At 67.9% G+C, this 113,259-nt stretch carries 109 protein-coding genes, 1 pseudogene and 1 riboswitch (1 of these 111 running past the window's edge); of the genes and pseudogenes, 52 read left to right on the forward strand and 58 right to left on the reverse strand.

The window, feature by feature from the left end:
• Nucleotides 1-174: the 5' end (the start) of a Dps family protein gene (locus MTAB308_RS15160; RefSeq protein ID WP_077104379.1), read on the reverse strand. 375 nt of this gene lie to the left of the window's left edge; 174 of the gene's 549 nt are visible here — the first part of the coding sequence; its start codon is at nt 172-174; its stop codon lies beyond the left edge, outside the window.
• A 73-nt stretch (nt 175-247) separates the two neighbouring features.
• Nucleotides 248-1,159 carry a DNA-3-methyladenine glycosylase family protein gene (locus tag MTAB308_RS15165; RefSeq protein WP_077100298.1) on the reverse strand — a complete coding sequence of 304 codons (912 nt, stop codon included), beginning with the start codon at nt 1,157-1,159 and terminating at the stop codon, nt 248-250.
• An 85-nt stretch (nt 1,160-1,244) separates the two neighbouring features.
• Here MTAB308_RS15165 and MTAB308_RS15170 point away from each other — a divergent pair, with 85 nt between their 5' ends.
• Nucleotides 1,245-1,652, forward strand: a complete 408-nt coding sequence (locus tag MTAB308_RS15170) for a nuclear transport factor 2 family protein (RefSeq protein WP_077100299.1) — start codon at nt 1,245-1,247, stop codon at nt 1,650-1,652.
• 3 nt (nt 1,653-1,655) lie between these two features.
• Here the strand turns inward: MTAB308_RS15170 and MTAB308_RS15175 are convergent, their stop codons facing one another.
• From MTAB308_RS15175 to MTAB308_RS15185, 3 genes are all read right to left on the reverse strand, one after another.
• The gene (locus MTAB308_RS15175) at nt 1,656-2,036 is read right to left on the reverse strand and encodes a DUF427 domain-containing protein (RefSeq protein ID WP_077100300.1); all 381 of its coding nucleotides are present in this window, start codon (nt 2,034-2,036) and stop codon (nt 1,656-1,658) included.
• Nucleotides 2,037-2,108: 72 nt separating this feature from the next.
• A complete protein-coding gene (locus tag MTAB308_RS15180) occupies nt 2,109-3,152 on the reverse strand; it encodes an NAD-dependent epimerase/dehydratase family protein (RefSeq protein ID WP_077100301.1) in 1,044 nt (347 codons plus the stop codon).
• Nucleotides 3,153-3,656 carry a nuclear transport factor 2 family protein gene (locus tag MTAB308_RS15185; protein ID WP_077104381.1) on the reverse strand — a complete coding sequence of 168 codons (504 nt, stop codon included), beginning with the start codon at nt 3,654-3,656 and terminating at the stop codon, nt 3,153-3,155.
• Between the two features lie 83 nt (nt 3,657-3,739).
• On the opposite strand from MTAB308_RS15185, the gene msrA reads away from it, so the two are divergent.
• The 4 genes from msrA to MTAB308_RS15210 all read left to right on the forward strand — a co-directional run bounded on the left by msrA (nt 3,740) and on the right by MTAB308_RS15210 (nt 8,515).
• A complete protein-coding gene (gene msrA, locus MTAB308_RS15190) occupies nt 3,740-4,255 on the forward strand; it encodes a peptide-methionine (S)-S-oxide reductase MsrA (protein WP_077100302.1) in 516 nt (171 codons plus the stop codon).
• A gap of 424 nt (nt 4,256-4,679) precedes the next feature.
• Nucleotides 4,680-6,293 (forward strand): benzoylformate decarboxylase, encoded by a 1,614-nt coding sequence (gene mdlC / locus MTAB308_RS15200; protein ID WP_077100304.1) that lies wholly within the window; start codon nt 4,680-4,682, stop codon nt 6,291-6,293.
• Nucleotides 6,294-6,300: 7 nt separating this feature from the next.
• Complete coding sequence (locus MTAB308_RS15205) at nt 6,301-7,275, forward strand: quinone oxidoreductase family protein (protein WP_077100305.1); 975 nt, start codon at nt 6,301-6,303, stop codon at nt 7,273-7,275.
• Nucleotides 7,276-7,294: 19 nt separating this feature from the next.
• A complete protein-coding gene (locus tag MTAB308_RS15210) occupies nt 7,295-8,515 on the forward strand; it encodes a PucR family transcriptional regulator (RefSeq protein WP_077100306.1) in 1,221 nt (406 codons plus the stop codon).
• Between the two features lie 12 nt (nt 8,516-8,527).
• Here MTAB308_RS15210 and MTAB308_RS15215 read toward each other — a convergent pair whose 3' ends face one another.
• Nucleotides 8,528-9,844, reverse strand: a complete 1,317-nt coding sequence (locus tag MTAB308_RS15215) for a cytochrome P450 (protein ID WP_077104383.1) — start codon at nt 9,842-9,844, stop codon at nt 8,528-8,530.
• Nucleotides 9,845-10,010: 166 nt separating this feature from the next.
• On the opposite strand from MTAB308_RS15215, the gene MTAB308_RS15220 reads away from it, so the two are divergent.
• Nucleotides 10,011-10,589 (forward strand): TetR/AcrR family transcriptional regulator, encoded by a 579-nt coding sequence (locus MTAB308_RS15220; RefSeq protein ID WP_173842243.1) that lies wholly within the window; start codon nt 10,011-10,013, stop codon nt 10,587-10,589.
• 36 nt (nt 10,590-10,625) lie between these two features.
• Nucleotides 10,626-10,838, forward strand: coding sequence for a TOBE domain-containing protein (locus MTAB308_RS15225; protein WP_066917306.1), 213 nt, complete (start codon nt 10,626-10,628; stop codon nt 10,836-10,838).
• 21 nt (nt 10,839-10,859) lie between these two features.
• Here the strand turns inward: MTAB308_RS15225 and MTAB308_RS15230 are convergent, their stop codons facing one another.
• Both MTAB308_RS15230 and MTAB308_RS15235 read right to left on the reverse strand, forming a co-directional pair.
• Nucleotides 10,860-11,750, reverse strand: coding sequence for an alpha/beta fold hydrolase (locus MTAB308_RS15230; RefSeq protein WP_077100308.1), 891 nt, complete (start codon nt 11,748-11,750; stop codon nt 10,860-10,862).
• A 46-nt stretch (nt 11,751-11,796) separates the two neighbouring features.
• Nucleotides 11,797-13,032: a sulfotransferase family protein gene (locus MTAB308_RS15235; RefSeq protein ID WP_077100309.1), complete on the reverse strand. Its 1,236-nt coding sequence runs from the start codon at nt 13,030-13,032 to the stop codon at nt 11,797-11,799.
• Between the two features lie 28 nt (nt 13,033-13,060).
• Here MTAB308_RS15235 and MTAB308_RS15240 point away from each other — a divergent pair, with 28 nt between their 5' ends.
• Nucleotides 13,061-13,636, forward strand: a complete 576-nt coding sequence (locus tag MTAB308_RS15240) for a TetR/AcrR family transcriptional regulator (protein WP_077100310.1) — start codon at nt 13,061-13,063, stop codon at nt 13,634-13,636.
• On the forward strand, nt 13,633-14,736 hold the full coding sequence (locus MTAB308_RS15245; RefSeq protein ID WP_077100311.1) for a DUF1214 domain-containing protein: 1,104 nt from the start codon (nt 13,633-13,635) through the stop codon (nt 14,734-14,736). Before MTAB308_RS15240 ends, MTAB308_RS15245 begins: the two co-directional genes overlap by 4 nt.
• Before the next feature lie 69 nt (nt 14,737-14,805).
• Here the strand turns inward: MTAB308_RS15245 and MTAB308_RS15250 are convergent, their stop codons facing one another.
• The 4 genes from MTAB308_RS15250 to MTAB308_RS15265 all read right to left on the reverse strand — a co-directional run bounded on the left by MTAB308_RS15250 (nt 14,806) and on the right by MTAB308_RS15265 (nt 18,673).
• The gene (locus MTAB308_RS15250) at nt 14,806-15,846 is read right to left on the reverse strand and encodes an LLM class flavin-dependent oxidoreductase (protein WP_077100312.1); all 1,041 of its coding nucleotides are present in this window, start codon (nt 15,844-15,846) and stop codon (nt 14,806-14,808) included.
• The gene (locus tag MTAB308_RS15255) at nt 15,846-16,370 is read right to left on the reverse strand and encodes an SRPBCC family protein (RefSeq protein WP_173842189.1); all 525 of its coding nucleotides are present in this window, start codon (nt 16,368-16,370) and stop codon (nt 15,846-15,848) included. Before MTAB308_RS15255 ends, MTAB308_RS15250 begins: the two co-directional genes overlap by 1 nt.
• A 75-nt stretch (nt 16,371-16,445) precedes the next feature.
• A complete protein-coding gene (locus MTAB308_RS15260; RefSeq protein WP_077100314.1) occupies nt 16,446-17,552 on the reverse strand; it encodes a fatty acid desaturase family protein in 1,107 nt (368 codons plus the stop codon).
• A 26-nt stretch (nt 17,553-17,578) separates the two neighbouring features.
• A complete protein-coding gene (locus MTAB308_RS15265; RefSeq protein ID WP_077100315.1) occupies nt 17,579-18,673 on the reverse strand; it encodes a ferredoxin reductase in 1,095 nt (364 codons plus the stop codon).
• Between the two features lie 70 nt (nt 18,674-18,743).
• Between MTAB308_RS15265 and MTAB308_RS15270 the strand changes: the two genes are divergently transcribed.
• Entirely contained in the window at nt 18,744-19,418 is a 675-nt protein-coding gene (locus tag MTAB308_RS15270) for a TetR family transcriptional regulator (protein WP_077100316.1), read from the forward strand.
• Nucleotides 19,419-19,467: 49 nt separating this feature from the next.
• Here MTAB308_RS15270 and MTAB308_RS15275 read toward each other — a convergent pair whose 3' ends face one another.
• Nucleotides 19,468-19,830 carry a hypothetical protein gene (locus MTAB308_RS15275; RefSeq protein WP_077100317.1) on the reverse strand — a complete coding sequence of 121 codons (363 nt, stop codon included), beginning with the start codon at nt 19,828-19,830 and terminating at the stop codon, nt 19,468-19,470.
• A 46-nt stretch (nt 19,831-19,876) separates the two neighbouring features.
• Nucleotides 19,877-20,470: a GNAT family N-acetyltransferase gene (locus MTAB308_RS15280; protein WP_077100318.1), complete on the reverse strand. Its 594-nt coding sequence runs from the start codon at nt 20,468-20,470 to the stop codon at nt 19,877-19,879.
• 62 nt (nt 20,471-20,532) lie between these two features.
• On the opposite strand from MTAB308_RS15280, the gene MTAB308_RS15285 reads away from it, so the two are divergent.
• Nucleotides 20,533-21,627: a F420-dependent hydroxymycolic acid dehydrogenase gene (locus MTAB308_RS15285; RefSeq protein WP_077100319.1), complete on the forward strand. Its 1,095-nt coding sequence runs from the start codon at nt 20,533-20,535 to the stop codon at nt 21,625-21,627.
• Between the two features lie 88 nt (nt 21,628-21,715).
• Nucleotides 21,716-22,300 (forward strand): hemerythrin domain-containing protein, encoded by a 585-nt coding sequence (locus MTAB308_RS15290; RefSeq protein WP_077100320.1) that lies wholly within the window; start codon nt 21,716-21,718, stop codon nt 22,298-22,300.
• Between the two features lie 57 nt (nt 22,301-22,357).
• Here the strand turns inward: MTAB308_RS15290 and MTAB308_RS15295 are convergent, their stop codons facing one another.
• Nucleotides 22,358-23,254 (reverse strand): manganese catalase family protein, encoded by an 897-nt coding sequence (locus tag MTAB308_RS15295; RefSeq protein WP_077100321.1) that lies wholly within the window; start codon nt 23,252-23,254, stop codon nt 22,358-22,360.
• A gap of 180 nt (nt 23,255-23,434) precedes the next feature.
• Here MTAB308_RS15295 and MTAB308_RS15300 point away from each other — a divergent pair, with 180 nt between their 5' ends.
• Both MTAB308_RS15300 and MTAB308_RS15305 read left to right on the forward strand, forming a co-directional pair.
• On the forward strand, nt 23,435-24,133 hold the full coding sequence (locus MTAB308_RS15300) for a GAF and ANTAR domain-containing protein (protein ID WP_077100322.1): 699 nt from the start codon (nt 23,435-23,437) through the stop codon (nt 24,131-24,133).
• 81 nt (nt 24,134-24,214) lie between these two features.
• Nucleotides 24,215-25,510 carry an acyl-CoA dehydrogenase family protein gene (locus tag MTAB308_RS15305; protein WP_216823701.1) on the forward strand — a complete coding sequence of 432 codons (1,296 nt, stop codon included), beginning with the start codon at nt 24,215-24,217 and terminating at the stop codon, nt 25,508-25,510.
• 101 nt (nt 25,511-25,611) lie between these two features.
• Here the strand turns inward: MTAB308_RS15305 and MTAB308_RS15310 are convergent, their stop codons facing one another.
• On the reverse strand, nt 25,612-26,067 hold the full coding sequence (locus MTAB308_RS15310; RefSeq protein WP_077100324.1) for a MaoC family dehydratase: 456 nt from the start codon (nt 26,065-26,067) through the stop codon (nt 25,612-25,614).
• A 96-nt stretch (nt 26,068-26,163) separates the two neighbouring features.
• Here MTAB308_RS15310 and MTAB308_RS29320 point away from each other — a divergent pair, with 96 nt between their 5' ends.
• From MTAB308_RS29320 to ag85C, 6 genes are all read left to right on the forward strand, one after another.
• Nucleotides 26,164-26,340 (forward strand): hypothetical protein, encoded by a 177-nt coding sequence (locus MTAB308_RS29320; RefSeq protein ID WP_173842190.1) that lies wholly within the window; start codon nt 26,164-26,166, stop codon nt 26,338-26,340.
• Nucleotides 26,341-26,354: 14 nt separating this feature from the next.
• Nucleotides 26,355-26,852: a metallophosphoesterase family protein gene (locus MTAB308_RS15315; RefSeq protein WP_077100325.1), complete on the forward strand. Its 498-nt coding sequence runs from the start codon at nt 26,355-26,357 to the stop codon at nt 26,850-26,852.
• Nucleotides 26,853-26,908: 56 nt separating this feature from the next.
• A complete protein-coding gene (locus MTAB308_RS15320; RefSeq protein ID WP_077100326.1) occupies nt 26,909-27,370 on the forward strand; it encodes a MarR family winged helix-turn-helix transcriptional regulator in 462 nt (153 codons plus the stop codon).
• Nucleotides 27,367-28,188, forward strand: coding sequence for an ATP-binding cassette domain-containing protein (locus tag MTAB308_RS15325; protein WP_077100327.1), 822 nt, complete (start codon nt 27,367-27,369; stop codon nt 28,186-28,188). Before MTAB308_RS15320 ends, MTAB308_RS15325 begins: the two co-directional genes overlap by 4 nt.
• Nucleotides 28,178-29,005: an ABC transporter permease gene (locus MTAB308_RS15330; protein WP_077100328.1), complete on the forward strand. Its 828-nt coding sequence runs from the start codon at nt 28,178-28,180 to the stop codon at nt 29,003-29,005. The genes MTAB308_RS15325 and MTAB308_RS15330 overlap by 11 nt, the downstream gene beginning before the upstream one ends.
• 183 nt (nt 29,006-29,188) lie before the next feature.
• Nucleotides 29,189-30,229: a diacylglycerol acyltransferase/mycolyltransferase Ag85C gene (ag85C, locus tag MTAB308_RS15335; RefSeq protein ID WP_077100329.1), complete on the forward strand. Its 1,041-nt coding sequence runs from the start codon at nt 29,189-29,191 to the stop codon at nt 30,227-30,229.
• 41 nt (nt 30,230-30,270) lie between these two features.
• Here ag85C and MTAB308_RS15340 read toward each other — a convergent pair whose 3' ends face one another.
• The 4 genes from MTAB308_RS15340 to MTAB308_RS15355 form a co-directional block, all read right to left on the reverse strand.
• Nucleotides 30,271-30,978, reverse strand: coding sequence for a YoaK family protein (locus MTAB308_RS15340; RefSeq protein ID WP_077104386.1), 708 nt, complete (start codon nt 30,976-30,978; stop codon nt 30,271-30,273).
• Between the two features lie 34 nt (nt 30,979-31,012).
• Nucleotides 31,013-32,377, reverse strand: coding sequence for a maltokinase N-terminal cap-like domain-containing protein (locus tag MTAB308_RS15345; RefSeq protein ID WP_077100330.1), 1,365 nt, complete (start codon nt 32,375-32,377; stop codon nt 31,013-31,015).
• Nucleotides 32,374-34,149 (reverse strand): maltose alpha-D-glucosyltransferase, encoded by a 1,776-nt coding sequence (treS, locus tag MTAB308_RS15350; RefSeq protein ID WP_077100331.1) that lies wholly within the window; start codon nt 34,147-34,149, stop codon nt 32,374-32,376. Before treS ends, MTAB308_RS15345 begins: the two co-directional genes overlap by 4 nt.
• A gap of 121 nt (nt 34,150-34,270) precedes the next feature.
• The gene (locus MTAB308_RS15355) at nt 34,271-35,329 is read right to left on the reverse strand and encodes a S1C family serine protease (RefSeq protein ID WP_077100332.1); all 1,059 of its coding nucleotides are present in this window, start codon (nt 35,327-35,329) and stop codon (nt 34,271-34,273) included.
• 249 nt (nt 35,330-35,578) lie between these two features.
• Between MTAB308_RS15355 and MTAB308_RS15360 the strand changes: the two genes are divergently transcribed.
• Together MTAB308_RS15360 and MTAB308_RS15365 are read left to right on the forward strand one after the other, a co-directional pair.
• Complete coding sequence (locus tag MTAB308_RS15360; protein ID WP_077100333.1) at nt 35,579-36,001, forward strand: TIGR03668 family PPOX class F420-dependent oxidoreductase; 423 nt, start codon at nt 35,579-35,581, stop codon at nt 35,999-36,001.
• A gap of 146 nt (nt 36,002-36,147) precedes the next feature.
• A complete protein-coding gene (locus tag MTAB308_RS15365; protein ID WP_077100334.1) occupies nt 36,148-38,295 on the forward strand; it encodes an elongation factor G-like protein EF-G2 in 2,148 nt (715 codons plus the stop codon).
• Between the two features lie 33 nt (nt 38,296-38,328).
• Here MTAB308_RS15365 and MTAB308_RS15370 read toward each other — a convergent pair whose 3' ends face one another.
• Nucleotides 38,329-39,879, reverse strand: coding sequence for a FadD7 family fatty acid--CoA ligase (locus MTAB308_RS15370; protein WP_077100335.1), 1,551 nt, complete (start codon nt 39,877-39,879; stop codon nt 38,329-38,331).
• A gap of 230 nt (nt 39,880-40,109) precedes the next feature.
• Between MTAB308_RS15370 and oxc the strand changes: the two genes are divergently transcribed.
• Nucleotides 40,110-41,840, forward strand: a complete 1,731-nt coding sequence (oxc, locus tag MTAB308_RS15375) for an oxalyl-CoA decarboxylase (RefSeq protein ID WP_077100336.1) — start codon at nt 40,110-40,112, stop codon at nt 41,838-41,840.
• Here oxc and MTAB308_RS15380 read toward each other — a convergent pair.
• Together MTAB308_RS15380 and MTAB308_RS15385 are read right to left on the reverse strand one after the other, a co-directional pair.
• Nucleotides 41,824-42,756, reverse strand: coding sequence for a LysR family transcriptional regulator (locus tag MTAB308_RS15380; RefSeq protein ID WP_077100337.1), 933 nt, complete (start codon nt 42,754-42,756; stop codon nt 41,824-41,826). The genes oxc and MTAB308_RS15380 overlap by 17 nt on opposite strands.
• A gap of 50 nt (nt 42,757-42,806) precedes the next feature.
• Nucleotides 42,807-43,484: a cysteine hydrolase family protein gene (locus MTAB308_RS15385; protein ID WP_077100338.1), complete on the reverse strand. Its 678-nt coding sequence runs from the start codon at nt 43,482-43,484 to the stop codon at nt 42,807-42,809.
• Between the two features lie 168 nt (nt 43,485-43,652).
• Here MTAB308_RS15385 and MTAB308_RS15390 point away from each other — a divergent pair, with 168 nt between their 5' ends.
• A complete protein-coding gene (locus tag MTAB308_RS15390) occupies nt 43,653-44,408 on the forward strand; it encodes a L,D-transpeptidase (RefSeq protein ID WP_077100339.1) in 756 nt (251 codons plus the stop codon).
• A gap of 34 nt (nt 44,409-44,442) precedes the next feature.
• On the opposite strand, the gene MTAB308_RS15395 is transcribed toward MTAB308_RS15390, so the two are convergent.
• The gene (locus MTAB308_RS15395; protein ID WP_077100340.1) at nt 44,443-45,066 is read right to left on the reverse strand and encodes a hypothetical protein; all 624 of its coding nucleotides are present in this window, start codon (nt 45,064-45,066) and stop codon (nt 44,443-44,445) included.
• 166 nt (nt 45,067-45,232) lie between these two features.
• Between MTAB308_RS15395 and MTAB308_RS15400 the strand changes: the two genes are divergently transcribed.
• A complete protein-coding gene (locus MTAB308_RS15400) occupies nt 45,233-46,177 on the forward strand; it encodes an NADP-dependent oxidoreductase (RefSeq protein ID WP_077100341.1) in 945 nt (314 codons plus the stop codon).
• Between the two features lie 10 nt (nt 46,178-46,187).
• Here MTAB308_RS15400 and MTAB308_RS15405 read toward each other — a convergent pair whose 3' ends face one another.
• Together MTAB308_RS15405 and MTAB308_RS28890 are read right to left on the reverse strand one after the other, a co-directional pair.
• On the reverse strand, nt 46,188-47,921 hold the full coding sequence (locus MTAB308_RS15405; protein ID WP_077100342.1) for an NRAMP family divalent metal transporter: 1,734 nt from the start codon (nt 47,919-47,921) through the stop codon (nt 46,188-46,190).
• Complete coding sequence (locus tag MTAB308_RS28890) at nt 47,918-48,133, reverse strand: hypothetical protein (RefSeq protein ID WP_157900950.1); 216 nt, start codon at nt 48,131-48,133, stop codon at nt 47,918-47,920. Before MTAB308_RS28890 ends, MTAB308_RS15405 begins: the two co-directional genes overlap by 4 nt.
• A gap of 251 nt (nt 48,134-48,384) precedes the next feature.
• A riboswitch (M-box (ykoK) riboswitch) is annotated at nt 48,385-48,614 on the reverse strand.
• Between the two features lie 129 nt (nt 48,615-48,743).
• On the opposite strand from MTAB308_RS28890, the gene MTAB308_RS15410 reads away from it, so the two are divergent.
• Nucleotides 48,744-49,403: an O-methyltransferase gene (locus MTAB308_RS15410; RefSeq protein WP_077100343.1), complete on the forward strand. Its 660-nt coding sequence runs from the start codon at nt 48,744-48,746 to the stop codon at nt 49,401-49,403.
• Between the two features lie 3 nt (nt 49,404-49,406).
• On the opposite strand, the gene MTAB308_RS15415 is transcribed toward MTAB308_RS15410, so the two are convergent.
• From MTAB308_RS15415 to MTAB308_RS15450, 8 genes are all read right to left on the reverse strand, one after another.
• Entirely contained in the window at nt 49,407-51,404 is a 1,998-nt protein-coding gene (locus MTAB308_RS15415; RefSeq protein ID WP_077100344.1) for an acyltransferase family protein, read from the reverse strand.
• A 222-nt stretch (nt 51,405-51,626) separates the two neighbouring features.
• On the reverse strand, nt 51,627-53,048 hold the full coding sequence (locus tag MTAB308_RS15420) for an aldehyde dehydrogenase family protein (protein WP_077104388.1): 1,422 nt from the start codon (nt 53,046-53,048) through the stop codon (nt 51,627-51,629).
• A gap of 16 nt (nt 53,049-53,064) precedes the next feature.
• The gene (locus MTAB308_RS15425) at nt 53,065-54,783 is read right to left on the reverse strand and encodes a thiamine pyrophosphate-binding protein (RefSeq protein ID WP_077100345.1); all 1,719 of its coding nucleotides are present in this window, start codon (nt 54,781-54,783) and stop codon (nt 53,065-53,067) included.
• A 2-nt stretch (nt 54,784-54,785) separates the two neighbouring features.
• Nucleotides 54,786-55,970: a CaiB/BaiF CoA transferase family protein gene (locus tag MTAB308_RS15430; RefSeq protein ID WP_077100346.1), complete on the reverse strand. Its 1,185-nt coding sequence runs from the start codon at nt 55,968-55,970 to the stop codon at nt 54,786-54,788.
• Nucleotides 55,963-56,898: an SDR family NAD(P)-dependent oxidoreductase gene (locus MTAB308_RS15435; protein WP_077100347.1), complete on the reverse strand. Its 936-nt coding sequence runs from the start codon at nt 56,896-56,898 to the stop codon at nt 55,963-55,965. Before MTAB308_RS15435 ends, MTAB308_RS15430 begins: the two co-directional genes overlap by 8 nt.
• Nucleotides 56,891-58,750 (reverse strand): flavin-containing monooxygenase, encoded by a 1,860-nt coding sequence (locus tag MTAB308_RS15440; RefSeq protein WP_173842191.1) that lies wholly within the window; start codon nt 58,748-58,750, stop codon nt 56,891-56,893. Before MTAB308_RS15440 ends, MTAB308_RS15435 begins: the two co-directional genes overlap by 8 nt.
• Nucleotides 58,751-58,816: 66 nt before the next feature.
• A complete protein-coding gene (locus MTAB308_RS15445) occupies nt 58,817-60,193 on the reverse strand; it encodes an aromatic ring-hydroxylating oxygenase subunit alpha (RefSeq protein ID WP_077100349.1) in 1,377 nt (458 codons plus the stop codon).
• Entirely contained in the window at nt 60,193-61,047 is an 855-nt protein-coding gene (locus tag MTAB308_RS15450) for an SDR family NAD(P)-dependent oxidoreductase (protein WP_077100350.1), read from the reverse strand. The genes MTAB308_RS15445 and MTAB308_RS15450 overlap by 1 nt, the downstream gene beginning before the upstream one ends.
• Before the next feature lie 210 nt (nt 61,048-61,257).
• Here MTAB308_RS15450 and MTAB308_RS15455 point away from each other — a divergent pair, with 210 nt between their 5' ends.
• Genes MTAB308_RS15455 through MTAB308_RS15475 form a run of 5 tightly spaced genes read left to right on the forward strand, consistent with a single transcriptional unit; the run spans nt 61,258 to nt 67,255 of the window.
• Nucleotides 61,258-62,880 carry an SMP-30/gluconolactonase/LRE family protein gene (locus tag MTAB308_RS15455; RefSeq protein WP_077100351.1) on the forward strand — a complete coding sequence of 541 codons (1,623 nt, stop codon included), beginning with the start codon at nt 61,258-61,260 and terminating at the stop codon, nt 62,878-62,880.
• Nucleotides 62,880-63,629, forward strand: coding sequence for a GntR family transcriptional regulator (locus MTAB308_RS15460; protein ID WP_077100352.1), 750 nt, complete (start codon nt 62,880-62,882; stop codon nt 63,627-63,629). The genes MTAB308_RS15455 and MTAB308_RS15460 overlap by 1 nt, the downstream gene beginning before the upstream one ends.
• Before the next feature lie 12 nt (nt 63,630-63,641).
• The gene (locus tag MTAB308_RS15465; protein ID WP_077100353.1) at nt 63,642-65,300 is read left to right on the forward strand and encodes an AMP-binding protein; all 1,659 of its coding nucleotides are present in this window, start codon (nt 63,642-63,644) and stop codon (nt 65,298-65,300) included.
• Nucleotide 65,301: 1 nt separating this feature from the next.
• The gene (locus tag MTAB308_RS15470; protein WP_077100354.1) at nt 65,302-66,075 is read left to right on the forward strand and encodes an SDR family NAD(P)-dependent oxidoreductase; all 774 of its coding nucleotides are present in this window, start codon (nt 65,302-65,304) and stop codon (nt 66,073-66,075) included.
• Between the two features lie 19 nt (nt 66,076-66,094).
• Complete coding sequence (locus tag MTAB308_RS15475) at nt 66,095-67,255, forward strand: NDMA-dependent alcohol dehydrogenase (RefSeq protein WP_281253114.1); 1,161 nt, start codon at nt 66,095-66,097, stop codon at nt 67,253-67,255.
• A 97-nt stretch (nt 67,256-67,352) separates the two neighbouring features.
• On the opposite strand, the gene MTAB308_RS15480 is transcribed toward MTAB308_RS15475, so the two are convergent.
• A complete protein-coding gene (locus MTAB308_RS15480) occupies nt 67,353-67,814 on the reverse strand; it encodes an SRPBCC family protein (protein ID WP_077100355.1) in 462 nt (153 codons plus the stop codon).
• Entirely contained in the window at nt 67,811-68,659 is an 849-nt protein-coding gene (locus tag MTAB308_RS15485) for a rhomboid family intramembrane serine protease (RefSeq protein WP_077100356.1), read from the reverse strand. The genes MTAB308_RS15480 and MTAB308_RS15485 overlap by 4 nt, the downstream gene beginning before the upstream one ends.
• A gap of 77 nt (nt 68,660-68,736) precedes the next feature.
• Here MTAB308_RS15485 and MTAB308_RS15490 point away from each other — a divergent pair, with 77 nt between their 5' ends.
• Entirely contained in the window at nt 68,737-69,111 is a 375-nt protein-coding gene (locus MTAB308_RS15490; RefSeq protein WP_077100357.1) for a nuclear transport factor 2 family protein, read from the forward strand.
• A gap of 44 nt (nt 69,112-69,155) precedes the next feature.
• A complete protein-coding gene (locus tag MTAB308_RS15495) occupies nt 69,156-69,380 on the forward strand; it encodes a hypothetical protein (RefSeq protein ID WP_077100358.1) in 225 nt (74 codons plus the stop codon).
• 95 nt (nt 69,381-69,475) lie between these two features.
• On the opposite strand, the gene MTAB308_RS15500 is transcribed toward MTAB308_RS15495, so the two are convergent.
• Both MTAB308_RS15500 and MTAB308_RS15505 read right to left on the reverse strand, forming a co-directional pair.
• Nucleotides 69,476-71,269, reverse strand: a complete 1,794-nt coding sequence (locus tag MTAB308_RS15500) for a SulP family inorganic anion transporter (protein ID WP_077100359.1) — start codon at nt 71,267-71,269, stop codon at nt 69,476-69,478.
• Entirely contained in the window at nt 71,266-72,381 is a 1,116-nt protein-coding gene (locus MTAB308_RS15505; RefSeq protein WP_077104392.1) for a sulfate ABC transporter substrate-binding protein, read from the reverse strand. The genes MTAB308_RS15500 and MTAB308_RS15505 overlap by 4 nt, the downstream gene beginning before the upstream one ends.
• Nucleotides 72,382-72,978: 597 nt before the next feature.
• On the opposite strand from MTAB308_RS15505, the gene MTAB308_RS15510 reads away from it, so the two are divergent.
• A complete protein-coding gene (locus MTAB308_RS15510) occupies nt 72,979-77,823 on the forward strand; it encodes a cation-translocating P-type ATPase (protein ID WP_077100360.1) in 4,845 nt (1,614 codons plus the stop codon).
• Here the strand turns inward: MTAB308_RS15510 and MTAB308_RS15515 are convergent.
• A complete protein-coding gene (locus MTAB308_RS15515) occupies nt 77,812-79,413 on the reverse strand; it encodes an AMP-binding protein (protein ID WP_077100361.1) in 1,602 nt (533 codons plus the stop codon). The genes MTAB308_RS15510 and MTAB308_RS15515 overlap by 12 nt on opposite strands.
• Nucleotides 79,410-80,312 (reverse strand): SDR family NAD(P)-dependent oxidoreductase, encoded by a 903-nt coding sequence (locus MTAB308_RS15520; RefSeq protein WP_077100362.1) that lies wholly within the window; start codon nt 80,310-80,312, stop codon nt 79,410-79,412. The genes MTAB308_RS15515 and MTAB308_RS15520 overlap by 4 nt, the downstream gene beginning before the upstream one ends.
• A gap of 239 nt (nt 80,313-80,551) precedes the next feature.
• Between MTAB308_RS15520 and MTAB308_RS15525 the strand changes: the two genes are divergently transcribed.
• On the forward strand, nt 80,552-81,283 hold the full coding sequence (locus MTAB308_RS15525; RefSeq protein WP_077100363.1) for a cutinase family protein: 732 nt from the start codon (nt 80,552-80,554) through the stop codon (nt 81,281-81,283).
• Here the strand turns inward: MTAB308_RS15525 and MTAB308_RS15530 are convergent.
• From MTAB308_RS15530 to MTAB308_RS15545, 4 genes are all read right to left on the reverse strand, one after another.
• On the reverse strand, nt 81,280-82,662 hold the full coding sequence (locus MTAB308_RS15530; protein ID WP_077104394.1) for an aldehyde dehydrogenase family protein: 1,383 nt from the start codon (nt 82,660-82,662) through the stop codon (nt 81,280-81,282). The two genes, MTAB308_RS15525 and MTAB308_RS15530, sit on opposite strands and share 4 nt — an antisense overlap.
• 36 nt (nt 82,663-82,698) lie before the next feature.
• Nucleotides 82,699-83,787 (reverse strand): AMP-binding protein, encoded by a 1,089-nt coding sequence (locus MTAB308_RS15535; RefSeq protein ID WP_077100364.1) that lies wholly within the window; start codon nt 83,785-83,787, stop codon nt 82,699-82,701.
• 111 nt (nt 83,788-83,898) lie between these two features.
• Complete coding sequence (locus MTAB308_RS15540) at nt 83,899-84,684, reverse strand: SDR family oxidoreductase (protein ID WP_077100365.1); 786 nt, start codon at nt 84,682-84,684, stop codon at nt 83,899-83,901.
• Nucleotides 84,685-84,715: 31 nt separating this feature from the next.
• Nucleotides 84,716-85,639 carry a LysR family transcriptional regulator gene (locus tag MTAB308_RS15545; RefSeq protein WP_077100366.1) on the reverse strand — a complete coding sequence of 308 codons (924 nt, stop codon included), beginning with the start codon at nt 85,637-85,639 and terminating at the stop codon, nt 84,716-84,718.
• An 88-nt stretch (nt 85,640-85,727) separates the two neighbouring features.
• On the opposite strand from MTAB308_RS15545, the gene MTAB308_RS15550 reads away from it, so the two are divergent.
• The gene (locus MTAB308_RS15550; RefSeq protein WP_077100367.1) at nt 85,728-86,705 is read left to right on the forward strand and encodes an amidohydrolase family protein; all 978 of its coding nucleotides are present in this window, start codon (nt 85,728-85,730) and stop codon (nt 86,703-86,705) included.
• Here the strand turns inward: MTAB308_RS15550 and MTAB308_RS15555 are convergent.
• Entirely contained in the window at nt 86,702-87,628 is a 927-nt protein-coding gene (locus MTAB308_RS15555; protein WP_077100368.1) for an oxygenase MpaB family protein, read from the reverse strand. The two genes, MTAB308_RS15550 and MTAB308_RS15555, sit on opposite strands and share 4 nt — an antisense overlap.
• Before the next feature lie 105 nt (nt 87,629-87,733).
• Here MTAB308_RS15555 and MTAB308_RS15560 point away from each other — a divergent pair, with 105 nt between their 5' ends.
• The 3 genes from MTAB308_RS15560 (at nt 87,734) to MTAB308_RS15570 (ending at nt 90,623) form a co-directional block, all read left to right on the forward strand.
• Nucleotides 87,734-88,327, forward strand: a complete 594-nt coding sequence (locus MTAB308_RS15560) for a TetR/AcrR family transcriptional regulator (RefSeq protein ID WP_077100369.1) — start codon at nt 87,734-87,736, stop codon at nt 88,325-88,327.
• A 49-nt stretch (nt 88,328-88,376) separates the two neighbouring features.
• Nucleotides 88,377-89,762, forward strand: coding sequence for an adenylate/guanylate cyclase domain-containing protein (locus MTAB308_RS15565; RefSeq protein WP_077100370.1), 1,386 nt, complete (start codon nt 88,377-88,379; stop codon nt 89,760-89,762).
• A gap of 114 nt (nt 89,763-89,876) precedes the next feature.
• Nucleotides 89,877-90,623 carry a class I SAM-dependent methyltransferase gene (locus MTAB308_RS15570; protein WP_077100371.1) on the forward strand — a complete coding sequence of 249 codons (747 nt, stop codon included), beginning with the start codon at nt 89,877-89,879 and terminating at the stop codon, nt 90,621-90,623.
• A gap of 3 nt (nt 90,624-90,626) precedes the next feature.
• On the opposite strand, the gene MTAB308_RS15575 is transcribed toward MTAB308_RS15570, so the two are convergent.
• The 3 genes from MTAB308_RS15575 to MTAB308_RS15585 form a co-directional block, all read right to left on the reverse strand.
• On the reverse strand, nt 90,627-91,433 hold the full coding sequence (locus MTAB308_RS15575; RefSeq protein WP_077100372.1) for an SDR family NAD(P)-dependent oxidoreductase: 807 nt from the start codon (nt 91,431-91,433) through the stop codon (nt 90,627-90,629).
• A 1-nt stretch (nt 91,434) separates the two neighbouring features.
• On the reverse strand, nt 91,435-91,887 hold the full coding sequence (locus tag MTAB308_RS15580) for an SRPBCC family protein (protein WP_077100373.1): 453 nt from the start codon (nt 91,885-91,887) through the stop codon (nt 91,435-91,437).
• 241 nt (nt 91,888-92,128) lie between these two features.
• On the reverse strand, nt 92,129-92,821 hold the full coding sequence (locus MTAB308_RS15585) for an SDR family oxidoreductase (protein WP_077100374.1): 693 nt from the start codon (nt 92,819-92,821) through the stop codon (nt 92,129-92,131).
• An 84-nt stretch (nt 92,822-92,905) separates the two neighbouring features.
• Between MTAB308_RS15585 and MTAB308_RS15590 the strand changes: the two genes are divergently transcribed.
• The gene (locus tag MTAB308_RS15590; protein WP_245831424.1) at nt 92,906-93,511 is read left to right on the forward strand and encodes a CGNR zinc finger domain-containing protein; all 606 of its coding nucleotides are present in this window, start codon (nt 92,906-92,908) and stop codon (nt 93,509-93,511) included.
• Nucleotides 93,512-93,535: 24 nt separating this feature from the next.
• On the opposite strand, the gene MTAB308_RS28895 is transcribed toward MTAB308_RS15590, so the two are convergent.
• The 5 genes from MTAB308_RS28895 to MTAB308_RS30300 form a co-directional block, all read right to left on the reverse strand.
• A complete protein-coding gene (locus MTAB308_RS28895) occupies nt 93,536-93,700 on the reverse strand; it encodes a hypothetical protein (protein ID WP_157900951.1) in 165 nt (54 codons plus the stop codon).
• Nucleotides 93,701-93,844: 144 nt separating this feature from the next.
• Complete coding sequence (locus tag MTAB308_RS15600) at nt 93,845-94,690, reverse strand: SDR family oxidoreductase (protein WP_077100375.1); 846 nt, start codon at nt 94,688-94,690, stop codon at nt 93,845-93,847.
• A gap of 35 nt (nt 94,691-94,725) precedes the next feature.
• Entirely contained in the window at nt 94,726-95,490 is a 765-nt protein-coding gene (locus MTAB308_RS15605; RefSeq protein ID WP_077100376.1) for a DUF2127 domain-containing protein, read from the reverse strand.
• Nucleotides 95,491-95,545: 55 nt separating this feature from the next.
• Nucleotides 95,546-96,934 (reverse strand): MmgE/PrpD family protein, encoded by a 1,389-nt coding sequence (locus MTAB308_RS15610; RefSeq protein WP_077104398.1) that lies wholly within the window; start codon nt 96,932-96,934, stop codon nt 95,546-95,548.
• A gap of 111 nt (nt 96,935-97,045) precedes the next feature.
• Nucleotides 97,046-98,002, reverse strand: a complete 957-nt coding sequence (locus MTAB308_RS30300) for a LysR family transcriptional regulator (protein WP_077100377.1) — start codon at nt 98,000-98,002, stop codon at nt 97,046-97,048.
• Between the two features lie 132 nt (nt 98,003-98,134).
• Between MTAB308_RS30300 and MTAB308_RS15620 the strand changes: the two genes are divergently transcribed.
• The gene (locus tag MTAB308_RS15620; protein WP_077100378.1) at nt 98,135-98,707 is read left to right on the forward strand and encodes a carboxymuconolactone decarboxylase family protein; all 573 of its coding nucleotides are present in this window, start codon (nt 98,135-98,137) and stop codon (nt 98,705-98,707) included.
• Nucleotides 98,708-98,919: 212 nt separating this feature from the next.
• Here the strand turns inward: MTAB308_RS15620 and MTAB308_RS15630 are convergent, their stop codons facing one another.
• The gene (locus MTAB308_RS15630) at nt 98,920-99,780 is read right to left on the reverse strand and encodes a helix-turn-helix domain-containing protein (RefSeq protein WP_077100379.1); all 861 of its coding nucleotides are present in this window, start codon (nt 99,778-99,780) and stop codon (nt 98,920-98,922) included.
• Nucleotides 99,781-99,910: 130 nt separating this feature from the next.
• Between MTAB308_RS15630 and MTAB308_RS15635 the strand changes: the two genes are divergently transcribed.
• From MTAB308_RS15635 to MTAB308_RS15660, 6 genes are all read left to right on the forward strand, one after another.
• Complete coding sequence (locus MTAB308_RS15635; protein WP_077100380.1) at nt 99,911-100,951, forward strand: zinc-binding dehydrogenase; 1,041 nt, start codon at nt 99,911-99,913, stop codon at nt 100,949-100,951.
• A complete protein-coding gene (locus MTAB308_RS15640) occupies nt 100,948-101,361 on the forward strand; it encodes a nuclear transport factor 2 family protein (protein ID WP_077100381.1) in 414 nt (137 codons plus the stop codon). The genes MTAB308_RS15635 and MTAB308_RS15640 overlap by 4 nt, the downstream gene beginning before the upstream one ends.
• Complete coding sequence (locus MTAB308_RS15645) at nt 101,362-102,180, forward strand: SDR family NAD(P)-dependent oxidoreductase (protein WP_077100382.1); 819 nt, start codon at nt 101,362-101,364, stop codon at nt 102,178-102,180. It abuts the gene before it with no gap.
• A 135-nt stretch (nt 102,181-102,315) separates the two neighbouring features.
• Entirely contained in the window at nt 102,316-103,194 is an 879-nt protein-coding gene (locus MTAB308_RS15650) for an alpha/beta fold hydrolase (RefSeq protein WP_083746558.1), read from the forward strand.
• Nucleotides 103,181-103,396 (forward strand): hypothetical protein, encoded by a 216-nt coding sequence (locus MTAB308_RS15655; RefSeq protein WP_077100383.1) that lies wholly within the window; start codon nt 103,181-103,183, stop codon nt 103,394-103,396. The genes MTAB308_RS15650 and MTAB308_RS15655 overlap by 14 nt, the downstream gene beginning before the upstream one ends.
• Nucleotides 103,380-103,838, forward strand: coding sequence for a hypothetical protein (locus MTAB308_RS15660; RefSeq protein ID WP_077100384.1), 459 nt, complete (start codon nt 103,380-103,382; stop codon nt 103,836-103,838). Before MTAB308_RS15655 ends, MTAB308_RS15660 begins: the two co-directional genes overlap by 17 nt.
• Before the next feature lie 27 nt (nt 103,839-103,865).
• Here MTAB308_RS15660 and MTAB308_RS15665 read toward each other — a convergent pair whose 3' ends face one another.
• Entirely contained in the window at nt 103,866-104,381 is a 516-nt protein-coding gene (locus tag MTAB308_RS15665) for a hypothetical protein (protein WP_077100385.1), read from the reverse strand.
• Entirely contained in the window at nt 104,381-104,773 is a 393-nt protein-coding gene (locus MTAB308_RS15670; protein WP_157900952.1) for a cupin domain-containing protein, read from the reverse strand. The genes MTAB308_RS15665 and MTAB308_RS15670 overlap by 1 nt, the downstream gene beginning before the upstream one ends.
• Nucleotides 104,774-104,867: 94 nt before the next feature.
• Between MTAB308_RS15670 and MTAB308_RS15675 the strand changes: the two genes are divergently transcribed.
• From MTAB308_RS15675 to MTAB308_RS15690, 4 genes are all read left to right on the forward strand, one after another.
• Nucleotides 104,868-105,686 carry a helix-turn-helix transcriptional regulator gene (locus tag MTAB308_RS15675; protein WP_157900953.1) on the forward strand — a complete coding sequence of 273 codons (819 nt, stop codon included), beginning with the start codon at nt 104,868-104,870 and terminating at the stop codon, nt 105,684-105,686.
• 379 nt (nt 105,687-106,065) lie between these two features.
• Nucleotides 106,066-107,373, forward strand: a complete 1,308-nt coding sequence (locus tag MTAB308_RS15680; protein ID WP_083746561.1) for a sodium:proton exchanger — start codon at nt 106,066-106,068, stop codon at nt 107,371-107,373.
• Nucleotides 107,374-107,408: 35 nt separating this feature from the next.
• Nucleotides 107,409-108,230: an SDR family oxidoreductase gene (locus MTAB308_RS15685; protein ID WP_077100387.1), complete on the forward strand. Its 822-nt coding sequence runs from the start codon at nt 107,409-107,411 to the stop codon at nt 108,228-108,230.
• Between the two features lie 43 nt (nt 108,231-108,273).
• The gene (locus MTAB308_RS15690; protein WP_077100388.1) at nt 108,274-109,674 is read left to right on the forward strand and encodes a DUF2252 domain-containing protein; all 1,401 of its coding nucleotides are present in this window, start codon (nt 108,274-108,276) and stop codon (nt 109,672-109,674) included.
• A 47-nt stretch (nt 109,675-109,721) separates the two neighbouring features.
• Here the strand turns inward: MTAB308_RS15690 and MTAB308_RS15695 are convergent, their stop codons facing one another.
• Nucleotides 109,722-110,810, reverse strand: a complete 1,089-nt coding sequence (locus MTAB308_RS15695) for a cytochrome P450 (protein WP_245831426.1) — start codon at nt 110,808-110,810, stop codon at nt 109,722-109,724.
• A gap of 271 nt (nt 110,811-111,081) precedes the next feature.
• Here MTAB308_RS15695 and MTAB308_RS30305 point away from each other — a divergent pair.
• Nucleotides 111,082-111,273 (forward strand): annotated as a pseudogene (locus MTAB308_RS30305) (helix-turn-helix domain-containing protein); the annotation flags it as partial.
• Nucleotides 111,274-111,678: 405 nt separating this feature from the next.
• Here the strand turns inward: MTAB308_RS30305 and MTAB308_RS15705 are convergent.
• Nucleotides 111,679-113,250, reverse strand: a complete 1,572-nt coding sequence (locus MTAB308_RS15705; protein WP_245831520.1) for a flavin-containing monooxygenase — start codon at nt 113,248-113,250, stop codon at nt 111,679-111,681.
• Nucleotides 113,251-113,259: the final 9 nt, after the last annotated feature.

The following is a 113,259-nucleotide window of genomic DNA, read 5'->3' on the forward strand; positions in this document are numbered from 1 at the left end:
GACCTGCGGGTCGATCATCTCGTGCACGCCAATGAAATTGGGGCCCACCACGTTCCAGTGGACGTGCTTCAACGTCAGGTGAAGGTCGTTGTATGTGCTCAGTTGCTTTTGCAGCAATTCGGTCAGCCGCGCTGCCTGTTTGTCGGTCAGTCCCGGAATGGTGAACTGCGTCATCGATCCCTCCCTGCTTTGCACATGGTCACGTCTCCCAGGTGGGTTACCCGATGGCAGTGGCCGGAAACCCGGTCTAGAGCTCGCTGATGTGCTGCACCGGCAGGCGAGCGCCCCGCCGGGGTTCGTATGCCAGCCCACTGGCTTCGAGTAGCCGAACCACGCGGTGGCGGTGCGGCCGCATGGGTTCCAGCAGTTCGAGCATCGCCGCGTCATCGACGGGGCGGCCCAGCAGGGTCCAGCCGATCATCTTCGGGACGTGATAATCACCCACCGAGACGGCATCGGGGTCACCGAACGCGCGTTGCGCGGTCTCGGCGGCGGTCCACTCGCCGACTCCCGGCAGGGACATCAGCGCCTGGCGGGCCTGCTCCGCCGGCCGCGACGCCAGGCGTTCCAGGGAGGACGCCCGGCGCGCGCAGCCCACCACGGCGTGCGCTCGCCTGGGATCCACGTTGGCGCGATGAAACTCCCACGACGGGATGTGCCGCCACGCCTCGGCCGACGGCGGCACCCGCATCCCGTCCGGGGCCGGCCCGGGCGCCGGCGTGCCGTACTTGGACACCAGCAGACGCCACGACCGGAACGCGTCTGCGCCGGGCACCCGCTGCTCGATGATCGCCGGGATCAGGGCTTCCAGCACGAGTCCGGTTCGGCCCAGCCGCAGGTGGGGGACGCGCTGGTGCGCGGCGGCGACCGTCGGATCGCGCGGCACGAAGTTCGAGGCGTCGTCGTCGGCGCCCAGCAGCGCCGGCAGCATCTCGACGAATTGCTCAGCACCGCCGCCCCACGCCACGCAATGGGCGGCGTTGGCGGCCGCGCGGGTGATCCGTGCGGTGACCGGGCCGGTGGGCAGCAGGCTGGTTCGCCAGATGGCGCCGTCACCGGGCATTCGAAAGCACGGATCTCGGGGCCCCCGGCGCAGGGGTGCCAGGGTGTGCCCGAAGCTGGCAGCTCCGGGGAACGTGACCGTGCGCGCGCTCTGCACCCGATAACCCTGCAATCTGTCGTCCCAGCGGCTTTACGGGCCGGGCTGTTTGACCGTTGACGATTCCCCAAGACAATATTGCGATGTGATGACGCCCTTCGACGCCCCGCACACCGAACTGGCGTGGATGTTCCTGCAGAGCACGAGCGAGGGCGGCGACCTGGACGAGGGCTTCACCTTGTTGAGCGACGACTTCACCTACTGGAGCATCTACACCCGGGTGTCCTTCGACAAGGACACGCTGCGGCAAGCGATCGACTGGCGCAAGCGGACCCTGGAGATCACCATCGATCTGCTTCGCTGCGTCTGCGAGGGGGACACGGTGGTGGTCGAGGCGCACGCATTCGGGAGAACGACCGCGGGCGTCGAGTACGACAGCCCCTTCGTGGGCATCTTCGAGATGCGCGACGGGATGATCGTGTCGATGCGCGAATACGGCGACACCCGCGCGGCGGCTCAGGCGCTGCCCGGGTCGTCCCCTCGCGGCGTCTGAGCGCTACTGAGCCGAGACGCTGATCTCCGCCTTGTTGGGGTAGAAGGCGACGTGGCCGGCGATGGCCGCCACGGCGGGGTAGGGCTGCTCGTACGTCCAGATCACGTCGGCGACGGTGTCGCCGGCCGAGGTGGTCACGCTGTAGTAGCTGGCGTCCCCCTTGAAGGGGCAATGGGTGCTGGTGTCGGTGCGGGTCAGCCGGTCGCCCTTCACGTCGGACATCGGAATGTATTGCACCGCAGGTAAAGTCGCCTCACGCAACTCCAACGCCGCGGTGGTGTCGGCCACGAGTTCGCCGTTGACGCGCACCTGGACGCGGCCCTTCGTCGGCTCGATGGTGATCGGATGCCCGGCGCTGGGCTCTTTGATTTCGGGGTGGGCCATGGTTCCTCCTCAGACGCGGATAGAGGGTGCAACAACGGGCTGCGCCCAACGCTTCCCGACCGGACGCGCGGGCTATTCGGCCCGCGCGGCCTTGTCTTTTCGAGGGCTCTGCGCGCCCTTGAGCGCGGCCCAGAACCGGGCCGCCTCGCGGATGGATTCCTCCACGGGGCGCGGCTGCCAGCCCAACTCGCGGACCGCCTTGCTGTGGTCGACGGGGGCCTCCGCGCGCATCATGCGCACCGATTCGAGGCTGAGCTCGGCATCCTTGCCGGTGATCCGCGCCCGAAGGCTGCCGAACGCGCCCAGGGCATACAGCACCGGCACCGAAATGGAGCGCCGGGGCGGCGGCACGCCGGCCTCGTCTGCCGCGATCCGCACGACCTCGCTCAGCGGGATCATCCGCTCGGAGATCAGGTAGCGCTCCCCGATGCGCCCGCGCTCGGCGGCGATGATCATGGCCCTGGCGGCGTCGTCGACGCCGACGACCTCCAGGGCGATGCCGTCCATCAGGAAGGGCAGCTTGCCAAAGACCGCGCCGGCGATGAACGCGCCGTGCGGGGTGCGGCCCCAGTCGCCGCTACCGTAGGTCGTTGAGACGCACATCGCGACGGCCGGCAGTCCGGCCTCGGCCACGTATCGCATCACCAAGTCTTCGGCCTGAACCCGGGATTGGACGTAGGCGGACAGCCCGCGCGAGCCGACCCTGTCCTCTTCGGTGGCCACGTGCCCGTGCCGCCGGCCCACCGTCGCGTAGGTGCTGGTGAAGATGAACCTGCGCAGGCCGGGTTGCTTGACGGCGACGTCGAGCACGTTGCGCAGGCCCTCGACGTTGGTGCGGAACAGCGGTGCCGGGTCGCGCAGCCAGGCGCGGGTGTCGACGACGCAGTAGTACACGTCGTCGACGCCGTCCATCGCGTCGCGCAACGTGTCGGTGTCGAACACGTCGCCATGAAAGCGGGTGAGCTCGAGGTCGTCGATGGCGCGGGTGTTGGCGGTCGGGCGCACCATCACCCGCACCTCGAAGTTGTCGGCTGCGCCTTTGGCGACGAGCTGGCGGGTCACATGCGAACCCAGAAAGCCGTTGGCGCCGATGACCAGCTTGGGTTTGGTGCTCACTTAAGCTCCTCCGTATTGCTGCATCCAGCGCGCGGCGTCCTCGTCGAGCGTGCCCAGCGCCTGGGCCTTGCGGCACCATTTCATTCCCGCGCGCAGGAACCGCAGCGGGTTGTAGATGTCCTCTTCACGGCTCCACTGGCCGTCGCCGGCATACGTGATGATCGTGATGTTGGTCGCGCTGATGACGCTGCCGTCGCCGGGGTCGCGCATGGGGTTGTCCAGTTCGAGGATGACCCGCCCCGTGGACTCGTCGATGACCGACCACAACGTCGGGAACGCGACCATATGGCTGCCCGGGAAAGTCGTCATCGTTTGCTTGATCCACTCGCGCACCTCGTCGCGGCCGCGCATGGTGCCCGCCGCGTGCTCGATGTACTCGACGTCGGGGGTGTACTGCTCGACCCAGGCGTCCCAGTCCCGGGTTTCGGCGGCCTGGGCCACCGTCGCCTCGAACTTCTCGAACGCGGAAGCCAGTTCGCCACGGGAGAACGCTGGCTCTGTCATTTTGCGGCACCGTTGCAGCTCATCGGCGGAGTGTAGCCTGGGCTCCATCTGGGCGCGGCTATGGCCGATCAGGAAGGCAGACAATGAGAGATCCTCAAAAGGCGCTTCTCGCCGGCGGCTGTTTCTGGGGCATGCAGGATTTGATCCGCAAGCAGCCCGGCGTGATATCGACGCGGGTCGGATACAGCGGCGGTGACGTCCCGAACGCGACCTACCGCAATCACGGCACCCATGCCGAGGCCGTCGAAATCGTCTACGACCCGTCCGTCACCGACTACCGCACGCTGCTGGAGTTCTTCTTCCAAATCCACGATCCGACAACGAAAGACCGCCAGGGCAACGACAGGGGCGCCAGCTACCGCTCCGCCATCTTCTATCTGAACGACGAGCAAAAGCGGATCGCCCTGGACACCATCGCCGACGTCGAGGCGTCGGGTCTATGGCCCGGCAAGGTCGTGACCGAGGTCAGCCCGGCCGGCGATTTCTGGGAGGCCGAGCCCGAGCACCAGGACTACCTGCAGCGCTACCCCGACGGATACACCTGCCACTTCGTGCGTCCCGGTTGGAAGTTGCCGCGCCGCGCCACCGCCGGCCACTAGTGGCGATCGCGAGCGCGGCGGAGCCGGGCGAAGCGGATCGCCACCGCCGGCCAATCGTGGCGATCGCGAGCGCGGCGGAGCCGGGCGAAGCGGGTCGCCACCGCCGGCCAATCGCGGCGATCGCGAGCGCGGCGGAGCCGGGCGAAGCGGGTCGCCACCGCCGGCCAATCGCGGCGATCGCGAGCGCGGCGGAGCCGGGCGAAGCGGGTCGCCACGGCCGGATAGTCAACGGGTAACGCCGTTTCCGCGGGCGGTCCGCCCCAAGAGTGTCGACAACCACTGTCGTCGGTGCCAGATGCTGTCGGTCGCAACATCGACAACGCGTGTCCATGACGCCGACAATTTAAGGCACAGGGATCGAGCGCCCGCACAGGCGGGCGCTCGCTCTATTCGGGAAAGTGCACCGCGAAGGGATTTTGGGCTCATGCCGTCTCGCAGGACCGTCTGGGATGTTACGTACGATCTGCTGCGCACCTTGGATTTGACGACGGTGTTCGGCAATCCGGGCTCGACCGAGCAGACGTTCTTGAAGAACTTCCCCGACGACTTTACGTACGTGCTCGGCCTGCAGGAGGCGTCGGTGCTGGCCATGGCGGACGGCTTCGCGCAGGCGACCGGCAAACCGTCGCTGGTGAACCTGCATACCGCGGCGGGCACCGGAAACGCGATGGGCAGCCTGATCGCGGCGTACAAGAGCAACACACCGATGATCGTCACCGCCGGACAGCAGACCCGCGAAATGGTGTTGTGCGAGCCATATTTGACCAACACCAGCGAAACGCTGCTTCCCCTTCCATGGGTGAAGTGGGCGTACCAGCCCGCCCGCGCCGAGGACGTACCCGCGGCGTTCATGCGGGCCTACACCATCGCCGTGCAGCCGCCCGCCGGCCCGGTGTACCTGTCCATCCCCCTCGACGATTGGGACAAGCCGGCGCTCGGGCCGGCGGTGGTCCGAACGGCCAGCCGCCGCGGCGCGCCCGACGCCGCGCGACTTGGCGATTTCGCCGAGCGCATCAACCAGGCCCGGCGGCCGCTGCTGGTCGTGGGTCCCGAAGTCGATCGGGCCGGCGGGTGGGACGCCGCCGTCGCGTTCGCCGAGCGGGTGCACGCACCGGTGTTTGCCAGTCCACTGCCCGACCGCCTGTCTTTCCCCGAAGACCATCCGCTGTATCAAGGCATGCTGCCGATGACGATCGCCGAAGTGAACGCGGTGCTGCGCGGCCATGATCTGGTCGTGGTCATCGGCGCTCAGGTCTTCCGCTACTACCCGTACGTGGCCGGCGACTTCTTGCCCGAGGGCACCGATCTGCTGCACATCACCGCGGACCCGTGGCTGGCCGGTGCGGCACCGGTGGGCGACAGCCTGCTCAGCGACACGTTGCTGGCGCTGCAGCAACTCACCCCGCTGGTCGCGGCCAAGGCGGACCGGCCGACGCCCACGCCGCTGGAACGCACCCCGGGCACGGTGGAACCCGCCGGCGCCCCCCTGACCCCGGCGCAAGTGTACTCCGCGCTGAACACGGTGAAGCCGCCGGAGGCGGCGTTGGTCAACGAGTCGACGTCGACGATGGCCGAGCAGGCCCGCTGGCTCCCCACCCTGCGTTCGCATTCCTTCTTCGCCACCGGCAGCGGCGGCATCGGCTGGGGAGTCCCCGGCGCGGTCGGCGTCGCGCTCGGTGACCGCGCGGCCGGTCGCAAGCGCGCTGTCGTGGCGACCATTGGTGACGGCTCGTTCCAGTATTCGATCCAGGCGATCTGGACCGCCGCGCAGCACAAACTGCCGATCGTGTTCGTCGTGATGCGCAACGGCGAGTATGCGGTCCTGAAATCGTTTGCGCTGCTCGAGAAGACGCCGGGCGTGCCGGGTCTGGATCTGCCCGGGCTCGATATCCACGCGCTGGCAACGGGATTCGGGTGCCGCGCCGTCACGGTTGCGGACACCGAGCAGCTCGTCAAGGAATTCGAGGCCGCGCTCGGGGCTGAGGGGCCCACGGTGATCGTGGTCCCGACCAAACCCCAGCTCGCGCACCTGGGCTGATGCGGCGATGCGGGCCATAGAGATCACCACGACCGGTGGTCCCGAGGTACTTGACTGCGTCGAGCGGCCGGTGCCCACCCCCGGGCCGGGACAGGTGCTGATCAAGTCCGAGGCGATCGGTGTCAACTTCATCGACACCTACTTCCGGACCGGACTCTATCCGCGCCCGTTGCCGTTCATTCCGGGGAGCGAGGTCTGCGGCACCGTGACCGCGGTCGGCGAACGGGTGGCCAGGATCGGCGTCGGCGATCGGGTGGCGACCTCCGACGGCCTCGGCGCGTATGCCGAATACTGCTTGGCGCCCGCGGATCTGGTAACCCCTGTACCGGACGGGATTGCCCCGGACGTGGCGGCCTCAGCCCTGCTCAAGGGGCACACCGCCCACCTGCTGATCAAATCGGTCTACCCGGTGCGGGCCGGTGACACCGTGCTGCTGCACGCCGGGGCCGGCGGGGTCGGGCTGATCCTGACCCAGTGGGCAACGAGTCTGGGCACACGGGTGATCACGACCGTGTCCACGCCTCAGAAGGCCGCGCTGTCGCGCGCGGTCGGAGCGGTCGAAGTGCTCGAATATCCCGACGAGCCTTCGTCGTTCGGGGTGAAGATACGTTCGCTCACCGGCGGCGAGGGCGTCGCCGCGGTCTACGACGGAGTCGGTAGATCCACCTTCGACGCCAGCCTGGCCAGTTTGGCGATCCGCGGCACGCTGGCGCTGTACGGAGCGGCGAGCGGTCCCGTTCCACCCGTCGACCCGCAACGGCTCAACGCCGCGGGCTCGGTGTATCTGACCCGGCCGATGCGCACCCATTTCAACCGCACCTACGACGAATTCTCCTGGCGCTCGGCCGAATTGTTCGATGCCATCGAGTCCGGGACGATCACCGTGACCACCGGCGAGCGATACCGGCTCCGAGACGCCGCCCGGGCCCACCGCGACTTGGAGAGCCGCAAGACCCACGGCTCAACGGTGCTGATCCCCTGATTCCGATTAGGCTGCGGCTATGGCAGCCGATTCCGCGGACGCGCAACTGGCCGAGCTCGGTGCCGCCCTGCTGTCACGCGCCGACGAACTGGCCGACACCATGCTGGGACTCATGCGCCGCGACGTCGGCTTTCACCGGACGGTCGCGTTGGTGACCGACGACCAACTGCGCAGCACGGTACTGAACCATCTCGACTTCATCCTGGGAGCGCTCGGTGGGCCCGAACGCGCCTATGACACGGCCGCGGCCGCGGCCACGGGGCGTAACCGGGCGGCCGCCGGCGTGCCGCTGCCCGCGGTCATGGACTCCTACCGAAAGTGCGCACGCTTCCTATGGGACGAACTGTGCGCCGAAGCGGGACGGTCCGCAACGGTGAGCGACAGCGGATTGGTGCGTGCCGCCTCTGCGATGTGGATGGTGCTCGACGAGTTCACCACGGCCATGGTGAGCGGGTACCAGGAAGAAATCGCCCGCCAGGTGGTCGGCCGGCAACGGGAGCGATCGGCGATGGTGCAGGCGCTCATCGACGGCCGACTGCCCGAAAACCTCGATATCTGGAATGCCGCTGATACACTGAGGATTTCGCTGCGCGGGCCCTATGTCGTCGTGTGCGCGGAACTGTCAAGCATCGGACGCTCCGTGTTACCGGACATCGAGAGTCGATTGTCCGCAAAGGGAATCGCTTCTGCCTGGCGGTTGCAGCCGGACATCGAGATCGGCATCCTGCAGCTTGGTCCGCGGCCGATGCTGGACCTCGCGGTCAAGGAATTAAGCGCGTATCCGGCGACTCGAATCGGCATCAGTCCCCTGATCGGTGACCTCGCGGAAACCGCGGGCGCGTTGCGATACGCGCGAATCGCCATGACGGGATGCCGTCGCGACCGCGCTCGCGTCACCGTGTTCGACCGCGATGTGATGGCGGTGACGGCCGTGGCCGAACCCGACGTGATGGGCCGCATTTCGGAGACGGTGCTCGGCCCCCTGGGCGATTTGGCCGACCATGAGCGGGAAGCGCTGCTCGACACGCTCGAGGCGTGGCTCGACAACGGGGGTTCCGCCGAACGTGCGGCGCGCGCGCTTTTCGTGCACCCCAACACCGTGCGCCAAAGGCTGCGCAAACTCGAACAGCGGACAGGCCGTGTGCTTTCCGATCCCCGGGCCGCGGCGGAGCTGTGCATCGCGTTGGAAACCGCCCGTCGCGCCCCAACGCCGGCGCCGGAACGGCGCGGCGAAGCCTGAATCAGGGCGCGCTCAGCGCCGGTGGACGACGATGCGTCCGCCGTCCTTCGGGGTGAACGCGACGCCGCGGCTGTGCCACCGTTCTCCGGGTTCTGTGGTGGTCTCGATGGTGAAGTTGCGCAACACTGTTCGCAGCACCACGTCCATCTCCATGTTTGCGAACGCCGCACCCACGCAGCGACGGGTCCCGCCGCCGAACGGAATCCACGCGAACGAGGACGGCTTGCCGTCGATGTAGCGCCGCGGGTCGAAGCGCTCGGGCTCGGCAAAAACGCTGGCGTCGTTGTGGATCTGCGCGATGCTGATGATGATCGAATCCCCGCGGGGGATGACCCACTCACCGAGTTGAAAGACCGGCGGGTATACGCGGCGGGCGGCGAAATCGATGACCGTCCGCGCCCGCTGGACCTCCAGGATCGTCGCCTGGCGCAGCTCGGAGCCGTCGTTGTCGGCCTCTTCGACCAAGGCGTCCAGGATATCGGGGTGGCGGCTCAACCGTTCGAAAGCCCAGCCCAGGGTGGAGGCGGTGGTTTCGTGCCCGGCGGCCAGCAACGTGAGCAGCTCGTCGCCAATGTCCTTGCGGGACATCGCCGAACCGTCCTCATAGGTGCTGCGCAGCATCAGCGCCAGCACGTCGGTTCGCTCGTCGAAATGGGGATCGGCCCGCTCGGCGTCGATCAGCTTGTCGACGACGACATCGTACTGGCGGCGCCACTCATCCAACCGGCCCCACGGGCTGAACCGGCCGTAGTTCCGTTCGGGTTTCGGTAGCGCCGCCATGCGCGAACCGAGGGTGACCCACGGCGGGATCAGCCGGCGCAGTTCGTCGAGCTCCGCGCCCTCGGCCCCGAACACCGCGCGCAGGATGGCGTTGAGCGTGATGTGCATCATCGACGGCAGCGTGGCGAAGGGCGTGCCTTCCGGCCAGCCGGTCGCCTCTCGCAGGGTCTCCTCTTCGATGATCCGCTCGTAGTTCTTCATGCTCTTGCCGTGAAACGGCGGCGCCAACAGGCGGCGACGCCGGCGGTGATCGTCGCCGTCGAGCGCGAATACCGAGCCGGAGCCGAACAGCCGGCTCAGGTTGGGCTGAATGTTCCCGAGTTCTTCCGGGCTCGTGGTGAACACCTGCTTCGCCAGCCGCCAGTCGCCGACCACCACCACGCGGCCATAGATCGGGATGTTGACCGTGAATACGTTGCCGAGTCGGCGCGCCAGCCGCTGGATCATCCACCGGCGCGAGACCGCAAAGAAAATGCCCTGCAGCAGTTTCGGCATCTGGGTGGCCGGCGGCAATCGGACGGCCGGCGGGGCGGTGACGACGTCGCTCATGGCGGTGATGCTCCCCATTTCTCCCCGAACCGGGGCTGGTACTGCGATGTACCAAAACCTTTCCCGATACGGTACTCTGTGGTACCAAACCTGACAAGGTGCCGTGTGCACGAAGGGGGCGCCGCCTGTGACGTCAACGGTCGACACCGCGGTCCCCGACAATCCCCTGGACGAGTCCGATCCCTTTCGACTCCGGCTACTCGACGGCCTCGCCGCCGCGATCGGCGAGCGCGGCTACCGCGCCAGCACCGTCGCCGACGTGGTCCGCCATGCCCGCACGTCGAAGCGCACCTTTTACGACCAGTTCGCCAGCAAGGAGGAGTGCTTCCTCGAGTTGCTGCGCGCCGACATCGAGAAGCTCGGCGAGAGCATCGCCTCCGCCGTCGATCCCGAGGCGGACTGGCACCGGCAGATTCGTCAGGCCGTCGAGGCCTATGTCGGACACATGGAGGCCCGCCCGGCCATCACCTTGAGCTTGATTCGCGAGCTCCCGTCGCTGGGCCACGTCGCCCGCCCGGTTCAGCGCCGCGGCGTGCAGTTGTTGTCCAACCTGCTGATCGACCTCAGCGCGAGCCCGGGGTTTCGCCACGCGGAGCTGCCGCCGTTGACCGCGCCACTGGCCGTGATCCTGCTGGGCGGTCTGCGGGAGCTGACCGCGCTGTCGGTGGAAGACGGTCGACCCGTCCGCGACATCGTTGAACCGGCCGTCGACGCCTCCATAGCCCTACTGGGCCCGCGAAGTTAGGCTCGTCGCGGACCCCAACCGACTTGGAGGATTGCGATGCGGCTGTCGACGCGGAACCAGCTCAAGGGAACCATCACCGAAGTCGATCTCGGCAGCGTGATGGCGATCGTCAAGGTGAAGCTTGACGGTGGCGACCAGATCGTCACGTCCTCGGTCACCAAGGACGCGGCGACCGACCTCGGCCTGGCGGTCGGTCAGCCGGCCACGGTGTTCATCAAGTCCACCGAGGTCACCATCGGCGTCGAGTGACACCGAAAACGGCCCAGCACTTCAACTTTCGGCGCGCAGGAAGGCCCTCAGGCGGTCGAGGACCAGCTCGGGGCGCTCCTCGACGATCCAGTGGCCGGCGCCCTCGACGATCTCGACCTCGAAATCGCTGATGCGGTCGGCGTATCCGTCCAGCAGGTCCACCGTGAGCACGGGATCCTTCGTCCCACTCAGCCAGCGGACCGGCACCTCGACGCGGGCGTCGTTGTATTCGCCGCGCAGCCAGCGCAGCAGCTCCGTGCTCAGGAAGGTGCGATACCACCGCGAGCCCGCCAACGCATGCCCGGGCTGGCGCATGCACTCGATGTAGAAGCGGACGTCGGCCTCGGGCACCAGGTAGTCCCCGCCGACCCACGAGGCCAGCATCCGATAGAACCGGGCCTTCGGATCGCCGACCACGCGCGGGCCGATCACCGGCAGCGCTATCGGGATTTGGTACCAGAACCGCCAGACGTTGCGCAGCAGCTTGAGGTTGGGCTTGGTCCATGGTGCGGAGGTGTTCATCCCGAAAAATCCGCTGACCTTCTCCGGATGACGCAGCATCATCGTGAACGCGACCGGGCCGCCCCAGTCATGGGCGGCCAGTTTGACGGTCGCGACGCCCAAACGGTCCAGGACCGCGGCCAAGTCGTCGGCCATGTCGTTCTTGAGGTATCGGGACGGCGGTGCCGAACTCCACCCCGCCCCCCGGAGGTCGGGGCACAGCACGCGATACCCGTCGGCGGCGAGCGGACCGATCAGTTCGTGCCATTCCCACCAGTTCTGGGGAAAGCCGTGTACGAGCATCACCGCGGGCCCGTGGGCCGGACCGGCGTCCGCGACGTGGATGGTGACACCGTCGCCTAGCTCGATGTACCTGTGTTCGACACCGTCCAGCGCGGGCATAGCGACCATGTGTTGAGAAGGTACTCGACGCCGCGAAACGCGCGTGCGAACGGGGTTAGCCCAGGAACCGTTCCAGATAGGACGCGAAGCGCGCCCGCAGGCTGTCCTCCGCGAGCCCGAACATCTCGTAAGAGGTTTCGACGTTTCCGAGCCGGCCGCGCTGGTGGTCCGAAAGGTAGTCGGCGACCGCCCCGCGCACCGGTTCCGTGAACGGCTCGCCGGCCAGCGCGTACACCCGCTCAGCGACGCCGAGTTCATCGGCCATGAAATCGTCGAAGCGAACGTCGATCGAGCGTTCCGGACCGATCGTGTCGCGGTCGCGGACGAGTGCCGCCAGCATCTGGTCGAGCCGGTCGACCCAGTATCGGGCGATCTGCGGCACCGGCACGGGCGAGCGGTGCATGCGCGCCGAGTAGGTGATCATCGCGATCATCGACAGCGCCACGGGGACCGGGTCTCGGTGGGTGAACACCACGATGCTGTCGGGGAAAACGCGGTCCAACACCGGCACCTGCTCGAGGTGCTGGGGCGACTTGAGCAGCCAGCGCCGCCCGCCGCGCAGAAACTGCATGGCCTTGAGTTGCCGGGCGAGGTATGCGTAGTGCCGCGTCTGATCGTGGGCCTGGTAGTAGTCGCGCCAGCGCGGCACGTCGGCCAGCGTTTCGAAGAGCATCGTCGAAAAGTCGTTGGCCAGCAGCTGAATTTCTTCGTGGACGTGATCGGTGGTCATCTCGTGCATGAGCGGGAAATACGGCATCACGGTGTTGATCACCCCGACCCCGACGTCCATCCGGACCCGCCGCGGGTCGGGCTCGAGGCCCGCCTCCTGCGGCAGCGGAAACGGTTCGACACTTTCCCAGTACGGCATGGTGCGGAAGGTGGGCGCCGCCGCGAGCAGGTTGTGCAGATGGGTGGTTCCGGTGCGGGGCAGGCCGGCGATCACGATCGGCGGCACCAGCTCGATGTCGTCGATGTCGGGATGCCGGCTCAGCAGGTCGCTGAACAGGAGCCGGTTCTTGAGCAGCTGCAGCAGCTGCGCGTAGAAGTTGACCGCGCCCGCCGCGTGCAACCCGTCGATCTCGCGCAGCGCGGCGAGGTACACGTCGAGCCGTTCTCGATAGTCCTCCGGACCGAAATCGGTCAGGCCGGTATCGGCGGCGGCCCGGGCATGCAGCGCGTCGGCGTCCAGCGGACAGTCCGGCGCCAGCGTCGCCATCATGTCGAGAATTTGCTGCGCCTCGACACTGAAGCGGGGCTGGGCGAGGTCGTCGAGGCGTACGGCGTCGGTCACGGCGACTTATGTTACTCTCGGTTTCGTAATGGTAGTGGATTTTGGCCGACCCCGCGACCCACGCATCGACGGCGCGGTGCTGAGCGCGACCGTCGAACTGCTCGCCGAGACGGGTTATGCCGGACTGTTGGTCTCCGCGATCGCCGAACGGGCCGGCACCAGCAAGCCCGCGATCTATCGCCGGTGGCCGAGCAAGGCGCACCTCGTCCACGAGGCGGTGTTTCCGATCGGCGCGGCAACCGAGCTGCCCGATACCGGAACGTTGCCCGAGGACCTGCGCGAAATGGTCCGTCGCTCAATGGCTTTCCTGACGACACCGCCTGCCAGGGCGGCCCTACCCGGCCTGGTCGCCGAAATGGCCGCGGACCCAACCCTGCACTCGGCGCTGTTGGAACGATTCGCCGGAGTCATCGGCGGCGGCCTCGCCGAGTTGCTGCGGCGGGCCGCGGGCCGCGGCGAGGTTCGGCCCGACGTGACCGCCGCCGAATTGACCGAGGCCATCGCCGGCATCACTCTGATGGGCCTTTTGACCCGCGTCGGTGAGCTCGACGACGCGTGGGTCGACCGCACGACGATGTTGCTCCTGAAGGGAATCAGCGCATGACGCACGAATCGACCACCGCGTGGAGAGAGCTACTGGCCACCCTCGGGGATCTTGACCGCGGCTTCCTCGAGGGCGACCGGGCGGTGACCGATGACCGTCACATCGCCGACGGCTACCGCACCCTGGCCACCACGCTGGGCGTCGCCCTGGACGCCTACCTGTTCCCCGAGCCCGGCCGGCCGCAGTTCGTCGCGGTGAACACGCCGTTCCGCCGCGACCGCCGCTGGGGCGGCGACAACACCGACGCCTACTACTACCTGTGCCCGGTCGATCCGGAGCGGCGCTACCGCATCAGTGGCAATCGCGGTGACAGCGCGTACTTTTCGGTGACGGCCTACAACGAGCCGTCGCCCGGCGCCTGGTCGGACCGGGTCGTGTCGATAGTCCGCGACACTGACCTTGACGTCGACGCCGACGGCAACTTCAGCTTCGACTTCCCCCCGACACCCGACGCGGCCGTGCTGATGACCCGCGACTACCAGGCCGATCCGCTGACCGGGCGCCCGGTCGTCTGGCAGATCGAGGCGCTCGACGAGCCGGACCCGATTCGGCACGGCGACGCCGAGACGGCCGCGAGCCTGCGCGCGGCCGCCACCTGGCTGCGCACGATGTTCGCCATCGTCCCGCTGGCCGTCGGGACGCGGGTGGATGATCAACATGGGTTGGGACACGAGACCGCCCATGCCGCCAACGAATTCGCCGATCCCTACCAGGTGCCCGACGCCAACTTCGGCTGGTCGGCGCGCGATGCCTGTTACTCCTACGGCAGCTTCGTGCTCGACGACGACGAGGCGCTGGTGATCACCCACCGACCACCCGCATGCAGGTTCTGGAACCTGGTCGTGTGGAACCAGTTCATGGCCACCTTCGGCGCGTCGGATGCGCGCTGCTCGGTCAACGGGCACAGCGCCGCGCTCAACAGCGACGGGTCGGTGACCGTCGTCTTGTCGCGCGCGATGACGGCGCACCCGAATTCGCTGACCACGCTGGACTATCCACGCGGCAACCTCGCCTTCCGCTGGTTCCTGGCCGATGGGGTGCCGAAGCGCCCGGAGGTGAAACTCGTGAAGGCGGCCGAGGCCCCGACCGCCACCACCTAGCCCGCCGCAGGTGGGCCCTGGGTACGGAAAGCGGCGGGCGAATTCGTGCCTAAGCCCCACGCTCAGCGCTCAGACTTCGCCGACCAACTCGATGGCGCGGCCGAGCGTGCGCAGTTTGGCTTCTAGCGTGTCCCCGGCGGGATACAGCCGCACGGTGTTCACGCCGGCGTCTCGCCACACCGCAAGCCGCGCGCGGACCATCTCCTCCGTACCGATGAGCGTGGTGGCCAGCACCATTTCGTCGGTCACCAACCCCGCCGCGCCGTCTCGGTCGCCGCGCTGCCAGCGATCGCGTACCTCTGCGGCGATCTCGGCCCAGCCCTGCCGGCTGTAGGCCTGGTTGTAGTAGTTGGTGCTCGACGACCCCATGCCGCCCAGGCTGAAGGCGAGCTCCTTCTTGCGGCCCGCGATCATCCCGCGCAGCTCGTCCTCGTCCGCGGCGAAGGCGACCTCGGCGCCCTGGCAGATGTCGATGTCGGCGCGGCCGCGGCCGGCGGCGGCCAAGCCCTCGTCCAGGTGGGCAAAGTAGGCGTCCCCGGCGCCCTCCGGCACGAAGCTGGTGCCCAGCCACCCATCGGCGATCCGCCCGGTCAGCCGCAGCATCGCGGGTGACAGCGCCGCCAGGTAGATCGGGACCGCGTGCTCGGGCCGGGTCGACAACCGCATCGGCACCGCTTCACCGCCGGGCCGCGGGATCTGGAATTCCTTGCCGGAGTAGGAGATCTTGCCTCCGCCGAACGCCTGCCGCACGACGTCGACGGTTTCGGCGATACGCGCCAGCGGCCGCTCGAACGCGACGCCGTGCAGGCCCTCGATCACCTGCGGGCCCGACGCCCCCAGCCCCAGCAGGAACCGCCCGTTCGACAGGTTGGCCAGTGTGATCGCGGTCTGCGCTACCAGCACGGGCGAGCGGGTGCCGACCTGCAGGATGCCGGAGCCGAGCAACATCCGGTCGGTTCGCGCCGCGAGGTAGCCTAGGGCCGACGGCGCGTCCGCACCCCACGCCTCGGCCACCCAACACACGTCCAGACCCAGCTTTTCCGCCTCGACGGCGAAGGTGACGACTTCGGTTGCGGCGCTGGATAACTCAACCGTCGTCGCGGTCCGCATCAACGCACTCCGCGTTCGGCCAGCCTCTTGATGGCGGCCAGCGTCTTGCCGATCGCGGCCTCGAACTCCCGCATCCGCACGAAGACGATCTTTTCCTCTTTGTCGGGCATCGATTCGATGGCCGACGACAACCCCGACCGGCCCGGGCCCATCTGCATCCAAAAGCTCAGGCTGGTCCCGCCGTCACGCGGCGCCAGCCTAAACCGCCAGGTCGCCGAAGGGTTTTTGATTTCGCCTACCGCCCAAGCGAATTCGCGCGGGTGATCGCAGGCGACAATCTGCGAGGTGGTGGTCCACTGGCCGAACGCCTCGTGCTCGTTGTGTCCGAGGAAGCGGGCGCCGACGCGAGGCCGGTCCGATCCATCGGCCCATTCCACGGCCTTCAACTCGTTGCTGAACGTGGGCATCAGCTCGATGTCGGAAATCAGGTCCCACACCCGCTCCGGGTCGGCGTCGATCCACGTCGAGGCCTCCACCGTCGGGGTGTCCGCGTAGCGCGCGCCGGTCCATTCCACGGACCTCATTGTCCCCCTCGCCCGGCGCGAGGCAATGCCCCCCGACGGATATCGGGGGGCGCTGGCCTCGGCGCAGCCTCAGGCTCAGGCGGCGACGGCGACCCGATCGGCGGGCTGGTCGGGGCTGGGCTTCCGCGTCCACGAGTCCGGGAAGGTCAGCTTGACGATCTTGCGGACGACGGTGCCGAACTGCCTCATCAGCGGGCCGCGGTTGTAGGGGATGCCGTATCGCTGGCAGATCTCCTGCACTTCCGGCGCGATGTCGGCGTACCGGCGCGCCGGCATGTCGGGGAACAGGTGGTGCTCGATCTGGTGCGAGAGGTTTCCGGACAACAGGTGAAAAAGCTTGCCCCCGGTCAGGTTTGCCGACCCCAGGACCTGGCGGAAGTACCACATGCCGCGGGACTCGTCCTGGGTCTCCTCGACGGTGAACTCCTGGGTGCCGTCCGGGAAGTGGCCGCAGAAGATGATCATGTACGACCACACGTTGCGCATCAGGTTGGCCGACATGTTGCCGGCAAAGACGAACGGGGCGAACGGCCCGGCAAGCAGCGGGAAGGCGACATAGTCCTTGAGCGTCTGCCGGCGGGTCTTCTGCCAGATCTCGCGCAGCACCTCGCGCTTGTCGCGCAGCCGGATCTCCCCGGAGCGGATGCGCTCGGTCTCCAGCTCGTGCAGCGCGACGCCGTACTGGAACAGCACCATGAGCAGGAAGGCGTACACCGGGTTGCCGATGAAGTATGGCGTCCAGCGCTGGTCCTCGCTCATGCGCAGGATGCCGTAGCCGATGTCGCGGTCCATCCCCACGATGTTGGTGTGCGTGTGGTGCATGTAGTTGTGCGAATGCCGCCACTGATCGGCGGGGCAGGCCGTGTCCCACTCGAAGGAGCGGCCGGAGATCGCCGGGTCGCGCATCCAGTCGTACTGCCCATGCATGATGTTGTGGCCGATCTCCATATTGTCCAGGATCTTGGACACGCCCAGCATCGCGGTGCCCAGCGGCCACGCCGGCGGCAGGAATAGCAGTGCCCGGCCGCCGACTTCCAGCGCGCGCTGCGCTTTGATGACGCGGCGGATGTAGTCGGCGTCCTCTTCGCCCAGGTCCGCCATCACGCGTTCCTTGATGGCGTCGAGCTCGCGGCCGAACGCCTCGGCCTGCTCGGGGATCAGGGTAATTTTGTTGTCTGACATGGCATTTCTCCTCTCCTTGGTGAGAGTTAGAGGGATAGGTCGACGTCGCCGACCGGGACGGACACGCAGATCTGCACATCCTCGTCGGGTTGGGTCGACACCGCGCCGGTGACCAAGTTGCGCACGGTTCCGGCGGTCTTGAGCCGCGTGCACGTGTGGCAGATGCCCATCCGGCACCCACTCTGCGGCGTCAGCCCGGCCGACTCGGCCTGCTCCAGCAGCGACCGGCCGTCGTCGACGACGTCGATCCCGCTGTCGGCGAACGTGATTCGCCCGCCCGTCGGGTCGGCCGGTGCGTCGAGCACCGGCGGCACGAAGCTTTCGGTGTAGACGTTGCCGCAGTGTTTCCGCACCGCCTCGACCAAAGCCGGCGGCCCGCAGACGAATACCGCGTCCGGGTTGGGCAGGGCGGCGGCCAGGTGCTCCGGCCCGAAGCGGCCGACGAGGTCGCCAGCGCCGGAGCGGGTGTAACCGTGCAGGACGCGGATGCCGGACCGATCGTGGTGGGCGGCCAGCTCGTCGCGGTAGCACGCCTCGGCGGGCGTGCGGGCGTAGTGCACGAAGGCGACCTCGCCCCGGTGGCGCTCGGCGATCAGCGTGCGCAGCATCGCCATGACCGGCGTGATGCCGCTTCCGCCGGAGACGAGCAGGATCCGGCGCGGCCGTACCGCGGGCAATACGAAGTCGCCGCCGACGCCGGCCAGGCCGACCACCATGCCGCGGTGGGCCCGCTCGTACAGGTAGCTCGAGACCAGCCCACCGTCGTGGTGGCCGATCGTCAGCTCGAGGGTGGCGCCGCCTTCGGCATTGGCCGGCGAGTAGCAGCGGCTGTGCCGGCGACCGTCGATGTCGACGGTGAGGTTGACGTACTGGCCGGCTTGGACGGTGTACTTGGACGTGAAGGTCTCATTGGGGGCGAGCGTGAGCGTGACGCTGCGCGGCGTGGTGCGGCGCACGTCGATGACCTTGGCGCGGGCCTCGCCCAGCGTCCAGGTCGGCGCCACCAGCTCGGTGTACCGGTCCACGCCGTGCGGACCGGTGAGCAGGTCCAGCAGGTCCGAACCCAGCACTCGCTTCCGCAATGTTTGCGCGAGATTCCGAGTCGCTGTTTGAGTGAACATATGTACACCGTGCGACCAGACCGCCCTGGTAGTCAAGGGTTTTGTGCCTGTTTGTGGTAGGGTTCACATAGTGAACAGCCGTGCTCCTAGCTCACGGTCGCATCGGTCGGGCCGCGAGCGCTCACGCGAGAACCTGTCACGCGAGGAGCGCAAGGAGGTCACCCGTCGCGCGATCATCGCCGCTGCGTTGAAGCTGCTGCAGGATCGCAGCTTTTCCAGCCTGAGCCTGCGCGAGGTGACCCGGGAGGTCGGGATTGTTCCGGCGGGCTTCTACCGGCACTTCGAGTCGATGGAGGCGCTTGGGCTGGTCCTGATCGACGAATCATTTCGCACCCTGCGGGACACCCTGCGGGGGGCGCGCGCCGGCAAACTGGACCCCAACCGGGTGATCGAATCGTCGGTCGAGATCGTCGTCGCCAGCATCACCGAACGCCGCGAGCACTGGCGGTTCATCTACCGGGAACGCTCGGGCGGGGTGACCGTCCTGCGCTACGCGATCCGCACCGAGCTGCGCCTGATCACCTCCGAGCTGGCCACCGACCTCGCCCGCTTCACCGGCCTGAATGCGTGGAGCACCGAGGACCTGAACATACTGGCGACCCTGTTCGTCAATTCGATGATCGTCATCGCCGAGGCGATCGAGGACGCGCAGACTACGGAGGCCCTGGAAGACATCCGGCGGGCGGCGGTCAAGCAGCTGCGGATGATCACCATCGGGATCGCCGGCTGGCGGAGCAGTCCATGAGCACGGCCACCCCGTCAGGGCAGTGAACAACCGAACACTAACTTGCGGCCTACTCGTCGACGACCTCGTACAACGAGTCGCCGTCTTCGGGGGTGCCGTCGATCTGGCCGCGGTGGGCGCGCCCGGGACCACCGTCGTCGCTCGCGCCGGCCCCCAAGGTCGCGTCGGCCGAAACGTCCGGTTCTTCCTCGGCAAGTCGATCGTCGAGGGATTCGCCTTCGCGCTCCTCGCGGGCGGTCATCCCGAAGCGATTCGCTTCGCTCCAGTCCTCGGGTGGGTCGACGACGATGTCGCCGTCGTCGTTGCGCAGCTCGTCGGAGTCGGTGCCTTCGCTCGCGCTCAGGGTGTCGCCCGGGCCGCCCTCCTCGGGAAAGTCGGCGGGGTCGACCAAGTCTCCTGTGTTGCTAGCCATACTCCACGGTTGCCCCGGGGCCCCGTGATTAAACGCGGCGTACCGCTCACTGCGGCGTGCGCCACATCGTCCAGAGCGGTGGGCCGCCGTGGGGCAACCGGGTCTCCTGGGTGACGGTGAAGCCGAAACGTTCGTAGTACGGGACGTTCTCGGGTTTGCTCGACTCGAGATAGGCCGGGCAGTACTCGGCGTCGCAGCGGTCCAGCCGCGACCGCATCAGGGCCTGGCCGAAGCCCTGGCCGCGGACCGCAGGGTCGCTGCCGATGACGGCCAGATACCAGTGGGGTTCTTCGGGGTGGATGCCCTTCATGAGTTCCTGGACTTCGCGCGCCTTCGCCGAACGCGACCCGAACACCCTGATGAAGCTCGGCATCATCGCGAACTCCTCGCGACGCGAATGCCGCCAGCGATCGGGTGGGTCCCACAGCCCCGCCGCGCCGATACCCGGGCCGTCGCAGGCCACCTCGACGCCGCCACCGGCCAGATGATGGTGGCGGGTGATCGCCGCGAATAACCGGCGCGCTTGCGCGGAGCGCCCGCGCTCGTCGGGAAGGATCCACATGATGACCGGATCGTCGTAGAAGGCCCGCGCCAAGGTGCGCGACAGATCGCGAATGTCGGCTTTGCGCGCGGGGCGCACTTCCGGGGTCGCGACGTCAGGCTAGTGGGTGTGATGCGCGCCGGGACGGGTATGCCGATCCGGTGACCGGGATCTCGCGGCGAGCGTTCGGGCGAGTGGCCGCGGGCGCGGGCGTGCTGGGCAGCGTCGGATTCCCCGAAGGCTGCGCCACACCGGGATCCGGGCACGGCAGGCCCACCGGCGCACCGGCGGCAGCCAAGGGCGTGGGAGTCGTGCTCTCCCATGAGCAATTCCGCACCGACCAACTAATCGCGCAGGCACAGGCCGCCGAGCAAGGCGGCTTCCAGTACGTGTGGGCCAGCGACCACATCCAGCCGTGGCAGGACGACGAGGGGCACTCGATGTTCCCGTGGCTGACGCTGGCCCTGGTCGGCAACGCCACCAGCCGCCTCACGTTCGGCACCGGGGTGACCTGCCCGACCTACCGCTACCACCCCGCCACCGTGGCCCAGGCGTTCGCGTCCCTGGCCCTCCTCAGCCCGGGCAGGGTGTTTTTGGGGTTGGGCACCGGCGAGCGACTCAACGAACAGGCCACCACCAACACCTACGGCAACTACCGCGAGCGCCACGACCGGCTGATCGAGGCGATCGAAATGATCCGGCAACTGTGGAGCGGTTCGCGAATCTCTTTCGCGGGCCGCTACTTTCAGACCAATTCGTTGAAGCTTTACGACGTCCCGGCCAATCCGCCGCCAATCTTCGTGGCTGCCAGCGGCCCCAAGAGCGCAAAGCTGGCAGGCCAATACGGCGACGGCTGGATCACCCAGGCTCGCGACGTCACCAATGCGAAGTTGTTGGCCGCTTTCGGCGCCGGCGCCCAGGCCGTCGGGCGCGATCCCGCCAACCTGGTCAAGCGCGCCGAGTTGTTCGCCGTCGTCGGCGACAACATCCAGGCCACCCGCGCCGCCACCCTGTGGCGCTTCACCGCCGGAGCCGTCGATCAACCCAATCCCGTGGAGATCCAACGCGCCGCGGAGTCGAATCCGATCGGCAAGGTCTTGGACAACTGGGCGGTCGGGACCGATCCCGCGCCCCACATCGATGCCGTACAGAAGGTTCTCGACGCCGGAGCCGTACCGTTTCTGCACTTCCCGCAAGACGATCCCATCACCGCCATCGACTTCTACCGCACCAACGTCTTGCCCAAACTGCACTAAAGGTCGTCGAGGCTTTTCGCCTGCCGTTTCTTGCGTTTCAACGCATCTCACCCGGGTATTCGCGGATCAATCTCATGGAAGGCAAGGCATGGACGCAATCACTTTTCTTCGCCACGACCACAAGAGCGTGCTCGGTTTGTTCGAGTCGCTCGACGGTGCGCCGTCGAACGAGGGCGCCGCAAGCAGCGGCCTGGAGACGATGGTCAACAACCTCATCATCGCCGAGTCACAGCACGAAGCGATCGAAGAACAGTTCTTCTGGCCCGCGGTGCGGCGCGCGATCGAGAACGGAGACGCCCTCGCGGACAAGGCGATTGAGCAGGAGCAGGCCGGCAAGAAGCTGCTACAGCGGCTGGAGGACGGCACGCCGGGCGACCCGGATTACCACGAGGCCCTGCGGGAGTTCATCAAAGCCGGTCGCGAACACATCGCCTACGAACAAGACGTCGTATGGCCTCAGGTCGAAGCCGTGTTGAGCCGCGACGAACTCGAGAAGATCGGCGAAAAACTGGAAACCGCAAAGAAAGTGGCACCCACCCGTCCGCATCCCAACACCCCGCCCAATCCGGCCGTGCTCAAGACCGTCGGCATGGGCGCCGCGGTCGTGGACCACGTGCGCGACGCGGTCACCGGTCGAGCGGCGGACAACCCGCCGGACCCGCAGATCAAGTGAGCAGTCACGAACGTCGGGCGTCGATTCGATCGACGCCCGACGTTCGTCTACTCCCAGTTATCCTGTGGGCGTGTGCTGTTCGTGAGTGAATGGCTTTTCGGCCTCGACGGCCGGTGAGCCGTGCGGGTTCTGTTCTGCGCCCTTGTTCTGGCGCTTCGTTCCGCCCAGCCATTGCTGTTCGGGCTTTTCCACGTATTCCCATTCCATCCCCTTGGGCCACGGCCCCTGGCCTTCGTTCCACGGGCCGCGAATGGACTCGCCACCACCGTTGGACATGTTGAATGCCGTGTTCTGGAAGCGCGGATCACCCGGCAGCTGGCCGGGCGGGAAGTTCACGGGAAGCTCGTTGAGCGCGGCGGTGAACTGCTGATAATGCGCCACCTCGCGCGTCATCAGAAAGCTCAGGGTGTCCTGCACGCCGGGATCGTCGGTGAACTGTTTGAGGTACTCGTAGACGACTTTCGCCCGGGACTCCGCGGCCACGTTGTTGCGGAGGTCCACCGAAGGGTCGCCGTTGGCGTCGATGAACGCGCCGGTCCAGTTGTTTCCCGCGGAGTCCTTGACGTCCGGGCCGCCGCCGCTGAGCACCAGAAACAGCGGGTTGATCGCGACCTGGTGGATGATCGAGTCCCGACCATCCGTGCTGGCCACCGCCGGCATCCAGTCACACTGCTCATTGGCGATCTTCAGGTTGTCGTTGAGACCGTCGAGCAGCATCGTGATCATCGATCCGACCATTTCGAGGTGGCTGAGCTCCTCGGTCGCGATGTCCATGAACAGGTCGTACATCTTCGGGTTCTTCTGCCGCAAAACGAAAGCCTGCGTGAAGTACTGCAGCGCCGCGGTGAGCTCCCCATTGGCACCGCCGAATTGCTCCATCAGCAGCGACGCGAACCGTGGATCGGGTCGGTCCACGCGGACCTCGAACTGGAGATCTTTGTTGTGCACAAACATATTGCCTGCCTAAAAGTTCTGAGTTCATGAAAGTTCTGAGATGTCCCGTTAACGGCGGATACCCGGGGCTTTTGGGGCCAAACTGTCGGTCGGCCAATCCGGGGAGCGCCCGGCGATCACGCCGCGGCCAGGGCCGCCGCGGAGTGACGCGCGGCGCGAGATCGTGGACAATCCGTACACATGGTGTCTTCAGACCCTGAATCCAGGCACGAGCTGGCCGTCCGCATGGCCGAACTCGCGCGCCACATCGCCGCGCCCCGCAGCGTCGACGACGTTCTCTCCGACGTCACTGCGGCGGCGGTGCAGCTGATACCGGGGGCTGACGTCGCGGGAGTGCTGCTCGTAAAACAGGGCGGGGAGTTCGAATCCGTTGCGGATACGGACAGCTTGGCCGCGCAGCTCGACAAGCTGCAGCACGATTTCGGCGAAGGGCCCTGTGCTGACGCCGCACTCAAACAGACCATTGTGCGGTCGGACGACATGCGCGATGAGCCTCGCTGGCCCCGATATGCGCCCGCGGCCGTTGAACACGGCGTTCTCAGTAGCCTGTCGTTCAAGCTGTACACCGCGGACCGCACCGCCGGCGCGCTCAACCTGTTCAGCTTCAAAGTCGGTGCGTGGGACGCCGACGCCGAGACGATCGGATCGGTGTTCGCCGCGCACGCCGCCGCCGCGATCTTGGCCGGGCGCCACGGTGAGCAAATGCAAGCGGCGCTGACCACACGCGACCGCATCGGTCAGGCCAAGGGCATCATCATGGAACGCTACGGCGTGGACGACGTGCGCGCTTTCGAGATGTTGCGGGCGCTTTCCCAGGAGAGTCAGACCAAGCTCGCCGAGATCGCCCAGCGCGTCATCGAGACCCGCGGCGACGACTGACCCGCTGCCGCCGCCATCTAGGATGAGATGGCCTTATCAACGAGTCCGGCGCGGCGCTGCGCCGGGGAACGGTGGGCCACGGTGTGGGACTTCGAAACGGACCCGGAATACCAGGCGAAGCTGGACTGGGTCGAAAAATTCATGACGGACGAACTCGAACCGCTCGATCTCGTCGCGCTCGATCCATATGACAAGAAGAACGCCGAGATGATGGCCATCCTGCGGCCGCTGCAGCAGCAGGTGAAGGACCAAGGGTTGTGGGCCGCGCACCTGCGGCCCGACCTCGGCGGCCAGGGCTTCGGTCAGGTCAAGCTCGCGCTGCTCAACGAGATCCTCGGGCGCTCCCGCTGGGCGCCGTCGGTCTTCGGCTGCCAGGCCCCGGACTCCGGCAACGCCGAGATCCTCGCGCTGTTCGGCACCGACGAGCAAAAGGAGCGCTACCTGCAACCGCTGCTTGACGGCGAAATCACCTCCTGCTACTCGATGACCGAACCGCAAGGTGGTTCGGACCCCGGACAGTTCGTCACCGCCGCGACCCGCGACGGCGACTACTGGGTGATCAACGGCGAGAAGTGGTTTTCCACCAACGCCAAGCACGCGTCGTTTTTCATCGTCATGGCCGTCACCAACCCCGAGTCGCGCACCTACGACAAGATGTCTCTGTTCATCGTTCCGGCCGAGACGCCGGGCATCGAGATCGTGCGCAACGTGGGTGTGGGCGCCGAGTCCTCGAAGCGTGCCAGCCACGGCTACGTCCGCTACACCGATGTCCGCGTGCCCGCCGACCACGTGCTGGGTGGCGAGGGTCAGGCGTTCATGATCGCGCAGACCCGGCTTGGGGGTGGCCGGATCCACCACGCGATGCGCACAATCGCGTTGGCGCGCAGCGCCTTTGACATGATGTGTGAGCGTGCGGTGTCGCGCAAGACCAGACATGGTCGGCTGTCCGATTTCCAGATGACCCAGGAGAAGGTCGCCGACAGCTGGATCCAGATCGAGCAGTTCCGGCTGCTGGTGTTGCGCACCGCGTGGCTCATCGACAAGCACCACGACTACCAGAAGGTGCGCCGTGACATCGCCGCGGTGAAGGTCGCGATGCCCCAGGTGCTGCACGACGTCGTGCAGCGGGCCATGCACCTGCACGGCGCGCTCGGCGTCTCCGACGAGATGCCCTTCGTCAAGATGATGGTCGCCGCCGAGTCGCTGGGCATCGCGGACGGAGCCACCGAGCTGCACAAGATGACGGTGGCGCGCCGCACGTTGCGCGAATACCAGCCCGTGGCAACGCCTTTCCCGTCTCAGCACATACCGGCACGGCGCGCCGAGGCCCAGGCCCGCCTGGCCGAGCGTCTCGAACACTCGATCGCCGAGTTTTAATCTCCGCGTCCGCGCCCTGCATTCGCGACACATAACCCTGTGCGACGACACGCCGTAAACCATCGCAACAGTTTATGTTTCGCGGTCGCCGACGATCTCGATCAGGAGATGTAGCGGACGATGCTTTCGGCCACACACGCCGGCTTGGCGGCACCCTCGATCTCGACGGTGGTCGACACCGTCGCCTGTACGGCGCCGTCGCCGAGATCGTCGACCTTGACCAGCGAGCTTTGCGCGCGCACCCGCGAGCCCACCGGCACCGGCGCGGGAAAGCGAACCTTGTTCAGGCCGTAATTGATTGCCAATTTGATGCCGTTGACGGTGTACATCTCGTGCTGCAACCGCGGCAGCAGTGCCAGCGTCATGAAACCGTGGGCGATGGTGGTGCCGAACGGGCCGGCGGCCGCCCGTTCCGGGTCAACGTGGATCCATTGGTGATCGCCGGTCGCGTCGGCGAACAGGTTGACGTCCTCCTGGGTGATGGTGACCCAGTCGCTCTGCCCGATCTGTTCGCCCGTGGCGGCGGCGAGGTCGGCCACTGAATCGAAGGTGCGCATTGGTCCTCCTCGGGGTGCTGACGATGCCCGCAATGCACCCTATCGGAGCCGGATCCTGGCCGTTTCGGGCGCCGCCGCGCGGGAAACCTAAATCCCATGCCGGAAAACAAGGGCCACAGAGCCGAGGAAGACGTAGAACCCGAAGCGCACCAGGCTCGATCGCGCGCCGCCGCGGGCGGCGACGGCTCGTACGTCGGAGCTAGTGGTCCCGACGACGCCATCGATGCCGGCGAGACGGGTGCTGAAGCCCGCAGTCAAGACGGCCAGCGGTAGCGCAAGATGGCCGTGTGAGGCTGCTGCTGATCGCCGACACCCACGTTCCCCTGCGCGCCCGCGACCTGCCCGCGCGGGTGTGGGACGAGGTTGCCGCCGCCGACGCCGTCGTGCACGCCGGTGACTGGGTATCGCCCGAATTGCTCGACGACCTGGAATCCAGGGCCGCGCGGCTGATCGCGTGCTGGGGAAACAACGACGGGCCGGCATTGCGGGCGCGGCTGCCGGAAAGGGCCGACGCCACCCTGGACGGACTGCGCCTCACCGTGGTCCACGAGACCGGGGTGGCGGCCGGGCGGGACGCGCGGATGTCGCGGCGCTACCCGGACAGCGACGTGCTGGTGTTCGGCCACAGCCACATCCCATGGGACACGACGACCGAAACGGGTCTGCGCCTGCTCAATCCGGGGTCGCCCACGGACCGTCGCCGGCAACCGCATTGCAGCTACATGACCGCCCAGGTGGTCAACGGCCAGCTGGCGGACGTCGTCCTGCATTTCCTCGACAAGTAGCTGGGAGCTAGCCCCTACACAGGCTGCGCACATATTTAGCTCGTAAACAGAGGTATATGGCTGCAGTGACAATGGGCACCGATCTGGTCGCCGAGGTTTTCGGCGTCGTCGGCAGGTTTCGCCGGCAACTTCGCCGGTCGGCCGGCCGCGGACTGGATTCCGCCCGCCTCAGCGAGGCGCAGGCGGAGCTGCTGTGGCTCGTAGGCCGGCGACCGGGGATCTCGGTCAGCGTCGCCGCCGCGGAGCTCGGCCTGGTGCCCAACACCGCGTCGACCCTGGTTTCCAAGCTGGTCGGCAACGGCTTGCTGATCCGGACCGTCGGCGAGACGGATCGCCGCGTCGGCCAGCTGCGGCTCGCCGAGCCAACCCAGCAACTCGTCGACGCGTCTCGGGCCGCGCGGCGGGCGTTGCTTTCCGACGTGCTCGGTGAACTAGATGACGACCAAATCGACTCCCTGACAAAGGGATTGGAGGTCCTTGACACGATGACACGACGACTACGGGAGCGGCGATCATGAGCGAACGACTGCCGATGGCGATCGACTGCCAAAACCTGACCTACCGCTACGGCCAGTTCACCGCGGTCGACGAGGTGACCCTGCAGGTCCGGCCGGGCGAGACCATGGGCCTGCTGGGGCCCAACGGCGCGGGAAAGACGACGCTGGTCCGCATGCTCACCACCCTGACGCCGGTGCAGCAGGGCGAACTACGCATTTTTGGCATGGACGCCCGCGATCAGACCGTGGACATCCGCAGCAATATCGGTTATGTCCCGCAACAACTTTCGATCGAACCGTCGTTGACCGGGCGGCAGAACGTGCAATGGTTCGCCCGGCTGTACGGTGTGCCGCGCGCGTGCCGGGCCGAGCGGGTGGCGCAGGCGCTGGATGCCATGGAGCTTCTCGACGTGGCCGACCGGCGCGCTGGAGCCTATTCCGGCGGCATGGTGCGCCGCCTCGAGGTGGCCCAGGCGCTGGTGAACCGCCCGTCGCTGCTGGTGCTCGACGAACCGACCGTCGGACTGGACCCGATCGCCCGCGACGGGGTCTGGCGGCAGGTGCAGAGCATGCAGGCCCAGTTCGGCATGACCGTGCTGCTCACCACCCATTACATGGAAGAGGCCGACGCGCTGTGCGATCGGGTCGCATTGATGCACCGAGGCCGGTTGCGCGCGGTGGGCACGCCCGCCGAGCTGAAATCGCGGGTGTCACCGGGCGCCACGCTCGAGGACGTCTTCCGCCACTACGCGGCGTCCGACCTCTCCGAGGAGTCGGAAGCTGCCGCGTCTTTCCGTGAAATCCGTTCCAGTAGAAAGGTTGCCAGCCGTGCCAGTTGACAGCGCCCGCAAGGCCCCCGCGGCCACCCTGGTTCGCGCCCCGCGCGGATGGCAACGCGTCCAGGCAACCCTGGCGCGCGTCGGCGCGTTCGCCATCGTCGAACTGCAGAAGCTGCAACACGATCGGACCGAACTCGTCACCAGGATGGTGCAGCCCGCGCTGTGGCTGCTGATCTTCGGTACGACCTTCAGCAAGCTGCACGTCATCCACACGGGGCCGGTGTCCTATCTCGCCTTCCTGGCACCGGGGATCATCGCCCAGTCGGCGTTGTTCATCTCGATCTTCTATGGGATACAGATCATTTGGGATCGCGACGCCGGGGTGCTCGCCAAGCTCATGGTGACGCCGGCGCCGGCATCCGCGCTGATCACCGGGAAGGCGTTCGCGGCCGGGGTGCGATCGGTCGCCCAGGTCGTCGGCGTGATGGCGCTGGCCTACCTGATGAACGTCGGCCTGACCGTCAACCCGCTGCGGATCCTGGCGGCGATGGCCGTGGTCATGCTCGGTGCCGGGTTCTTCGCCTGCCTGTCGATGACCCTGGCCGGCCTGGTCCTCAGTCGCGATCGCCTGATGGGCATCGGGCAAGCCATCACCATGCCGTTGTTCTTCGCGTCCAACGCGCTGTACCCCGTCGACGTGATGCCCTCCTGGCTGCACGCACTGAGCAAGGTCAACCCGCTCAGCTACGAGGTGGACGCGCTACGGGCCCTGTTGATCGGCACCCCCTTCAACCCGGTCGACGTCGTGGTGCTGGTGGTGGCCGCGGTGGTCGGAATCGCCACGGCGTCAACGCTTTTGCGACGCCTGGTCGCCTAGTTCCCGAGCGCCGATCGTGACCTGAACGTGACGATTCCCGGCCGAGGCCCAATCGTTAGGTAACCGCGATCTAGTCTCGCGGCCGCGACACACGAATTACGCCCTTCCCCTGTGTTTCACTGCGCTGGCGAACAGAATCGCCCGCATCAAGCGGCAGATGAAAGTTGGGATGGGTAGAGAGCTATGTCGTTCTTCGAAGAGGTGCGGAAGTTGCGTGGCGCAGCAGCGAGTGCGCCGCGCCGGCTGGCTATCGCGGCTGTTGGGGCTGCCCTGTTGTCCGGCCTGATCGCCGCCGGCGGCGGCTCGGCCACCGCGGGGGCGTTCTCGAAGCCCGGTCTGCCGGTGGAATATTTGCAGGTGCCGTCGCCGTCGATGGGCCGCAACATCAAGGTCCAATTCCAGGGGGGCGGACCGCACTCGGTCTACCTGCTCGACGGCCTGCGGGCGCAAGACGATTACAACGGCTGGGACATCAACACCCCGGCCTTCGAGGAGTTCTACCAGTCCGGCCTGTCGGTCATCATGCCGGTCGGTGGCCAGTCGAGCTTCTACAGCAACTGGTACCAGCCATCCTCCGGCAACGGCCAGAACTACACCTACAAGTGGGAGACGTTCCTGACCCAGGAGATGCCCGCGTGGCTGCAGGCCAACAAACAGTTGTCGCCGTTCGGCAACGCCGTGGTGGGCCTGTCGATGTCGGGCGGCTCCTCGCTGATCCTGGCGTCGTACTACCCGCAGCAATTCCCTTACGCCGCTTCGCTTTCGGGGTTCCTCAACCCGTCCGAGGGCTGGTGGCCGACCCTGATCGGCCTGGCGATGAATGACGCGGGTGGGTACAACGCCAACAGCATGTGGGGCCCGTCCTCCGACCCCGCGTGGAAGCGCAATGACCCGATGGTCCAGATTCCGCGACTGGTCGCCAACAACACTCGGATCTGGGTGTACTGCGGTAACGGCACGCCCAGCGATCTCGGGGGCGACAACATGCCGGCGAAGTTCCTGGAGGGCATGACGCTGCGCACCAACCAGCAGTTCCAGAACAACTACGTGGCCGCGGGCGGTCGCAACGGGACGTTCAACTTCCCGGCCAATGGGACCCACTCGTGGCCCTACTGGAACCAGCAGCTGGTCGCCATGAAGCCCGACATCATCCAGGTGCTCAACGCCACCAACGCCGCCGCCCAGCCGGCACAACCGGCGCAACCAGCTCAACCGGCGGCCTGACACCCTCCAAGCCAGCATCGGCAGTAGCGCACCGGTCAGCGCTACTGCCGATGCTTTTTCTCCGTCCGGTCATTCAACAGCGCCCGCCGGTCCTGGTGGAAGTACGTGAAGCCCGTCGTCAGCGCGGACACCGCCGTGGCGACCACCAGCATCCAGGTGCCGTTGACGACCAGGCTGATGCAGCCACCGACGGTGGCGCCCAGGACGAAGCTGGTGAACAGCAGGAAGTAGCCGAGCCAGTCCGCCACCGTTCCCCCGGCGATGTGGCGTTCGATGCCCTGGCCCATCTTGACCAGGGTGCCGGTCACGTAGCTCAATGGCACCGACACCTCGCCATCCTTGACGAATGAGGTATTCAAGGCTCCAATCGCGAACGCCACCAACATAATCGGTGCAAAGTCGAGGAGATTTTCTTCCCACCCCTCATCGAGGACGTCCACGACTGTCGCGGCCAGCAGGCTGAAGGTCGTGAGAACGGTCGGGCCGTGCGGATGCGCCACCCAGAAATGGCGCCGACACACCGATGCGATCACCACGCCCGCGACGAAGCACACCAGCAACAGGGCCGCGGTCATCGACAGCAGCACGTCGCCGCGGAAATAGCCCAACGCGGCCCGCTGGGCATTTCCCGTCATGAACGTGACGAAGTATCCGGCGGAATGGGTGAACGCCGTCGCTCCCAGCACGCCGGCCAGCCCGGCCAGCACCCACGACAACCTCGACTCGCTGTTGAAGATCCGACTCCCCACGCGGGACATGTTGTCAGACATGGCCCGCCCGCGCCTAGGCGGCGGTCAGCCGCGCGATGGAGCGCAGTGGGATGGGTAGCCAGCCGGGCCGGTGCCTCGCCTCGTAGCCGGCCTCGTAAACCGCCTTGTCGAGCTCGTAGGCGGCCAAAAGCTGCGCCGAGTCCCGCGGGTCGATCCCCGACACGGCCGCGTAGCCGTCGCAGAACGCCGCGCAGTTGCGCTCGATCCATTCCCGCGCTCGGGCGGCGAGTTGCTTGTCGCCACCCTGATCGAGCAGAGGGCCGTACGCGGCGTACTCGAAGGAGCGCAAGACACCGGCGACATCGCGCAACGGCGAGTCCGGCGCCCTTCGCTCGTCGAGCGGCTGCCCGGGCTCCCCTTCGAAGTCGATCAGGAGCCAGCTCTCCGGGGTCCGCAGCACCTGCCCCAGGTGCAGGTCGCCGTGCACGCGCTGCACGGTGACCGTCTCGCCGGCGAGCTTGCCGAATCGCTCTTCGATCGTTGCCGCGTACTCCTCGAGTTCCGGAACCTTGGCGACGGTCGACGCCAGCCGTGCCAGCACGGTGTCCACCGGGAACGTGGTCTCGGCCGTCCCCAGGGACTCGGCGAGTGTGGTGTGCACGGACGCCACGGCTTCGCCCAGCCGGTTGGACTCGGCGGCGAAGTCGCCGCCGACTTCGTGGGCGTACAGGTCGCCCTCCGCGAACAGGTCCCGGACGCTGGCGCTGGCCATCGCCCAGCCTTCGGCGGCATTCGACGCAAACTCGGTCACCATGCCCAGGGGCCAGGCGTCATCGTCCGGCCCGCCGCCCCGCGGTGCCATCTCGTAGGTGCCGAGCAACCGGGCCACGTGCGGGTTGCCCGCGCGCGCGAGCACCCGGTTCAGCTCGATGTCGGGGTTGATGCCGCTGCTGACGCGGCGGAACAGCTTGAAGATGGCGCGCCGATCGAAGATCACGCTGGTGTTGCTCTGTTCCGCGTCGGAAACGTGCGGCATCGCGTCCAGCGGCAGCTCGACGCCAGGTTCCTTGGCGAACGACACCTCGATGCCGGACGCATCGCGGGCGGCATCGGAGTCGAGCAGCGAGAGCAGGAACCGCGGGGCGTCGACGTCGTACAGGGCGTCGAAGCCGGTCCGATCGTCCGCGGCGCCGATGGTCGCCACGGTGCTGTACTCCGAGACCGGCGCGGAATCCCACCCGACGATCACCTGATAGCGCTCCGCCGAGCCATCGGCATAGTCCACGTCAACCAGCACCAGGTCGAGGTCATCGCGCAGTGGGACGACGACGCCGGCCTCAGCACTCGATAGCTCCCGGTTGCGGCCGGCGTACCAACGCTGTTGTGGCAGCCATTCGGACCAGGGCAGCCTGGCGGGGCCCCCAGAAGGGACAGTCATGCGTTCTCCTCACAAGCGGGGGACAACTGGAACCAGTAGAACCCGTGTCCCGGCAGCGTCAGCAGGTAGGGCAGGTGACCGACGCGGGGAAACTCGACGTGGCCGGTCAGCTCCATCGGCGTGCAGCCGCTCCAGTTCTGCAGGTTCAGCTCGATCGGCTGGGGGAACCGCGACAGGTTGTTCACGCACAGCACGACGTCGCCGTTGTCACCGGCCTGACGCACGAACGCCAGCACGGACGGGTTCGACCCGCCCAGCTCCTCGAAGTTTCCGATCGCAAAGGCTTTGTGGCGCCCCCGCACCGACAGCATCATCCGGGTGAAGTTGAGCAGGGACGTCGAGGTGTCGCGCTGGGCCTCCACGTTGACGGCCTGGTAGCCGTAGACCGGGTCCTGGCTGGGTGGCAGGTACAGCCGGCCCGGGTTGGCGGTGGAAAACCCGGCGTTGCGGTCAGGCGTCCACTGCATCGGCGTGCGCACCCCGTCGCGGTCGCCGAGCCAGATCACGTCGCCCATGCCGATCTCGTCGCCGTAGTAGAGGACCGGCGAGCCCGGCAGCGACAGCAGCAGCGCGGTGAACAGCTCGATCTGGTTGCGGTCGTTGTCCAGCAGGGGCGCCAGGCGGCGGCGGATGCCGACGTTCGCCTTCATCCGAGGATCCTTGGCGTACTCGGCGTACATGTAGTCGCGCTCTTCGTCGCTGACCATCTCCAGCGTCAACTCGTCGTGGTTGCGCAGGAAGATCCCCCACTGAGCCATGTCGGGGATCGGTGGCGTCTGCGCCATGATCTCCGAGATCGGGAACCGCGACTCCCGGCGAACCGCCATGAAGATGCGCGGCATCAGCGGGAAATGGAACGCCATGTGGCATTCGTCGCCACCGGTGCTGGCGTCACCGAAATACTCGACCACGTCGCCGGGCCACTGATTGGCCTCGGCCAGCAACACCCTGCCGGGGAACTCGTCGTCGACGACCTTGCGCACCCGCTTGAGGAACGCGTGGGTCTCGGGCAGGTTCTCGCAGTTGGTCCCCTCGCGTTCGAACAGGTAAGGCACCGCGTCCAGCCGGAACCCGTCGATGCCGAGTCCGAGCCAGAAGCGGATGACGTCGATCATTGCCTCCTGAACCGCCGGATTGTCGTAGTTCAGGTCGGGCTGGTGGGAAAAGAACCGGTGCCAGTAGAACTGGCGGCGCACCGGATCGAAGGTCCAGTTCGATTCTTCGGTGTCGACGAAGATGATGCGGGCGTCGGTGTACTTCTCACTGGTGTCGCTCCACACGTAGTAGTCGCCATAGGGCCCGTCGGGGTCGCGCCGCGACTCCTGAAACCAGGGATGCGACTCCGAGGTGTGGTTCATCACCAGGTCGGTGATCACCCGGATCCCCCGCTCGTGAGCCGCGTCAAGCAGCGCGACGAAGTCCTCGACGGTCCCGAATTCGGGCAGCACCTTGTAGAAGTCCCGGATGTCGTAGCCGCCGTCGCGCAGCGGTGAGTCGTAGAACGGGGGCAGCCAAATGCAGTCGATTCCGAGCCATTGCAGGTAGTCCAGGCGGTCCAGCAGGCCGCGCAGGTCGCCCTGCCCGTCGGCGTTGGCGTCACTGAACGCGCGCACCAGGACTTCGTAGAAAACCGCGTGCTTGAACCACGTCGGGTCTGCGGGCAGCGCGGCGGCGTTCTCGAAGTCCTCGGCGTCCGGGTGCTCGACCACGCCGCCTTCGACATGACTTCCCGCGGCTGGATCGCGCTCGACAGCGTCTCGTGCGTCGTTCATCAATTCCACGATGCCACGTGTACCCGACGCGGCACATCGGGAATCACCGCCGCTGCCGGGCGACGAATCACGCTGTGGCGCAGCCGGACTGGATGGAAGGCGGGCATTATCCGCGCGGATATCAGGCCGGCGGCCCGTCGACCAACGTCACCGGTCCGCTGCGATCGCCGCCCGCCTTGGCGCGCCACTGCACGATGATGGTGTCGCCGGGGTGGTGCGGGACCAGGACATCCGTCATCGAGGTGGCCCCGGTGATCGGCGTGTTGTCGACCCCGGTGATGACGTCGCCGGCCGAGATTCCGGCCGCCGCCGCCGGACCGCTGCCGACCACGCGTTCGACCCGCGCGCCGTTGCCGCCGTTGTCCGTGACGCCCAGGCCGAGGAAGGCCGTCGGGCCGATGTGCACCGCGTTCGAGCCGGCACCTGCCCGGATCTGCCCGGCTACCCCCATCGCGGTGCCGATCGGAATGGCGAAGCCCTGACCGCCGGACATCTTGTAGCTGTCGGTGGCGGCGGTGTTCATGCCGATCACCTGCCCGGCCTGGTTGACCATGGGCCCGCCCGAGTCACCAGGGCGGATGGCGGCATCGGCCTGGATCAACCCGCCCAGGTTCTCCTCGGCGCCGGTCAGCGTGTCGGTGGCCGAGACGGTCTGGTTGAGCGCGACGACTTTGCCGGCCACCGCGCTGGGCGTTCCGCCCTGACCCCCGGCGTTGCCCAACGCCACGACCGGATCGCCGACCGAAACACCGCCACCGATGTTGGCGCTGGGCAGGCCGCCCCCACCGCGAAGCTGCAGGACGGCGACGTCCGCGGTCCGGTTGTAACCGATCACGTCGACGGCGTAGGTCTGGCCGTTGCCGACGGCGAAGGCGCTGATATCCGTGGCGCCCGAGATGACGTGATTGTTGGTGAGCACGACGCCGCCCGGATCGATGATGATGCCGGTTCCCGCGCCGATCGCGTTGTTGTAGCCGAACTTGGTGCTGATGTCGACGACCTGCGGCCCGACCTGGCCGACGATGCCCGACGGGTCGAGCGGCGCCATCGGCCGGTCGTGCGACGGCCCGGGAGGTGCGGCCGATGCCGGCGCCGTGGCCAGGCCCAGGCCCAGTGCGACCACGGCCAGCACCCTGACCAACCATGAACACCAGACTGAGCGGTGGTGCCCTTTGCCCATCCCCGTCACCTCCTGCTTCGCGATCAGAACCAGAATCCGCCCAGCCTCCGCGTCTGGGCGACACAACTCAATCTGTATAACCGTAATGCAGGTAGCTATGCGGGACGGTGGTCAGTCCCTGTTTGGCCCGCTGCCCCGCGGCCGCGCTCAGCCCCACGGACCGGTGTGATCGGGGTGCGCGTGAGGTCGCGGGTCTGCGCCGGCCTGCGGCCACACGTCACGCCCCGCTCCGGCCCTTAAGCTGGTGCAGTGGGCGAATTCGACCCGAAGGTCAGATTCACACAATCCCCGATTGCCCGCCTGGCCACGGCCACGCCCGAGGGCACGCCGCACCTGGTGCCGGTGGTATTCGCCGTCGACGCTTCGCACGGCGACCCCGACGTCGTGTACACCGCCGTCGACGCCAAGCCCAAGGCCACGCGGCGGCTGCGGCGGCTGGCCAACATCGAGCGCAATCCCCAGGTCAGCCTGCTGGTCGACCACTACGACGACGACTGGGCCCAGCTGTGGTGGGTCCGGGCCGACGGTGTCGCGGCGATCCACTCCGCCGGCGAGCCGATGGCGATCGGATTTCGATTGCTGCGCGCCAAATACCCTCAGTACCACTCCGTTTCGTTGGACGGCCCGGTGATCGCGGTCACGGTGCGCCGCTGGTCCAGCTGGCACGCCTGACGCGGGCGCCGCCGACAGCCCCGATTGTGGCCTGCCGGTGGCCTTGTGTTGGGCGGCAGTTGGGGGAAAAGTTGCTTACAGCGTCCTGTGGCCCAGACCACACCGCGCCACAGCACGCCGCAGCGCTGCAGAACTGGAGGAAAGTCATGGCGGACAAGGCGAACGCTTCGCAGGGCGCGGGGGCCGCTCCCACCGCGAACGGTCCGGGCGATGTTCGCAACGTGGTCCTGGTGGGTCCCTCGGGCGGCGGCAAGACCACCCTGGTCGAGGCCCTGCTGGTCGCCGGCGGCGTGCTGTCCCGCCCGGGCTCGGTCACCGAGGGCAACACGATCTGCGACTACGACGAGGCCGAGATCCGGCAACAGCGCTCCGTGGGCGTCGCCGTCGCGTCCCTTGCGCACGACGGCATCAAGATCAACCTGGTGGACACTCCCGGGTACGCCGATTTCGTGGGCGAATTGCGCGCCGGGTTGCGCGCCGCCGATTGCGCGCTGTTCGTGATCGCTGCCAACGAGGGCGTCGACGAGCCGACCAAGTCGCTCTGGCAGGAATGCAGCCAAGTCGGGATGCCCCGCGCCGTCGTGATCACCAAGCTCGACCACGCGCGCGCGAACTATCAGGAGGCGCTGGCCGCCGCGCAAAACGCGTTCGGCGACAAGGTCTTACCGCTGTACCTGCCGACCTCGGACGGGCTGATCGGCCTGCTGTCGCAGCAGCGTTACCTGTATTCCGGCGGCAAGCGGACCATTCAGCCGCCGGACGAGGCCGACGCCGACCGGATCGAGGAAGCGCGGGGCACCCTGATCGAGGGGATTATCGAGGAGTCCGAGGACGAGTCCCTGATGGAGCGCTACCTGGGCGGGGAGTCGATCGACGAATCGGTGCTCATCGCCGACCTGGAAAAGGCCGTCGCCCGCGCCTCCTTTTTCCCGGTCATCCCCGTGTGCAGCGGCACCGGCGTCGGCACGCTGGAATTGCTGGAGGTCGCTACGCGGGGATTCCCGTCTCCGATGGAGCACCCGCTACCGGAAGTCTTCACGCCGAACGGTGCCACGCACGCGACGCTGGCCTGCGACGCCGGCGCGCCGTTGCTCGCGGAGGTGGTGAAGACCACGTCGGACCCCTACGTCGGCAGGGTGAGTCTGGTCCGGGTCTTTTCCGGGACCATCAGGCCCGACACGACGGTTCATGTGTCGGGCCATTTTGCGTCGTTCTTCGGCGGGACCAACGGGAACGGGAATTCGCATCCCGATCACGACGAGGACGAACGCGTCGGCGTGCTGTCCTTTCCCCTCGGCAAGCAGCAGCGCCCCGCGGCCGCCGTGGTGGCGGGGGACATCTGCGCCATCGGCAAGCTGAGCCGCGCCGAAACCGGCGACACCCTGTCGGACAAGTCCGAGCCGCTGGTTCTCAGGCCCTGGACGATGCCGGAGCCGCTGCTGCCGGTGGCGATTCAGGCGCACGCCAAGACCGACGAAGACAAGCTGTCGGTCGGTCTGGGGCGGCTCGCCGCCGAGGACCCCACGCTGCGGATCGAGCAGAACCAGGAAACGCACCAGATCGTGCTGTGGTGCATGGGTGAGGCCCATGCCGGCGTCGTCCTCGACGCGCTGGCCAATCGGTACGGCGTCACCGTGGACACGGTCGACCTCCGCGTCCCGCTGCGAGAAACGTTCAGCGGCAAGGCGAAAGGGCACGGCCGCCACATCAAGCAGTCGGGCGGGCATGGCCAGTACGCGGTGTGCGACATCGAGGTGGAGCCACTGCCGGAGGGCTCGGGATTCGAGTTCGTCGACAAGGTGGTCGGCGGGGCGGTGCCCCGGCAGTTCATCCCGAGCGTGGAAAAGGGTGTGCGCGCCCAGATGGAAAAGGGCGTGCACGCCGGTTACCCCGTCGTCGACATCCGGGTCACGCTGTTCGACGGCAAGGCGCACAGCGTGGACTCGTCGGACTTCGCGTTCCAGGCCGCGGGCGCGCTGGCGCTGCGGGAGGCCGCGGCGGCGACCCGGGTGGCCCTGCTCGAGCCCATCGATGAGATCTCGGTGCTGGTGCCCGACGATTACGTCGGCCCGGTGATGGGCGATCTGTCGGGGCGTCGCGGCCGGGTGCTCGGCAGCGACACCGCCGGCCACGAACGCACGGTGGTCAAGGCGGAGGTGCCCCAGGTCGAGCTCACCCGCTACGCGATCGACCTGCGTTCGCTCTCGCACGGGGCCGCCTCGTTCACCCGCTCCTTCGCCCGCTACGAACCCATGCCGGAGACCGCGGCCGCCCGCGTGAAAACCACGGCGTGAGAATCGATCGGCGCGCGTAGGCGCCTGACGGGCCTAGCTCCCACCCCCGAATCGACCGGCCACGGCGCGGCGGTCCAGCGAGCCTTTCGCGGTGTGCGGCAGCGCGTCGGCCTCCCGGAAGGTGGCGGGGACCTCGAAGGCCGCGAGGCGCTCGCGGCAAAACACGGCGAGCTCGGCCGGTGTGGGCGCCGGCGACTCCCGCGGAACGATCACCGCGGCCACCGTCTCCCCGTACATCTTGTCCGGCAGCCCGAACACGGCCACCTCCAGGACGTTGGGGTGGGTGGCCAGCACGCCCTCGACGCGTTCCGGCGAGATCTTCTCACCGCCCCGATTGATCAATTCCTTGATCCGGCCCCGGATGATCAGGTCCCCGGCCGCCGACAGCGAGCCCAAATCGCCTGTGCGCAGCCACCCGTCGGTGAAGTTGGCGGCGGTGATCGACGGGTCGCCGAGGTAGCCGCGCACCACGGTGGGCCCGCGTAACCAGACCTCGCCGACGGCTTCCGTCGGCAGGGGCTGACCGTCGGGCCCCGCGATCCGGATCTCCGGCCCGGTCGACGCGCCGACGAGACCAGCCGTGGCGGCGGGATTTTCGGTCTGGCCGATGCCCGTCGTCGCCACCTGATGGGTCGCCTCGGTCATGCCGAACGCGCACACCACCGGCGCCGAGAACGTCTCGTGTAGCGACCGAGCCGTTTCCGGGGTGAGGGGGGCGCTGCAGCTGCGGATGAACCGAAGCGCCGCACGCTCGCTTCCCGGCCGCTCAGTCCTGCTGCGCTCCAACAGGATTTGGTGGATCGTAGACACGGCGGTGTACCAGGTCGCCCCGACGGCGTCGATGTCGTCCCAGAAAGTGTGCGCCGAGAAGCGCCCGCGAGCCGGGAGCAGCACGGTGCCCCCGGACGCCAGGGTGGACAGCAAGGCGGCGATCAACCCATGACCGTGGTAGAGCGGCATCACCGCCACCGTCGCATCCTGGGGGCCCAGTCCGTAGCCGGCGACGATCGCCCGCACCGAGTTGGCGATGTTGTCGTGCGTCCACGGGACCATCTTCGGCACCCCTGTGGTTCCGCCGGTGAACATGATCATGGCGTCGTCGTCGCGCAGACCCTCGGGCGTCGAAACGTCGCGCTCCGGCGTCGTCGCGGCGTCAAGGCGTACCGCCGCCACGCCCGCAGCGCCAACGGTCACCGCGAACGGCCACCGGCGCAGGGCCGTCTCGCGCTCATCGCCGGGCCCGTCACCGTCGACCAGCACCGCCCGCGCACCCACCGCCTCGCTCCGGGTGCGCTGATCAGCGACCGGCAAGGCCGGGTCCAAGGGGACCACGATCAGCTCGGCCCGCAGCGAGGCCAGCAGGCCGACGACGAACTCGGCGTTGCTGCCCGCGCGCAGCGCGACGCGATCACCGGGCCGCAGTCCATTCCGCTTCAGCTGCCCGGACAGGTCGTCGACCAGTCGAACCAGGTCTTGGTAACTGACCGGCAGGCGATCGGGCGTGACGACGAGCGCCGGCGCGCCCGGGCGCCGGCGTGCCGCCACCTCGACCAGATCGACGACAACGTGATTGCTGGTCCTCATCGCCCAACCCCTTTCGTAGCTTGTGAAACCTCCTGTTGGCACCATGCCGTGACACCCGGGTGCCCGTCCAATACCGATCCGCTCACTATCGATAAGCGGGGGCTATCGATAGACGCCGTGAATCGCTGCATAGCGGCTTAGTCTTGGACAGCCACGCGCACCGGCACAACAGTGATGGCTGAGGCAGTTACGGGCAGATCCGGCATCACGCTCACAAGGAGGCCGCCACCATGTCCACCGTTTCGGCATCTCCCGGCGACGCGGCTCGCTTGACCGACGGCTTCCACCTCGTCGTCGACGCGCTGAAGGCCAACGACGTCGACACCATCTACGGCATCGTCGGCATCCCGATCACCGACCTCGCCCGCACCGCGCAGGCGTCGGGCATCCGCTACATCGGCTTTCGGCAGGAGGGCTCGGCCGGCAACGCGGCCGCCGCCGCCGGGTTCCTCACCCGCCGCCCCGGCGTGTGCCTCACCACGTCCGGGCCCGGCTTCCTCAACGGGCTGCCCGCCCTGGCGAACGCCACCGCGAACTGCTTCCCGATGATCCAGGTTTCGGGCTCGAGCAACCGGGCGATGGTGGATTTGCAGCGCGGCGACTACCAGGACCTCGATCAGCTCACGGCCGCAAAGCCTTTCGCGAAGGCCGCATATCGGATTGGTCGGATCGAGGACATCGGCAGGGGCGTGGCCCGCGCCATTCGCACGGCGACCTCCGGGCGGCCGGGCGGGGTTTATCTCGACATCCCCGCCGAAATTCTCGGCCAGGCGATGGACGCCTCCGCCGCGGCCGACACGATCTGGCGCGTCGTCGACCCCGCGCCCCGGCAGCTGCCGGCGCCAGAAGCCGTCGATCGCGCGCTGGAAGTTCTACGGCACGCGCGGCGGCCGCTGATCGTGCTCGGCAAGGGCGCCGCCTACGCGCAGGCCGACGACGTGATCCGGAACTTCGTGGAGAACACCGGAATTCCGTTCCTGCCGATGTCGATGGCCAAGGGGCTGCTACCCGATTCACACCCACAGTCGGCAGGGGCCGCGCGCTCACTGGCGATCGCCCGTGCGGACGCGGTGTTGCTGGTGGGCGCGCGGCTCAATTGGCTGCTCGGCCACGGGGAGTCGCCGCAATGGGCCGCCGACGCCAAGTTCGTGCAGATCGACATCGCGGCGGCGGAATTCGACAGCAACCGGCCGATCGCGGCGCCCCTGTGCGGCGATGTCGGCTCGGTGCTGTCGGCGCTGTGCGGCGCGGTAGCCGCACATCCGATCGTCGCACCGATCGAATGGGTCCACGAGCTGGCCGAGCGCCGGACGCACAACGAGGCCAAGATGCGCGAGCGGCTGGCCGAGGATCCATACCCCATGCGGTTTTACAACGCGCTCGGCGCGATTCGGGCCGTGCTGCGGGAAAACCCGGAAGTCTACGTCGTCAACGAAGGCGCCAATGCGCTGGATTTGGCCCGCAACGTCATCGACATGGAGCTGCCGCGACGTCGGCTCGACACGGGCACCTGGGGCGTGATGGGCATCGGCATGGGATATGCCATCGCCGCCGCGGTGGAGACCGGCCAGCCGGTCGTCGCGATCGAGGGCGACAGCGCGTTTGGCTTCTCCGGCATGGAGGTCGAAACGATCTGCCGCTACCGGCTGCCGGTGACCGTCGTCATCCTCAACAACGGCGGGGTGTACCGCGGCGACGAAGCGGCGACGGGGGACGATCCCGCGCCGACCGTGCTGAACGCTCAGGCACGTCACGGGCTGATCGCGGAAGCGTTCGGCGGCAAGGGATATCACGTCACCACACCGGCGGAGCTGCGCACGGCGCTGGCCGAGGCGATCGCCTCCGGCGGGCCGTCGGTCGTCGACTGCCGGCTCGACCCGGCGGCCGGCGTGGAAAGCGGCCACCTGGCCGGCCTCAACCCGACCAGCGCCGCCGCACCCGCGATCAGCGCCGGCGCGTGATCCCCAGCAACTGCGCGTCGAAGAACTCGCCGAGTGCCAGCTGCTGAGCGGATGCGGTGAGCGCACGCGCGACGGGCGAGCCGGGGCCGGAAGAATTGGTGGCCAACGCGATCTCGGCCTTGAGCACCGGTTCGACCATCTCGACCGCGCGGATTTCCGCGCTCAGCGGCGAGGTCCAGAGCCAGGTGTGCGGCACGATGCACGCCCAGTTGCCCGTGGCCACCTGCGCCAACAACGAAGCGACCGAATCGGTTTCGACCTGCGGGGTGACGGTGATCGCGTGGCCGGCGAAGGCTTCGTCGATGATCTGGCGGTCGCGCATGTCGGCGGTGAGCAGCGCCAGGGGCAGTTGCGCGGCCTCCGGCCACGTCAGCGTCGATGCCCCCGCGGGCAGCATGGTCGCCGTCGACAGCAGCACATAGTGTTCCTCGTAGAGCGGCACCAGCTTGACGTCGTGAGCGTCGTCGGTGGCGGTGTGCACGATGGCGGCGTCCAGGTCGAACTCGCGCACGCGCCGGTACAGCTCGGTGGCGGCCAGCCGGGAAAGGATCTGCACCTTCGCCAGCGGATGCGCCGAACAGAACGCGGAGAGCACCAGGGAAGCCGTCGTCGAGGCGGTCGGCACCGTGCCCAGCCGAAGCGTCCCCGCGACGCCGGACCGCACGGCGTGCACCTCGGCCTTGAAGGCATCGTGTTCGGCGAGAATCCGTTTGGCCCACACGACCAATCGCTCCCCCTCGGGCGTGAGGCCCTCGAAGCTGTGTCCGCGATTGATCAGCGTGACGTTCAGCTCCCGTTCGAGCTTGGCGATGGCGGCGGACAGCGCGGGTTGCGAGACATAGCACTTCTCGGCCGCCCGGGCGAAGTGGCGCTCCTGGGCGACCGCCACGAAGTACTCCAGCTGACGGAAAAGCACCGCACTCCTCTTTGTTCGGGCTCGGCCTTCGGGCACCGACTCCGCTGAGGCTAACGCGCGCCTGGCACCGCCAGCCAATCGAGTGTCTCCGCCAAGCCCAGCACGTCCACCCCGATGGCCCGGCACTCCGCGACGCCGCGCTCATAGAGGCCGGAGATCGCGTCGGACGCCAGGACAAGCCGGAAGTCCCGTTCGGACGCCTCGTAGATCGAGGTGCGAGGGCAGTTGGGAAAATTGCATCCTGCGAAGACCAATGTGTCGCTGCCACTTTCGCGCAGATGTTGCTCGAGGGGGGTGCCGTAGAAGGCGCCCCACCGCGGCTTGTACATCACGTGCTCGGCGGCGCCCACCCGCTGGAAGCCGCCGGCCAAGAGCAACTCGTGGTCCAGCTCAACAGATTTGGGCAATAGCTCGGCGACGATCTGCGAACCGGCGCTGCCGGGCAAGGCAATTCGAACGCCCCCCTCTATCGATCCGCGCCGCACCAGGTCAACGTTCGACCCATCCGCCAGATACAGCCGGACGACGTGCACGATGGGCAGTCCCCGTTGCCGGAACGCCGCCGCCAACTGCGCCATCGCCGGGATCGCGGCACGCGTGCCCGCGACCGGCATCGGGGCGTCATCGCCGGGCGTGTCGGGGGTATCGATGAAGTCCCGCTGCACGTCGATGAGGAGCAGGGCGGCCGTATCCGCCCTCGGACGCGTGTAGCGATCGTTAGCGATCATGCCCGCCCCTTGCCGCGCCTGCCCTCGCTCCGCCCGCGCTTGTCCGGCGCGATCTCAGCGTTATCGTGGCGACCCAGCGAAGCCACCCGTGTTTGCTGAAAACCGTAATGAGCCGACACCCAGTAGAATATCGTTGTGTCAGTTGAACCATCGCAAAGGGTAAGCGCCATGCACCGAGCGTTTCGTTATCTGTTCGTTATGGTAGCGATTGCCGGCATGGGCGCCTTGGGGAGCGCCGCACGCGGCGCGGCGTCCGTCCCCCTGCCCGAGCCGGTCCCTGGAGTTGCCTCGGTTTCGCCCGCTAACGGAGCGGTGGTGGGCGTGGCCCACCCGCTGGTCGTCACGTTCACCGCACCGGTCACCGATCGCGTTGCCGCCGAACGGACCATCCACGTCTCTTCGCCGAGCGGTACACCGGGACACTTCGAGTGGGTCCACAACGACGTCGTTCAGTGGGTTCCGAACCACTACTGGCCCGCCCACACCCACGTCTCGGCGGGTGTGCAGGCACTGACGACGGGCTTCGACACCGGTGACGAATTACTCGGTGTGGCCAGCCTGTCCGGGCACACCTTCACCGTCAGCCGCAACGGCGAAGTGCTGCGCACGATGCCGGCGTCGATGGGTAAGCCCAGCCGCCCGACGCCGATCGGCAACTTCACCGCTCTGGAGAAGGAGCGCTCCGTGGTGATGGACTCGCGGACGATCGGCATCCCGCTGAGTTCCCCGGAGGGATACAAGATCACGGCGCAGTACGCGGTCCGGGTCACCTGGAGCGGCGTGTATGTGCACTCGGCCCCATGGTCGGTCGACTCGCAGGGCCACGCCAACGTCAGCCACGGATGCATCAACCTGAGCCCGGACAACGCCGCATGGTATTTCAACCAGGTCAACGTCGGCGACCCCATCCAGGTCGTGGCCTGATCGCGGACCTGCAGCCGTAGGGGTTCGCCCAAACCTAGCCGGGCAGCCCGCTTTTGATCGCGGCGTCCTGCTTGCGCCCCACATCGATCGCAATGGCCGGATCGATCGGATCGTTGGGCGCGCTGTCGAATTCGATATTGACGACCGCCTTGCCCTCGCTGAACAGCAACACCGTCACCGCTTGGGAGTTGTCCGGCGAGTTACCGGAAATCATGAAGCCGTTGGAGCCGACGTCGACCGGCTGCCACGTGCCGGTGACCTTCCCCGCATAGTTGGTCTTGGTGTTCTCGATGCCCGTCTTCGCCACGGCGGGGTCGGCGACGATCAGGATGGTGTCGCCGATCCGGCGGCTGTTGTCGGGATTGGCGAACAGCTGTGCGACACCGGTCGCGTTGTTGGGGTTCAGGACGGGGGGCTGGGGGGATTTGAAGTCTCCGCCGATGTCGCTGGGCTTGATCAGCAGCGAGCTGTAATCGGTCGGCTGGCCTGGCGAAGGAGCCGTGACCGTGCTCGCACCGCTCGATGAAGTGGCGGCACCCGATGTCGTCGACGATGTGGGCGCCGACGTCGTCTGATCGTTGCCACACCCGGATACGACGGTGCCGACCGCTACGGTGGCGACCACCCAGCCGGCGGCGGCAATCCTGGCGAGCTCCATGACGTTCCTCCCGCGTCAATCCACAGTTCGGCCGACTGACGCTACTGCGAAATGCCGGCGGGAACAAGGGCGGGACAGCAAGGGGCTGGCGCTCATCCCCGCCGGTCGGCTCCGGTTCGCACCTATGCTGGCCGGGGGGCGCGGGGAGTGCGGGATAGGAGGAACAATGACATCTGCGGTGGCGCGTGCCGTACGGTTCGATCGTTACGGGGGCCGTGACGTCCTGTACGTGGCGGACGTGGAGATGCCGACGCCGGGCCCGGGCGAAGTGGTCGTCGAGGTTCGCGCCGCCGGGATCAATCCCGGAGAAGCCGCCATCCGAACCGGCGCGCTGCACGACATGTTCCCCGCTACCTTTCCCTCCGGCGAGGGCAGTGACCTCGCGGGGGTCGTGACCGCCGTCGGGCCAGCAGTGACGGAGTTTTCAGTCGGCGACGAGGTACTGGGGTTCAGCTTCCGCCGATCCAGCCACGCCACCCACACCGCCGTCCCGGTCGATCAGCTGATTCGCAAACCCTCCCAGATGAGCTGGGAGACCGCGGGTTCGCTCTACGTGGCCGGTGTGACGGCCTACGCCGCCGTCCGCGCGGTCGACCCACAGCCGGGCGAGACCGTAGCCGTTTCGGCCGCCGCGGGCGGGGTCGGCGGCCTGGTCGTGCAATTGCTGGTCCTGCGCGAGGCCCGGGTGCTCGGCATCGCGGGGCCCGCCAACTTCGACTGGCTACGTGCCCACGGCGTCACCCCGGTCGCGTACGGGGACGGACTGGCCGATCGGCTGCGCGAGGCGGCACCGAACGGAGTAGACGCGTTCATCGACCTGTTCGGCCCCGAGTACGTCCAGCTCGCGGTGGATCTCGGTGTGGCGCCCGCGCGCATCGACACGATCATCGCGTTCCAGAAGGCCGGTGAGGTCGGTGCCAAGACCGAAGGCAGCGCCGACGCGTCGACAACGGAGGTGCTCACCGAGATGGCCGGCCTGATCGTCAGCGGGGCGATCGATTTCGAGGTCGCCGCGACCTACCCGCTGGACCGGGTCGCCGACGCCTACGAAGAACTCGAGAAGCGGCACACCCGCGGCAAAATCGTTCTGCTGCCGAACGGTTCGCCTTAATCGCCGGACGTCAGGCCATCCCGGCCTGCACGATCTTGACGATCACGAACGCGACCGCCATCACCAGATAGCCGCGCAGGGTGAGCAATCCCGCCCGACGGGCCGGCGAAAGGTGCGGCCGGGGAAGCGTGGCAAGGTTGGGGGTCTGCCACCTCGACCGGTCCTGTCGGCGGACGGCGCGCCGTTCGCCGGAGGTCAGTGACGGGGTGTCGTCGAGTTCGTCGACCTCCTCGGGGTCCAGGCCACCGCCGAGTGTCCCCACGATCGCCTCGGCGTCGCGCCGGTCCCGGTTGCGCCGGCCGGCAACGATCGTGGCCGCGCCGCCGACGATGCCGATCGCCGCGCCAACGGCCAGGCCGGCCTCGATGGTGGTGGTGGAAAGGCCAGGAAAGAAGGTCGTCGCCGTCAGCGCCAGCGACAACAGCACCAGACACCACACGACGGTCCACGCGATGATGTTCTGCCGCACCGTGTTTACCCACGGGCCGAGCACCGCGCGGTCGTTGCACAGCAACACCAGGAACACGGTCGCCGACGGCAGCAGGACGCCGGCGAGGGCCTGCACGCCCTGGGTTATAAGGCCGAGGATGTGGTCGGGGCTGAACGCGACCGCGGCGGACACGGCGAGCAGTACCGCATAGCCACCGTAAAACAGTGGGGCCTGGCTGATCTTCCAGTGCAGCGAGTGCCGCCTGCCCAGAGAATCGCCGATGGCGTAGGTGGTGGCCAGCCCGATGGCGTTGGCCCCGATCAGCGACGCGTCCAGCAGGATGATCGCGAAGAGCACCCCGACCCCGCTACCGAGGTGCCTGGCCAGCCCCGAGGCGACCGCACCGGCGTCGGTGAAGGCGCCGACCCCGGTGGTGCCGGCGAACCCGAACGCCGTCACCACCATCAACGCCGTCGCCCCGACCATCACGACGACGATGCCGATCACCAAATCGGCTCGCGCATAGCCGATCCAGCGAGCCGTGATGCGCTTGTCCACAACATTGGACTGCTGGAAGAACAGTTGCCACGGCGCGACGGTGGTCCCCACGATCGCGACGACCAACAGCAGGACGGTGGAATTGAGCCCACCCGGGAACCGCGGCACCAGCCCGCCCGCCGTTTCCTTCAACGCGGGATGCACCATCACCACCATCGGGATGATCAGCACGTTCACCGAGATCAGCAGGAACATCAGCCCTTCCCAGCGGCGGAACGAGCCCCCGGCCACCACGGCGAACAACAACACCGCGGCGGCCGGGATCGCGACCGCCTTGGGGCAGCCCAGGAAGCCGAGTGCCATTGACACGCCGATGAATTCGGTGACGATGGTCAGGGCGTTGAGGATCAGCAGATCGCCGACGCTGAAGGCACCCCAGAACTTGCCGAAGCGCTCGAAGATCAACCGGGCGTGACCGACCCGGGCCACCGCGCCCAGCCGCAGCACCATTTCCTGGTTCACGTACAACACCGGGATCAGCGCCGCCAGTGTCCACAAGAGGCCCATCCCGTAGTTCTGCCCCGCCTGGGCGTAGGTTGCCACGCCACCGGCGTCGTTGTCGCCGACCATGACGATCAGGCCGGGACCGGTGATGACGAGCAGCGTCCGCAGGCGCGCCCAGCGCCCAGCGGCCCCATAGGCGCCGGTGCCGTCACGCCGGATGCGGCCGAACGCACCGACGATGTCGCCCGCGTGCGCGGAATCCAGCACCGCGTGGTCGCGGGGACCGTCGCGGGTCGGGATCGAGCTGGTCACCGGTTTCCGGCCGGCCGGTCCGACGGATGTCCCCCGAGCGAGGCGGTGACCACCGCGATCGGCATCCGCGAGACGTACAGGTTCGCGCGCTCCTGCGGAGTCAGGGCGGCACGCGCGCCCAGCTTGGCCGCAAACTGCCGACCCGCACGCAGCATCGAACCGCCGCGCAGCCGGGAAACGTTGCAAAGGCGCTGTGTAACAACAAAAGCCATGATCTTCTCCTGACGCAGGTCCGATCGGCTCGTGGCATCCGCGGCCAACCAAGCGTTCTCACGCGCAGGGTGGCACGGGCAGAAGTCAGGCGGCAGAAGGAATGCCGGAACCGGATCGGGACAAGACGGATTTCGGATAGGGACTATCGCCGGGACTCATCTCGCCCTCACCTCCTCCGGCCGGGACACACGCGGGTGTCGTCGCGTTCACCTGAACGGGAGAGGCACGAATCACCGGCGGCAGACCGCCGGCCGCACCCCTCTCGTCGGAGCTTCGGCACTGCACGGCGTATCCGGAACATCATCCATAGTCGCGACCCACTTCGCCCGGCTTCGCCGCGCTTGCGATCGCTCCTAGTTCCAGAAGCCACTTGGGCTCAACCCTTGGGTCCGGGAAGAGCTGTCCTGACCCGGGGCGTCTCTCGACGTTCGGGGTCAGTGGCCTGTATCCATGCAGACGCCTCACCTACCGAGGTGCTTGCCTGTCCATCTTGCATGTCAGCCCTCGTGCTCGTCAAACGCGTTTACACAACCTTGACGTGGGTTTGCGTTAACCCACGCCCGCCAGGACTCTCCGTCGGCCCGTCGACTGGGGCCTACCCTCGACGGCATGGCCAACACTTTGCAGGCACCCACCGTCGCGGCGGTGCTCGACCGGATGTACGCCGAAACGCAAGATCAGATGTCGCGGTTGCGGGAGCGGGTCGGCGATTTCGACCGCCCGATGAGCGCGCAGGAGCGCGCCGACGCCATGAGCGAGTTCTACATCCCCGTCACGCCGGAAGCGGGCCGCCTGCTGTATGCGCTGGTGCGTGCCACCCGGCCGGCGACGGTCGTCGAATTCGGAATGTCCTTTGGAATCTCCGCCGTGCACCTGGCGTCAGCGGTGCGCGACAACGGCGCCGGCCGGGTGGTGACCACCGAACTCAGCGCCCCCAAGATCGCCGCGGCCAGAAGGACGTTCGCCGAGACCGGTTTGGACGGCGTCATCACCATCCTCGAGGGCGACGCGCTGACCACGCTGGACAACCTCGACGGACCCGTCGAGTTCGTCCTGCTCGATGGGTGGAAGGACCTCTACCTGCCGGTGCTCGAGTTGCTCGAACCGCGCCTCGCGACGGGCGCACTGATCGTTGCCGACAACGCCAGTGCCGCGGACATGCGGCCCTACCTCGACCGGGTTCGCAACCCGGACAACGGGTATGTGAGCTTCAACTTTTCCGTTCGGGAGAGCGACAGCATGGAAATCAGTTGCCGCACGGGCGATTGAGGGCTACCGCAGGGATTCCTCGAGCCATGGCGTCAGCCATCTCACCCCCTCCGGGGTGAGATGCACGCCGTCGCTGCGTACCTTGATGCCGTCGACCTTGGCGGTGTAAACCCCGTCGGGGCACAGCTTTTTGTTCAGGTCGAGGATCTGGACTCCGGGGTGGTGAGCAACGGTTTTGCGCAGCATGGTGTTCCACAGGTTGACGCGATCGGGTTGATCCTCGGGATACAGTCGACCGTCCGGCTTTTCGCCGCCCCGGCTGTAGGGCACGGTGGCTACGACGACGCGGACACCCGTGGAACCCACGATGTTCAATGCGCGCTCGAGTTCGCCGTTGAGGTACGCGTCGAACGTCGGATCGCCGATGTGCGTCCACTGACCCTCGTTGACGCGATCGACCGTCTCCCAGCGCCCGATGATCAGCAGCGCGACATCCGGCTGGTCCTGACCCAGCTGCGCCGACCATCGGATGGGCCAGCCGTCGCATTCTGGTCTCTGCTCCAGTGTTTGGCCGATATACCGGTACGGGGTGCCGCGCACCAGGCTGCAGCCGATGACGGTGTGGTCGAGGAAGGCGAACCCGGGTGTGGGCGGGAGGTAGTGCATCCAGGTCCACCCGATCGAATCGCCGAACACCGAAACCGTGAACGGCCGGTGCGGATCGCGGGGCGCGGGGCGGCTGCCGGCGGGCGGCGAGGGAGAGACCGCGGCGACGGCCGACACACCCGGCGGCAGCCCCTCGCGCAGGCCGGGCCCGGTGCCCACCGGGATCACCAGCAGCGTCATCGCGGCGGCGCTGGCCACGGTGGCCGCGGCAAGCGGCAACAGCGGCACCCGCGCCGGCCGCCAGCGCCGGATCGGTTGTTCGATCAGCCACCATGACGCGGCGGCGACTGCCACGGTGGCCCCGCACCGGGCGCCGAACAGCGGCAGCCCCGACCATCCGGTGCGTTCCCCGTTGAGCGCCAAAAAGATTGGCCAGTGCCACAGGTAGACGCCGTAGGAGATGGTGCCCAGCCACACCAGGGGCCGCAGGGCAAGGATGCGGGCGATCGCTCCGCGCTGCTCCATGGCCACCGGGGCGACCACGAGGACGGACGCGACGGCAACCCCGATCAGCAGGCCGTGCCGGAACTCGCCGGCCCCACCGGTCGCGTAGTGGGTCGCCGCCGCCAGGCCGGCCAGTCCGAGCAGCGGCAAAATGCGTGCCACCCGCCGCCCCCACCGGGTGCGGACCAGGCACCAGCCGCGGTTCATCGACGGCCAATCCCGCACCAGTAGAGCCGCCGCCGCGGAGCCGGTCAACAGCGCCTGCGCGCGGGTGTCGGTGCCGAAATAGATTCGGTCCCGCGTTCCGTCGGAGGCAAGGACGACGGCGACCGCCGCGGAAACCACCGCGCCCAGCGTCGCGATCACAAAGGTGGCGAACCGCACCCCGCCCACGGTGGCCCGCCTGAAGTAGCGCTTCGCGCGCGCGGCCAGCACCAGGGTCACCGCGATCAGCAGCACCGGCCAAACAAAGTAATACTGCTCCTCCACCCCCAGCGACCAGGTGTGCTGCAGCGGCGACGGCGGGGCGCCCTGGGTGAAATAGTCCGTCTTCTGGGCCACGAACCGCCAGTTCGCCACCCAGAGGAACGCCGCGATCGCGTCGTCCCGTAACCCCGTGAGCGACTGGCTGGGAAGCAACTCGCGGGCCGCACCCACGCTGAGCACCATCAGGAGCAACGCCGGCAGCAGCCGCCGCGCCCGCCTGATCCAAAAGCCGGTCAGCTCAACGCGACCGGTGCGCCGGAGCTCGTCCAGCAGCAGCGAGGTGATGAGGAACCCGCTGAGGACGAAGAAGATGTCGACGCCGATGAAGCCGCCGCCCACGCCCGGGATGCCGCCGTGCCCGACCAGCACCAGGGCGACCGCGATCGCGCGCAGCCCGTCCAGCGCCGGAATCCCGCTGCGCCGGTCGGGTTGATCCCAGATCGCGAGCCGGCCCGCTCGGCGCACCGGGGCTACCCAGCGTGGCCGCGGAGCAGGACGCGCCGGCGCGGGTTGCCTCCCGCCCGGCTCAGTGTCCGCTGCTAACGCGCCCTGACCGACCTGTCGTCCGGCGCCAATGTTGATGCCGATACGTCGCTGCCCCTCCTCGTAATCGGAGCAAGCCTAATTGCGACGCAGCCGGATTCAGCACAAGACACGCGAGGACGGCCGCCGTTAAGCCGCAGCCTTTTACGGCGCGTAGCCCAGGGTGCTCTTGACCTCCAAATATTCGTGGAAGCCGAACTCGCTCCACTCCCGACCGTTGCCACTTTGCTTGTAGCCGCCGAACGCCGAGTTCATGTCGAAGGCATGGTTGATCGTCACCCAACCCGCGCGGATCTTGCGGGCCACCTCCCGGGCTTTGTCGAGGTCCGCGCCCGACACATAGCCGGCCAGACCGTACTCGGTGTCGTTGGCGATCTGCACGGCCTGATCCATGTCGTCATAGCCGAGGATGCACAGCACCGGACCGAAGATCTCCTCGCGCGCGATCGTCATGTCGTTGGTGACATTGGCGAAGACGGTCGGCTTGACGTAGTACCCCGTGTCCAGCCCCTCCGGGCGGCCCAGTCCGCCGGCGACGACGGTCGCGCCCTCCTCGACGCCCTGCTGGATCAGGCGCTGCACCTTCTCGAATTGCGCCCTCGACGCCACCGGCCCGAGCGCGGTCTTGTCGCCCGGGCTGCCCACCTTGACCTGTTCGGCAACCCCACGCGCGATGTCGATGGCCTCGGCCATCCGCGCATTCGGGACCAGCATGCGCGACGGCGCGTTACAACTCTGCCCGGAGTTCGGCATCATGTTGAGCACGCCGGCGCGAACGCTGTCGGCAAAGCCCGCGTCGTCGAGCACGATGTTGGGGCTCTTGCCGCCCAGTTCCTGCGTCACCCGCTTGACCGTCGGGGCGGCGTTCTTGGCCACCTCGACCCCCGCCCGGGTCGATCCGGTGAAAGACACCATGTCGACGTCGGGATGGCTAGCCAGGGCGGCGCCGACTCCGGGCCCGTCGCCGTTGACCAGGTTGTAGACACCGGCCGGCACGCCCGCGGCGTCCAGAATCTCGGTGAAGATGTAGGCCGAATACGGCGCGACCTCAGACGGTTTCAAGACCATCGTGCAGCCCGTGGCCAGCGCGGGGTATACCTTGACCGCGATCTGGTTCAGCGGCCAGTTCCACGGCGTGATCAGCCCGCAGACGCCGATCGGCTCCTTGGAGATCAGGGTCGCCCCGTGTTGTTCGGAGAACGGGAAGTTCTTCAGCACATCGATCGCGGTCACCAGGTGACCGAGCCCGAGTTGGACCTGCGGGCCCGCGGCCAGCGAGGGCGGCGCGCCCATTTCCTCGGTGACCGCGTCGGCGAGATCGCCTGCACGCTTGCCGTATTCGGCGAGGATGGCCTCCAGCAGTTCGAGGCGCTGTTCGCGGCTGCTCTGTGACCAGCCGGTGAAGGCGCGCCGGGCGGCGTTGACCGCCACGTCGACGTCTGCGGCCGAGCCGAGCGAGATCTTTCCGGAGACCTGCTCGGTGGTCGGGTTCTCGACGTCGAAGGGGTTCGGCCGCACCGGGTCCACCCAGCGCCCATCGATGTAGAACTTGAGGCATTCGCGCATGACCACTCCTTATTGCTTACTGGGTGCCTTCGGCGTACCAGGTGCGGAATTCGTCGTACTTGGGCATCTCCTCGGAGTTGGCCTTCGGGTCGATGCACACGTGCACGACGGCCGTCCTGCCGCTAGCGTAGGCCCGCTGGATCGCCGGGCCGATCTCGTCCTCCTTCTCGACGTACTCGCCGTGACAGCCGAAGCCCTCGGCGACCTTGTCGAGCCGGACGTCCTTGCCCCAGTGCACACCGGGCTGCGGCGACGGCTGAGGGAAGGTGCGCTTGTAGACGCCGACCTCGAGGCCCCACTGGTGGTCGACGCCCACCACGCACACCAGCGGAAGTTTCTGCCGGGCTGCGGTTTCCAACTCGGCGATATGGAAGAGAAACGCCGAATCGCTGGTCAGCAGCATCACCGGGCGCTTACCGCCCTCGGCGACCGATGCGCCAACCGCATACGGCAGGCCGGTGCCGAGGTGGCCGAAGTTCTGGTTCCAGATGACGTCGCGCGGTTTGGCCTGGGAGTAGGTCCACTGGAAGATGACGGTCGCGCCGCCGTCGCGGACCAGGATGCCGTCCTTCGGGAAGGCTTTGGTGGCCTCGACGACGAAGCGTGCGGGGTGTACGGGCGTCCGGCCCGCCGGCGCGTTCTCGGCGAGCTGCGCCAGCTCCGCCGCGTCCTGCTTGATCCAGCGGTCCAGGTCGGCCTTGGAAGCGGCCGACGCCTGTCGCGGGGTGTCACGCAACGCTTCCACCAGCTGGGGCACCACACCCCGCAGGTCACCGACCAGGGGGACGTCAATGGGGCGATTGACGCCGATGGCCACCGGATCTTGCTCGACCAGAACCCATTTGCGCTTCGCGTCGTTCGCCGCCCAGTGGCGGGTCCGGCCGTAGTGGCTCGGTTCGCCGAGCTCGGTGCCGAGCGCGACGCACAGATCGGACTGCACCACCGCCTCGACTGCCGCCGGCGAGAATCCGTAGGCGAAGGTGCGGTCCTCGAGGCCCTCGATGAACGAGGTGCCGCCGGAGGTCTGAATCACCGGGCAAGCCATGAGGTCGGCCAGCTCTCTGACCGCCGCGCCGGTGCGCGAGGTGTGGACCGCGTGCCCGACCAAGAGGATCGGGCTCTCGGCCGCGCGGATCAGCTTCGCCGCTTCGGCCACCTCGCGCCCGCCCGCGGTCTGGTTGACGAGCCGGTACCGGTGGGGCGGCAGCGGATCCGGCACGTCGAGCTCGGAGAGGATGACGTGTGACGGGTACTCGATGTAGGCCGGGCCGGGTGTGCCGGACATGGCCCGGCGGATCGCCTCGTGGATGATCTCATCGGTCTGGTCGGCGTACTCGATCGACGCGCTGTACTTGACGGACTGCGCGAAAAGAGGCTCCTGGCGGACGAATTGGATGCGGCCACGCCGGACCCGGCGTTCGGTGATGCGGGCGCGCTGGCCGCCGAGGAAGATCACCGGCGAGTTCTCCACCAGCGCGCACTGGATCGCTCCGGCGATGTTGGCCATGCCCGGGCCGAGCGTGCCGATGCACAGGCCGGGCTTGCCCGTCATGCGCGACGCCGCCTCGGCCATGAATCCCGCGCTCAGTTCGTGATGCGGTGCGACCACCGACCACCCGCGAGCGTCGGCCTCGGTGAACATGTGCACGAAGTTCGGGTCCGGAATGCCGAACAACGTGTTCACACCCTCGACCTCGAACAGGTCCAGGATGCGCTTGTAGACGGGCACGGCCATGGTCAAAATTCCTTTCCATCGCGAGCGGGGGGCACCACGCTCGCGCCGAGTTCTTCGAGCACTTGTGCGGTGTCGGCGCCGAGTTCGGGCGCCGGCCCGGCAACGCGACCGGGGGTCCGGGAGAACCAGGTCGGCACGCCGGGGAAGCGCACCGGCCCGTGTGGGGTGTCCACGGTCTGGAACATGCCGACGGCGTTCAGATGTGGATCGTCGAACAGCGCGCCGGGCGTGTTCAGCGGCGCGGCCGGGATCTCGAGTTCGCCGAACAGCTCCAGCCACTCGCGCGTCGAGCGCTGCTTCATCGTCTCGGCGACCAGGCCGTAGATGGTGTCGATCTGGTGGGCGCGCCGTTCCAGCGTCGAATACAGCTCGCTGGCCCACGGTGGCCGCACGGCGTTCATGAAGGCGTCCCAGTGCTTGTCGTTGTAAATCAGCGCGGCGATGTAGCCGTCACTGGTGCGATAGGGACGGCGGTTGGGCGCCACGGTTCGCGGATAGACGGCCGGCCCCAGGGGCGGGTCGAACAGGGCGCCGTTGGCGTGTTCGACGAGGATGAACGATGCCATGGTCTCGAACATGGCGACCTCGACCTCTTGCCCCTCGCCGGTGCGCTCGCGGTGATACAACGCCATGGTCGTCGCGTAGAGCGCCGTCAACCCGGCGACCTTGTCGGCCATGATCGTTCCGACGTAGTCGGCCTCGCCGGTCAGTTGCTGTTGCACCGCGGGCAGGCCGCACTCGGCCTGGATGGTGTCGTCATAGGCGGGCCGGTCCCGTTCGGGTCCGCGGCGCCCGTACCCGTAGCAATTGGTGTAGATGATCGCCGGGTTGATCGCGGCGACGTCGTCGTAGGCGAAGCCGAGCTTGGCGATAGCCTTGGCGCGCATCGAGTGGATGAACACGTCCGCGGTCTCGATAAGCGCGCACAGCGCCTGCGTTCCGGCGTCGGTGTGCAGGTCCAGCACGACGCTGCGCTTGCCGCGGTTGACGTTGACGAACACCCCGCTCATGCCGGGCGCGGGGCCGACCGAGATGTAGCGGGTGTTGTCGCCCTGGGGCGGTTCGACCTTGATCACGTCGGCGCCCATGTCGGCCATGATCTGCGTGCAGTATGGCCCCATCACCATCGCGGTGAGGTCGACGACCCGCAAACCGGTCAGCGGTCCCGCGCCCGCCCCGCTAGCCATGCAGCACACCCCGCTCGCTGGAGCGCTGCGCGAGCCCGAAACTGTAGCGGATGTGCTGGTGGTGACCGTCGGGGACGGCCGGAAATACCAACGGCGCCTCGATGTTTCGGATCGCATCGAGGTGTTCGCCGACGTCCTCGACCGTCCAGGCCGGCCGGTGCACGCCAGGGCTCTCGGCGATCACCGCCCGCGCCACCCGACCCGCCAGCGCGATGAACACCTCCCCGGTCACCGAACAGCTTTCGTGTGCGAGCCAACCCACCACGGGCGCGACGAGCTCCGGGCCCATCGGCGGGTAGGCCGAGGTGTCGATGCCGGTGGCCATCCTTGTCACCGCGGCCGGCACGATCACGTTGCTGCGCACGCCCTCGGCCGCGCCTTCCAGGGCCGCGACGTTGGACAGGCCGATCACGCCGGCCTTCGCGGCGGCGTAGTTGGCCACGTCCTGGTTTCCGTAGAGGCCGCCGATGGAGGAGGTCAGCACGATGCGCCCGTAGCCCGCGTCGCACATCACCGGAAACGCCGACCGCACCACGTGGAACGCGCCGCGCAAGTGGACGTCGAGCACGGCGTCGAAATCCTCGTAGCTCAGTTCCTTCAGCGAGCCGCGGCGCACGTTGCCGGCGTTGTGGATGAGGACGTCGATGCGACCGTACGTGTCGAGCGCCGCGTCGATGACCGCCTTTCCGCCGGCCGCGGTGGCCACCGAATCGGTGCTCGCGACGGCTTGACCGCCGGCAGCGACGATCTCACGCACCACATCGTCGGCCGGGCCGGCATCGGTGCCGTCCCCGGAGAGGCCGCCCCCGGGATCGTTGACGACGACCTTTGCCCCGCGGGAGGCGAGCAGCATGGCGTAGGACCGGCCGAGCCCCCGGCCGGCGCCGGTGACCACAGCTACCCTGCCGTCGAACCTCAAGTCAGCCATCGAAGTTCTCCAGCACCAGACCGTCGAGGTCGCCTTTGGCCCGCCATTGTTTGAGCAGGTCGTCGAACACGTAGAAGCCGGGCATGAAGGGATCGCCGATGGCCGAGCGGATGCCCTCGCCGCCTCCGCCGCCCTCGTTGTTGTAATAGCCGGGGGTGCAGGAAACCGCGAATTCCGTGGCATCTATCGAGGTTTCGCGGATCGTCCTGACCCAATCGTCTTGAGCTTGCTGGCTCGGCTCGACGGTGACCGCGCGGCGCGCGATGGCCTCGGAAACGATGTAGGCGATGTGCTCGGCCTGCTGTTCGAGCATCGCGGTGGTATTCCCGGCCACGCCGCCCTGGATGAATCCGGTGAAGAACTGGTTGGGGAAGCCTCGGCTGGTCATCCCGTGCAGCGACTTGTAGCTGTCGCGCCAGTGATCGAAGAGCGACAGCCCGTCGCGGCCCTCGATCACATCGATCGCGTACCGGCGGCTGATGTCCGTGGTGATCTCGAAACCGCTGGCGAAGATGACGCAGTCGACCTCGTACTCGACGCCGCCCGCAACGATCCCCTTCTCGGTGAGCCGTTCCACGCCTTTTGATTCCGACACGTCGACCAGCGTGACGTTCGGGCGGTTGAACGTCGGCAGGTATTCGTCGTTGCTGCAGGGCCGCTTGCACATGAACCGGTAGTACGGTTTGAGCGCCTCGGCGGTCTCGGGGTCGTCGACGAGTTCATCGACGCGCCGCCGCAAGCGCTCCATGACCTTGTAATCCTCTTCCTCGCGGATCGCCATGATCTGCTCGACGGTCAGGGATGCGGGGTCCTCGGCGGCCGCGATCCGCGCGGTCAGGTTGCGCCCGAGTTCGGTCCAGAAGTCGCACACCAGGTCTGGCTCGTCGAACACCGCTCCCTCCCCCAACGGTGACCAGCGGTGGAAGTTGCGTTTGCGTTGCTCCTGCCAGCCCGGGCGCAGCGACGCCGCCCACTGCGGGTCCGTCGGCTCGTTGCCGCGCACGTCCACCGACGACGGCGTCCGCTGAAACACGAAGAGATGCCGGGCGTCTCGGCCCAGGTGTGGAACCAGCTGAACGCCGGTCGCACCGGTACCGACGAGTGCCACCCGCTTGTCATGCAGCTTGTGCAGTCCGCCGTTGGCGTCCCCTCCCGTGTAGTCGTAATCCCAGCGAGCCGAATGGAACATGTGCCCGGTGAAGTCCTTGAGCCCGGGGATGCCCGGCAGCTTCGGCCTATTGAACGAGCCCTGTGCCATCACCACGAACCGGGCACGAATGTCGTCAGCGCGATTGGTGGTCAGCCGCCAGCGCTTGATCGTCTCATCCCAGCGCGCCGTGCGGACCTGGGTGGACAGGATGGCACCGTCGTAGAGTCCGAAATGCTTTGCGATACGGCGGCAGTGCTCGTAGATCTCGGCGCCGTCGGCGAACTTCTTCGACGGCAGGTAGCCGAGTTCCTCCAGCATCGGAATGTAGCAGTAGGCGTCGTTGTCGCACTGGATCCCCGGGAAGCGATTCCAGTACCAGACCCCGCCGAAGTCCCCGCCCATCTCGATGATGTGCACGTCATCGACGCCGGCCTTCTTCAGGTACGCGCCGGCCAGCAGACCGGTGATGCCGCCACCGAGCACCGCCACGTCGATGTCCTCGTCGATCGGCGTGCGCGGCGTGACCGGCGTGTGGGGATCGACCTCGGCGAATTCGGCGAAGTCGTCCTTGAGTTCCAAGTACTGCTTCGAGCCCTCCGGACGCAGCCGCTTATCGCGCTCGTGCAAATACTTTTCGCGCAGCGCGTCGATATCGATGTCGTCCGGCGTCTGCGTAGGCCCGCAGGTATCGAACATTGGCATGTGTCTCCTAAACCTGGCGGTACCAACCTGCGGCGCGCGGCGCCAGCGCCGCGCTTGCGGTCGGCACTAAAGCTCCTGCGGTTCGCCGGTACCCATGTACTTCGACAGTTGGTAGTGAAGGTTGACGGTGCTTCGCTCTCGATAGGGATTGGGCTTGGTGCCCGGGAAGCCTAGCGATTTCATGCCCTGCTGGACCGCCGCCATGTTGGAGAAGTCCTGCGGCAAGACCGACCGCCACCGCGGGTCGCCGACCGGTGTGTACTCCCACTCCGTCTGGGGTTCTTGACCTTTCGGGTATAGCTCGAACACCGATACCTCGAAAATGCACCTGTCGGGGTTGTAGCTGGGGTGCGGTCGCGCGCCGTAACACAGCGCGCTGGTGAGGCCCTGCCCGATCTGGAAGTTCGGGAAGATCTGCCACGCCGTGCCGGCCTGACCGAGGATGTCGGGCGGAATCGTCGGCCAGATCACGCCGCGGGCTTCGTCGTCCCGGCGCGCGGAGGCCAGCCAGTGCTCGAGGACCTTGTCGGCCGGTGTCCCCTCGGGCAATTCGTCGACCAGCCGCTTGGCGGCGTTCACCAGCGTCTGGGTGGTGGTGGCGTTGGTCTCCTCCATGGTGTAGACCTGCATCTCCGCGGTCGACACGCGCGGATCGGCGCCGATGCCGAGCCGGATCTTGGACTTGGTGGCCTCCATGTCCTCCGGTGCGTCGTAGCCGATGTTGCTGTGCTTGCCCTGCGCCTTGGCCCAGCCCTTGAATTCGCCGAACTTGTTGAACTCCGGATGGGTTGTGTAGACGTGGTAGGTCTCGTTGAACGCCTCCAGCGCGACCTTCCAGTTGCAGTCGAAGGACAACCACTTGCGCCATTTGCAGCGCATGTTCTCCAGCCCGAACGGGTCGAGGATCTTCGCCGCGGGAAACAGGTAGTCGGCCAGCGGCTCGCAGTCGGGGTCCATGTTGATCCACAACCAACCGCCCCACGTGTCGACCTTGACCGGTCGCAGGTGGGTGTTGTCGGGAGTCAGCGCCTCCTGCCAGTCCTGCTGTTCGCGGACGTGCGTGCAGGCCCCGTCCAGGCCGTATGTCCAGCCGTGGAAACCGCAGACGAACGATTTGCGGGCGCGCCCGCGGGCGTTCTTCGCGCCCTCGGGTGTGTCGATGAGCCGGCGCCCGCGGTGCATGCAGACGTTGTGGTGCGCGCGAAATTCGTTCTCGGCGCTGCGCACGACGATGATCGAGTCGTCGAGAATGTCGTAGGTCAGGTAACTGCCCACCTCGGGCAGCTCTTCGACCCGGCCGGCCTGTTGCCAGACTTTCCGCCACAGCTTGTCGCGCTCGGCGCGGGCGTAGTCCTCACTGATGTACGCCTCGACGCCGATCGTCATCGGCTTCGAAAGTTCCTCGGCCGCCGGTGATTTCACATCCTTGGCCAGATCGGTCATCACATCCTCCTCATGGCCGCGCGGAAGGACTCGTCTTTGAGGAACAGGGAGGTGTTGTCGGCGGCGAGGTGGCTCCATCTCAGGTCGAGCCCACCGTCGACCAGCAGCGTCTGTCCGGTGACGTAGCTCGACATCTCCGAGAGCAGGAACAGGATCGCGCCGGCCTGTTCCTCGGGGCGCCCGCGCCGGCCCATCGCGATCGCCCGCGTGTCCCGATCCGGGTCCTCGTCGACGTAGGTGCGCGAGGCCGCGGTCTCGGTGACTCCGGGCGCCACGGCGTTCACCCGAATCCGCGCCAGCGCCAGCTCGAGTGCCATGGTGCGCGTCATCGCAACGATGGCGGCCTTGGCGGTCCCGTAGGCGATGTGAAAGGGCGCGGTGTTCATGCCGCTGATCGAGGAGATCGAGACGATCGATCCCGGAAGCTGTTGTTCGACCAGTTCCGCGGCGACGGCCTGGCTCATGAAAAACGCGGTCTCGAGGTTGTCGGTGAAGATCTTGCGCCAGTCGCTTCGCGGCACCCGGGTCGACGGCATCCACGTCGACGGCTCGGCGCCGCCCGCGACGTTGACCAGGCCGTACAAGCTGCCTTCGGCCCGCCGTGCCCGGTCGATGACCGCGGCGATGCCTTCGTCGGTCGACGCGTCCGCCGCGACGGGCACGACCGCCAGGCCCTCCTGCGCCAACGGGGCGACGTGCTCGTCGAGATTTTCCTTCGACCGGCTCACCGCGATCACGGTGGCGCCCGCCCGGGCCGCCAGGGCCGTGACCGTCGTGCCGATACCGCCCCCACCGGCGCCGGACACCACCACGATGCGACCGCGCAGCCCCAGAAAGTCCTCGCGATCGTCCATGCCCTGCTTCCCTGCCTCAGACAACGCCGGCCGCCGGCACCTGCTAGTTTGTCTGGACAAAATACTACGTTCTATCCTTTGGAGAACACTATTCCCATCGGTCGAGCTGGCTGTCAAGGCCGAGCGAAGAAGAGTTAGCAGCTATTGTCTGGACTAGAAGGAGTTGATAACGTCCAGCTCAATCGGCTGACGGAAGGACCTCGGCAGGGCATGTCCATTTCACGGGCCAGCTCAACGCTCCCGTCGCGCTATGGGGCGGTTCAGCCACTCGACGTGACCGAGGGCTGGGAGATCGAGCGGGTCACCGCGCCCAGCCGGCTGTTCGGCGCCAATGGCTTGCGGACCGGCCCGGACGGTCGCATTTACATCGCCCAGGTGACCGGCAGTCAGATCAGCGCGCTGGATCACTGCACCGGGCAGCTGATGACGGCCAGCCCCAAGGGCGGCGACATCGTCGCGCCCGACGACGTCGCGTTCGACGCCGTCGGCAACCTCTACGCGACGGAGGTGATGGACGGCCGGGTCAGCGTGCGAGACACCGGCGGTCGAACGCGGGTGCTGCGCGACGACGTGCCGTCGGCCAACGGCATCACCTTCCATCGGGGCCGGTTGTTCGTCGGTGAATGCCGCGAGGGCGGGCGGCTGCTGGAATTCGACTTGGCGGGTGGACCGCCACGCGTGCTCCTGGAGAACGTACCGTCACCGAACGCGATGGAAGTCGGGCCGGACGGCCTGCTGTACTTCCCGGTGATGGGCGCCAACGAGATCTGGCGCGTGGACCCCGACGGTGGCGAGCCGCACTGTGTCGCACGCGATCTCGGCGTGCCCGACTCGGTCAAGTTCGATGCGCAGGGGCGCATCGTCTCGACCCAGGTGGCAAGCGGGCAGGTGCTGCGCATCGATCCTCGCAGCGGGGAGCAACGTCTGCTCGCCCAGCTGAATCCCGGGCTGGACAACTGCACCTTCGTCGGCGACCGGCTGTTCGTGTCCAACTTCACCGGCGAGATCACCGAGGTATCACCCGACGGCACAACGCGATCCGTGCTGCCGGGCGGGCTCAACTGGCCCTTGGACCTGGCGGTGAGCCATGACGGCCGGTTGCACGTCGCCGACGGCACGTATTTTTATGCCGTCCTGCCCGACGGCTCCCTGCACACCGTGGGAATGTTGTTCAGCCCCGGGTATCCCGGGTTCCTGCGCGGGCTCGCATCGAGCGGACCCGGCGAGTTTGTCGTCACGACATCGGGTGGCCAGGTCGCACGCTACCGGCCGCAGGCGAGTGAAAGCGCCGTGCTGGCCGACGGTTTCGACCAGCTCTACGGTGTCGCCCTGAGCCCGGGCGGTGTGGTCTTCGCGGAGTTGGGCACAGGACGGGTGCTGTCGCTGCGCTCGGGTGGCATCGACGAGCTGGCGACCGGTCTGCGCGAGCCGGTCGGTGTCGCGGTCGACTCGGACGGGGCCTGCCTGGTGGCGGAGGCCGCCGCCGGACGGGTGGCCAGGGTGGCCGGGTCGCGGGTCGACACCGTGGTCGCCGACCTGGAACGTCCGCAGGGCATTTGTGTGTGCGACGGCGTGCTCTATGTCGTCGACGCCGGCGCGAAGGAGTTGATCGCGTTCGATATGAACACCGGGATCCGGCAGACCGTTGCGTCGGGGCTACCGGTTGGCCCACCGCCGGGCGTGGTGCCCAAGCCGCTGAAAGGCATGCCGCCGTTTTCCGGTCCGCAGGGCCCGTTCGCCGGTGTCACCGCCGCCGTCGACGGGACTCTCTATGTCTCGGCCGATGGTGACGGCAGCGTCCTGGCATTGCACCGATCCCGGGACGGCCGCTGATGCCGCCGGCCCTCTCCAGCGAGCACCGCTATCTACAGATCGCGCGCACGCTGCGCAAGGAGATCGTCGACGGCGTGTATCCGGTCGGCTCGCAGCTACCGACCGAACACCAATTGTGTGAGCGATTCGCGGTCAGCCGCTACACGGTCCGCGAAGCGCTGCGCCGGCTGCGCGAGGACAACCTCGTCGCGTCGCGGCCGCGGGCGGGCACCCGGGTGGTTCCCCGGCCGGCGTCCAGTTCCTATGCGCAGGAGACGATGTCGATCGACGATCTGCTTGCGTTCGCCGCCGGGGCGCAGTTGACCATCGAATCCAACGAGATGGTGATGATCGATGAAGAACTCGCCGCTCGGACCGGGCTGCAGGTCGGCACGCAGTGGCTCTCGGTGCGTGGCTACCGGCGGGCCGACGGCGCCTCGGTGCCGCTGTGCCGCACGGAGTACTACATCAACCGCACCTTCGCCGCGGTCGGCAGGCTGCTGCAACGCCACACCGGGCCGATTTTTCCGTTGATCGAGGACCTGTTCGGCGTGAGCATCGCCGAGTTGCGTCAGGAAATCGCCGCGGTGCTGCTCCCACCCGAGCTGGCCGACGGTCTCGGGGTCGAGACGGGCACGGCGGCGCTGGAGATGCGTCGCACGTACAAGACCTCCGACAGCGAGGTCGCTCAGGTGACGATCAACACCCACCTGTCGTCGAGCTTTCGGTATGCGATGACCATGCGCCGCGTGAACGATCAGGCGGACTGAGGTGAGGCGGCGGTGATCACCCGGGCCCACCACGACGCGGCGCTTGCCGCCGAGGCGTATCGGCGCGGATGGTGGGTGCACACCACGCTGGCCGATTCACTGCGCGCGGCAGCGGAGACCTCGCCCCAGCGAACGGTGTTGGTGGAGGGCGACATTCGGCTGGATTGCGCGACGCTCCATCACCAGGCCACCGGGTTGGCGAACGCTCTGCTGGCCCGGATGCCCGCCGGGAGCGTCGTGTCGTTCGTGCTGCCGAATTGGCACGAGGCCGCCGTCATCTATCTGGCCGCCACGCTGGCCGGGATGGTGGTGAACCCGATCCTGCCGTCGCTGCGCGACCATGACCTACGTTTGATCCTCGAAGACGCCGAAACCGCAATGATCTTCGTCCCGCACCGGTTCGGCGGACACGACTACTCGGCGATGCTGACCCGCGTCACCGCCACGATGAGCCCCGCCCCCGAGGTGGTGGTGCTGCGCGGCGAGGCCGGTCCGCACACCCCCTACCCTGCGCTGGTGGGGCCCCCGGGGTCGGATCCGCCAACGCTGCCGGCCCTGGATCCGGACGCAGTGCGGATGGTCCTCTACACGTCCGGCACCACCGGCCGCGCCAAAGGCGTGCTGCACAGCCACAATTCGCTGCATGCGCTGATCTGTCAGATCCGTGACAGCTGGAGCATCGCGCCGGGCGACGCGTTCCTGGTCCCCTCGCCGATCGCCCACATCGGCGGCTCGATCTATGCGTTCGAGTGCCCGCTGCTGCTGGGCACCACCGCGGTGCTGATGGACCGCTGGGATCCCGCGGCGGCCGTGGCGCTGATGGATGCCGAACGGTGCACCCACATGGCCGGGGCGACACCGTTTCTGCAGCAGCTGTTGTCGGCCGCCGAGCGCACCGGCACCCGGCTGCCCGACTTGAAGGTGTTCGTCTGCGGCGGCGCCTCCGTGGCGCCCTCGCTGATTCGCCACGCCGCGGAGTATTTCAGTCACGCCGTGGTCACCCGGGTGTACGGCTGCACGGAGGTGCCCGTGGCGACGGTCGGCGCACCCCGCAGCGACGAAGCCGGTTGGGCCGCGGCCACCGACGGAAGGCCTGGCATCGCCGAGATCAAGCTCGCCGCGCACGAAGCCGCGCCGCGCGGCGACGGCGAAATCTGTGTGCGGGGCCCGCAGATGCTGCTGGGCTACCGCCACCCCGAGGACGACGCCGACTCGTTCGACGCGGCGGGGTTCTTCCGCACCGGGGATCTCGGGCGCTGGATCGACGACCAATACCTGGTGGTGACCGGGCGGGCCAAGGACGTCATCATTCGCAACGGCGAGAACATTTCCGCGAAGGAAGTCGAGGACCTGCTCGCCACGCACCCTGACATCGCAGAGATTGCGGTCGTCGGGCTGCCCGACGAGCGCACCGGGGAAAGGGCCTGCGCGGTGATCGTGCCCGCGGGCGCGGCGAGGCCGGACGTCGCGAGCCTGGGTTCGCTCCTGGCGAGCAAGGGTGTCGCGAAATTCAAAGCGCCGGAGCAGGTGGTCATCTGGGAGGCGCTTCCGAAAAACGATGCCGGGAAGATACTCAAGCATCAGATCCGAGCGGCGCTGACTTCCGCGGTGATCGCAAGCGCGGCGAAGCCGGGCGCGGCGGGTCACCGCGCGGACATTGAGGACGGGTGAGATGCAGGTTGCAATCGTCACGGGAGCCAGCAGCGGCATCGGCCTGGGGTGCGCGACGAAGCTCGCCGAGCTGGGTATGGCGATCGTGGGCACGGGCCGCGACGAAGGCCGCTTGGCCGAGCTGGAGGAGTCCGTCGGCGATCCGGATCGCGTCGCGACGCTCGCGGTCGACCTGACCCGCGACGACGCGCCGCAACGGATCGTGGATCTCGCAGTGACGCGGTGGGGCCACGTCGACTTCCTGGTCAACAACGCCGGGGTCGGCAGCCCTAAGCCGCTACACGAAACCGACGACGAAACCCTGGACTATTTCCTGGGTTTGATGCTGCGGGCGCCGTTTCGGCTCGCGCGTGACGTCTTGCCCCACATGCGGCCCGGATCGGGAATCGTCAACATCACGTCCACCTTCGCCGTCATCGGCGGGCTTCGCGGCGGCGCCTATTCCGCTGCCAAAGGCGGGCTGACCGCATTGACCACGCACATCGCCTGCCAGTACGGGGCGTCGGGCATCCGCTGCAACGCCGTCGCCCCCGGTGTGACGAGGACGCCGATGGTCGAGAAACGCCTGGAGGACGGGCGATTCCGCAAGATCAACACCGAGATGACCCCGCACCAGCGGTTGGGCACCATCGACGACATTGCCAGCACCGTCGCGTTCCTGTGCTCGCCGGGCGGAAGTTTCATCAATGGGCAAACGATCGTCGTCGACGGCGGTTGGAGTTCGACGAAGTATCTGTCGGAATTCGCGTTGACGTCGGAGTGGATCGCGCCATGAGCCCGTCGAGGAGGTCGCAATGAAGTGTCGTGCCGCGGTGATCCGCGGGGTCGGCAGGGACTGGGAGATCCACGACGTCGAACTCGACCCGCCCCGCAGCGGTGAAGTCCTGGTGCGGATGGCCGTGGCCGGAGTCTGTCACTCCGACGATCACCTGTTCACCGGCGATGTGGTGCCGACGCCGGAGGCGCTGGCCGCGAGCGGTCAGCCGGCGCCGGACTGGTTTCCGCTGCTCGGCGGCCACGAGGGCGCGGGTGTCGTCGAAGAAGTCGGGCCGGGCGTGACGACGGTGCGACCGGGCGACCGTGTGGCGCTTTCGTTCATTCCCGCGTGCGGCAATTGCCGGTTTTGCGTGAACGGTCAGAGCTACATCTGCGATATCGGCGCGAGCCTGTTCACCAAGGAGATGCCCACCGATGGCACGTGCCGCCGGCACCTCGGCGACGAAAACCTGTTGGCCTATGGGCAACTCGGTACGTTCGCCGAATATGCCGTGCTGTCGGAGCGGTCCGTCATCAGGATCGACGACGCGATCCCCTTCCACGCCGCCTCGCTCGTATCGTGCGGTGTGAGCACCGGCTGGGGCTCGGCGACGATATCGGCGGGCACCGAACCCGGCGACACAGTCGTCGTGATCGGCACCGGTGGTGTCGGGATGAACGCCCTGCAGGGCGCGCGCGCCGTCGGCGCTCAAAATGTCGTCGCGGTGGATCCCGTTGAATCCAAGCGGGATTCGGCCAAGTTCTTCGGCGCCACGCATACCGTCGCCTCGGCGGAGGGGGCGCTGCCTTTGGTCAGAGAGATCACCGCCGGGGTCATGGCCGACCGCGTCGTCGTCTGCCCCGGTGTCGTGCGCGCGGACCTGATCCCGTCGGCGATGTCGCTGCTTCGCAAGGGCGGCGTATGCGTGCTCACCGGCATCACCCCGTTCACCGAGCCGCCGGTTCCGCTTGTCCTGCAGGAAATGACGCTGTCGGCCAAACAGCTCAGGGGAGCGCTGTATGGCGGGATGAATCCCCGCACGAGCGTGCCGATGCTGCTGTCGTTGTACGAGGCCGGCGCGTTGAAGCTCGATGAGCTGGTCACCCGCCACTACCGGCTCGACGAGATCAACCAGGCGTTCGCGGACCTGCGGGACGGTCGCAACATCCGCGGAATCATCGAGTTCCCCGGCGCATGATCGCGAGCGCGGCGCAGCCGGGCGCTGGGGGCACCCCGCGGAGCTGGGGGACGGGTCGCCACCATCGGGGCCAGTGGCGGGTCAGGACCAGCCGCAATCAGCGGGATTCGAAGTGGCGCCGGATGCCCGCCAGCATTTCGACGTGCGCCTTGACAGCCTCACGATTGGTGACCGGGGCCAGCGGCCGCGGTGCGGCTATCCGTATCCGCTCGGTGATCCGGGTGCCGCCGTCGCGCGGCGAGAAGCTCACCGTTCCGCGCAGTCGCACCCCCGGTGACTGGTCGGCCTCCGTCGTCACGTCGCCCTCGGCTCGGACGTGCAGCCGCGCCGAGTAGGTGATCCGCATAGTGAACGGCCCCAACGGGATCCGGTCCACCACGCGGTACCCTTGCAGGTAACCGTCCGGCGTTTCGGTGCGCGACGTGACCTGCACGGACACGATCAGCGGGTGCACGAGCTTGATGTTGTCCAGGTCCACGTAGAAATCGCGGACCTCGTCCGGCGGCGCGGGCACATCTTCGCTCAGCGTGTGTTCGGTGTGCGCGACCCACCAGCTCATCGGTACCACTCCGCAACGAGAACGCCTGTGCGCCACCAGACCAACGCGACCAGCACGCCGAGCACCAGCGCGCTCGCCGCAGCCTGGACCAGGTTGCGGGCTTCCTTCGGCGGGTAGACGTAGGCCGCGGCCACCACCACACCGGTAACGAGTCCGCCCAGGTGCCCCTGCCAGCTGATCGCGGGGGCGACGAACGTGAACACCAGGTTGATCGCAATGACCGCGACGACCCAGCGGACGTCGAGGGCCAGCCGCTTTCCCACCACGAACGTGGCACCGAAGAGGCCGAAGATCGCGCCCGACGCGCCCGCCGTCGCGACGTTCGTCGTCAGCAGGTACACCAGGACCGAGCCGCCCAACCCGCTCAGCGCGTACAGCGCCCCGAATCGCAGTCGGCCCAGCCAGCTTTCGAGCGGCGGCCCCACGACGTACAGCGCCCACATGTTCAGCAGCAGATGGGTCGCGCCGTAGTGCAAGAACGCCGAGGTCACCAGGCGGTATAACTGGCCGTCCGCGACGGCCGGCGGCCACAGGGAGAGTTGCTTCTCCAAGTTCCCCGCCGCCATCTGCACGATGAACACCAGCACGTTGACGGCGATGAGCGCATAGGTGACCACCGGCGTGCCCGATCGCTCCCGCCCGCCGAAGCGGGTCCGCGGTTGCCGAATCGTTCGGGCGCCCTGCTGCACGCACTCCACACACTGGTGACCGACCGCGGCGCTGCGCATGCAGTCCGCGCAGATGTAACGCTCGCAGCGGTTGCAGCGGAGGTAGGTCCGGCGTTCGGGATGCCGGTAGCAACTCGGGGCCTCGGCCGGCGACTCCGGCGCGCTGGGTGCGCTCATCGCACAATTCTCACCCGCGTCGCCGTATTTCGCGGGGCCCCGCCGTGCCTTACTGTGTTTTTCGTGGAGCGACCCACGTGACCGGAGTCGGTGCCGGCGTTGTCGAGCGCTACCTGGACTGCCTGGCCGGGCACGATTGGGACGGTCTGGCCGCAACGATCGCGGACGAAGGGTTGGTCCGTGAGGGCCCGTTCTGCGACGTCGTCGAGGGAAAGCAGCACTACGTCGCCTACCTGCGCAAGGTATGCACCACTCTGCAGGGCCACCGGCTGGAGGTGCAGCGCGTCTCGCACGTCGACTCCCGGGTGTCATTCGCCGAGTTGACGGAGGCGTTCGAGATCGACGGGGTCGCCGCGACGTGGCCCGAATGCATCCTCTTCGAGCAGGGCGATGACGGCCTGATCTCGCACGTCAGCGTGTTCTTCAAGCAGCCAGGGGCCGACACCAGGTAGAGGTCTATTCCCTCGATCATCGAATTGACCTAACGTGTCATGGCATGGAGGCGGACGGAACCCCGGAGTCGGTGCCGGTCGAGAAATTGCACTCGGGCGACCCGATCACCGATTGTGGTCAGCGCTACATAGTCCTCGAATCGAAAACCATCAGCGACGGCTGCGTGGTTCTCGAGCTCGAGTCCAGGGTGGACCACCGATTGCAGGTCATCGAGAAGTCTTTCCCGGCGGGCTACCAGGTAGGCCGGGCGAACCACCGAATCCTGTAGCGGAATTTCCGCACCCGCTCATGCGCGCGTAGCCGGTCGACGGCTACCGCGCATTCGTGTTTTCCGGCGTCCGGGAACGCCAATTGCGAGGCGTCTCAAACGAGGTAGTAGTACCGCTGCCGATCCCCGTTGCCCGACACGGCGGCGGGAAGCGGCTCGCGCGGTTCGTCGACTCCGAGTTCGGCGTGGGCGTAGCGGACGGCCTTCAGCGTTGCCGAGAATTCCTCGTCCTCTTCGGGGAAGACGTGCTCGACCGGGAACCATTTCTCGAGGCCGACGTTCTTGAGCACGGTCCACATGTCGGGTTGCACGCCGGCCAGCAGAACCGTTACGCCGCGCGCGGTTTCCTCGCGCAGGAACTGCTCGATCCGCTCGACCACGACGGCGTCGGGATGGCGCACCCGCTTGAGCCGAAGCACCACGAAGCCGACGCCGTCTCGCTTGACGCGGTCGCGCAGCGCATCCAGGTAGCGGTCGAGTTCCGGTGCGGCGCCGAAGAATAGCTCGCCTTCGAGATCGTAGATGATCGTCGAGGGATCGACCGGGTCACCGGCCACGCGCTCGCGGACCACCCGTTCGGGCGTCACGATCAGCTCCTTGGCCTTCAGCTTCGCCGCGCGCGGCACGAACAGCAGAATCGACAACGCGACACCGAGCAGCACGGCCGTGTCCAAATCGATTAGCACTCCGGTGAGCGCCGTGACGATCACCAGCCCCGCGTCGTAGCGCGACGCCTTCAGCATGTAGAACAGCCGCTTGTAGTCGATGAGTCGTGCGGCGGTGATGAGCAGGAGACCCGCCAGCGCGGCCTTCGGCATGTAATGCAGGAGCGGTGCGAACAGCAGCACCACGACGGCGACGCCGGCGGAAGCGACCACCCCGGAGAAGCGTGACGCCGCACCGGCCTGGAAGTTGATCGGCGAGCGCGACATCGAACCCGACCCCGGCACGCATTGGAAGAAGCCGCCGGTCAGGTTCGCCAGGCCCTCGGCGAGGATCTGCCGGTTGTAGTCGATCCTCTGCCCGCTCTGGTGGGCGATGGCCTTCGCGATCGACAGCGCCTCGATCAGGCCGATGAAGGCGATGGCCAGCGCGCCTTCGGACAGCTGGCCTAGCACCCCGATTTGCACATCCGGAATGTGCGGCGCGGGCAGGCTCTGCGGAATTTTCGCGGTGAGGGCGACCGCCGCGTTACCGCCGTGAGTGGCGGTCGACCACCCGGCCGCGTAGGCGATCAAGGCCGCAACGACGAGGACCGCCAGCAGGTCGAGCTGCGGGAGCCCGTAGCGCTTGACCAGCCAGCGCAGGCCCACCGCCAAGGCCACGGTCGTGACGGTGAGGACCAGCGCACGGTAGTTGACGGCGTCGCCCTGGAACAGGGTGAGGTAGGTGCGCTTCAATACCGGCATCCGCCCGGTGCCCTTGTCCTTGACGCCGAGCGCGTTGCCCAGCTGTCCGAGCGCGATCAGCAGCGCCGCGGCCACCAGGAATCCGATGATCACCGATTCCGAGATGTACCGGGTCAGGTCACCGAGCTTGAACACGGCGATGAGGATCTGGAATGCGCCGACGAGCACCCCGAGCACAAACAACGCCTCGAAAAGGACGGTGCGATTCTCGGGATCCAGAAACGCCAGCGAGCTGAACACCAGAAGCGATATCGCGCTCGTCGGTCCGTTGATGAGATGCGAAGACGATCCGAAGATCGCGGCGACGAAGGTCACCACGATCGCGGAGTACACGCCGAATTTGGGATCGACGCCGGCGACCAGTGCGTAGGTGATGCTCTGTGGCAGCGAGACGGCCGCGACGGTCAGTCCGGCGACGAGATCGCGGCGCGCCTTGGTCGTGTCGTAGTTGAGCCTCTTCAGACCCGCCGGAATGCTCATGGCCGCTTGACCTTTCGTCGCGGGTGCGCCGACACGGCCCTGGCTTGACCGGGTGACGAGACCGCGTCGTAGATTCCGTTGTCGCCGAAGAACTTTTGGCGGGCGTCATTCCAGTCGCTCGCGATCGCGCCGATCGGGAAGAGTTTGATGTCGGGCAATTTGTCGGCGTGCCTGGCCAAGATCTCCGGTTTCACCGGTCGGTAGCCCAGCTGGGCGATGGTTTCCTGCGCCGCATCGCTGTAGAGGTACTCCAGGTAAGCCTTGGCATATGAGGCGGTCTTCTTGTCCGTGACGTTCGCGTCGACCCAGGCGACGGCCGGTTCGGCGCGGATGCTGATCGGCGGGTAGACGATCTCGAGTTCGTCCCGGTTTTCGGCGACCTCGCGCAGAGCTTCGTTCTCCCAGGTCAGGTGCACGTCGCCGATTCTCTCGACCGCAAAGCTGATGGCGGCGCCGCGCGCCCCGGAGTCCGCGACGGCGACATGGCGCACCAGAGCCCTGACGAAGTCCGACGCCTGCGCCTCGGTGCCGCCGCGCGTGGTCACCGAACCCCAGGCCGCCAGGATGCTCAATTTTCCGTTGCCCGAGGTGCGCGGGTTCGGCGACACGATCGCGACGCCATCCTTGACCAGGTCGGGCCAATCGTGGATCGCCTTCGGGTTGCCGCGGTGGACGACAAAGACGATGGTCGAGGTGTAGGGGATCGAATTGTTCGGCAGGCGTTTCTGCCAGTCAGGGGCGATCAGTCCGCGCTTGCGCAGCGCGTCGACGTCACTCACCAACGCAAGCGAGACCACGCTGGCCTTCTGCTTGCCCTCGATGACGTCGCCGGCCTGCCGCCCCGAACCGCCGTGCGATTGCTTGATTTCCAGCGTGACGCCCGTCTGCCGGCGGAACTGCTCGACGAAGGATTTGTCGAGCGTTGCGTAGAGCTCCCGGGTGGGGTCATAGGAGACGTTGAGGATCTGGTTCGGCGACGTGTGGCCCTGCAGGTTCTTCATCGTGATCAGGCTGGCCGCGAGGACGATGGCGAGGATGCCGACGATGTTGAGCCAGGAAACGGGCAATCGAAGGTTGCGGCGCCCCGCCGACGCCTGCTGGGGCTGTGTCATTGCCGCCTCCATATCCATCACCGGGCTCGTAGAAGTTGCCAATCACCGCTGACTAACGTGCTTTCGCAGTCGGGTTAGCTGGAGGCAGACTTTCGACGGTTGGATGGTATCGACCGGCCAGGCGTAAGACAGCGGTGTGAATCAGCCTGATCGCAATGACTGCCACCGCGGGCACGCGCGAAGTGATTCCGCCCCAACGCAGCTCGGCCAGCCGCCCAGGGTGCCGTATGCGCAGGCGCGAAATACGATATTTGCCAGCAGGATTCAGCCGCGGACATTCCCGCACGACACCGGCGACGCCGCGATCGGGGCAATTGCGGCAAGCGCAACCCGTCGTTGCTGGGAACCGGCGCGATGCCCACCCGCCGTGGCGCCGCCACGGTGCCCTGTGGCGCGCGAGTGTTCTCCCAGGTTTGGCGACGCTTCGAGCCGGTAACCTTTCTCCAGGGAAGCGATTTGCACCCCTGGCAAGCGAGCGAATCCCGACGCGCCGCACTCGTCGGCGTCATCGTGTGCCGTCCACGCAGCCCAGCTGTGGACAGGCCCGTGACGCGCCAGGATCATTAGGCGCGGTAGACGTAGGTGAAGGGTGACGGAATGAAGATTCCGGGCGTGGCCAGCGTCGTCGCTGGCGTGACCGGCGGGGCCGCGCAGGTGGTGCGGGCCGGCGTCTCCACCGCGGCCGGTGCCGCGGGGGCGGTGCAGACGCTCGCCAGCCCGGTGGTGGAACTGGCCGGCCCGGTGCTTCAGTCGATGGCTCACACGACGAGCCGGGCGATCGGCGTGGGCCCTGAATCCGACGGTTCGCGCGGCGACGCCAGCCCGCCGGTGCGCTGGCAGAGCGGGCGGCGGGTGCATTTCGACCTCGACCCGTTGCTGCCTTTCCCGCGCTGGAACGAGCATGCGGCGGTGGTGGAGGAGCCGGTCCGCCGCATTCCCGGAGTGGCCAGCGCCCACGTCGAGGGCGCACTTGGCCGGCTCGTGGTCGAACTCGAGAGCGAGGCCGACAGCGGCGCAGTGCTCGACGAGGTGCGAGACACGGTGTGCCATGTCGCCGCCGATCTGAATTTGACGGCACCGAGGTCGGCACCCCGGACCGCGCCGTTCGCCGACCCGGGCAATCCGCTGGCGATCCTGGTCCCGATGACCGCGGCGGCGATGGACGTCGCGGCGATCGGTGCGGCGGTCACCGGCTGGCTGGGTCGATTGCCCGTCGCGCCGCGCAGCGCGCGCGCCGCCGCCGCCCTGCTCAATCATCAGCCAAGGGTGGTAGCCGTGCTGGAGTCGCGGCTGGGTCGCGTCGGCACCGACATCGCCCTCAGCGCCTCGACGGCGCTCGCCAACGGGCTGACCCATGCCGTGGGCACGCCCCTGATCGATCTGGCGCAACGCAGCCTGCAGATCTCCGAAGCGTCGGCTCACCGGCAGCGATGGCGAGAGCGCGAGCCCGAGCTGGCCTCCCCCAAGCGGCCGCAAGCCCCGGTGGTTCCGGTCATCTCCTCGGCGGGGCCCAAAACGCAGGCGCCCCGGCACAATTGGGCCGCCGCCGCGGCGGGTGAGGTTTCCCACGTGGTTGTCGGCGGGGCCATCGACGCGGCCATCGACACCGCGAAGGGATCGATGGCCGGGCCGGTGGAGGAATACGTCGATCAGGCGGCGAACGCCTCGTTGATCGCCGCGGCCGGCGCGCTGCTGGCCGGCGGCGGCACCGAAGACGCGGCCGGCGCGCTACTGGCCGGCGTGCCGCGGGCGGCGCACGCGGGCCGGCAGGCGTTCGCCGCCGTGCTGGGCCGCGGGCTGGCCAACGCCGGACAGCTGGTCCTCGACCCCGGCGCGTTGCGTCGGATGGATCGCGTGAAGGTGGTCGTCATCGACGGAGCGGCGCTGCGGGGCGACAACCGCGCGGTGTTGCGGGCTCAGGGCGACATCCCGGGCTGGGACGAGGACCGGGTTTACGAGGTCGCCGACGCGCTGCTCCACGGCGAGGAGGCACCCGAGCCGGACCCGGATGAGTTGCCGGCCACCGGCGCACGACTGCACTGGATCCGTGCGCAGGGCCCCTCGGCGATGCCCGCCCAGGGGCTCGAGCATGCCGACCTGGTGGTCGATGGCGAACGCGTCGGCAGCGTCGACGTGGGATGGGAGGTCGACCCGTTCGCCATCCCGCTGCTACAGACCGCCGCCCGGACCGGGGCGCGGGTGGTGCTGCGTCACGTGGCCGGCACCGAAGACCTGACCGCCAGCGTCGCGGTGAGTCACCCGCCGGGCACCCCGTTGCTGCAGCTGGTTCGCGACCTGCGGACGGATCGCGGGCCGGTGTTGCTGATCACCGCGCTGCACCGTGACTTCGCGTCGACGGACACGTTGGCGGCGCTGGCCATCGCCGACGTCGGTGTGGCCCTCGACGATCCGCAGGCGGCGACGCCGTGGACCGCGGACATCATCACCGGCACCGACCTGGCGGCGGCGGTTCGCATCCTGTCGGCGCTGCCGGTGGCCCGGGAGGCGACCGAATCCGCGGTGCGCCTTGCCAAGGGCGGCAGCACCCTGGCCGGCCTGCTGCTGGTCACCGGTGATCCCGGCTCGGCCAATCCGCTGGCCCTGCAGCGCTGGCTCAACCCGGTCAACGCGGCGGCCGCGGCCGCCTTGATACAGGGAACCTTCTCGGCCAGCAGGGTGTTACGGCTGCCCGATCCCACGCCGCAGCCGCTGACCGCGTGGCATGCCCTGGACCCCGAGATCGTCTACTCCCGCCTGACCAGCCGCACGCGACCGCTCGCCGTCGAGCCCGGAATCGCGCCCTGGCGACAGGTTCTCGACGACCTGTCCTACAACCCGGTAGTCGCGCCGCTGCGGGGCCCGGCGGCCCGGATGGGCCGCCTGCTGTCGGCGACGCGGGCCGAGCTCGCCGATCCGCTGACGCCGATCCTGGCCGTGGGAGCGGCGGCGTCGGCGATCGTCGGCAGCAATGTCGACGCCCTGCTGGTGGCCGGCGTGATGACCGCCAACGCCATCGCCGGCGGGGTGCAACGGTTGCGCGCCGAGGCGGCGGTCGCCGAACTGTTCGCCGAGCAGGAAAAGCACGCGCGCCGCGTCGTGCTCCCCACCGTGGCGACGGCGCACCGCCGGCTCGAGGCGGCTCGCACGACCGAGCGAACGGTCACGGTGAGCGCGAAATCGCTGCGCCCGGGCGAAATCATCGACCTCGCCGCGCCGGAGGTGGTACCGGCGGACGCACGACTGCTGGTGGCCGAGGACCTGGAGGTCGACGAGTCCTTCCTCACCGGCGAGTCGCTGCCGGTCGACAAGCAGGTCGAGCCCGTCGCCGCCGCCGAATCCGACCGGGCCAGCATGCTGTTCGAGGGCAGCACCATCGTCGCGGGGCGAGCGCGGGCGATCGTCGTCGCCACCGGCGCCGGCACCGCCGCGCAGCGCGCGCTGATGGCGATCGCCGATGTCGAGTCGGCCGCGGGCGTGCAGGCCCGGTTGCGGGAATTGACCAGCAAGGTGCTTCCGCTGACCCTGGCCGGCGGTGCGGCGGTGACGGGTCTGGCGCTGGCGCACCGGGGCTCGCTGCGGCAGGCGGTCGCCGACGGCGTCGCCATCGCCGTCGCCGCCGTTCCCGAGGGCCTGCCGCTGGTGGCCACCCTTGCCCAGCTCGCCGCCGCCCAGCGGTTGTCACGGCGGGGGGCGCTGGTCCGCACGCCGCGCGCCATCGAAGCGCTCGGCCGGGTCGAGACGGTGTGTTTCGACAAGACCGGCACCCTCACCGAGAACCACCTGCGCGTCGTTTCCGCGGTGCCGCATGCGACCAGCGCGCAGGGCCCGCTTCCCGAAGCCGGCGACCCGCAGGCCGCCGAGGTGCTGCGCGTCGCCGCGCGGGCGTGCACCCAGCCGCACAACGGGCAGGGCCACGCGCACGCCACCGACGAGGCCATCCTGACGGCCGCCAATTCCCTTGATGGCCATGGCGATTCGGAATGGACGGTGCTCGCGGAGGTGCCGTTCGAATCCAGTCGCGGCTACTCCGCCTCGATCGGCAGCGCCAACTCGGCGGGGCCGATGCTGATGGTCAAGGGTGCACCCGAGCAGATTCTGCCGCGCTGCCGGTTCGCCGATGTGGACGCCGATCAGGACCATGCGGAGTCGTTGGTGATGCGCCTCGCCGAACAAGGCCTGCGGGTGCTGGCGGTGGCGCAGCGCCGCTGGGACGGCGGGACCACCGAGGAGGACACCGACGCCGACAGCGTCGACGCCGCCGCGCACGACTTGGAATTGATCGGCTACGTCGGTTTGGCCGACACGGCACGGGCGTCGGCGCGCCCGCTGATCGAGACGCTGGTGGAGGCCGGTCGCAGGGTGGTGCTGATCACGGGGGACCACCCGGTGACGGCCCGCGCGATCGCCCGCCAACTCGGCCTGCCCTCGGACGCGCGCGAAATCACCGGTGCCGAGCTCACCGCGCTCGACGAGGACGCCCGGGCCAAGCTCGCCGCCGACGTCCAGGTTTTCGCGCGCGTCAGCCCGGAGCAGAAGGTGCAGATCGTCGCGGCGTTGCAGCACAGCGGGCAGGCGGTCGCGATGGTCGGCGACGGGGCCAACGATGCCGCCGCGATCCGGATGGCCGACGTGGGCATCGGGGTGAGCGGTCGCGGTTCGTCGGCCGCGCGCGGCGCCGCCGATATCGTCTTGACCGACAACGACCTTGGCGTGCTGATCGACGCGTTGGTCGAAGGCCGCGGGATGTGGGGCGGCGTGAAAGATGCGGTCAGCATTCTGGTCGGCGGCAACGTGGGAGAGGTGCTCTTCACCATCATCGGCACCGCGCTGGGGACCGGTCGCGCGCCGGTGGGCACGCGTCAGCTGCTGTTGGTGAACCTGCTGACCGACATGTTTCCCGCCCTCGCGGTTGCCGTCACCCCGCAGTACCCGCAGCCCGAAGAGGACGAGGACGGCGCGGACCGCGACGCCGAGGAAATGCAGCGCGCCTTCGAGCTCGCCGCGCTGTCCGAACCCTCGCCGTCGCTCGACGCGCCGCTCATGCGCCAGATCGTCACCCGCGGCGCCATCACCGCCGCCGGCGCCACGGCAGCCTGGGCCATCGGCCGCTGGACACCGGGCACCGAACGCCGTACGGCGACAATGGGTCTCACCGCATTGGTCACCACGCAGCTCGCGCAGACCCTGCTGACGCGCCGCCACAGCCCGCTGGTGATCGCCACCGCGCTGGGCAGCGCCGGCGTCCTGGTCGCCATCGTCCAGACCCCCGGCGTCAGCCAGTTCTTCGGCTGCACGCCGCTGGGGCCCGTCGCGTGGTCCGGCGTCATCGGCGCGACGGCCGGCACCACCGCCGTGTCGGTGCTGGCGCCCAATTGGCTGGCCAGGAGGGTCGCCGCGCTCGAACCCAAGCAGCTCGAGGCCTGGGCGGGCTCAGGTCGATAACTCCTTGCGCACCACCTTGCCCGCGGGGTTGCGCGGAATGCTGCCGACGATGTTGATGTCCCGCGGTTGTTCGAAGCGGGACACCCTGTCCTTCAGGTAATCCCGCAATGCCGACGGGTCGATGCTGCGACCCGGCCGCGCGACCACGAAGGCGGCCAGTCGATGACCGAACCGCTCGTCGGGAACGCCGATGACCGCGTTGTCGGCGACGTCGGGGTGCTCGGCGAGCGCGTTCTCCACCGCGCGCGGGTAGACGTTCTCGCCCCCCGAGATGATCATGTCGTCCTCGCGGCCGACGATGAAAAGCCGCCCGGCATTGTCGAAATAGCCCATGTCCCCGGTGCTCGTCATGTTCTCGACGACGGCCTTGGCCTCCCCCGAGCCCTCCGTGTAGCCCTCGCTCGCCAGCTCGCCGCCGACGAAGATGCGCCCGGTGACGCGCGGCCCGACGGGTCGGTCGTTCTTGTCGAAGATGCGCACCGGGCAGCCGGCGACCGGCTTTCCGACGGTCTCGGGGGCCTCGCGCAGGTCCGCCGGCGTTGCCAACGCGCCGATGCCGACTTCGGTGGAGCCGTAGCCGTTGTAGAGGATGTCGCCGTAGGCATCCATGAACCGCTGGCCCAGGGTGGGATCCAAGCGGTCCCCGCTGGACAGCGCCACGCGCAAATAGGGCAAGGGGTTTCGCGCGCGCACCCGCTGCGGCAGGTCCAGGATGCGCGCAAGCACCACCGGCACCGCGGTGAACGCGTCGGCGCGGTGCAGCGACGCCTGCGCCAGCGCGGCCTCGGCGTCGAAGTGGCGATGCGTCAGCACGGTTCCGCCCAGGGCCACCGTCAGCATCAGCATGCCGAGGCCCAGCCCGTGAAACATGGGCATCGCCACCGAAATTCGCGAACCGGTTCGCAGCCCGGTGCGATCGAGGATCGTCACCCAGACGCCCACCGCCGAACGCAGCTGCGGGGTGCGGGGCACGCCCTTGGGCTTGCCGGTCGTGCCCGACGTCAGCAGCACGATCCGTCCCGGTGCGGCCACCCGGGGCCTCGGGGGCCGCGGCCCGTCGTCGCGCGCATCGAACCCGGCCGGATCGACGACGGCGACCGATGCGCCGGCCGCAGAGGCGGCGCGCGCCCGCTCGGCGAACTCGTCGTCGGCCACGATCGTGGTGATCCGGTGCGCGCTCAGCGCGGCGGCCAGCGCGTCGGTGCGGAAATCCGTATTGACGAGCACGACGTCGGCGCCGACCAGGGCCACGGCGAAGAAAGCCTTGACGAACCCCCGCCCGTTGCGACACATGACGCCGACCGCGCGGCCGGGTCCCTCCCCGCGGTCGGACAGCTCGCGGGCGAGCGCTTCGGCTTCCGACCGCAGCTCCCGGTAGGTGAGGGCGCCGTCGTCGTCGACGATGGCCGCCCGGTCCGGCCACCGGGCCGCCGTGACGCCCAGCAGCGTGTAGGGATTCGTTCCGCCGCGCCGCGCCTCGCGAATCACCCGCACCACCGCGGGCGGGGAGGGCGGCCCCAGCAGCCCGGACCGCAGCAGCGCCCGCGCGGCCGTCGCGACCACGCCGTCCCGTGAGGCGAACGCGGTCACGAGCGGGCCTCGCGCGCTTCGGAATCGGCGAAGAATCGACGGTGCCACAACCGGGCCGCGCGTTCGGCGGGCCCGGCCAGCAGCACCGACGCCAGCTCGGCCGGCCACACCCAGGGCGGTTCGTTGGTGCGGGGCCGCTCGATGACCGCCTTGGCGATGGCGTCGGCGGCTTCGTCCGGAGACATGCCGGGCAGCCGGCCCAGGATCGGCGTGGGTGCGATCATCCGGGTGCGCACCAGCGCGAAGTAAACCGACGTGACATCCACGCCGTCGACGTGCAATTCCGGCGCCACACTGCGCAGCCAGCGGTCGAACGCGCCCTTGGACGCCTGGTAGGCGCCCCACTGCGGGCCGGGAACGACGCGCACGCCGACGCTCGAGACGTTCACGATGTGCCCGGCGCCGCGCTCGCGCATGGCCGGTAGCAACCCCAGCAGCAGCCAGATCGGTCCCAGGTAGTTGATGTCGATGGTGCGCTGAAAGTCGTGCGGCCGGTCGTACTGGTCATGCAGCGAGCGGCGCAACGACTTGCCGGCGTTGCTCACCACGATGTCGAGCGGGCCGTAGTCCTCGGTGATCTGCTTGGTCAGCGTGCCGACGGCGGCCTCGTCGGTGAGGTCGGTCGGGTAGGCGACGGCCCGGCCGCCGCCCGCGTTGATCGCGGCCGCAAGGTCCTCCAATTTCTCCGCCGACCGGGCGACGACGAGCACCGTCGCTCCGGCGGCGGCCATCGTGCGGGCCGTCGCTTCGCCGATCCCGTAGGACGCGCCTGTCACCAATACCGTCTTGCCCGAGACGCTCTCGCGCAGCTTGTCGGGGTCGGAGACCCGCGCCGGATTGGCCACTCGGTCGGTGGCCGCCGCAAGGACTCGCTGGATGGGCTGTGCTATCACGTTCACGTTCGCTGCCGCATTCACTCAGAATTGCGCGCCGAGGGTGCGGCTCTGGCTTGACCGTGCGCCTCGACTCGAGCTACAGCTAGCAGACCACACCGGGGTCCGGCGCCGCGCCCGGGCCCGGCGTTTCCCGTCCGGCACCGGCCGTCGCGAGGCGCGCCGCCGGGGCTTTTTTACGACTCTGAAACAATTGCCAGAAAAATCTCTGTTTAGGCAACGGTTTGCATGGGCACAATTGCGGCATGATCGCACGTCAACTCCCTCGTCTCCTTGGTTCCGCGGCAGTCGCGGCGGCCGGCCTCAGCGCCTCGGTTCTCGCACCTGCCATCCCGTTAGCCTCCGCCCAATGCCCGGACGTCCAGGTGGTGTTCGCCCGGGGCACCGGTGAACCCCCGGGGGTCGGGCCGACCGGACAGGCGTTCGTCGATGACCTGCGTTCGCGCGTCGGCGGAAAGTCGCTCGACGTGTATCCGGTCAACTACCCCGCCAGCAACGAGTGGGACACCGGCCTCGACGGCATCCGCGACGCCGGCGCGCACGTCGTGTCCATGGCACACGATTGCCCCAACACCAAGATGGTGCTCAGCGGCTACTCCCAGGGCGCGGCCGTGATGGGCTTCGTCACCTCGGCCGCCGTACCCGACGGCGTGGATCCCAACACGGTGCCCAAGCCGCTGGACCCGTCCGTGGCCGACCACGTCTCGTCGGTCGTGCTGTTCGGCATGCCCAACGTCCGGGCGATGAACTTCCTCAACGAGCCTCCGGTCGCCATCGGCCCGCTCTATCAGCCCAAGACCATCAAGGTGTGCGCCCCGGAGGACCCGGTCTGCTCCGACGGCATGAACTTCGCCGCGCACGACACGTACGCGTCCGACGGGCAGATCATCGACAAGGGCGCCGCGTTCGCTGCCAGTCACCTCGGCGGCAACGGCGCCACCCCGGCCGGGGCTCCCGGTGGAGGATTTGGCACCTAGGCCCGGCTGGTCCCGATGAAGCCCTTGTTGCGCATCAGGTGATCCGCCAGGAATCCGTTGTGGGGGATTTCGGGCGCCGCATAGAACGTCGGGTGCGGGTCGCGGTAGACGTTGGCGATCGTCGGCTCGTCGAGCAGCTCGTCGAGCAGCCGGTCGTCGCCGGTGATAGCCGTGACGACCAACGAGTGCCGTAGCGGCTCGACGCCGGCGGCGCGCGACCACGGCGCCACCCACACGCACGGAAACGGCAGCTCGACGTTGAGGCTGTCCGTGAGCCGGCCGGAGCCGGGTTCGGCCAGCAGGTGCACGGCCGGGCGCAGCGCGGCGTACCCGTCCCCGACCGCGGCGACCACCTGATCGGCGCCGAGCAGCGGCGTCGTTCCGGCGGCCTTGGCCGCCAGGTAGTCCGCCACCGCGCGCGCCTGCTCGAGGGGCTGGGTGGGCAAGAGCGCGCGCTCGTCGTCGCTGGGCAGCGGCCGGATCGCCGCGAGCCGCTCGGCGATCGCGCGGGCCAACGGCGCGGGGTCGCCCTCGTAGAGCACCGCGCTGGCGTTGACGCACGCCATGCCGCCCAGCTCGGCGATCGAGTCGACGACGAGGTCGAGGTGGTCGCGCCAATCCCGGTCGGCGGTGATCAGGATCTTGGCGCGCCCGGGTCCGTTCACCACCACCGCGGGGTCGCCGGCGTACTTGTCCACCACGTCCTGGCCGCCGTAGACCATGGCCACGTCCGCCGACCGCACGACCTCGTCGGCTCCGCCGTGGTCGGTGGGCAAATACGCCGCGTCTTCGGGACGAAACCCCGACTGCCGCAGGGCGTTCACCAGCCGGTGCGCGGTCAGCGGCTCGCGGCGCGACGGCCGGACCGCCACGCGGTAGCCCAATGCCAGCGCCTGTGGCCACAGGCCGTGCACGCCCGGGCCGTTCCCGGCCGCGTGCACGGCGAACACCTCGCCGCGGCGGGCCCACACCGCGCCGCCGCGGGTGGGGTCCTCGCGCCAGTCGAGCGCGGCGCCCGCCGGGCGCGCCGCTCGCACGGCATCGAAGGCCGTGGCGACGGCGTGACCCACGCCGCGGGCCCCGGCGCGGGTCACCGCGACGGGCAGCCCGGATATGCCGCTGGCCAGGCGAACGTAGCCGTCGAAATCGAGCCCGCCGATGATGGCGGTGGCGAAGAGCTCGGCCGCTTTGCCGAGCGCGGCTTCGCGCTTCGCGACGGGCAGCGGCCGGCTTTTGCGCTGCGCCCCGATGGTGCGCGAAACATACAGCGGCGGAACGATGCTCAGCTCCACGACAGCAGCGCCCGCGGTGCTCGTGATGATTTCGCGGTTGCGGGTGCGGTAATCACCACCCGGACCGAGCGCGTCGACTCGCACCAAATCGGTTGCGGGAAAGGCTTGTTCGGATCCCATCGTTCAGTACACGCCCTCGATGACAGCCTCACCCTCGAAGGTGGTGACCGGCCGCACCGCGCTGACGGAGTCGCTGAGTTGTCCCGCCGGGCCGGGCATCCGCACGGCCAGATCGCGTTCCAGGTTGTTCGGGATGAACATTCCCTTGCTGATGTGGTTCATCACCACCTGGCCCGGCTGCCCATAGGGCACGCGTTCTCCGGTGTCGGGATCGACCACCCAGAACACGACATACGGTGTGCGCGGGTCGAACACGAACGAGCCGTCGTCGGCGGTTCGGGTGACCGCTTGCGAGAGCACCATGGTGCTGCCGAAGGCCATGGTGATCGTCGTGTCCGGGAAGATCTCGCGAAGCAAGTCGAGCGTGTCGGCGTCCACATGCGCGCCGCTGAGCAGCAGATAGCGGATCTTGTCGTTCACCAAGTCCACCACGCGATCGTTGCGGGCGATGGCCTCCAGCAGCGGCGGAGTCGTATGCAGGTTGGCGACGTTTTGCGTCTGGAGCACGAACACGGCTTGCTCGATGACATGGTCGACATAGGCGGCCACTTCGGCGGCCGCGTTGCGCGCGGCGAGTTTTTTCACCCAGCGGGGGTCGAGGTCGATCGCGTGGAAGGCAGCGCCCAGCCGTCCGGAGACCAAGCGGGAGAAGTAACCGACGCCGTGCGGGCCGCCGGGCATCAGGCACAGGAAGCCGTGGCCGCGGACGAACCCGCCCGTGGCGAAGTCCTCGGTTTGCCACTGCACCACCTGTGCGATCCAGTCCGGCATCTGCACGGTCCGTTTCGGGGCGCCGGTGGTGCCGCCGGATTCGAATATCTGGGGCACCGGCGGGGATGACCCATAGCCGCGCGGAACGAGGTCCTCAAACGGCACTTCACGCAATTCGTTGACCAGGTTGGGGAACCGGCGGAGATCCGCGAAGCTTTTGACCTCGGTCAGCGGGTCGAAGTCCAGCGTCCGGGCGGTCCGCAGCCAAAACGACGAACCGGTGTCCCCGCCGAAGTGCCAGGCCATCGCGGCGGCCAGATAGGCCTCGGGGTCTTGAATCGGAACCGATCGGGGAACCTCCAGCAGCGAAAAATCGCCCATGCCGACGATCCTGTCACAGCACCGGCCCGGCAACCGGGTTCGCCGGGCAGCGGGCACACGGGCGGTGAACGTCGCCCCACACCGCGGGAAACGCTTTGTGGCCAACCGGTTTCAGCCGCCGCGCGCCTGCCGGAGGGCTTCGGTGATGGCCTCGTTGAACACGGGGAAGACCTCGTCGTAACGGCCCTCGCGTTCGGCGAACCGCAAGGGCTTGACCCGCTCCACGACGATCTCGTCGGCGTCGGGTTCCGCCTGCAACAGGTTTATCGTCTCGGCGATGTACTCGTCCAACGGCATCGCCCTGGGGTCGCTGGAGTCGAATCCCCGCCCACGCTGCAGGCCCGTCTGCAGGTGCGGGGGGATGATTTCGATCACCTGGACCGCGGTCCCGCGGAGCTGGAAACGCAGCGACTCGGTGTAGGAATGCAGCGCCGCTTTGGTCGCGCAATACGTCGGCGTGACGGCGCTGGGCATGAAGGCCAGGCCCGAGGTGACGTTGAGGATGGCCGCCCGCGGCTTCTTCAGCAGCGACGGCAGCAATGCCGCCGTGAGCCGGATCGGGCCCAGCAGATTGATCGCGACCGTCAGCTCCGCGACGCTGGGGCCGGTCGTGGTGAGGTCCTCGAAGCGCTGCACGCCCGCGTTGTTGATGACGACGTTGAGGTCCGGGTAGAGGTCGGTCACCTCGGTGCCGAACCGGCGGATGTCGGCGGGGTCGCCTTGATCCAGCGACAGCGTCCGGATGCCCGGGTTGGCGTCGGCGACGGCCCGCAGCGGCTCCCGCCGCCGGCCCGCGATGACCACCGTGTTGCCGAGCCGGTGCAGCGCCTCGGCGAGGCCGCGGCCGATTCCGCTGCCGCCCCCGGTCACCAACACCGTATTGCCCGTCATCTGCATTGCCGCTCCCCTCCGTCCAATCAGTACTGTCTCACTTTCGTCGTTTCGGGGACCGCTGGGTAGAGCCGACGACGGTGCCGACGACCTGGCGAAGCCAGCGGTGCGACGGATCTTCGTCGACACGCGGGTGCCAGACCGCGTAGAACTGCACGTCACCCAGCTCGCGGGGCGCGCCGAGCACGCGAACGGGCTCCGAGCCGGCAAATTGCTCGACCTGTCGAGCCGGGACGGTCAGCACCAGCTGGGTGCCGGGCAGTACGGCGGCGCCCACGACGTGGTACGGCACGACGACGGCGACGCGACGGCGTGCGTCGCGCGCCTCCAAGGCCTGGTCGAGGCTGGGCTGGCCGAGGTCGATGCTCACATGCGGCCACCGCAGGTATTGCGCCAGTGACACCGAAGCCCGCACGGCAAGCGGGTGGTCGGCGGCCACGACGCAGACGAACCGGTCGGTGAAAAGGTGCCGGCTGCTGTACCCGTCGGGTGCCGCGCGGCCGCGGATCACCAGGTCGGTCGTCCCGGCGTCCAGCCTGTCGAACACCCGAGCGTCGAGGGGCTCACAGCTCACCGTCGCGTTGGGCGATCCGGTCAGGATCCGCCGGATCAGCTCGGGGCCGAACGCCGAGGCCGTGTAGTCGCTGGCCGCCAGCCGAAACGACGGGGCCGCGGTGGCCGGGTCGAAGGTCTCTGCGGCGAAGAGCTGGTCGAGCTCGGTGACCACGGTCGCCAACTGTGCCCGGAGGCGCTGGGCGCGCGGCGTCAGCGAGTACCCATCGGGCCCGCGGACCAGCAGCTCGTCGCCGAAGTGCCGTCGCAACCGCTGCAGGGCCCGGCTCATCGCGGGCTGGCTGATCGCCACCCGGTCGGCCGCGCGCGAGACATGGCGCTCCTCAAGGAGCGCTACCAGGGGCGGCAGCAGATTCAGGTCGACGCGCTCCATATGCGCCTGGTGCATGGCATCGATACTAACTATTCATTTCACAAATAGCCGGTCGCGGCGCAGTGTTGAGGAGAAACATCCGTTACGACAGTGAGGAAGGCCGATGCGCTACATCGCCTTGGAGGAAGCGTTTTTCATACCGGAGTTGGCCGACCTCGGGCCGGCCCACCGGCAACTGATGCAGCTGTTGCGGCCCAAATTGGGCGAGCGGTATGAGCGCCGGCTGTCCGACTTCACCGAATACCGCCTGTCGGAGATGGACGAGGCCGGCATCGACATCCAGGTGCTCTCGCTGACCTCGCCGGGCCTGCAAGTCGAGCTCGACGCCGAGCGGGCGCGCGACAACGCGCGGTTCGCCAACGACTACCTGGCGAAAGTGATTGCCCAACAACCGGATCGGTTCCGTGGGTTCGCCGCGCTGCCACTGCAGGACCCCGCCGCTGCGGCCAGGGAACTCGAGCGCGCCGTCAACCAGGACGGGCTGTGCGGGGCGCTGGTCAACGACTGCATCAGCGGCCCGGGCGGGCGCTATCTGGACGCGCCCGCATACGACGAACTCTGGTCCGCGGTGGAATCCCTTGGCGTGCCGCTCTATTTGCACCCCGGCTCGCCCCCGGCCGATCGCTGGCGCGTCATTGAGGGCCGTCCGGAACTCTACGGCGCGACCTGGAGTTGGGCGGCCGAGGTGAGTGGGCACGCGTTGCGGCTGCTGTTCGGCGGCGTGTTCGACCGGCATCCGGGAGCGACGCTGATCTTGGGCCACATGGGTGAGTTCTTGCCGTTTCAGCGCAGCCGGTTGGACTCCCGCTACGCCACCATCGCCACGACCGCTCCGCTGCAGCGCGCGCCCTCGGCGTATCTGGGTACCAACATCGTCTTCACCAACAGCGGGGTGTTCTCCCCGGCTGTCATGCTGGGAGCGGTGCTGGAGGTCGGCGCCGACGCCGTGATGTTCTCCGTCGACTATCCCTACGAGTCCTCGCGCGAGGCCGTCGAGGGTTTCGAGCGGACGACGCTGTCCGCGGTCGATCGGGAGAAGATCGCGCACGGCAACGCCGAACGGCTACTGCGCCTCGGCTAAGCCACGTGGTTGTGGAGGCGGCGCGGGTCGACACCCGCGCGGCGCCACGCCTTGGCCGCCCAGGGCAGGTAGATGAACGCGACAGGAAGGCGGTTGATGAGCGGATTGAGCGCGCGGACAACGGCGGCGAAACGCTGGAATCGCTTCTCTTTCGTCGCGTCCCATTCCAGCTGGCACACCTCGCGCATCTGCTGCGGCAGCGTTCCCACCAATACCAGGCGGGTGTAGGCGTTCAGCGGCGCGGACAGGATCTTCCAGAGCGGCTTGGGAACCCAGCGCGGGCCCGGTATGCCTTTGCGGATGTATCCGGTGCCGTACAGGACGGTCTTGTGCGGGACGAACCTCTCGAGCATCCCGTCCCAGTAGGCGACGAAGTCGTCGTAGGTCTGCGGCTGCCCGCGGTCGCTGACGCCGTAGAGGCCGTACCAGACCTTGCCCTCGTTGAAGATCCGTTCCTTCTCCGCGCGCGACAGCCGGCGGATGAACGTGTCGGTCGTGTAGATGACCTGGTCGACGAACGTGGCGTGCGCCCAATAGAACAACTCCGGGTTGAGCGCGTGATACCGGGAGCCGTCGCTGACGGTGCCCTTGATCGGCTTGTGGAAATCCCGGACCTTGCGGCCCCACTCCTGCGGGTCGTCGGAGTAAACCGTCTTCATCAGCGGCGGTGCGGTGCGCTTGGCGCGGCCCAGCGTGTCGCTGAAAATCACCGAGTGATCCAACACGCCCTGGGCGAGCTGCTCGATGCAATTCTCCACGCCGGCCGTGCGCTGGAACCCGAAGAATTGGGTGCGGTGGTCGCCGTAGAACTTCCAGATCAACGATTCGGGCCCCAGGCGAGGCGCGGCCTGCGCCAGCGCGTCGTCAACGGGCATGGGCACGGCCTCGCGCACGCCAGTGTCGAAATCCCGCTGTGCCGTCATCCCGTCCCCTCACCGCCCGCGCGTACGGATGTTGTGAATCAGAGAAACAAATGCGTATCTTTGTGTCAAATGGTCGTGCGCAGCCGGTCGCGAAGGTCCTGATCCATGCCCAGTCACAGCGTTGCCGGCGAGGTCGACGGAATGACCGATCTCGAGCGCACCATCCTGGATACCGCGCGGGTGGTCTTCGAGACCTACGGCGTGCGCCGGGCGAACATCGAGGACGTCGCCGCGCGGGCCGGGGTCAGCCGCAGCACCATCTATCGGCGTTTTCCGACCAAGGACGACCTGTTCGAGCAGGTGGTGCGCCGCGAAGCCGAAATCTTCTTCAGAACGCTCGACCAGGCGACCGCGGGCTGTGACCCACAACAGGCCGTGATCGAGGCCTTCGCGCTCGGGGTGCGCCTCGTCCAGGACTCGCCCCTGTACTCCCGGATCGCCGAAAGCGAGCCCGAGCTGTTGGGGATGTTTTCTCGATCGCGGGCCTTCCCGATAGGCCGGTTCGCCGACGGGATCGCCCACACCCTGCGGCGCTGCGGGGCAGAGGTTGCAGAACCCGACCTGGCCAACATCGCCGACATCCTGCTGCGCGTCGCCCTGGGCATCATCGTGTTCCCCACCGACCGACTCGACACCTCGAATCAAGCGGCCGTGCGGGACTACGCGGCGCGCTACCTCGTCCCGATCATCGGCCGCTAGCGGGGTCGGCGTTGCCGGGTTGTCGGGGTCCTGAATTAGCCTGATAGCCGTGGCTGGGTTTTCTGGCACACCCCGCACCCGCTACGCCAGTTGCGGCGACACGGACATCGCCTATCAGGTGTTCGGCGATGGGCCGATCGACCTGGTGCTGCTGCCCGGGCCGTCGATTCCGATCGACTCGGTCGACGCCGAGCCGTCGATGTACCGCTTTCACCGGCGGCTGGCGTCGTTCGCCCGGGTGATCCGGCTGGACCAGCGCGGCATCGGGCTGTCGTCCCGCGTCCCCTCGATCGACGTGATCGGGCCGAAGTTCTGGGCGAAGGACGTCGTCTCGGTCATGAATGCGGTGGGAAGCGAGCGTGCCACGATCGTGGCGCCGAGCTTCACCTCGATGACCGGGCTCACGCTGGCGGCCGACTACCCCGAACGGGTGAGCAGCCTGGTGATCATCAACGGCGCGGCCCGCACCCTGTACGCCCCCGACTATCCGATGGGCGCCACGATCGAGACCCTCGATCCGTATACGACCCTCGCGATCGACCCGGACGCCGTCGACCAGGGCTTCGACATGCTCGGCATGATCGCTCCCAGCGTCGCCCGCGACGATGCCTTCCGTGCCTGGTGGGACGCCGCCGGCAACCGCGCCGCCTCGCCCAGCATGGCGCGCGCGATGATCCAGAGCATCCGGCGTGCTGACGTCCGCGACACGCTGCCGAGGATCGCCGCACCCACGCTGATCCTGCACCGCGCCGACTCCGACTTCACGCCGATCGCGCACGGCCGGTACCTCGCCGAGAACATCGCCGGGTCGCGCTTCGTGGAACTGCCGGGAGCGGACACCCTCTACTGGGTCGGCAACACCGGGCCGATGCTCGACGAGATCGAAGAGTTCATCACCGGCATGCGGGGCGGTTCCGACGCCGAGCGCCTGCTGACCACGATCGTGTTCACCGACATCGTCGGCTCGACCGAACGGGCGGCCGAACTCGGCGACGGCCGGTGGCGCGACCTGCTGGACAACCACGACACCATCATTCGCCATGAACTGCAGCGGTTCGGGGGCCATGAGGTCAACACCGCGGGCGACGGATTCGTCGCCACGTTCTCCAGCCCCAGCGCCGCGCTCGCCTGCGCTGACGACATCGTCGACGCGGTGCGGGTGTTGGGCATCGAGGTGCGGGTGGGCATTCACGCCGGCGAAGTCGAGGTGCGTGGCGCCTTGAAGAAAGACATCGCCGGCATGGCCGTGCATATCGGCGCGCGGGTGGCGGCGCTCGCCGAAGCCAGCGAGGTGCTGGTCTCCTCGACGGTGCGCGACATCGTCACCGGCTCACATCACCGGTTCGCCGACCGCGGCGAGAGCGCGCTCAGAGGCGTCCCGGGTCACTGGCGCCTCCATGCCCTGCAGCGCGAGCGCGCCGCCGCCAGGCGGTAACCATCCCGACATCTTGAGACGGTCGACGCGCCCGCCGGCTCGGCTAGGCTGGGTTTCGACTCGTGCAACCCGACTGTTGTTCTACAGCTTCGCTTTTGATCCGAAGGAGTACGCGTGACCGACGTGCACATCTCGCTGCCGCCCGCGTTGCGCCGAGCGCTGGATCTGCTTGCCGATCCGCCGGCGGATCCGGACGTCAGCAAGGGCTACCTGGATCTGCTCGGCGCCGGATCGGCCGAACGGGACGCCGTCCCGAAGAACACCGGTCCGATCCAGGCGGCATGGGCCTCACCGATCGGGTCGATGCTGTACGACAACGCCCAGGCCCTGTCGCGCAGGCTGATCAGCGCGTGGCAATTGCCGCTCGACTGGCTGAACATCCCGCCGGGCGGCGTCGCGCTCGACGTCGGGTCGGGTCCCGGCAACGTCACCGCGTCACTGGCGCGCGTGGCCGGCCCCGAGGGGCTGGCCCTGGGGGTCGACATCTCCGAGCCCATGCTCGCCCGCGCGGTGCGCAGCGAGGCAGGCCCGCAAGTCGGCTTCATCAAGGCCGACGCGCAGCGACTTCCGCTGCGCGACAACACCGTTGACGCGGTGGTCTCGACCGCCGTGCTGCAGCTGGTTCCGGAACCGGCGGCCGCCCTGGCCGAGATGGCGCGGGTGCTGCGCCCCGGGGGCCGGCTGGCCATCATGGTTCCGACCGTCGGGCGGGCCGCGCGATTTTGGCAAAAGCTGCCGAACGTCGGGGCGCACGTGTTCGACGACGACGAAATCGGCGACATCCTGGAAAGCAACGGGTTCGCCAGCGTGCGAGTGACCAACTACGGCACGTTTCAGTGGGTGCGCGGCAAGAACGGCTGAGTCTCAGTCGCGCTTCATGGCCGGGTGGCCGCGGGCCAGCACCGGCAGCAGCCACTCCGGCGGCGCCACCCGGAAGAAGCCCGCCGCGATGCGGTTGACCCGACCGGGCACGACGACGGCCTTGCCGGCCGCGAGCCCGTCGATGCCGGCCAACGCGACCTTGTCGGAGGGAACCCACATCACCCGCGGCAGGGCCGATTCGGCTTCCTCCTTCGAAAAACCCGCAGCCTCCCCGAACCCCGTATCCACCGGTCCCGGGCACAGGGCTGTCGCGCTGACCCCGGTCCCGCGTAGCTCGCCGCGCAGGCTGTGGGTGTAGGACAACACGAACGCCTTGGCGGCGCCGTACGCCGCCTGGCCCGGCAGCGGACCGAACCCGGCGACCGACGCCACATTCAGCACGGCCCCGCGACGGCGCTCGACCATGCCCGGCAGGAACCGGCTGCACAGGTCCACCACGGCGGCCACGTCGACCTCGACAAGGTTGACCTCTTGCTCCGGAACGGATTTCGCGACGAGTCCGAGCGTCGAGAAGCCGGCGTTGTTGATCAGGATGTCCGGAACCAGTCCGAGGGCGGCGACGCGGTCCGGCAGGGCCGCCCGCGCGGCGCGCTCCGACAGGTCGGCGGGCAGGGGATGCGCGTGCTGGCCCAGCCGGCCGGCGAGCGCTTCGAGGCGGTCGGCGCTGCGGGCCACCAGCACCACCTGATAGCCGCGCCGGGCGAGGATTTCGGCGAACCGCTCGCCGATGCCCGATGATGCGCCGGTGACGATGGCGGCGCGGTCGTTGCCCGGAGGTGGCAGGGCCATGTCAGCCCTCGCTCGCCTGGGCGAGCGCTGCGAGCCGGTCGATCGACTCACGCAGCATCTCGGGTGTGGTCGAACTGGCCCTCTCGATGCGGGTGCTGTCGGTCAGCGCCGTCCAGTCGTAGGTGTGGGTCACGCTGGTGAGGGTGGCGTTGATCGGGTGGAGTTCCCAACGCCAGAGGTGGCCGGGCGGCAGCTTTTTCGGTTCCGCCGGGCGCCACGCGATCGTGCTGCCCTCGATGAACTCCACCACGTGGTTCTCCCGAACAGCGCCGTTCGTCAGCGTCGTCTTGAAGACGTCACCCACGTGCCGGACGCGCTGCCCCGGGGCCGACGAGGCGAGGTTGTTGTTGCCGTCCCAGCTCGGCTGCTGAGCGGGATCGGCGATCAGTTCGAAGATCCGCTCGGCGCTGGCCGAGATCACGCGGGTGGCGCTCACGATGCGTTCCGGTTCCATGCCGCTATCCAAACACGCCCGCCGGGGCGGTGCGGATGTGACTTTCGGCGCTGGCGTTGGGGACCTTCGGCCGTTGAAGCGCCCCTTGGCCGGCTGCGATGGTGGTCGTGCCGGGTTCGCCCGGTGGCCTGTCCGAAGTGCAGCAAGCCCATTTTTGGGTGAGGCCCCCACGGCCTGCTTGACCCACCGTCACAAGACGGGGATCTGCCTTCGGACAGGCCATTTAACGTCGGCCGGTCCGTTAACCCACGCGGAGCGCCTCGACCGGTCCGGACAGTGCCGACTTCATGTAGCGGGTGTCGTCATCGGCCAGCACCTCGACGTCGCCGCGCTCGATGCCGTCGGCGATCTGCCGCGCCACCTGCCGCGGGTCGTTTTTGGGCACGTCGAAACCGGAGGCCATCTCGGTCTCGGTGAAGCTCAGGTGGACGCCGGTGACCAGGGTGCCCTGCTTTTCCAGCTCGATGCGCAACGAGTTGGTCGCCGACCACAACGCCGCCTTCGAGTCACCGTAGCCGCCGAAGCCGGCCACCCAGGACAGGATCGAGGCGATGTCGACCAGCGCCCCGCCGCCGTGGTCGGCCAGGATCGGCGCGAACGCCTTGGCGATCCGAAGCGCGCCGAAGTAATTCGTCTCAAACACCGCCCGCACTTCCTCGATGTCGCTGCTGAGCAGACTGGACGCACCGATGATGCCGGCATTGTTGATGACGATATCCGCGTCGGACGCCGTAACAGCCAGCGCGGCAACCGAATCCGGCTTCGTGACGTCCAGCGCGACGCTGACCACCCGCGGATCCTCGCTGGGCTTGGGCGACCGCGCCGTGGCGTAGACCTTGGCCGCGCCCCGGCGCAACAACTCGTCCACGATGGCCTTGCCGAGCCCGCGCTGTCCGCCGGTGACGACGACCGTCGACCCCTTGATGTTGACCATGACATGACTCCTTGACGTAGGTAAATCTGCTTTGCATCTGTCACCGTAGTTGACGTCGCCGACATATGCAAGTATGTTTTGACTATGTCTTCACAATGGTATGCGTCACAGCGGTACCAGCTCGTCCCCGCCCCCGGCGGTCTCGCCCTGGTTCAGGACTTCCTCAACACCGCGGGCATCGAGGGATACGGGCCGGACCTATTGGCCGACAGTGCCCTCGCGGACGACTGGGTGGCCGCCGCGGTGCGGGCGTGGTCAGCCGCGCGCGGGCTGGATGCGCAGCCGCCGCCGTTGGGCGGCGCGGACCTGTCCAAGCTTCGGGCACTGCGCGAGACGATCGCCCAGCTCGTCGCCGGGGAACCGCCGACGGGGCGCGGCGCGGGCCCGGTCGCGGCTTCCCTGACGCTGTCGAAAACGGGCGAGGTGCGGCTCGAACCCGCCGGCGCGGGGTGGCGCTGGCTGGCGTCGGCGCTGTGGGGAGAGGTTTTGCTCAGCCAGCAGGACGGCACCTGGCGGCGGATCAAGCGATGCCACAACCCGCAATGCGCGTCGACGTTCTACGACCGCTCGAAGAACAACAGCGGGGTGTGGCACGACGTGAAGACGTGCGGTAACGCCGCCAACCTGCGGGCTTCCCGGGCCCGGCGACGCGAACGCGCCAGCGGGGCCCAGCGCCCGGCGCGCGGGTAGCAACCCCGGCCCGCGCGTGGGCCGTCAGCAGCGCTCGGCGCCCCTGGCCATGATGCGGGGGCCGGAAGCCCCTTGGCGTCGAGCGCTTTTCAGCACGGCCTGTAGGGCCCCGCACGCGCGTGCCGCGATCGGGGCGACCACGTCGCGGTTGATGGGGCGCGGACCCATCCGGTCCTGCAGTGTTGGCACGGTTGTAATCCCTTGTCCGTTCGGCCGGTTCGCCGATTCATTGAATTGCACCCCGGGCGTTTTACGGGCGCGCCGCGCCGCGGTAAACGTCACGAAAAGGCATCTTGTGGCATCACCCACATTTGTGGTGCGATGCCCTGCTCGTCACACCTTGTTCTTGAACCGGCGAAGATAGCCGAACAGCCGGCGCGTCGGCACCGGCTTCGGCCAGTCGTCGGCGCGAAAGTATGCGTCAGTCCCGCCATCGACGAACAACACGCTGCCGCAAAGGAAGTCGGCGGAATCCGACAGCATGAAACACATCCAGTCGGCCAGTTGCCGGGCATCGCCGAAGCCGCCGACCGGTACCGGGAACGACCGGACCGCCTTGGCCTGTCTGGGGTCGGCCAGCTGCTCCTCGAGCAAAGGGGTCATGATGGCGCCCGGCGCGATGGCGTTGAGGCGCACACCCGACCCGGCCCACTCGGGCAGCACCGCATGGCGACGCACCCAGCGGGCCACGGCGATCTTCGAGGCCGCGTACATCATCGTCGGCGCGGCCGGGCCGAAGAGCCGCACGGACCGCAGCGCCTTGTCGGCGTCGTGCGCGAGCAGCGCCCGCACCGTCCGCCGCGGCACCGCAGGCACCGTCGTCGTGGAATTGCTGGAGACGACGACGGCCTTGGCGCGGTCGGCCGCGGCCAGTGCGGGGCGCAAGGCCGAGAGCAGCTCGACCACGCCGAAGTAGTTGACCTGGGCGAGTTGGCGGGGCCGATCGCGGCCCGGGCTCGGCCCCAGACCGGCCGCGAGCACGGCGCCCTCGAGCCTGCCGCCGCAGGCCGCCAGGACGCCCTCGGCTGCCGCCGCGCGGCCCCGCGGTGTCGACAAGTCGGCGACGACCTCGGCGTCTTTGACGTCGACGCCGACCACGGTGTGCCCCTCGGCCCGCAGCCGCTGCGCGGTTTCGCGGCCCATCCCGGACGCGCATCCGCTGATCGCATAGGTGCCCATCGACGACCTCCGTTCCTCGTGGCGCAGTATGCCCGTCAGGTGGCGGCGGCGGCCCGCTCGACGTCGAGGAGCTGCTCACCCCGGCGCTCCTCGTCGTAGGCTTCGCGGCCGCCCCGCAGGCCGAACAGCCGTTTGGACACCAGCAGGTAGATCACGGCGGCCACGTTGATCGTGAAGGTGACCACCCGGGTCATCGTGATGCCCTTGGCCAAATCATGGATCTCCAACGGCAGGAAGACCGAGGTCGCGATCACCGCGAAATACTCGCCCCAGCGCTTCAGCAGCCAGAGGCCGACGCCCTCGATGACCTCGATCAGCGCGTACACGATCAGCATCGCGGTCAGCAGGGCCAGCGTGGAAGGCTTGGTGGTGAGCGCCTTCTCCAGCTCGTGCACGATCGTCATCTGATCGACCTTGAACCCCGCCGCGCGAAAGATCGGCAGGTCTCGGTCCAGGGTGGCCTGGATAGCTCCCCGCGCGCCACGGAATTTCCATACGGCGTACGCGGCCAGCGCGATCACCAGCGCGCGAAACAGCCGTTCGACCGCGAGCGCTCGGATGATGATGGCCTGGCGTAAGGCCTTGCCGCGCATGATCATCGGCGCGTCCTCGGCGCGGCCGCGCCCGTGTGGCTCGCCGACGGTGAATTCAGCGCACCGCAGGCAGCGCCAGACCTCGCCCAGCCCGGTGGTGCCGCTGAGCCGCTCGGCGAGCGCTTCGTCGTCCGGCGCGTACGTGACGTGGCCCGCCACGGCGCAGGTGACCAGTTCCCATCGGTTCTTGTCGCGATCTTTGACCATGGCCGATCATCGAATGCCGACAGCGACGATGCAAGGGGGCGCGCACAGCCCGCCGTTAGAACCGCGGCATACGGCGCGGGCGCTGGGCGGTGGAGCTCACGGCGCCGAGCAGGGCGGCCAGCTCGGCGACGGGTATCTCGTCCAGGTGGTCGACCGCGGCGACGATGTCGTTGCACAGCGCGTCCGTGCAGAACGGTTCGGCAAGCCATCGGAACTTGTCGACGACGCGCTCCCAGGACATGGGCCGCGTGGGCGATCCCTCGTAATCGCTTTGTTCTCTGCTGAATTCGCGTCCGTCGCGGGTCACCAGGTGCACGCGGGCCGCCGTGCGTTGCGGGTAGTCCGCGGTCAGGTCGGCGGCGGCGCTGACGTCGACCCGAGCCAGCAGATCCTGAACGTCGCCGCGTAACACGCGTGCGGTCTCGAGTTGCTCGGGACCGACCCCACCGTCGAGCAGCGCCACCGCGCTGAGGTATTTCAGGTTGTAGTCCGCCTGCTCCTTGGTCAGCGGATGATCCTTGCCGCCGTAGGCTCCCCCACCGGCGAAGTCGAACGCGCCCTGGAAGACCTCGAGGATGACCCGCCCGACGTCCTCGCCACGCAGGTCGTTGTCGGCGCGAAGCGCCAGGATGGCGTCGATGATGACCTGGCCGTGGATGAGCGAGCAGTATTGCTTGAGGTAGGTCTGCTCGACGCAGGCGAGCGCGCGGTCGGCGGTGCGGAAGTCGATGGGCTGATCGAAGAGCTGCACCAGCCCCTGTGGGCCGTCGAACAACGCCTTGGGCCCGGTGATGCCGCGACCGGCCAACATCGTTGTGTAGACCGCACGCATGCCGGTGATGGCGGGCGAAATGCCCTTCCAGTTCGACACCGGCTCGGCGTGCACGGCCGCCACGGAAACGTTGTCGGCGGCGGCCGCGGCGATGGCGCTGGCGGTCTGTTCGGCGTCGAGCCCCAGCAGCTTCGCCGATCCGGCCGCGACCGACATCGCCAGTTGCAGCGCGTGATTGAGGCCCCGCGCCATGACCGGAACCTGGGCGCTGAACCGGCATTGGACCTCGTAGGCCACCGCGAGGGCGAGCAGAAAATCCGCTCCGGCGGCGTCGACGTACTCGGCGACGGCCAGGACCGCGCCGAAGTTGTCGGCGGGATGGCACAATCCGCCCACCGTCAGGTAGGTGTCCAGCAGATCGGGGTAGCGCACCAGCACCGCGTTGAAGAACGCGGCTTGATCGACCGACGCCCGCCCCCCGCCAACCAGTGTGGCGGTGGGGACGCCGCTGAAGTGGTCGGCGTGCGCGCGTATCGTGCCGATGAGCTCACCGTCCAGCGAACCGACGGCGCAGGCGACGCTGTCCAACACGTTGCGTTTCAGCAATGCACGCGGTGAACCGCTCAGGTCCGCCGGCCGGGCGCCGACGACGAACCCGGCAAGATCGTCCACAACGTAGTCATTCGCCACCGCGTTTCGTCCTTCCGTCGATGTCTCCCACTGAAGCGCCACGACGGCATCGAAGTCCAGGATCGATCTGTTACCAGTGCTCGATTCCGCTTCCTACCGCAGCTCGGCGCCCGACGCGAGGGCGCTGCGGTGGGGGTCGTCGGGTGGGGCCCACCACTGGCCGGAGGGAGGGGCGAGCCAACCGCGGCTGCGCGCAACCGCCAGCAGTCCGTCCACGACGCCACGCACACCGATCCGGTCATCGCCTTGCCGCTGCAACAACGACCATGTCCACACGGGTGTCGGCTCGGCGACTGGGCGCTGGCCCAGGCTGGGCGGAATGACGGCGGTGTGACGCTTCGGCGACGCGAGCACGGCGGCGCCGATCCTGCGCACGTGCGCGTAGAAGGCGTCACCGGTGATGCCGCCGTCGTCGATCCGGACAATCCGCGCACCGGTGTGGGCCGCGAATTCCTCGGCGAACCGATTCCACGACGACCATGCGGACTCGTCGGCGTCGGTGAGGACCTTGACGCGTTGCGCGGCAATCGGTTCCGACGAGCTGATGCCGGGATGCACCGCATGCAAGGGTTCGGCGCGCAGCAGGTGCGCCGTCAGGCCGCGCTGTTCGACGTGTTCGGCGGTAACCCACGCCAGCGCGACATCGAGCGCGCCCTCCGCAACGCGGTCGGCCTGCGCGTGCGACGGCAGCACCCACTCGTCGACTCGCAGCGCCACCTCCGGCCCGACCAGGCTGCTGACGTCGTCGGGCAGCCAGCTGACGTAGCCCAACCGCACCGGCGTGCTTTCGGCGGCCGCCCGTTGCAGTCGCTGCTTGGCGTCCTCGGCCAGGGCCAATATCCTTCGCGCGTCCGGCAGCAGGGTGCGTCCGGCTTCGGTCAGCCGGACGGTGCGCCGGTCTCGTGTGAACAGGTCGGCCCCCAGCTCGCGTTCCAGAGCGATGATCTGTTGCGAGAGAGCCGGCCCCGAAATGTGTTTCCGTTTGGCCGCCCGGCCGAAGTGCAACTCCTCGGCAACGGCAACGAAGTAGCCCAGCTGCCGTAGTTCCATGGGACGAGCTTAAGCGGCTCTACCTGCGGTAGAAAGCGCCACTTACCACTGATCGAAAGCCGGTCGTGGACGCGCCGACGTTCTGGAGATTGGCTGGGCTATGCCCAACCGAGATCACGTGAGGAGGGGCCGGTGCGACTTCCGTTGCTGCCACCGAGTGGGTTGACCGCCGCGCAGCGGGCCCTGTACGGCGACATGCGGGCCGTAATCGACCGCGGCTTCGGCGAACTCGTTGCATACCGCGGCGACGGCGCGCTGGTCGGGCCGTTCAACGGATGGCTGCATTTTCCCCAATTCGGTTCGCCGGCTTGGGCGTTCAACAGGTCGCTATGGGAGCACGCCCAGCTACCCGCTGGCGTCCATCAGCTGGTCATCCTGGTCACGGCCGCCAAATTCGGGGCGCGCTACGAGATCTACGGGCATGAGTACTTCGCGCGCCGCGTCGGGCTGTCCGATGACAAGATTGCCACCCTCGCGGCCGGTGAACGTCCCGCGGATCTGACCGACGACGAACGCGTCGCCTACGACATGGCGGCCGCGCTCAACCGCGGCGGCGTCCTCGCGGAGACCACCTATCGGGCTGTGATCGCGCGGTTCGGGGAGTACGGGGCTGCCGAGATCGTTTTTCTCGTGGGCTGCTTCTCCATGGTTGCCGTGACACTCAACGCATTCGACGCCGGAGTCCCCGGCCGCGAGGAGGCATAGCGCCCCTTCAGGCGCCGCGAGGCGGGATCACGTGACGGTTCCGTCGAGAGCACTTTCAGCGCGGTCTGGCGCGGCAAGATCGGGTCGGCCGCCAGGTACACCGTGCCATGCCGCCCGTGCCCAGCACCCGCTCGATGCGGTACCCGCACACCACCGCGCCGCTTGTCAGCACCTCAACACCCTGCGGTCACCCCCGTTTCCGTACGGCCAACCTATACGGCGCGATCCGTGGTGGGCTGCTGTGATTTCGCGATGGCCGCGGTTTCGTTGGTGAGCTTGTCTCCGATGAACCGGATCTGCCGCGCGCTGAGCGGACACAGCGGATGCACCGCCAGCATCAGGGCGGCTTGCCCATGGTGGTCGAAAACCGGTGCGGCGATGGTGACCACGGGTTGTTTGCGACGACCCGGATTGTCGTCCGACAGGAAGCCGATGGTGCTGAACTCGACGAGTAGTTGATCCAGGATGTGCCGAACCGGGGTGGGCATCTCGTGGCTATCCAGCGTGCCGACGACTTGGACGGCCTGCGCGAGCGCGGGCGTCGTCCAGTCCACGTCGTATCCACGCTGCCGCGTGTGCTCCAAGACGCGTTCGAGACGCCGGATCCGGTCGCCGTTGTCGCCCGCGCCGCGGCGGACCCACGCCCGCTGTTCCTCGTCGGTGTCCCATGCGGCGAGCGCGACGCCGAACGGCGGGGCATAGGGGATCCGATCGCCCGGAATCCCCGCCGGCTGGGTCGCGGGGTCGCCCTCGAAGGCCGTGACCACCAACGAATCACCGAACCGCTCGACCACTGAGCCGGCGTAACCGACCTCATGGGAGAGTCGCAGCGCCGCCGAGCGTGCGGCGTGCGCGAGCGGGCGCGCGGTGTCCGTCCGCGCGGCCACCACGGCGAGCGCCGGACCCAGGGTGAACGTTTTTGCGACGGGATCGCGGCTGGCCCACCCGCGATCGCAGAGCGTCTTCAGGATCGCGTGTGCGGTCGCCTGAGTGAGGCCGAGCTCGCGCACGATGTCAGAAAACCGCAGCCGGGCGTGCGCGGACCGCGCCAGCAGCTCGACCACGTCGAGCACGCGGGCGGTCGGCGCCGACGACGATCCGCGGATGGCTTGACTCCTTCGCGACGACATTCATACAGTTACAGCGAACATTCGAAATCATATATCGGTTATTCGAGAAATAAACGAGGATTCCTTGCGCGCGGTGGTGTTGAGGGACGGCACGTTACAGGTCCGCGAGACGCCGGACCCGACGCCCGGGCCGGGTGAATTGCTGCTGCGGACGCTGAGCACCGCGATCTGCGCGTCCGATGTGCACTTCATGGACCATCCCGAACTGGCCGTCGACGACCCGACGGGCCGTTCGCTGTACGACCCGGACCGCGACATCGTGCTCGGCCACGAGTTCGTCGGCGAGGTCGTCGGGCACGGCCCCGGCTGCACCGATCAGTTCGCGCTGGGCTCACGGGTCACGGCCATGCCCGTGCGTCTCGTCGACGGCGGCGCCGGAGGCATGCGCATCATCGGGCAGCACCCGGAGGCGCAGGGGAGCTTCGGTGAGCTGCTGGTGGTTTCGGAGGTGGCGACCAAACCGGTCTCGGGCGACGTCGCCAGCGACGCGGTGGCGCTGACCGATGCGTTCGCGGTCGGCGAGTTCTATGTGAGGTCGGCGCGCGTCCAACCCGGCGAGATTCCGATAGTCATCGGGGCGGGCGCGATTGGTCTCTCCGCGGTCGCCGCCCTGGCCGGCCGCTCCACCGAACCGATCGTGGTGGCCGACTACAAGATCGACCGCCTCTCGCTGGCACGGGAATTCGGCGCTCACGTCGCGGTGGATGCCGCCGAGAAGTCGGTGTTCGACGCGTTCCGGGAAGTTCGAGCGGAACGCGGATTGCCCGGGCCGGCGGTGGTTTTCGAGTGTGTGGGCGCCGCCGGGCTCATCCAGAACATCGTCGAGTCCGCCGAGATGTCCACCAGGATCTATTGCGCAGGCGGCTGGTACACCGGTGACACGCTGGACGTCACCACCGCGACCCGCCAGGGCGTCACCATCCAATTCGGCGGCGGCCCACACCCGCAGGACTGGTATGGGACCCTTGACGCCATCGCGGCGGGGCGGCTGGACCCGCTGCCGAGCGTCGGCAGAGTCATCGGCCTCGACGAAGTCCCCGACGCGCTCGAGCTGGCCCGCAGATCCGACGGTCCGCCGCGCATCGTGGTGCACCCGAACGGCGAGGTCGCATGAGCGAGCGAGACGACCGTCAAGACATCGCGGACCTGCTGGTGCGCTACGCCACCGGGATCGACAGGCGCGATTGGGCGCTGTTCCGGACCGTGTTCACCGACGACTGCGAGTTGGACTACGGCGTGATCGGCGCGTGGCGGGGCGTCGACGCCGTCACCGACTTCATGGAACAGGTGCACGCGCTGGCGGGCCACACCATGCACCGCCTGAGCAACCTGGCCATCACGCTCGACGGCGACAAGGCCGCCGCCCGCACCTACATCGACGGCCTGATCATGGCGGCCGACAACACCTCTGGCGTCAACGCGATCGGCTTCTACGACGACGAGATCGTGCGCACCGAGGACGGATGGCGCATTGCGCGCCGCCGGTACACCCAGGTTCGACTGACCACCGTTGGGAGCCCTTAGGTGACGTTTGCAGCCAAATACGGACCGTGGGCGCTCGTCGCCGGCGCGTCCGACGGCCTGGGCGCGGCGTTCGCCACGGGAATCGCCGCGCGAGGCGTCAACGTCGTGCTGTTGAGCCGGCGCCAGTCCGTCCTGGATCACGTTGCGGCGGAGATCAAGTCGCAGCACGCTGTCGAAACCCGCACCCTGGCTATCGATCTCGCGGAGCCCGGCGTGGCGTCGGCGATCGCCATGGCGACAGGCGACCTCGAGATCGGGTTCCTGGTGTATTGCGCCGGTGCCGACCCGAACTTCAAGCCCTTCCTCGCCAACCCGATCGAGGCGGCCGAAGCGATGGTGCAACGCAACTGCATGGTGCCGATGCAGTTGTGCCACCACTTCGCCGCCCCCATGGTCGAGCGGGGCCGCGGCGGAATCGTCATCTTCGGGTCCGGCGCCGGATTGGCCGGCGGCCCCAACATGGTCGCCTACGGTGCCTCCAAAGCGTTCGACATGGTCTTCGCCGAGGCGCTGTGGGCCGAGCTGCACGACAAGGGCGTCGACGTCCTGGGCCTGATCCTGGGCAAGACCAATACGCCGGCGCTGCGGCAACTCGAATACAGTCGCGGGCAGATCAGCTCGCCCGACGACGTGCCGCCCGGGACGGCCGCCGTGGACGATGTCATCGGCGAGGCATTCGAGAACCTGGCCAACGGTCCGACATGGATGGTGGGCGAAGACATGCGCGCCGCGGTACAGATGATGGGGTCGCTGACGCGTAACCAGATCGTCGAACTGATGAAGCACGCCAGCGCCGCGGCCATGGGTCCCGCGGGCTAACCCGGCGCGCGCACCGGAAGGGCGTCGGTCAGCCCATACACGACGGATTTGTACAAGCCGGAACGATCCGGTTCGGTGCACGCTGGTGGTTGGCGACGGGTCGAACGCAGAGCGCGTCGTGACCGAGGAGGCCGAATGGCAGACGACGCACCCCACGAGCGACTCGCCGGCTATGCGCATGATCGCGTGGTCAGTGTTGACGGCAGCGATATCCACGTCGTCGAGAACGGACCACATAGCGAGCCGGCACTGCTGCTGATCCATGGCTACGCAGGATCGGCGGCCTGGTGGGATCGTCTGGTCCCGCGGCTGGCGGAGAATCAGCGCGTCATCCGCGTCGACCTCCTTGGGCACGGGGGATCGGCCAAGCCGGCCGACGGCTATACCGTTGCGGCACAAGCGAACATGATCGCCTCGGTTCTACCGGAGCTGGGTGTGCGCACGGTGATCGCCGTCGGTCACTCCACCGGCGGCGCGATCGCGACGGCTCTCGCGGAGCATGCCCGCGGCGCAGTCGTAGCGCTTGCGCTCATCGATAGTGGACCGAGCGCCCACGCTTATCTTCAGCCGGGCGGCCTTGGTCGGCTGATATCGATTCCGGTGATCGGGCGGATGCTATGGGCCTTGCGAAGCGAGTCCACGATCCGCAAGGGATTGGGTTCGGCGTTCACCCGAGAGGTCGAGATCGCACCACAGATCGTCGCCGATGTCCGGGGCATGAATCATCGTGCGTTCACGGCGACGCCGAAAGAGACCATGAAATACCTCGCCCAACGCAGTCTGCCGGACCGGATAGGTGGGTTAGCGCTGCCGGTGTTGGTGATTTTCGGGGTCGAGGACCGGCGATGGCGATCGTCGTCAACCGCTGAATATGCCTCGGTGCCGAATGTGGCCGTCGAGTTGCTGCCCGGTGTCGGCCACACGCCGATGCTGGAAGAGCCCGGCGTGACCACAGATTTGGTGGCAGGCTTCGTCGCGAAGCATTGCACGGGGGCACACGGTGTCCGCCACTGATACCCGCGTCGAGGAGCATCGTGACGAGGCGTTGCGATTGCTGGCCACCGCGCTCGAATTGGACCCGTCCGCATCGAGCACCCAGCAGCGCAATCTGATCGCAGCCGCTCAGGTGCACGCGGCACTCGCCCAAGCCGTCGCACAGGATCTCACGCGTAGCGCGATCGACGACCGAGCCACAGACCATGCATCCGTTCGCTGAAGCACTTGCGAGCCAGGACCTCGACAACCTGCTTGCCTGTCTGTCGGTGGACGTGACGTACCACTCTCCGGTGATGCGCGACCCGGTACGCGGAGCGGTGGTGGCAGACATCCTGGCGATCTTGCTGGATGCCGTCGACGATCTCACCGTTTACGAGCAATTCGGTGACTCCGGCACCACGGTGCTGATCTGCGGATTCGCAGTGCAAGGTGTACGCGGCGAAGCGGCCTGGGTGCTGCGGCTGGACGAGACCGGAAAGGTCCGCTCCCTGGCGTGGCAAGCGCGACCATTTGCGGTGGCGGTCAGGTTGTCGGACGCCTTCGGTCATGGGCTCGCGCGGCGGCGCGGCGGCGTCTTTCCGGCGATCGTATCGGTCGGCCGTCCGCTCGCGCGTCTCGTCGCGGGAATGGTCGATCAGCTCGCGCCGCACCTCGTGCACTAGCAACTGCGCTTGTCGACGTGTTCTGCGCTAATGGCGACGGCGTTGTGAGGGCTTCATCGCACGGTCGGCTGCGACGTACATGAGGGCGAGAAGGAGAACTGCGAATTTGACCACAGCCGCAACCCGCGCGCGCCGAGCGTGGACTGCGATGTCTGCGCGCTTGAGCACCTTAAGCAACGAGACTCCCTCGACCGCATCGGCTGCAACGGCCACGATCACCGCGGCGGGCAGGACGGGGGGATGGTCACGACGTCGGCGTGCATGGTCGACGAGCAGCGCGGTGAACGTGCCGTAGGTCGCCATGTATCCGAAGTCCAGCCACAGGGACATGCGCGCGGCCCGTTGACCGTCCGGGCCCCAGCGGGTCATGATGCGCTCGGCTTGGCCGCTGCCCGCCAGCTCAAATGGAATGATCCCCGGTCCCCCGGTTGCGCGCAAACGTCGCTCCTGCAACAGCATTAGCGCCGTGTAACCAACGAAAGCGCCGCCCGCTGCCGCGAGTCGTCGGCTGCTGAAGCGAAATGCCAAGCGGCTCATCATCATTAGGACACCGTCTGGTGTGTGGTGTTCGCACGCGGGGTGATCACCACAAGGTCTCCTGGCTCTTCGACGGTAAGCCGATGCCAGTGGCCGGCCGGCACTACCCAGCACGTTCCGGCACGTAACGCCCCCGTCACTGCCTCTTCGGCGACCTGACCTCGCAGATGAACCGTGATCGCGCCGGAAAGCAGACACAGCACCTCGTCACCGGCCGGATGCCTCTCCCACACGTCGGAATGTACCGAGCCGTTGTCCGTGACGTGGAACGCGGCCATGGTCCAGAGGCCCCAAGCACCGCGCGCACACCGCGACCGCCCTTGGGCGGCGCCGCCCTCACGAAACTCGAGCCAGCAGGAGAAGATGTCGAATGGCGGGGTCAGAAAATTCGGATCCACGAGGGCGAGTATGAAGTGATCAAAGCGCGATCGCTTGGACAGATCCGTCGTCTTAGCTACTGCGATGCTTCTCCTGCCGGAGGTACCCTTCGGTATGAACGTGTGGAACCTGGGGCGGGATCGACTCATGGTGTCCGGCACGTTCAGCGGCCTCGCAGTTCACCACCATCCAGCGGTTCAGGTTACGGTCGGCGCCAAAGGCCCGTTGACCGTCGTCGACACCGACGGCGACCGCGCCGAGTGCCGCCTGGTCGTAGTGGCAAGTGGCACGCGACATTCGGTGCGGTCGGATGCGGGATCGGCGGCGTTGTCGATCTACCTTGGATCCGCGACGCGCGACGGCATCGCCCTGAATGCGTTGGCCCGCAATGCAACCCGAGACGGCGGTATCTGGGCTGTCGCAGCCGGTGAACGCCTGGCCGACGCACTGGCCGAAGCGATGAAGACCAGTGGTCCGCGGGTTGCGGCCGATCTCCTCGTCAATGAACTGTGCAACTTGTCGGACGCCCGCCACGAACGCGAACCTTCCGTACACCCGCAGGTGCATCAGGCAATCGACCTGATTTCCAGCACCGTACCGGCCACCATCGATCTTGCATCAATCGCCGGCGCCGTGGCAATCTCGCCCGATTACCTCGGTCGACTCTTCAAACGGCATACCGGGGCGTCCTTCTCGGCCACGACGCGGTGGGCGCGGCTGTTGACCGCGATGCGCTATCTCATCGACGGCGTGCCAGTCACCCACGCCGCCCACCTCGCCGGATTCGCCGACGGGTCGCACGCGAACCGGGTGTGCTGGGAGATGGTCGGGGCCGCTCCGAGCGACCTGCTGCCCGCAATCGCACCTTCCCCGGGGCAGTGCCGTCGTGGAACAGCAGACCGGCCCAATGGGGCTTGCGGCCGTGACAAATAAGCGTCGCAGCTGAGCGGTCACCGACTTTCGCGATCGTCTGCTCACCGTCCGAGGCTCTGCACCCACCGGACCTGCGCCGCCCGCCGGCTCAGGCGGGCGGCGGTGGGAACGTTGGACTCCACCAATGCGTCGTACTGGTGTTGACGTTCCACGGTGCTCTGGCGCAGGATCGCTCGAGGTTTGCCAAAGTTTTGGATCAGGCCACCCTAACTTTGCGAATTGGCCGCGCTAGCCAGCAAAGATGGGCATCGGTGTGCACACTCTTCGCCTAGGCGCCACGTTGCTGGCTTCCCGTCGCGCGGGTAGGTTTGAGCGCGCGGGTCAAACCACGGCCGCGACTCCATGCCCTTCACGACCGGCACCCCTCTCGAATTCAAGGATGACGATGCTGGCCACAGACAGGCCCGCTGGCACGGTCTCGAGGCCGGCACGCGCGCGGCTGACCCTGGTCCGCTCGGCCCTGATCACGGCGGCGTTCATCGCCCCGGCGGTAGTGGTCAGGTCCGCCGGCCTGCACTTGGACCCGGTCGCCGCGCTGCTGACCTATGGGGCGGCCGTGGTGGCGGCCAGTTTCCTGCTGGCGTGGGCCGCCGAAGCGGCGCAGATCGACGTCTCCGGCGGCCTGGCGATCGCGGTTCTCGCCCTGGTGGCGGTGCTACCCGAGTATGCCGTCGACCTCTATTACGCCTATGTGTCCGGGCACAACCCGGATTACACCCAGTATGCCGCCGCCAACATGACCGGTTCCAACCGGTTACTGATGGGACTCGGCTGGCCCGTCGTGGTGCTGGTCAGCATCATCGTGGCCCGCAAGGCGGGCTCCCGGGGCTCCGCCCCGAAATCCGCTGCCGTGGCGCTCGAGCCCGCCAATCGCGTCGAACTCGGGTTTCTGCTCGTTGCCGGCGTGGTCGCATTTGTCATGCCGGCGACCGGGCAGATCCACCTGGCACTCGGGTTGGTGCTGCTGGCCTGGTTCGGCTTCTACCTTTACAAGATCGGTCACGGCGACGTGGAAGAGCCCGAGCTCATCGGCACCGCAGCCGCGCTCGGGGAGCTGCCCGATCGCGTGCGCCGCATCGCCGTCGTCGGTCTGTTCTTGGCGTCGGGCGCGGTGATCGTGCTCTGCGCCAAGCCGTTTGCGGACAATCTCGTCGCGGCCGGTACGGAGCTGGGCATCGACCGCTTCCTGCTCGTCCAGTGGCTCGCCCCGCTGGCCTCCGAAGCCCCCGAGTTCATCATTGCGGTCATTTTCGCCAGTCGCGGCAAAGGCACGGCGGCGATCGCCACCCTGATCTCCTCCAAGGTCAACCAGTGGACCCTGCTGATCGGGTCGCTGCCCGTCGCCCACATCCTCGGCGGGGGCGGGCCCTCCCTCGTCCTCGATTCGCGCCAGGTCGAGGAGGTGCTGCTGACCGCCACGCAGACCCTGATGGGCGTCGCCCTGATCCTGGGGCTGCGTTTCCACCGGGCGTCGGCCTGCGCGCTACTGGCGTTGTTCGTCGTCCAGTTCCCGATCATTTCGACGCCGGGGCGACTGGTGCTCTGTGGTGTCTACACCGCGGTGGCCATCGTCGGGTTGATCGTCAACCGCCGCCACTTGGTGAGCACCGTCCAGGCACCGTTCGTCGGGAGGGCCATCCGCCACAGCGGGCACCCCCATCCCGCCGAGGACGGTCACGGCCTCTAACATCGCGGGATTGGCAAAACTACGTTTGGAGCAGCGTGGCTCGCGAAGTGTTGACCGTCATCGGTGTGGGCGGCATGGGTCAGGCGATCGCCCGGCGGCTCGGCGCCGGCAAGACGGTCCTGCTGGCCGACTACAACGAACAGACTCTGGCATCGGTCAGCGAATCGTTGTCCGCGGACGGCCATCACGTCGAAAGCCGTCGCGTCGACGTCGCGTCGCCCGAATCGGTGCGCACGCTCGCCGAGCACGCCGCTTCCCTGGGTGCGGTCACGCAGGTGGCACACACCGCGGGGCTGTCCCCGTCGCAGGCACCGGCTGAAGCGATCCTGGCCGTGGACCTGCTGGGCACCGCGCTGGTGCTGCAGGAATTCGGCGACGTCGTCGCGCCGGGCGGAGCGGGTGTCGTCATCGCCAGCATGGCGGGCCACATGTTTCCGCCGCTTCCCGCCGACCAGGAGCGGGCGCTGGCGCACAACCCGCCCGGCGAACTGCTGCAGCTGGATTTCATCAGCAGCGTCACCGACCCGAACTTTGCCTATCCAATCGCCAAGCAGGCCAACCACATCCGTGTGCGTGCCGCCAGCGCGCATTGGGGCCGGCGGGGGGCGCGCATCAACTCCATCAGCCCGGGCGTGATCTCCACGCCGATGGGCCAACAGGAACTCGCCTCCCCCGTCGGCGAGGGCATGCGCGCGATGGTCGCCATGTCCGCGACGGGGCGCCTGGGAACCCCGGACGACATCGCCGCGGCCACCGCGTTCCTGCTCGGCCCCGACGCGTCGTTCATCACCGGTACCGACCTGCTCGTCGACGGCGGCGTCATCGCGGCCATCAAGGCCGGAAGCCCGGCAAGCTGAAAACAGGCCTCGCGGATTCTCTCGCCGGGAATATGCTGATCGAATGCCGCAACGGGTGTTGCGTGACCGCCTCATCGAACTCGAGGTCCCCGGCGAGGATGTGGCGCGCGGTCGAGCGCTGCGAAAGACCGTTCCACGGCGCGCGCTCGCACAGCTTGTCCCCGCCAACCGATCCGCTGTCGAGATTCTCGTTGCCCAAAACGCGGGCCGGCTAAGCGAACTCGTTCCGCTGCGGTTCGCCCGGATGCTCGCCGACCCATTCTCGTTCTACCGGGGCTCGGCGGCGGTCATGGCCGCCGACCTTGCCGCCAGCCCCTCGAGCGGCATCGAGATCATGTGCTGCGGTGACGCTCACGTGTCAAACTTCGGCCTGTACGCCGCACCGCACCGATCAATCGTCTTCGACCTGAACGACTTCGACGAAGCCGCCGTGGCACCCGCGGAGTGGGACGTCAAGCGTCTGGTTACCAGCGCGATCATCGGGGGCCGCCATGCCGGATACCCCGCCAAGGCGATCCGCCGGTGTGTCGAACAGGCTTTGGCGGGCTACCAGACCAGCCTGGAGGCGATGCTCGAGGAGATGAACGTTCTGGATCGCTATTACCTGCGGGTGGAGCCCGAGCACTACACCGGGAAGGTATCCAAGAGCCTGCAGGGCGTCATTCGGAAAGCGACATCCCGGGCGCGGACCCGGACGTCGGCACGAGTCTTCAAGCAAATCACCGAGATTGGCCCGGACGGAACACCACGGTTGAGGGAGGCACCCCCGCTGCTTGCGCACGTCGACGAGGAGACCGAGGCGCCGTTGGTGGAGGCGGTTCAGGAGTATCTGGCCGCCGTCCCGGCCGACGTGGCGCTGCTGCTGTCACACTTTCGCATCACGGATGTCGCGCTGCGGGTGGTCGGCGTCGGCAGCGTCGGCACCCGGTGTTACCTGATCATCCTGGTGGGTCCCAACGGCACGCCGCTCATCCTGCAGATCAAAGAGGCCACCCGATCCGTGCTCGACGAATACGGCGGATGGGCTCAGCCGGAAAGCCTCAACGCCGCCGTCGCGGCCAAGGGACAGGGCGTGCGCGTCATCGATGGCCAGCAGATCCTGCAGGCGATGTCGGACGTGTTCCTCGGGACGACGCGCAAGGACGGCCGCGACTACTACGTCCGCCAGTTCCACGACATGAAGGGCAGCGTCGACATCGGCGCAATGTCGGCCGCCACGTTCGGCGAATACGTCGTTGCCTGTGCGGTGCTGCTGGCGCGGGCACACTCGCAGAGCGCTAATGCGTCAATCCTGCGTGGGTACGTGGGCACCAACGCCACGGTGCACCAGGCGGTCGCGGAATGGTCATACGCGTATGCCGACAAGTCGCTGGAAGACTTTCATCGCCTGCGCGCGGCGGCCGCGGCCGGCGATATCGAGGTTGCCGAAAACCCAGCCCGGTGAGAAGCCGTGCGGCCCTGGCCGATTCCGTCGTCAGCGCCTGCGAAATCTCACGCCGGAGTCAGTCTGACCGCGAGGCGCGTCGGTCCCCGCAGCAAGCTGTTGGTGGACCACCGAGGCGCACCCACTACGGATATCCGCAGGACTCGCGCAACGAGCTCACGCAGCACCGCCTGGGCCTCCATGCGGGTCAGTTGCGCTCCGATGCACAAGTGCGCGCCGAATCCGAAAGTCATGTGCTGGCTAGGATTTCGATCGGCCCGGAACGCGTCGGGTTCGTCGAACGCCAGCGGATCACGATTGGCGGCGCCAATCGACAGCATGATCCGTGCACGCGCTGGAATGGTGGTGTCACCGACCCGGTAGTCGCTCAGTGCGGTGCGATACACGTTCTGCGCGGGTGAGAGATAACGCAGCAATTCCTCGACCGCCATGGGTACCAGGTCAGGATTGGCGCGTAGGAGATCATACTGCTCCGGGTGGGTGGCCAGTGTGTCGAACATGCCGCCAAGGAGATTGGTGGTGGTCTCATTGCCGGCCAGCAGCAGCAGCATCGCGAAATAGAACAGCTCGCGGTCGGGCAGGGAGCCGGCCGCGTTCTCGGCCAACAGCCTGCCCAGGATCGTGTCGGAGCCCTTCAATCCGCCGACGGCGAACTGCCTCGTGAAATAGCGGTGCATCGCCCAGGAACCGCGCAACGAGCCGGCGAGTTTGCGGGCACCGCGCGCCGTGAGGTCGAGATCGGTGATCTGTACCGCCGCTTCCGACCATCGCCGGAAATCCTCGACGTCGGTGCCGGGAACACCCAGCAACTGAGCAATCAGCCGCACCGGCATCGGTATCGCCAGCCGCTGCACCACATCGCAACCCGGGTTGGCCAAGACTTCGTTGACCGTCTCCGCGGCCAACCGGTCGATGATCGGACGCCAGCTGTCAAGCGCGGCCTTGGTGAAAGCCGGCAGCACCTGACGCCGCTGCCGGGCGTGTTGTTCGCCGTCGAGCGAGACCAGGATGGGCGTGCGTATGCGGGTCAGCATCGGCCCTTCAGCACTGGACAGGTTGGCATCGTCGCGAGCGGCGGCGCGGACGTCGTCCAACCGGCTCAGGACGAACACTCTGCGCTTCGGGTTGTACTGCACCCGAGGGCCGCCGTGCAATCGTCGGTAGGCCGCGTGGGGTTGGGCCGCGGTCGCCGCGTCCAGCGGGTCGTATGCCGTGACGGCCGCGTCGATCGGCGAGCGCCGGCGGGCACCCGCGGCATTGGCCAATACGGCGCCGGCCAGCGTGCGCGCCGCCGAACCGGTGAAGCGAACCCCGTCAGTGAGCGTCATCGGTCACCCGTCCTATATACTGTTACGTACGGGACCGTAACGTAAATCTCCGTAATCGACAATGGTGATCGCGATGGACATGACAATCGACGAGCTCGCGCGCCGCGTCGAGATGACGGCGCGAAACATTCGCGAGTGGCAAACCAACGGCCTGATACCACCGCCGCAGCGCCGCGGTCGGATCGGGATTTACAACGACGCCCACATCTCACACATTGAACGCATCAAATCGCTTCGCTCGCAGGGTTTTCCGCTCGACGTCATCCGGCGGATCCTGGAGCAGTCGGGCGACTCGGCGCCGGAGGTACGCCGGCTCGCCTCGGAAGTGCTCAGCCCCGCCAACCTCACCGGATCGATGGAGATGAAACGGGCCGACCTGGCCGAACAGTTCGGCGCCGACGCGGAACGAAACTTGGCGGACTGCGGGCTGATCGACCTCGTCGACGACGAACTGCTGATCATCACCGACACCAGAACGTTCGACTACGTCGAGAAGCTGGCCGCGATCGGCCTGCCCTTGGACAAGATCGCTCGGGCCCTCACCCATATGGCCGATCACCAGATCGCGAGCATGCAGGCGCTCGTCGACCTCTATCGCGACGAAATCTGGGAGCCCTTCCTGCACGCCGGGCTACCCATCGACGACTGGCCCGCGATCGCCGACAAGACCATTCAGTTACGTTCCCTGGGGATCGGTCTCGGCATGCAGGCGTTCCGCAGGGCGATCGACAACGTGGCGGGCAGGATCGCTACCGAGGAAGCCACGAAGATGGACGTCCCGAGGTCCGCCCGAAAGCGGCGCAGCGCCCCTTGAGTGGTGCAACCAATCTCGTGGCCGCAGGCGCCAGGTGCGGCGGGCGTATTCCAGTTCGGTGTAGGGCCACTGGGTAACGATCCGGCCGGTGGGCGAGCGGAAGTAGCTGTCGCACTGGGTCCAGATGGTGCGCTCGAGGTCGGCGGAAAGCTGTTCGTTGTAGCGCTTTTCGGCTTCCGGGCGCACGTCGACGTATCCACCTCGGCGTGCCACCCGACTCACCGCGCTGGCCACCAGGCGCGCGCCGGCCTCGAGGATGTAGACGATCGAGTTGCCGCCTTGGTTGGTGTTGGGGCCGTAAAGCATGAAGAAGTTGGGGAATCCACTCACCGCGACGCCCAGGTAGGCGCTGGGATCGGGTCCCCAGCGCTCGTGCAGGCGCTGTCCCCCGGTCCCGATGACGTCAATGCCCGACAGGTAGCGTGACGTCTCAAATCCGGTGGCCAGCACGATCGCATCGACGTCGACGCGCTGGCCGGCCTTGGTGACAACCGACGTCTCGGTGACGTGATCGATGGGCGCGGTGACAAGGTCGACATGGTCTTGCTGCAGGGCCCGGTAGTAGTCGTCACCGAGCAGCACCCGCTTACAGCGGAACGGATAGTCCGGTGTCAGTGCCCGCCGGAGCCGCTCGTCGGCCACTGTGCGCTCCAGGAACGACGTTGCGATCTGGGTGCGCGCGGTGACGACGGGGTCGTCGGCGAAGGTCGCGGTATTGTCGTGCTGGAATTTCCAGATCTGCCAGCGCGTGCGGCGGCTAGCCAGCGGGTTGCGCCGGAATTGCGCCAATTCGGTTGGGGTGTAGGGACGGTCGTCTTTCGGGACCATCCACGGCGGGGTGCGCTGGAACACCGTCACGCGGTCGGCGATTCTGGCCAGCTCGGGCACGGCTTGCACGCCGCTGGCCCCCGTGCCGATCACCGCCACTTTCTTGCCGGCCAGGTCGATGGTGTGATCCCACTGCGCCGTGTGCATGAGCGCGCCGCCGAAGGCGTTGAGGCCGGTGATATCGGGCAGCCTGAGCGACCCGAACAGACCCACGGCGCACACGACGACGTCGGCGGACAGGTTGACGGTGTGCCCGGAGCGGTCCAGCGCACAGTCCCACTGCCACGTATCGGCGTTCCAGCGGATCGTGTTGACCCGGGTGTCGAGCATGAGGTGGCGACGCAGGTCGAAGTCGTCGGCCACCGACTCCAGGTAGGCCAGGATCTCGGGCTGCCGCGCGTAGGTGCGCGTCCAGGACTTGTTGGGCGCGAACGAAAACGAATACAGGTGGCTCTGGATGTCACAGGCGGCGCCGGGATAGGTGTTGCGCCGCCAGGTGCCCCCGACCCCGCCGTCGGCCTCGATGATCGTCAGGTCGTCGATGCCTGCGCGGCGCAGCGCCACGGCAGTTCCCAGGCCGCCGAACCCGGCTCCGATGATCACCACCGTCGGTGC

This window comes from Mycobacterium terramassiliense (assembly GCF_900157385.1).
Classification (GTDB): Bacteria; Actinomycetota; Actinomycetes; order Mycobacteriales; family Mycobacteriaceae; genus Mycobacterium; species Mycobacterium terramassiliense.

Coding starts and splice junctions, on each gene's coding strand:
- MTAB308_RS15175 (WP_077100300.1), bottom strand. CDS start 2,036: ATGGCCCACCCCGAAATCAAAGAGCCCAGCGCCGGGCATCCGATCACC.
- MTAB308_RS15185 (WP_077104381.1), bottom strand. CDS start 3,656: ATGACAGAGCCAGCGTTCTCCCGTGGCGAACTGGCTTCCGCGTTCGAG.
- msrA (WP_077100302.1), top strand. CDS start 3,740: ATGAGAGATCCTCAAAAGGCGCTTCTCGCCGGCGGCTGTTTCTGGGGC.
- mdlC (WP_077100304.1), top strand. CDS start 4,680: ATGCCGTCTCGCAGGACCGTCTGGGATGTTACGTACGATCTGCTGCGC.
- MTAB308_RS15205 (WP_077100305.1), top strand. CDS start 6,301: ATGCGGGCCATAGAGATCACCACGACCGGTGGTCCCGAGGTACTTGAC.
- MTAB308_RS15210 (WP_077100306.1), top strand. CDS start 7,295: ATGGCAGCCGATTCCGCGGACGCGCAACTGGCCGAGCTCGGTGCCGCC.
- MTAB308_RS15215 (WP_077104383.1), bottom strand. CDS start 9,844: ATGAGCGACGTCGTCACCGCCCCGCCGGCCGTCCGATTGCCGCCGGCC.
- MTAB308_RS15225 (WP_066917306.1), top strand. CDS start 10,626: ATGCGGCTGTCGACGCGGAACCAGCTCAAGGGAACCATCACCGAAGTC.
- MTAB308_RS15230 (WP_077100308.1), bottom strand. CDS start 11,750: ATGGTCGCTATGCCCGCGCTGGACGGTGTCGAACACAGGTACATCGAG.
- MTAB308_RS15240 (WP_077100310.1), top strand. CDS start 13,061: ATGGTAGTGGATTTTGGCCGACCCCGCGACCCACGCATCGACGGCGCG.
- MTAB308_RS15245 (WP_077100311.1), top strand. CDS start 13,633: ATGACGCACGAATCGACCACCGCGTGGAGAGAGCTACTGGCCACCCTC.
- MTAB308_RS15250 (WP_077100312.1), bottom strand. CDS start 15,846: ATGCGGACCGCGACGACGGTTGAGTTATCCAGCGCCGCAACCGAAGTC.
- MTAB308_RS15255 (WP_173842189.1), bottom strand. CDS start 16,370: ATGAGGTCCGTGGAATGGACCGGCGCGCGCTACGCGGACACCCCGACG.
- MTAB308_RS15260 (WP_077100314.1), bottom strand. CDS start 17,552: ATGTCAGACAACAAAATTACCCTGATCCCCGAGCAGGCCGAGGCGTTC.
- MTAB308_RS15265 (WP_077100315.1), bottom strand. CDS start 18,673: ATGTTCACTCAAACAGCGACTCGGAATCTCGCGCAAACATTGCGGAAG.
- MTAB308_RS15275 (WP_077100317.1), bottom strand. CDS start 19,830: ATGGCTAGCAACACAGGAGACTTGGTCGACCCCGCCGACTTTCCCGAG.
- MTAB308_RS15290 (WP_077100320.1), top strand. CDS start 21,716: ATGGACGCAATCACTTTTCTTCGCCACGACCACAAGAGCGTGCTCGGT.
- MTAB308_RS15295 (WP_077100321.1), bottom strand. CDS start 23,254: ATGTTTGTGCACAACAAAGATCTCCAGTTCGAGGTCCGCGTGGACCGA.
- MTAB308_RS15300 (WP_077100322.1), top strand. CDS start 23,435: ATGGTGTCTTCAGACCCTGAATCCAGGCACGAGCTGGCCGTCCGCATG.
- MTAB308_RS15310 (WP_077100324.1), bottom strand. CDS start 26,067: ATGCGCACCTTCGATTCAGTGGCCGACCTCGCCGCCGCCACGGGCGAA.
- MTAB308_RS29320 (WP_173842190.1), top strand. CDS start 26,164: ATGCCGGAAAACAAGGGCCACAGAGCCGAGGAAGACGTAGAACCCGAA.
- MTAB308_RS15320 (WP_077100326.1), top strand. CDS start 26,909: ATGGCTGCAGTGACAATGGGCACCGATCTGGTCGCCGAGGTTTTCGGC.
- MTAB308_RS15325 (WP_077100327.1), top strand. CDS start 27,367: ATGAGCGAACGACTGCCGATGGCGATCGACTGCCAAAACCTGACCTAC.
- ag85C (WP_077100329.1), top strand. CDS start 29,189: ATGTCGTTCTTCGAAGAGGTGCGGAAGTTGCGTGGCGCAGCAGCGAGT.
- MTAB308_RS15345 (WP_077100330.1), bottom strand. CDS start 32,377: ATGACTGTCCCTTCTGGGGGCCCCGCCAGGCTGCCCTGGTCCGAATGG.
- treS (WP_077100331.1), bottom strand. CDS start 34,149: ATGAACGACGCACGAGACGCTGTCGAGCGCGATCCAGCCGCGGGAAGT.
- MTAB308_RS15355 (WP_077100332.1), bottom strand. CDS start 35,329: ATGGGCAAAGGGCACCACCGCTCAGTCTGGTGTTCATGGTTGGTCAGG.
- MTAB308_RS15365 (WP_077100334.1), top strand. CDS start 36,148: ATGGCGGACAAGGCGAACGCTTCGCAGGGCGCGGGGGCCGCTCCCACC.
- MTAB308_RS15370 (WP_077100335.1), bottom strand. CDS start 39,879: ATGAGGACCAGCAATCACGTTGTCGTCGATCTGGTCGAGGTGGCGGCA.
- oxc (WP_077100336.1), top strand. CDS start 40,110: ATGTCCACCGTTTCGGCATCTCCCGGCGACGCGGCTCGCTTGACCGAC.
- MTAB308_RS15385 (WP_077100338.1), bottom strand. CDS start 43,484: ATGATCGCTAACGATCGCTACACGCGTCCGAGGGCGGATACGGCCGCC.
- MTAB308_RS15390 (WP_077100339.1), top strand. CDS start 43,653: ATGCACCGAGCGTTTCGTTATCTGTTCGTTATGGTAGCGATTGCCGGC.
- MTAB308_RS15395 (WP_077100340.1), bottom strand. CDS start 45,066: ATGGAGCTCGCCAGGATTGCCGCCGCCGGCTGGGTGGTCGCCACCGTA.
- MTAB308_RS15400 (WP_077100341.1), top strand. CDS start 45,233: ATGACATCTGCGGTGGCGCGTGCCGTACGGTTCGATCGTTACGGGGGC.
- MTAB308_RS28890 (WP_157900950.1), bottom strand. CDS start 48,133: ATGGCTTTTGTTGTTACACAGCGCCTTTGCAACGTTTCCCGGCTGCGC.
- MTAB308_RS15410 (WP_077100343.1), top strand. CDS start 48,744: ATGGCCAACACTTTGCAGGCACCCACCGTCGCGGCGGTGCTCGACCGG.
- MTAB308_RS15420 (WP_077104388.1), bottom strand. CDS start 53,048: ATGCGCGAATGCCTCAAGTTCTACATCGATGGGCGCTGGGTGGACCCG.
- MTAB308_RS15425 (WP_077100345.1), bottom strand. CDS start 54,783: ATGGCCGTGCCCGTCTACAAGCGCATCCTGGACCTGTTCGAGGTCGAG.
- MTAB308_RS15430 (WP_077100346.1), bottom strand. CDS start 55,970: ATGGCTAGCGGGGCGGGCGCGGGACCGCTGACCGGTTTGCGGGTCGTC.
- MTAB308_RS15435 (WP_077100347.1), bottom strand. CDS start 56,898: ATGGCTGACTTGAGGTTCGACGGCAGGGTAGCTGTGGTCACCGGCGCC.
- MTAB308_RS15440 (WP_173842191.1), bottom strand. CDS start 58,750: ATGCCAATGTTCGATACCTGCGGGCCTACGCAGACGCCGGACGACATC.
- MTAB308_RS15445 (WP_077100349.1), bottom strand. CDS start 60,193: ATGACCGATCTGGCCAAGGATGTGAAATCACCGGCGGCCGAGGAACTT.
- MTAB308_RS15450 (WP_077100350.1), bottom strand. CDS start 61,047: ATGGACGATCGCGAGGACTTTCTGGGGCTGCGCGGTCGCATCGTGGTG.
- MTAB308_RS15455 (WP_077100351.1), top strand. CDS start 61,258: ATGTCCATTTCACGGGCCAGCTCAACGCTCCCGTCGCGCTATGGGGCG.
- MTAB308_RS15460 (WP_077100352.1), top strand. CDS start 62,880: ATGCCGCCGGCCCTCTCCAGCGAGCACCGCTATCTACAGATCGCGCGC.
- MTAB308_RS15470 (WP_077100354.1), top strand. CDS start 65,302: ATGCAGGTTGCAATCGTCACGGGAGCCAGCAGCGGCATCGGCCTGGGG.
- MTAB308_RS15475 (WP_281253114.1), top strand. CDS start 66,095: ATGAAGTGTCGTGCCGCGGTGATCCGCGGGGTCGGCAGGGACTGGGAG.
- MTAB308_RS15480 (WP_077100355.1), bottom strand. CDS start 67,814: ATGAGCTGGTGGGTCGCGCACACCGAACACACGCTGAGCGAAGATGTG.
- MTAB308_RS15485 (WP_077100356.1), bottom strand. CDS start 68,659: ATGAGCGCACCCAGCGCGCCGGAGTCGCCGGCCGAGGCCCCGAGTTGC.
- MTAB308_RS15495 (WP_077100358.1), top strand. CDS start 69,156: ATGGAGGCGGACGGAACCCCGGAGTCGGTGCCGGTCGAGAAATTGCAC.
- MTAB308_RS15500 (WP_077100359.1), bottom strand. CDS start 71,269: ATGAGCATTCCGGCGGGTCTGAAGAGGCTCAACTACGACACGACCAAG.
- MTAB308_RS15505 (WP_077104392.1), bottom strand. CDS start 72,381: ATGACACAGCCCCAGCAGGCGTCGGCGGGGCGCCGCAACCTTCGATTG.
- MTAB308_RS15510 (WP_077100360.1), top strand. CDS start 72,979: ATGAAGATTCCGGGCGTGGCCAGCGTCGTCGCTGGCGTGACCGGCGGG.
- MTAB308_RS15525 (WP_077100363.1), top strand. CDS start 80,552: ATGATCGCACGTCAACTCCCTCGTCTCCTTGGTTCCGCGGCAGTCGCG.
- MTAB308_RS15535 (WP_077100364.1), bottom strand. CDS start 83,787: ATGGGCGATTTTTCGCTGCTGGAGGTTCCCCGATCGGTTCCGATTCAA.
- MTAB308_RS15540 (WP_077100365.1), bottom strand. CDS start 84,684: ATGCAGATGACGGGCAATACGGTGTTGGTGACCGGGGGCGGCAGCGGA.
- MTAB308_RS15545 (WP_077100366.1), bottom strand. CDS start 85,639: ATGCACCAGGCGCATATGGAGCGCGTCGACCTGAATCTGCTGCCGCCC.
- MTAB308_RS15550 (WP_077100367.1), top strand. CDS start 85,728: ATGCGCTACATCGCCTTGGAGGAAGCGTTTTTCATACCGGAGTTGGCC.
- MTAB308_RS15555 (WP_077100368.1), bottom strand. CDS start 87,628: ATGACGGCACAGCGGGATTTCGACACTGGCGTGCGCGAGGCCGTGCCC.
- MTAB308_RS15560 (WP_077100369.1), top strand. CDS start 87,734: ATGCCCAGTCACAGCGTTGCCGGCGAGGTCGACGGAATGACCGATCTC.
- MTAB308_RS15575 (WP_077100372.1), bottom strand. CDS start 91,433: ATGGCCCTGCCACCTCCGGGCAACGACCGCGCCGCCATCGTCACCGGC.
- MTAB308_RS15580 (WP_077100373.1), bottom strand. CDS start 91,887: ATGGAACCGGAACGCATCGTGAGCGCCACCCGCGTGATCTCGGCCAGC.
- MTAB308_RS15585 (WP_077100374.1), bottom strand. CDS start 92,821: ATGGTCAACATCAAGGGGTCGACGGTCGTCGTCACCGGCGGACAGCGC.
- MTAB308_RS15590 (WP_245831424.1), top strand. CDS start 92,906: ATGTCTTCACAATGGTATGCGTCACAGCGGTACCAGCTCGTCCCCGCC.
- MTAB308_RS15600 (WP_077100375.1), bottom strand. CDS start 94,690: ATGGGCACCTATGCGATCAGCGGATGCGCGTCCGGGATGGGCCGCGAA.
- MTAB308_RS15605 (WP_077100376.1), bottom strand. CDS start 95,490: ATGGTCAAAGATCGCGACAAGAACCGATGGGAACTGGTCACCTGCGCC.
- MTAB308_RS30300 (WP_077100377.1), bottom strand. CDS start 98,002: ATGGAACTACGGCAGCTGGGCTACTTCGTTGCCGTTGCCGAGGAGTTG.
- MTAB308_RS15640 (WP_077100381.1), top strand. CDS start 100,948: ATGAGCGAGCGAGACGACCGTCAAGACATCGCGGACCTGCTGGTGCGC.
- MTAB308_RS15650 (WP_083746558.1), top strand. CDS start 102,316: ATGGCAGACGACGCACCCCACGAGCGACTCGCCGGCTATGCGCATGAT.
- MTAB308_RS15660 (WP_077100384.1), top strand. CDS start 103,380: ATGCATCCGTTCGCTGAAGCACTTGCGAGCCAGGACCTCGACAACCTG.
- MTAB308_RS15665 (WP_077100385.1), bottom strand. CDS start 104,381: ATGATGATGAGCCGCTTGGCATTTCGCTTCAGCAGCCGACGACTCGCG.
- MTAB308_RS15675 (WP_157900953.1), top strand. CDS start 104,868: ATGAACGTGTGGAACCTGGGGCGGGATCGACTCATGGTGTCCGGCACG.
- MTAB308_RS15680 (WP_083746561.1), top strand. CDS start 106,066: ATGACGATGCTGGCCACAGACAGGCCCGCTGGCACGGTCTCGAGGCCG.
- MTAB308_RS15690 (WP_077100388.1), top strand. CDS start 108,274: ATGCCGCAACGGGTGTTGCGTGACCGCCTCATCGAACTCGAGGTCCCC.